This window comes from Neptuniibacter sp. 2_MG-2023 (genome assembly GCF_030547495.1).
Classification (GTDB): Bacteria; Pseudomonadota; Gammaproteobacteria; order Pseudomonadales; family Balneatricaceae; genus Neptuniibacter.
In genome coordinates this window covers 57,672-173,014 of record NZ_JAUOQC010000006.1, presented here as the reverse complement: position 1 = coordinate 173,014, position 115,343 = coordinate 57,672, and the positions used below count along the sequence as shown (strand labels likewise).

At 42.8% G+C, this 115,343-nt stretch carries 106 protein-coding genes (2 of these 106 cut by a window edge); 62 read left to right on the top strand and 44 right to left on the bottom strand.

From position 1 onward, the window contains the following. The 7 genes from nhaD to Q4486_RS08080 form a co-directional block, all read right to left on the bottom strand. A protein-coding gene (gene nhaD, locus Q4486_RS08110; RefSeq protein WP_303417282.1) for a sodium:proton antiporter NhaD crosses the window boundary here: on the bottom strand, nucleotides 1–303 show its 5' end (the start). The gene continues 927 nt to the left of window position 1, outside the view; only the first 303 of its 1,230 coding nucleotides appear in the window; it begins with the start codon at nucleotides 301–303; its stop codon lies beyond the left edge, outside the window. A gap of 322 nt (nucleotides 304–625) precedes the next feature. Further along, on the bottom strand, nucleotides 626–1,039 hold the full coding sequence (locus Q4486_RS08105) for a rhodanese-like domain-containing protein (RefSeq protein WP_303519025.1): 414 nt from the start codon (nucleotides 1,037–1,039) through the stop codon (nucleotides 626–628). A 41-nt stretch (nucleotides 1,040–1,080) separates the two neighbouring features. After that, nucleotides 1,081–2,175: an enoyl-CoA hydratase/isomerase family protein gene (locus Q4486_RS08100; protein WP_303519023.1), complete on the bottom strand. Its 1,095-nt coding sequence runs from the start codon at nucleotides 2,173–2,175 to the stop codon at nucleotides 1,081–1,083. A gap of 321 nt (nucleotides 2,176–2,496) precedes the next feature. Continuing rightward, a complete protein-coding gene (locus tag Q4486_RS08095) occupies nucleotides 2,497–4,698 on the bottom strand; it encodes a 4Fe-4S binding protein (protein WP_303519022.1) in 2,202 nt (733 codons plus the stop codon). Nucleotides 4,699–4,849: 151 nt separating this feature from the next. Next, nucleotides 4,850–5,677, bottom strand: coding sequence for a metallophosphoesterase (locus Q4486_RS08090; RefSeq protein WP_303519021.1), 828 nt, complete (start codon nucleotides 5,675–5,677; stop codon nucleotides 4,850–4,852). 19 nt (nucleotides 5,678–5,696) lie between these two features. After that, nucleotides 5,697–7,076 carry a sodium:proline symporter gene (locus Q4486_RS08085; protein ID WP_303519020.1) on the bottom strand — a complete coding sequence of 460 codons (1,380 nt, stop codon included), beginning with the start codon at nucleotides 7,074–7,076 and terminating at the stop codon, nucleotides 5,697–5,699. A gap of 91 nt (nucleotides 7,077–7,167) precedes the next feature. Next, nucleotides 7,168–7,962, bottom strand: a complete 795-nt coding sequence (locus Q4486_RS08080) for a glutathione S-transferase family protein (RefSeq protein WP_303519019.1) — start codon at nucleotides 7,960–7,962, stop codon at nucleotides 7,168–7,170. A gap of 150 nt (nucleotides 7,963–8,112) precedes the next feature. Here Q4486_RS08080 and Q4486_RS08075 point away from each other — a divergent pair, with 150 nt between their 5' ends. Next, nucleotides 8,113–9,024 (top strand): LysR family transcriptional regulator, encoded by a 912-nt coding sequence (locus Q4486_RS08075; protein WP_303519018.1) that lies wholly within the window; start codon nucleotides 8,113–8,115, stop codon nucleotides 9,022–9,024. A gap of 41 nt (nucleotides 9,025–9,065) precedes the next feature. Here the strand turns inward: Q4486_RS08075 and Q4486_RS08070 are convergent, their stop codons facing one another. Both Q4486_RS08070 and Q4486_RS08065 read right to left on the bottom strand, forming a co-directional pair. After that, entirely contained in the window at nucleotides 9,066–9,680 is a 615-nt protein-coding gene (locus Q4486_RS08070) for a DUF2799 domain-containing protein (protein WP_303519017.1), read from the bottom strand. 68 nt (nucleotides 9,681–9,748) lie between these two features. Beyond that, entirely contained in the window at nucleotides 9,749–10,312 is a 564-nt protein-coding gene (locus Q4486_RS08065; RefSeq protein ID WP_303519015.1) for a hypothetical protein, read from the bottom strand. 138 nt (nucleotides 10,313–10,450) lie between these two features. Here Q4486_RS08065 and Q4486_RS08060 point away from each other — a divergent pair, with 138 nt between their 5' ends. From Q4486_RS08060 to Q4486_RS08050, 3 genes are all read left to right on the top strand, one after another. Next, a complete protein-coding gene (locus Q4486_RS08060) occupies nucleotides 10,451–11,068 on the top strand; it encodes a cation transporter (RefSeq protein WP_303417301.1) in 618 nt (205 codons plus the stop codon). A gap of 204 nt (nucleotides 11,069–11,272) precedes the next feature. Beyond that, a complete protein-coding gene (locus Q4486_RS08055; protein WP_269454620.1) occupies nucleotides 11,273–11,395 on the top strand; it encodes a hypothetical protein in 123 nt (40 codons plus the stop codon). A 242-nt stretch (nucleotides 11,396–11,637) separates the two neighbouring features. Next, nucleotides 11,638–12,615 carry an ABC transporter substrate-binding protein gene (locus Q4486_RS08050; protein ID WP_303519014.1) on the top strand — a complete coding sequence of 326 codons (978 nt, stop codon included), beginning with the start codon at nucleotides 11,638–11,640 and terminating at the stop codon, nucleotides 12,613–12,615. Between the two features lie 110 nt (nucleotides 12,616–12,725). Here Q4486_RS08050 and znuA read toward each other — a convergent pair whose 3' ends face one another. After that, nucleotides 12,726–13,661, bottom strand: coding sequence for a zinc ABC transporter substrate-binding protein ZnuA (gene znuA, locus Q4486_RS08045; RefSeq protein ID WP_303519013.1), 936 nt, complete (start codon nucleotides 13,659–13,661; stop codon nucleotides 12,726–12,728). Nucleotides 13,662–13,726: 65 nt separating this feature from the next. Here znuA and Q4486_RS08040 point away from each other — a divergent pair, with 65 nt between their 5' ends. From Q4486_RS08040 to Q4486_RS08020, 5 genes are read left to right on the top strand one after another with little or no spacing between them, the layout of a single operon-like run. Next, nucleotides 13,727–14,215, top strand: coding sequence for a Fur family transcriptional regulator (locus Q4486_RS08040; protein ID WP_303417308.1), 489 nt, complete (start codon nucleotides 13,727–13,729; stop codon nucleotides 14,213–14,215). Next, nucleotides 14,215–15,009 carry a zinc ABC transporter ATP-binding protein ZnuC gene (znuC, locus tag Q4486_RS08035; protein WP_303519012.1) on the top strand — a complete coding sequence of 265 codons (795 nt, stop codon included), beginning with the start codon at nucleotides 14,215–14,217 and terminating at the stop codon, nucleotides 15,007–15,009. The genes Q4486_RS08040 and znuC overlap by 1 nt, the downstream gene beginning before the upstream one ends. Continuing rightward, a complete protein-coding gene (gene znuB, locus Q4486_RS08030) occupies nucleotides 15,009–15,797 on the top strand; it encodes a zinc ABC transporter permease subunit ZnuB (RefSeq protein WP_303417311.1) in 789 nt (262 codons plus the stop codon). Before znuC ends, znuB begins: the two co-directional genes overlap by 1 nt. Continuing rightward, nucleotides 15,794–17,137 (top strand): MATE family efflux transporter, encoded by a 1,344-nt coding sequence (locus tag Q4486_RS08025; protein WP_303417313.1) that lies wholly within the window; start codon nucleotides 15,794–15,796, stop codon nucleotides 17,135–17,137. Before znuB ends, Q4486_RS08025 begins: the two co-directional genes overlap by 4 nt. Next, the gene (locus Q4486_RS08020; protein WP_303519011.1) at nucleotides 17,137–18,231 is read left to right on the top strand and encodes a sorbosone dehydrogenase family protein; all 1,095 of its coding nucleotides are present in this window, start codon (nucleotides 17,137–17,139) and stop codon (nucleotides 18,229–18,231) included. Before Q4486_RS08025 ends, Q4486_RS08020 begins: the two co-directional genes overlap by 1 nt. A 27-nt stretch (nucleotides 18,232–18,258) precedes the next feature. Here Q4486_RS08020 and Q4486_RS08015 read toward each other — a convergent pair whose 3' ends face one another. After that, nucleotides 18,259–18,522 carry a YheV family putative zinc ribbon protein gene (locus Q4486_RS08015; protein WP_303519010.1) on the bottom strand — a complete coding sequence of 88 codons (264 nt, stop codon included), beginning with the start codon at nucleotides 18,520–18,522 and terminating at the stop codon, nucleotides 18,259–18,261. A 69-nt stretch (nucleotides 18,523–18,591) separates the two neighbouring features. Further along, on the bottom strand, nucleotides 18,592–20,634 hold the full coding sequence (gene prlC, locus Q4486_RS08010; protein WP_303519009.1) for an oligopeptidase A: 2,043 nt from the start codon (nucleotides 20,632–20,634) through the stop codon (nucleotides 18,592–18,594). Nucleotides 20,635–20,772: 138 nt separating this feature from the next. On the opposite strand from prlC, the gene Q4486_RS08005 reads away from it, so the two are divergent. The 7 genes from Q4486_RS08005 to Q4486_RS07975 all read left to right on the top strand — a co-directional run bounded on the left by Q4486_RS08005 (nucleotide 20,773) and on the right by Q4486_RS07975 (nucleotide 28,150). Next, the gene (locus Q4486_RS08005) at nucleotides 20,773–21,318 is read left to right on the top strand and encodes a gamma carbonic anhydrase family protein (protein ID WP_303417321.1); all 546 of its coding nucleotides are present in this window, start codon (nucleotides 20,773–20,775) and stop codon (nucleotides 21,316–21,318) included. Then, a complete protein-coding gene (locus Q4486_RS08000) occupies nucleotides 21,293–21,913 on the top strand; it encodes a hypothetical protein (RefSeq protein WP_303519008.1) in 621 nt (206 codons plus the stop codon). Before Q4486_RS08005 ends, Q4486_RS08000 begins: the two co-directional genes overlap by 26 nt. A 97-nt stretch (nucleotides 21,914–22,010) precedes the next feature. Then, nucleotides 22,011–23,285 (top strand): imelysin family protein, encoded by a 1,275-nt coding sequence (locus Q4486_RS07995; protein WP_303519007.1) that lies wholly within the window; start codon nucleotides 22,011–22,013, stop codon nucleotides 23,283–23,285. 76 nt (nucleotides 23,286–23,361) lie between these two features. After that, nucleotides 23,362–24,807, top strand: coding sequence for a di-heme oxidoredictase family protein (locus tag Q4486_RS07990; protein WP_303519006.1), 1,446 nt, complete (start codon nucleotides 23,362–23,364; stop codon nucleotides 24,805–24,807). Then, complete coding sequence (locus tag Q4486_RS07985; RefSeq protein WP_303519005.1) at nucleotides 24,808–25,896, top strand: imelysin family protein; 1,089 nt, start codon at nucleotides 24,808–24,810, stop codon at nucleotides 25,894–25,896. After that, nucleotides 25,883–26,992: a DUF1513 domain-containing protein gene (locus Q4486_RS07980; protein WP_303519004.1), complete on the top strand. Its 1,110-nt coding sequence runs from the start codon at nucleotides 25,883–25,885 to the stop codon at nucleotides 26,990–26,992. The genes Q4486_RS07985 and Q4486_RS07980 overlap by 14 nt, the downstream gene beginning before the upstream one ends. Before the next feature lie 120 nt (nucleotides 26,993–27,112). Then, entirely contained in the window at nucleotides 27,113–28,150 is a 1,038-nt protein-coding gene (locus tag Q4486_RS07975) for an LbtU family siderophore porin (RefSeq protein ID WP_303519003.1), read from the top strand. Between the two features lie 247 nt (nucleotides 28,151–28,397). Here the strand turns inward: Q4486_RS07975 and Q4486_RS07970 are convergent, their stop codons facing one another. The 7 genes from Q4486_RS07970 to Q4486_RS07940 all read right to left on the bottom strand — a co-directional run bounded on the left by Q4486_RS07970 (nucleotide 28,398) and on the right by Q4486_RS07940 (nucleotide 36,121). Continuing rightward, nucleotides 28,398–30,773: a Lon protease family protein gene (locus tag Q4486_RS07970; RefSeq protein ID WP_303417335.1), complete on the bottom strand. Its 2,376-nt coding sequence runs from the start codon at nucleotides 30,771–30,773 to the stop codon at nucleotides 28,398–28,400. A 134-nt stretch (nucleotides 30,774–30,907) separates the two neighbouring features. Beyond that, on the bottom strand, nucleotides 30,908–31,735 hold the full coding sequence (gene aroE, locus Q4486_RS07965) for a shikimate dehydrogenase (RefSeq protein WP_303417337.1): 828 nt from the start codon (nucleotides 31,733–31,735) through the stop codon (nucleotides 30,908–30,910). A gap of 32 nt (nucleotides 31,736–31,767) precedes the next feature. Continuing rightward, nucleotides 31,768–32,682 carry an oxygen-dependent coproporphyrinogen oxidase gene (gene hemF / locus Q4486_RS07960; protein WP_303417339.1) on the bottom strand — a complete coding sequence of 305 codons (915 nt, stop codon included), beginning with the start codon at nucleotides 32,680–32,682 and terminating at the stop codon, nucleotides 31,768–31,770. Nucleotides 32,683–32,703: 21 nt separating this feature from the next. Beyond that, nucleotides 32,704–33,279 carry an L-threonylcarbamoyladenylate synthase gene (locus tag Q4486_RS07955; protein ID WP_303417342.1) on the bottom strand — a complete coding sequence of 192 codons (576 nt, stop codon included), beginning with the start codon at nucleotides 33,277–33,279 and terminating at the stop codon, nucleotides 32,704–32,706. Beyond that, nucleotides 33,269–33,781, bottom strand: a complete 513-nt coding sequence (gene purE, locus Q4486_RS07950) for a 5-(carboxyamino)imidazole ribonucleotide mutase (protein ID WP_067868572.1) — start codon at nucleotides 33,779–33,781, stop codon at nucleotides 33,269–33,271. The genes Q4486_RS07955 and purE overlap by 11 nt, the downstream gene beginning before the upstream one ends. Before the next feature lie 150 nt (nucleotides 33,782–33,931). Next, nucleotides 33,932–35,077 (bottom strand): DNA-processing protein DprA, encoded by a 1,146-nt coding sequence (dprA, locus tag Q4486_RS07945; RefSeq protein ID WP_303519002.1) that lies wholly within the window; start codon nucleotides 35,075–35,077, stop codon nucleotides 33,932–33,934. A gap of 15 nt (nucleotides 35,078–35,092) precedes the next feature. Then, nucleotides 35,093–36,121 (bottom strand): LysM peptidoglycan-binding domain-containing protein, encoded by a 1,029-nt coding sequence (locus Q4486_RS07940; RefSeq protein ID WP_303417347.1) that lies wholly within the window; start codon nucleotides 36,119–36,121, stop codon nucleotides 35,093–35,095. A gap of 255 nt (nucleotides 36,122–36,376) precedes the next feature. Between Q4486_RS07940 and def the strand changes: the two genes are divergently transcribed. From def to gmhB, 9 genes are all read left to right on the top strand, one after another. Next, complete coding sequence (gene def, locus Q4486_RS07935) at nucleotides 36,377–36,889, top strand: peptide deformylase (RefSeq protein ID WP_303417349.1); 513 nt, start codon at nucleotides 36,377–36,379, stop codon at nucleotides 36,887–36,889. A 78-nt stretch (nucleotides 36,890–36,967) separates the two neighbouring features. Continuing rightward, the gene (fmt, locus tag Q4486_RS07930) at nucleotides 36,968–37,912 is read left to right on the top strand and encodes a methionyl-tRNA formyltransferase (protein WP_303519001.1); all 945 of its coding nucleotides are present in this window, start codon (nucleotides 36,968–36,970) and stop codon (nucleotides 37,910–37,912) included. A gap of 5 nt (nucleotides 37,913–37,917) precedes the next feature. Next, on the top strand, nucleotides 37,918–39,225 hold the full coding sequence (rsmB, locus tag Q4486_RS07925; protein ID WP_303518999.1) for a 16S rRNA (cytosine(967)-C(5))-methyltransferase RsmB: 1,308 nt from the start codon (nucleotides 37,918–37,920) through the stop codon (nucleotides 39,223–39,225). A gap of 42 nt (nucleotides 39,226–39,267) precedes the next feature. After that, complete coding sequence (gene trkA, locus Q4486_RS07920) at nucleotides 39,268–40,644, top strand: Trk system potassium transporter TrkA (protein ID WP_303417355.1); 1,377 nt, start codon at nucleotides 39,268–39,270, stop codon at nucleotides 40,642–40,644. 15 nt (nucleotides 40,645–40,659) lie between these two features. Beyond that, entirely contained in the window at nucleotides 40,660–42,108 is a 1,449-nt protein-coding gene (locus Q4486_RS07915) for a TrkH family potassium uptake protein (RefSeq protein WP_303417357.1), read from the top strand. A gap of 49 nt (nucleotides 42,109–42,157) precedes the next feature. Then, complete coding sequence (locus tag Q4486_RS07910; RefSeq protein WP_067868591.1) at nucleotides 42,158–42,604, top strand: YtoQ family protein; 447 nt, start codon at nucleotides 42,158–42,160, stop codon at nucleotides 42,602–42,604. A gap of 146 nt (nucleotides 42,605–42,750) precedes the next feature. Then, complete coding sequence (gene glyQ, locus Q4486_RS07905; RefSeq protein WP_303417360.1) at nucleotides 42,751–43,722, top strand: glycine--tRNA ligase subunit alpha; 972 nt, start codon at nucleotides 42,751–42,753, stop codon at nucleotides 43,720–43,722. Then, nucleotides 43,722–45,770 (top strand): glycine--tRNA ligase subunit beta, encoded by a 2,049-nt coding sequence (glyS, locus tag Q4486_RS07900; RefSeq protein ID WP_303518997.1) that lies wholly within the window; start codon nucleotides 43,722–43,724, stop codon nucleotides 45,768–45,770. The genes glyQ and glyS overlap by 1 nt, the downstream gene beginning before the upstream one ends. Nucleotides 45,771–45,867: 97 nt before the next feature. Then, on the top strand, nucleotides 45,868–46,440 hold the full coding sequence (gene gmhB, locus Q4486_RS07895) for a D-glycero-beta-D-manno-heptose 1,7-bisphosphate 7-phosphatase (RefSeq protein WP_303518996.1): 573 nt from the start codon (nucleotides 45,868–45,870) through the stop codon (nucleotides 46,438–46,440). A gap of 126 nt (nucleotides 46,441–46,566) precedes the next feature. Here the strand turns inward: gmhB and Q4486_RS07890 are convergent, their stop codons facing one another. Further along, nucleotides 46,567–47,235, bottom strand: a complete 669-nt coding sequence (locus tag Q4486_RS07890; RefSeq protein WP_303417365.1) for an outer membrane protein — start codon at nucleotides 47,233–47,235, stop codon at nucleotides 46,567–46,569. Nucleotides 47,236–47,499: 264 nt separating this feature from the next. On the opposite strand from Q4486_RS07890, the gene Q4486_RS07885 reads away from it, so the two are divergent. The 3 genes from Q4486_RS07885 (at nucleotide 47,500) to Q4486_RS07875 (ending at nucleotide 50,196) form a co-directional block, all read left to right on the top strand. Beyond that, nucleotides 47,500–48,213: a response regulator transcription factor gene (locus Q4486_RS07885; protein ID WP_303417366.1), complete on the top strand. Its 714-nt coding sequence runs from the start codon at nucleotides 47,500–47,502 to the stop codon at nucleotides 48,211–48,213. Then, complete coding sequence (locus Q4486_RS07880; RefSeq protein WP_303518994.1) at nucleotides 48,210–49,763, top strand: cell wall metabolism sensor histidine kinase WalK; 1,554 nt, start codon at nucleotides 48,210–48,212, stop codon at nucleotides 49,761–49,763. Before Q4486_RS07885 ends, Q4486_RS07880 begins: the two co-directional genes overlap by 4 nt. Before the next feature lie 166 nt (nucleotides 49,764–49,929). Further along, nucleotides 49,930–50,196 carry a hypothetical protein gene (locus Q4486_RS07875; RefSeq protein WP_303417370.1) on the top strand — a complete coding sequence of 89 codons (267 nt, stop codon included), beginning with the start codon at nucleotides 49,930–49,932 and terminating at the stop codon, nucleotides 50,194–50,196. Between the two features lie 360 nt (nucleotides 50,197–50,556). Here the strand turns inward: Q4486_RS07875 and Q4486_RS07870 are convergent, their stop codons facing one another. From Q4486_RS07870 to Q4486_RS07835, 8 genes are all read right to left on the bottom strand, one after another. Next, complete coding sequence (locus tag Q4486_RS07870) at nucleotides 50,557–51,552, bottom strand: cytochrome-c peroxidase (protein ID WP_082792445.1); 996 nt, start codon at nucleotides 51,550–51,552, stop codon at nucleotides 50,557–50,559. Nucleotides 51,553–51,976: 424 nt separating this feature from the next. Continuing rightward, nucleotides 51,977–52,369, bottom strand: coding sequence for a hypothetical protein (locus tag Q4486_RS07865; RefSeq protein WP_303518991.1), 393 nt, complete (start codon nucleotides 52,367–52,369; stop codon nucleotides 51,977–51,979). Between the two features lie 697 nt (nucleotides 52,370–53,066). Then, nucleotides 53,067–53,660: a hypothetical protein gene (locus Q4486_RS07860; protein ID WP_067870005.1), complete on the bottom strand. Its 594-nt coding sequence runs from the start codon at nucleotides 53,658–53,660 to the stop codon at nucleotides 53,067–53,069. A gap of 10 nt (nucleotides 53,661–53,670) precedes the next feature. After that, nucleotides 53,671–54,321 carry a HupE/UreJ family protein gene (locus Q4486_RS07855; protein WP_303519038.1) on the bottom strand — a complete coding sequence of 217 codons (651 nt, stop codon included), beginning with the start codon at nucleotides 54,319–54,321 and terminating at the stop codon, nucleotides 53,671–53,673. Nucleotides 54,322–54,494: 173 nt separating this feature from the next. Further along, on the bottom strand, nucleotides 54,495–54,875 hold the full coding sequence (locus Q4486_RS07850; RefSeq protein WP_303518990.1) for a hypothetical protein: 381 nt from the start codon (nucleotides 54,873–54,875) through the stop codon (nucleotides 54,495–54,497). A 95-nt stretch (nucleotides 54,876–54,970) separates the two neighbouring features. Further along, nucleotides 54,971–56,200 (bottom strand): hypothetical protein, encoded by a 1,230-nt coding sequence (locus Q4486_RS07845; protein ID WP_303518989.1) that lies wholly within the window; start codon nucleotides 56,198–56,200, stop codon nucleotides 54,971–54,973. A 116-nt stretch (nucleotides 56,201–56,316) separates the two neighbouring features. After that, entirely contained in the window at nucleotides 56,317–56,841 is a 525-nt protein-coding gene (locus Q4486_RS07840) for a hypothetical protein (RefSeq protein ID WP_303518987.1), read from the bottom strand. Between the two features lie 94 nt (nucleotides 56,842–56,935). Continuing rightward, nucleotides 56,936–57,643 carry a hypothetical protein gene (locus tag Q4486_RS07835; RefSeq protein ID WP_303518986.1) on the bottom strand — a complete coding sequence of 236 codons (708 nt, stop codon included), beginning with the start codon at nucleotides 57,641–57,643 and terminating at the stop codon, nucleotides 56,936–56,938. Nucleotides 57,644–58,228: 585 nt separating this feature from the next. Here Q4486_RS07835 and Q4486_RS07830 point away from each other — a divergent pair. The 4 genes from Q4486_RS07830 to Q4486_RS07815 all read left to right on the top strand — a co-directional run bounded on the left by Q4486_RS07830 (nucleotide 58,229) and on the right by Q4486_RS07815 (nucleotide 61,757). Then, nucleotides 58,229–58,534 carry a DUF1778 domain-containing protein gene (locus Q4486_RS07830; protein ID WP_067867856.1) on the top strand — a complete coding sequence of 102 codons (306 nt, stop codon included), beginning with the start codon at nucleotides 58,229–58,231 and terminating at the stop codon, nucleotides 58,532–58,534. Beyond that, a complete protein-coding gene (locus Q4486_RS07825; RefSeq protein ID WP_303518985.1) occupies nucleotides 58,512–59,039 on the top strand; it encodes a GNAT family N-acetyltransferase in 528 nt (175 codons plus the stop codon). Before Q4486_RS07830 ends, Q4486_RS07825 begins: the two co-directional genes overlap by 23 nt. 1,253 nt (nucleotides 59,040–60,292) lie before the next feature. Then, nucleotides 60,293–61,090, top strand: a complete 798-nt coding sequence (locus Q4486_RS07820) for a MarR family winged helix-turn-helix transcriptional regulator (protein ID WP_303518983.1) — start codon at nucleotides 60,293–60,295, stop codon at nucleotides 61,088–61,090. Further along, nucleotides 61,071–61,757 (top strand): nucleotidyl transferase AbiEii/AbiGii toxin family protein, encoded by a 687-nt coding sequence (locus Q4486_RS07815; protein WP_303518981.1) that lies wholly within the window; start codon nucleotides 61,071–61,073, stop codon nucleotides 61,755–61,757. The genes Q4486_RS07820 and Q4486_RS07815 overlap by 20 nt, the downstream gene beginning before the upstream one ends. Before the next feature lie 489 nt (nucleotides 61,758–62,246). Here the strand turns inward: Q4486_RS07815 and Q4486_RS07810 are convergent, their stop codons facing one another. The 8 genes from Q4486_RS07810 to Q4486_RS07780 form a co-directional block, all read right to left on the bottom strand. Then, nucleotides 62,247–64,130 carry a TniQ family protein gene (locus Q4486_RS07810; RefSeq protein ID WP_067984770.1) on the bottom strand — a complete coding sequence of 628 codons (1,884 nt, stop codon included), beginning with the start codon at nucleotides 64,128–64,130 and terminating at the stop codon, nucleotides 62,247–62,249. Continuing rightward, a complete protein-coding gene (locus Q4486_RS07805; RefSeq protein ID WP_303518979.1) occupies nucleotides 64,130–65,068 on the bottom strand; it encodes a TniB family NTP-binding protein in 939 nt (312 codons plus the stop codon). Before Q4486_RS07805 ends, Q4486_RS07810 begins: the two co-directional genes overlap by 1 nt. Next, the gene (locus Q4486_RS07800) at nucleotides 65,061–66,959 is read right to left on the bottom strand and encodes a Mu transposase C-terminal domain-containing protein (RefSeq protein WP_067984766.1); all 1,899 of its coding nucleotides are present in this window, start codon (nucleotides 66,957–66,959) and stop codon (nucleotides 65,061–65,063) included. The genes Q4486_RS07805 and Q4486_RS07800 overlap by 8 nt, the downstream gene beginning before the upstream one ends. After that, nucleotides 66,901–67,662 carry a TnsA endonuclease N-terminal domain-containing protein gene (locus tag Q4486_RS07795; protein WP_067984761.1) on the bottom strand — a complete coding sequence of 254 codons (762 nt, stop codon included), beginning with the start codon at nucleotides 67,660–67,662 and terminating at the stop codon, nucleotides 66,901–66,903. The genes Q4486_RS07800 and Q4486_RS07795 overlap by 59 nt, the downstream gene beginning before the upstream one ends. Before the next feature lie 149 nt (nucleotides 67,663–67,811). Then, entirely contained in the window at nucleotides 67,812–68,216 is a 405-nt protein-coding gene (locus Q4486_RS07790) for a helix-turn-helix domain-containing protein (RefSeq protein WP_067984759.1), read from the bottom strand. A 99-nt stretch (nucleotides 68,217–68,315) separates the two neighbouring features. Next, nucleotides 68,316–68,525, bottom strand: coding sequence for a hypothetical protein (locus tag Q4486_RS07785; RefSeq protein WP_067984757.1), 210 nt, complete (start codon nucleotides 68,523–68,525; stop codon nucleotides 68,316–68,318). A gap of 290 nt (nucleotides 68,526–68,815) precedes the next feature. Beyond that, nucleotides 68,816–68,971, bottom strand: coding sequence for a DUF2813 domain-containing protein (locus Q4486_RS15760; RefSeq protein WP_368500064.1), 156 nt, complete (start codon nucleotides 68,969–68,971; stop codon nucleotides 68,816–68,818). Nucleotides 68,972–69,524: 553 nt separating this feature from the next. Then, on the bottom strand, nucleotides 69,525–69,935 hold the full coding sequence (locus tag Q4486_RS07780; protein WP_303518977.1) for a helix-turn-helix domain-containing protein: 411 nt from the start codon (nucleotides 69,933–69,935) through the stop codon (nucleotides 69,525–69,527). A gap of 309 nt (nucleotides 69,936–70,244) precedes the next feature. Between Q4486_RS07780 and Q4486_RS07775 the strand changes: the two genes are divergently transcribed. Continuing rightward, nucleotides 70,245–74,735, top strand: a complete 4,491-nt coding sequence (locus tag Q4486_RS07775; RefSeq protein WP_303518976.1) for an NACHT domain-containing NTPase — start codon at nucleotides 70,245–70,247, stop codon at nucleotides 74,733–74,735. A 111-nt stretch (nucleotides 74,736–74,846) separates the two neighbouring features. Here the strand turns inward: Q4486_RS07775 and gyrB are convergent, their stop codons facing one another. The 4 genes from gyrB to dnaA form a co-directional block, all read right to left on the bottom strand. Then, nucleotides 74,847–77,276, bottom strand: a complete 2,430-nt coding sequence (gene gyrB / locus Q4486_RS07770; RefSeq protein WP_303417402.1) for a DNA topoisomerase (ATP-hydrolyzing) subunit B — start codon at nucleotides 77,274–77,276, stop codon at nucleotides 74,847–74,849. Between the two features lie 30 nt (nucleotides 77,277–77,306). After that, complete coding sequence (gene recF / locus Q4486_RS07765; RefSeq protein WP_303518975.1) at nucleotides 77,307–78,389, bottom strand: DNA replication/repair protein RecF; 1,083 nt, start codon at nucleotides 78,387–78,389, stop codon at nucleotides 77,307–77,309. A gap of 92 nt (nucleotides 78,390–78,481) precedes the next feature. Further along, complete coding sequence (gene dnaN / locus Q4486_RS07760; protein WP_303417406.1) at nucleotides 78,482–79,585, bottom strand: DNA polymerase III subunit beta; 1,104 nt, start codon at nucleotides 79,583–79,585, stop codon at nucleotides 78,482–78,484. Between the two features lie 47 nt (nucleotides 79,586–79,632). Next, the gene (gene dnaA / locus Q4486_RS07755) at nucleotides 79,633–81,180 is read right to left on the bottom strand and encodes a chromosomal replication initiator protein DnaA (RefSeq protein ID WP_303518973.1); all 1,548 of its coding nucleotides are present in this window, start codon (nucleotides 81,178–81,180) and stop codon (nucleotides 79,633–79,635) included. Nucleotides 81,181–81,864: 684 nt separating this feature from the next. Here dnaA and rpmH point away from each other — a divergent pair. The 17 genes from rpmH to Q4486_RS07670 all read left to right on the top strand — a co-directional run bounded on the left by rpmH (nucleotide 81,865) and on the right by Q4486_RS07670 (nucleotide 98,418). Further along, nucleotides 81,865–81,999, top strand: coding sequence for a 50S ribosomal protein L34 (gene rpmH, locus Q4486_RS07750; protein WP_067867899.1), 135 nt, complete (start codon nucleotides 81,865–81,867; stop codon nucleotides 81,997–81,999). 29 nt (nucleotides 82,000–82,028) lie between these two features. Then, the gene (gene rnpA, locus Q4486_RS07745; protein WP_303417411.1) at nucleotides 82,029–82,400 is read left to right on the top strand and encodes a ribonuclease P protein component; all 372 of its coding nucleotides are present in this window, start codon (nucleotides 82,029–82,031) and stop codon (nucleotides 82,398–82,400) included. Between the two features lie 15 nt (nucleotides 82,401–82,415). After that, nucleotides 82,416–84,065: a membrane protein insertase YidC gene (gene yidC, locus Q4486_RS07740; protein WP_303518971.1), complete on the top strand. Its 1,650-nt coding sequence runs from the start codon at nucleotides 82,416–82,418 to the stop codon at nucleotides 84,063–84,065. Between the two features lie 131 nt (nucleotides 84,066–84,196). Further along, complete coding sequence (gene mnmE / locus Q4486_RS07735; RefSeq protein ID WP_303518969.1) at nucleotides 84,197–85,564, top strand: tRNA uridine-5-carboxymethylaminomethyl(34) synthesis GTPase MnmE; 1,368 nt, start codon at nucleotides 84,197–84,199, stop codon at nucleotides 85,562–85,564. Nucleotides 85,565–86,947: 1,383 nt separating this feature from the next. Beyond that, the gene (gene mnmG, locus Q4486_RS07730; RefSeq protein ID WP_303518967.1) at nucleotides 86,948–88,858 is read left to right on the top strand and encodes a tRNA uridine-5-carboxymethylaminomethyl(34) synthesis enzyme MnmG; all 1,911 of its coding nucleotides are present in this window, start codon (nucleotides 86,948–86,950) and stop codon (nucleotides 88,856–88,858) included. Continuing rightward, nucleotides 88,858–89,496: a 16S rRNA (guanine(527)-N(7))-methyltransferase RsmG gene (rsmG, locus tag Q4486_RS07725; RefSeq protein WP_303518966.1), complete on the top strand. Its 639-nt coding sequence runs from the start codon at nucleotides 88,858–88,860 to the stop codon at nucleotides 89,494–89,496. The genes mnmG and rsmG overlap by 1 nt, the downstream gene beginning before the upstream one ends. Before the next feature lie 2 nt (nucleotides 89,497–89,498). Beyond that, nucleotides 89,499–90,293, top strand: a complete 795-nt coding sequence (locus Q4486_RS07720) for a ParA family protein (RefSeq protein WP_303417421.1) — start codon at nucleotides 89,499–89,501, stop codon at nucleotides 90,291–90,293. A 3-nt stretch (nucleotides 90,294–90,296) separates the two neighbouring features. Next, nucleotides 90,297–91,175: a ParB/RepB/Spo0J family partition protein gene (locus tag Q4486_RS07715; RefSeq protein ID WP_303417422.1), complete on the top strand. Its 879-nt coding sequence runs from the start codon at nucleotides 90,297–90,299 to the stop codon at nucleotides 91,173–91,175. Between the two features lie 195 nt (nucleotides 91,176–91,370). Beyond that, entirely contained in the window at nucleotides 91,371–91,790 is a 420-nt protein-coding gene (locus Q4486_RS07710) for an ATP synthase subunit I (RefSeq protein ID WP_303417423.1), read from the top strand. 16 nt (nucleotides 91,791–91,806) lie between these two features. After that, nucleotides 91,807–92,652, top strand: a complete 846-nt coding sequence (gene atpB, locus Q4486_RS07705; RefSeq protein ID WP_303417424.1) for a F0F1 ATP synthase subunit A — start codon at nucleotides 91,807–91,809, stop codon at nucleotides 92,650–92,652. Nucleotides 92,653–92,728: 76 nt separating this feature from the next. After that, nucleotides 92,729–92,968, top strand: coding sequence for a F0F1 ATP synthase subunit C (atpE, locus tag Q4486_RS07700; protein ID WP_197462808.1), 240 nt, complete (start codon nucleotides 92,729–92,731; stop codon nucleotides 92,966–92,968). Nucleotides 92,969–93,029: 61 nt separating this feature from the next. Beyond that, nucleotides 93,030–93,500: a F0F1 ATP synthase subunit B gene (locus Q4486_RS07695; protein WP_303417426.1), complete on the top strand. Its 471-nt coding sequence runs from the start codon at nucleotides 93,030–93,032 to the stop codon at nucleotides 93,498–93,500. Nucleotides 93,501–93,514: 14 nt separating this feature from the next. Continuing rightward, nucleotides 93,515–94,048, top strand: coding sequence for a F0F1 ATP synthase subunit delta (locus tag Q4486_RS07690; protein ID WP_303417427.1), 534 nt, complete (start codon nucleotides 93,515–93,517; stop codon nucleotides 94,046–94,048). Nucleotides 94,049–94,060: 12 nt separating this feature from the next. After that, nucleotides 94,061–95,605, top strand: coding sequence for a F0F1 ATP synthase subunit alpha (gene atpA, locus Q4486_RS07685; protein WP_303518963.1), 1,545 nt, complete (start codon nucleotides 94,061–94,063; stop codon nucleotides 95,603–95,605). 78 nt (nucleotides 95,606–95,683) lie between these two features. Then, complete coding sequence (gene atpG / locus Q4486_RS07680) at nucleotides 95,684–96,547, top strand: F0F1 ATP synthase subunit gamma (RefSeq protein WP_067988106.1); 864 nt, start codon at nucleotides 95,684–95,686, stop codon at nucleotides 96,545–96,547. 36 nt (nucleotides 96,548–96,583) lie between these two features. Next, complete coding sequence (gene atpD / locus Q4486_RS07675; protein ID WP_067988102.1) at nucleotides 96,584–97,960, top strand: F0F1 ATP synthase subunit beta; 1,377 nt, start codon at nucleotides 96,584–96,586, stop codon at nucleotides 97,958–97,960. Nucleotides 97,961–97,992: 32 nt separating this feature from the next. Then, nucleotides 97,993–98,418 (top strand): F0F1 ATP synthase subunit epsilon, encoded by a 426-nt coding sequence (locus tag Q4486_RS07670; protein ID WP_067988099.1) that lies wholly within the window; start codon nucleotides 97,993–97,995, stop codon nucleotides 98,416–98,418. A 118-nt stretch (nucleotides 98,419–98,536) separates the two neighbouring features. Here Q4486_RS07670 and Q4486_RS07665 read toward each other — a convergent pair whose 3' ends face one another. Then, entirely contained in the window at nucleotides 98,537–99,277 is a 741-nt protein-coding gene (locus tag Q4486_RS07665; protein ID WP_303417436.1) for a TrmB family transcriptional regulator, read from the bottom strand. Nucleotides 99,278–99,394: 117 nt separating this feature from the next. On the opposite strand from Q4486_RS07665, the gene glmU reads away from it, so the two are divergent. The 3 genes from glmU to Q4486_RS07650 all read left to right on the top strand — a co-directional run bounded on the left by glmU (nucleotide 99,395) and on the right by Q4486_RS07650 (nucleotide 104,046). Continuing rightward, nucleotides 99,395–100,768, top strand: a complete 1,374-nt coding sequence (gene glmU, locus Q4486_RS07660) for a bifunctional UDP-N-acetylglucosamine diphosphorylase/glucosamine-1-phosphate N-acetyltransferase GlmU (protein WP_303417438.1) — start codon at nucleotides 99,395–99,397, stop codon at nucleotides 100,766–100,768. Nucleotides 100,769–100,771: 3 nt separating this feature from the next. Continuing rightward, nucleotides 100,772–102,595 carry a glutamine--fructose-6-phosphate transaminase (isomerizing) gene (gene glmS, locus Q4486_RS07655; RefSeq protein WP_303518960.1) on the top strand — a complete coding sequence of 608 codons (1,824 nt, stop codon included), beginning with the start codon at nucleotides 100,772–100,774 and terminating at the stop codon, nucleotides 102,593–102,595. A 110-nt stretch (nucleotides 102,596–102,705) separates the two neighbouring features. Then, a complete protein-coding gene (locus Q4486_RS07650) occupies nucleotides 102,706–104,046 on the top strand; it encodes a D-serine ammonia-lyase (protein ID WP_303518958.1) in 1,341 nt (446 codons plus the stop codon). A gap of 50 nt (nucleotides 104,047–104,096) precedes the next feature. Here Q4486_RS07650 and folE2 read toward each other — a convergent pair whose 3' ends face one another. Continuing rightward, a complete protein-coding gene (gene folE2, locus Q4486_RS07645) occupies nucleotides 104,097–105,032 on the bottom strand; it encodes a GTP cyclohydrolase FolE2 (RefSeq protein WP_067867962.1) in 936 nt (311 codons plus the stop codon). Nucleotides 105,033–105,562: 530 nt separating this feature from the next. Between folE2 and Q4486_RS07640 the strand changes: the two genes are divergently transcribed. After that, nucleotides 105,563–107,053 (top strand): FMN-binding glutamate synthase family protein, encoded by a 1,491-nt coding sequence (locus tag Q4486_RS07640; protein WP_303417445.1) that lies wholly within the window; start codon nucleotides 105,563–105,565, stop codon nucleotides 107,051–107,053. Between the two features lie 66 nt (nucleotides 107,054–107,119). Here the strand turns inward: Q4486_RS07640 and Q4486_RS07635 are convergent, their stop codons facing one another. Both Q4486_RS07635 and Q4486_RS07630 read right to left on the bottom strand, forming a co-directional pair. After that, nucleotides 107,120–107,317 carry a PA3496 family putative envelope integrity protein gene (locus Q4486_RS07635; RefSeq protein ID WP_303417448.1) on the bottom strand — a complete coding sequence of 66 codons (198 nt, stop codon included), beginning with the start codon at nucleotides 107,315–107,317 and terminating at the stop codon, nucleotides 107,120–107,122. Between the two features lie 309 nt (nucleotides 107,318–107,626). Continuing rightward, nucleotides 107,627–108,526, bottom strand: coding sequence for an SIS domain-containing protein (locus Q4486_RS07630; protein WP_303417450.1), 900 nt, complete (start codon nucleotides 108,524–108,526; stop codon nucleotides 107,627–107,629). A gap of 296 nt (nucleotides 108,527–108,822) precedes the next feature. On the opposite strand from Q4486_RS07630, the gene Q4486_RS07625 reads away from it, so the two are divergent. From Q4486_RS07625 to Q4486_RS07590, 8 genes are all read left to right on the top strand, one after another. After that, nucleotides 108,823–109,419, top strand: a complete 597-nt coding sequence (locus Q4486_RS07625) for a YjaG family protein (RefSeq protein ID WP_303417452.1) — start codon at nucleotides 108,823–108,825, stop codon at nucleotides 109,417–109,419. A 3-nt stretch (nucleotides 109,420–109,422) separates the two neighbouring features. Next, nucleotides 109,423–109,701, top strand: coding sequence for a hypothetical protein (locus tag Q4486_RS07620; RefSeq protein WP_303417453.1), 279 nt, complete (start codon nucleotides 109,423–109,425; stop codon nucleotides 109,699–109,701). Next, complete coding sequence (locus tag Q4486_RS07615) at nucleotides 109,694–110,128, top strand: hypothetical protein (protein ID WP_303417455.1); 435 nt, start codon at nucleotides 109,694–109,696, stop codon at nucleotides 110,126–110,128. The genes Q4486_RS07620 and Q4486_RS07615 overlap by 8 nt, the downstream gene beginning before the upstream one ends. 439 nt (nucleotides 110,129–110,567) lie before the next feature. Next, nucleotides 110,568–111,368, top strand: a complete 801-nt coding sequence (locus Q4486_RS07610) for a PleD family two-component system response regulator (protein WP_303417457.1) — start codon at nucleotides 110,568–110,570, stop codon at nucleotides 111,366–111,368. Nucleotides 111,369–111,386: 18 nt separating this feature from the next. Beyond that, on the top strand, nucleotides 111,387–111,746 hold the full coding sequence (locus Q4486_RS07605; RefSeq protein ID WP_067867992.1) for a PleD family two-component system response regulator: 360 nt from the start codon (nucleotides 111,387–111,389) through the stop codon (nucleotides 111,744–111,746). 9 nt (nucleotides 111,747–111,755) lie between these two features. Continuing rightward, nucleotides 111,756–112,235 carry a chemotaxis protein CheW gene (locus Q4486_RS07600; RefSeq protein ID WP_303417460.1) on the top strand — a complete coding sequence of 160 codons (480 nt, stop codon included), beginning with the start codon at nucleotides 111,756–111,758 and terminating at the stop codon, nucleotides 112,233–112,235. Between the two features lie 21 nt (nucleotides 112,236–112,256). Further along, nucleotides 112,257–114,380, top strand: coding sequence for a methyl-accepting chemotaxis protein (locus tag Q4486_RS07595; RefSeq protein ID WP_303417462.1), 2,124 nt, complete (start codon nucleotides 112,257–112,259; stop codon nucleotides 114,378–114,380). 14 nt (nucleotides 114,381–114,394) lie between these two features. Further along, nucleotides 114,395–115,343 carry the start of a response regulator gene (locus tag Q4486_RS07590; RefSeq protein ID WP_303518957.1) on the top strand. The gene runs 2,954 nt beyond the window's last position, so only the first 949 of its 3,903 coding nucleotides appear in the window; the start codon lies at nucleotides 114,395–114,397; its stop codon lies beyond the right edge, outside the window.

Genomic DNA, 115,343 nt, shown 5'->3' with positions numbered 1-115,343 from the left:
TCGCAGCGTCAATTTATTGGGGAGTAACCGATAAACTAGCTGAGTAATCAATCCCTGCTGGTTCAAGTACGCAACAAATGTCATTGCCGCCATTAAAAACAGCCACAATGTCGCTATATCTAAAAGGTTTTCATTTAACCCCTCTTTGATATGTGCAACGCTATGCTCTGGGAAAACAAAAGCTAATATCCAAACCAACGTGCCAATAAACAGAGTCGATTTAGCTTTATTTAGGTGAATAAGGTCTTCAATAATAATTAAGACGAAAGCGAGACCAATAAGGCTCAGAAGTAAAACGTGCATCTTTAGTTCCCGATTTGAACTTAAGTGGAAAAAAGGTACACAATTATCCCTGCATTCTTATCATAAATAAATTGATAGTTGGAGCTGACCCAAAAGAAGCATAAAAAAAACCTACTTAATATGGAAATTAAATAGGTTTACTTAAAAATTAACTAATTATCTATAGTGCTTGAACAAAAGGCTTCAGTTTAAAAGAAGACCAAAGGTAAAACAGAAAAAACCATACGCCAACAAGCTTCCTCTATCTATCATAAATCAGGGGTACCAGGTCGACACGCTTTTGCCGCCTGGTTTATCGAAGATTTTCTATAAAAGCTCCCTGCTATCCATGACCTTTAGTTATAAATTCGGCAGTCTGACCTTTCTCCTTTTTCCACCCTGCATAGCCACCTTGAATATGTAGCACATTCGTCAATCCCATCTCTATAATCGCCTTTCCAGCTAGTGCAGAGCGTAAACCTCCGCCACAAAAGAGAACAAAGGTCAGCTCTTGCAGAAATATTTCTTTAGCATAAGGACTCTCCGGATCAACCCAAAACTCCAGCATACCCCTTGGGCAATGATAAGCCCCAGGAATAACCCCTTCGCGCTCTAATTCACGAATATCGCGCAGATCAACAAACTGCACACCCTCCTTCCCATATAGAGCGATGGCTTCAGACACCGAAATCTCTCGCACCACTTGGTTTGCCTCTTTAACCAACTGGTAAATCCCTTTTTTAATTACCGATCCCATTGATGATCCCCTTAATTATTATATTTTTTTGTTTGATGCTACTACATCTCAGCCAATGGATTTTTCTGCCAAGGCGAGAGGAAAAACTTATCCACATAAGCGTTATCCACATCCGCTAACGTTTTAAAGCGCCACTGAGGATCAGCATCTTTATCCACAAGCAAAGCACGAACCCCTTCAGGAAACTCCTTATGCTGGCAGCATTGCACCGATAAGATAAGCTCTGCACAAAACACCTCTTTCAAGGACATATGCTTAGTCACTTCGAGCTGCTTCTTTATTAAATTAATCGCCAACGGGCTGCCATGATGAATGGCCTTTTGGGCTCGCTTTATCCATTTATCATCACTTTCAACACTTAATAAACTATCGACAAAACCCGCCACAGAATCATGGTCAGTGATCTGTTGAATAAAATCATAATGATGCCTTACCGGTGAATCTGAACTAAAACAGGCTTGAGATTCATGCTCCAAACGACGCAACACTCGATTAACAGCAGCATTAGCATCGCCCCATGACTCTGCCTGAAGGCTCTCGAGCATAGACTGGCGCAGCTCTACTGAAATAAACCGATCAGCTAATCCCAAAAACAGGGCATCCGCCGCATTCATTGGATTACCGGTTAACCCCAAAAAGAGCCCCGTTCGACCGGGCATATGGTTTAGAAACCAGCTCCCCCCAACATCAGGATACAAACCTATAGTTACTTCAGGCATAGCTAAATGGGAAGTTTCAGTCACTATACGATGGCTACAGCCATTCATAAGTCCCATGCCGCCACCCATTACAATACCGCTTCCCCAGCAGATAATAGGCTTGCTATAGGTATGTATAGTGTAATCAAGGGTATATTCACGGGTAAAAAAAGCTTCGGCAAACTTAGCATTAGAATCTTCGCTGATCGCTTTATAAATACTGACAACATCACCACCAGCACAAAAAGCCTTAGAACCTGCGCTATCTAAAATAACAGCGACAACCCTGTCGTCGTCTTGCCACTGATCGAGCTGAGGCTGGATCAGATCGATCATATCCAGTGATAAAGCATTTAAAGAGCGTTCCGCATTTAAGCAGATCTCAACTATTCGCTTACCATCTTGGGTAGGATATTCGTTAAACAGCACACAACTCATTCAAGCATTCCTATCGTTAAAAATTATAGGCAGAAAAATCAATCAGAATCGCCTTAACTTATTTCGATCTTTATTACTGTAATAGTTTATATATTAATTAAACCATTAGACCGTAAACAGATTGCCTAGAATAAAAGCTAAATCCAATAGGAAATTAGCCTTATACCGGCCTTAAAAGGGAAACTTAAGGTTCAACAGCAAATATAGAACAGTCGATATTGTCCTATGCTCACCGAAATTGTAGGGAGAGTTTAAACATTAAAACGGATAGAGCGTAGAGAGGTCTATCTCTACACTCTACCGATGCATAGGTCGCAGTAATTAACTAGATGCAATTATATTATCGTTATCTTGGCGCGTTTTGAGTTTACGCCCTTTTCTCTTTTCAACAATCAGCGGTACACAAAGCTCATCACTCTCGTAGATCTCAACGCAATCTAAACATTGAAAGCACTCATCGTAATCAATCTTGCCTGTTTGCTCGATCGACTGATATTCACAGCGGTGTTTACACAGCTGACATGGCTGACCACATTCACTACGACGTGGAAGCCAGTTGAATATCCTCAGCTTACCAAAAATAGCTAAACCTGCACCTAAGGGGCAGATATAACGGCAGTAACCTTTGTAGACAAACAAACTTAGCACTAACAGCACTACGGCCCACAGAACAAATGGCCATGACCGGTCAAAGATTAATGTAATACTCGTTTTAAAGGGCTCTATCTCAACCACACTGCCCGTCAAAGGAATAGACACAACAGCCACTATAAGTATGCCCGCAAGCACAACATATTTAATCCACTTCAAGCGTGAATCTAACAGAGGTGATACTTTGATTTGTGGTAGTTTAAGAAAGGCCAATAGCTTACCGGTCAACTCTTGTAATGCACCAAAAGGACATAACCAACCACAGAAAGTACCACGCCCCCAGACAAAGAAAGTGATACCAATATAGGCCCAAAGTAATACCGTCATCGGGTCATATAGGAAGAACTCTAAACTTCGTCCTGCGACTAAAGCCTGTAATACACCCGTGATATTAACAATCGACAGCTGCCCTTGGGCATACCAACCAATAAAGACTAGAGTAAACAGTAAATATAAAGGACGGAACCAACGCAAGCGGTGCTTAGACCCTGTCAGTATACGGTGCTTCACTAACACAACGGTTAAGATTAACAAGCCGGTCAGTAGAATTATTATATCCGTCTTACGACCGGCCCATAAGCTGTGCCATGTTTTGTTATCACTCTCCGCAGCAAGAATATATTGCTCAGGAATAGGTAATTTAAAATCGAGTCCTTCGGTCACACTTTCAGGGTATAACCAACCTTTTTGCCGTACGACATTCAGCTTAAATTCGGCAGGATACGCCGGATCTAGGCCTGCCTGACCAATCACATGAAAGAGCTTCCATTCGAAACCCTCCAGCTCCTCAGGCAAGTTAAGTTTATACTCAAGATCAAAAAGATTTAAACGATCATCCAGATCAAAATCGCGCATCTCTATGGGCAGCTCAGCTTGGTGCAAACTGATACGCTCAGGAACTTTGCCACGAACAAAATCTTCTCCGGTAAATGAATATCGGCCCTGACTCAAAATCAGTAATAATTGATCATTAGCCGCAGTATTTCCTTTCACATAGTCCCAAGCGGTGGGCAGTAATAGATTACGGCCAACGCTAGGTATAGTTAAATTCGCGGCATAGATCTCAACAAACTGTTCATCGGGTGCCTCTAAAGCTTCAGGGTCTTGCCCTTCACCAATCGTCCCCTCAAACCGCGCTTCCACCTCTTTATTGCTAAAGGTGTATTTAACAATCAGCCCCTCATCTAGCAATTCCTGCCAAGACATCGACTCAAATAAATCAGGTTTAATACGTGCAATAAGGTCAGGATCACGTCCTTTGGCATAACCTAATTTCTCACGGGCCACCTTTAACGAGGAAGCAAGCAAAGATTGGTTAAAAATACGAACCGAAGCGGTAGCTTTAGTCACACCATCAATATAAACATTGGCGCTGTTATTGGCGCCGCCCAAACCCGGTTTCGCATCAATCTTGATGTTTTGCATCAACGAAACACCTTTGTACTGTTTAGAAAAATCGATCAATGGCTTTTCGCCAAGTCCTTCTAAAAAGACAGGTTCATGGTGAGATAAAACGCGAACATCTATAAAACGGCCATCAGGATCAATAGCAACGAGCAGATTAAAAGGTATGCCTGCAAACCCTGGGATCGCCGCAAGATCAATCGATTCAAATGCGTAACCAACCAGTGGGGTATCAGTCGATATTTGCTGATAAAGCGGCCAAATAGGTAGGGCCTCATCTTTATCACCAACGACATAAGGAGAGGGAAATGCTTTCTCCATCGCTGCCTTATCCATCACCCCTGCCTGAGCAAGGTTACAAACGAGAAGGAAAGTGAAACTAAGGAGAGCTATTAACGTTTTTAATAAGGATAAGGGTATCCGTAAACGTTCAAGTAGAGAAAACAGAACCGCAGTAATATAGTTCATCGCAACAACTTCTTATTATGTTATCCCTCCATATTAGCCACTACTAATCAACAATAAAAATATCTTTTATGATCGTTCAACAACGCCTTTAGTACAACGCCTAAAGAAGGAAACACATTTATTGAACTAATAACAATGAGTAGTCTAAGCGTTAAATTAGCTGCGCTTCCAGACTAAGCTGCACTCCGGTCTGTTCAGATTCCGGCGCAGGTAAAATGTCTACACTCGGCCAAAGGCCTGTCACTAAAGCTTTAGCATAAGCCTGAGACAGGGACGCTTGTTTCATGCTTTCTGCGGCACCGCGGGCATCATAGGCCAATCGATGCCAACTCACCTCTATTCGATCATCGACCGGTTGCAACAACATATACCAGCCATCCGTTGTACCATCATTAGCAGGCATCCCAATCACGCCCGCATTTAACCAATAACCATCAGTTAACTCTGATCCAAAAGGCAAACCACAATGGCCTCCAATAAGCAGATCGCTCCCAGCTAAATTTAACTGCTTATTCTTAACAACCTTATCCCCACTAGCGAAGACAAACTCATTTATCCGCTGATAGCTACCATGGATAACCGTAGCTGTCCGACCATTCAGGCTAAATCGAATCTCTCGCGGCAAATCCGCCATCCAGTGCTTATCATCTTGAGACAAGCGCTGATTGCTGAAGTTGTACCATTCAACTGACAATAGGGAGCAAGCACTCCCTTGATCAAAACCACATCCACAATCGGGGGCATTTTGAGCTAAAGACTCTTCACAATTTCCCATCACGACAGGAATACCCCAATCACGAATCAATTGAACAGTTGCTTCAGGCTCTGCGCAATAAGCCACCAAATCACCGGTACAGATAACCTGTTCCGCAGGGATACCAAGACGGGACGCTTCAGCTTGCATCGCGCGAGTTGCCGCTAAATTGCTATACGGTCCACCAAAAATCAGCACAGGGCCAAAAAACTTACCAAGATCCATAATCGCTCTTCTATTCCTATTAATTATTAGCAAGAGGTTGTAGTTGTTTTTGGCTTGCGCCACCGATCATAAAAAGAGCGCACCCGCCAACCATCACAGCGATACAGATCCACAACAGTTTAGTGTATTTATGCACTTCACCTAATAACATGGTGTAAGAGGAGGACTCAGTGAAATACAGGAGTGAACCACTGACAGCCAAAAAGAAACTGCCAATATAACTCCACACAGGGATATCACGCCGATTCCCCCAGAGACTAAAGAAGATAACAGGTACAAGGTACATTGAGGCCGTTCCGCTAACGGCAACAGCGCTGAAGATATCTTTATTCCCAACAAACACCAATAACAAACCCAGTAACATAAAGATGGCCATAACCATCCGCCCATTTCTAAGGCTTACAGACATAAGGCGCATATCAAGCACCATCATTTTTGCCGAGCTAGTCAAAGTACTGTCTAGCGTAGACATGGCAGAGATAACCAGAGATGCGCTAAATAGGAACATAGGGAATTCACCCAATAGTCGGCTCAAAACCTGATTCATATCTTCGCCTTCCAAGCCATTAGCGCCAGCGATTACACCTAAAGAACCAAACGCAAGAATACTGATACTACTGATCCAACCCGCATGCAGAAAACTACGTTTTGTCGTCTCTCTATCGGCAAGAAAGCCTCGATCCATCATAACGGGGTCATGCATTGGATAGCTCCAGACCTGTAGCAATGCCACCAGCAGCAAAATTGGCCCAGGCTGACTAATATCGAACGGTTTAAATGCCAGCAGTTCAGTTGTAAAGTGGCCTCCACTGACCACTATGCCTAGCAAAATACTAAGCACTACTAAAAACACCCACATCTGCATAACATCAGTACGTAGCGAAGCGTATAAACCGCCAAGCATTGAATAGAGGAGCGTTACGGCGGCTAATCCTATAACGGCTAAAGTGTATGACTGAGAACCTGCCGCACCAAATAAAATGCCAATGACTAATAAATTGGCAAAGACCTCACTGACCAACCGTATCCCCACCACAAAGTTATAACAGCGTCCGCCCCAAGCACCGAAACGATCACTTAAAAACCCTTGTACGCTGCCATAGCCTTGCTCAAAACGGAGATGGTCAATAATCCGGCCACCCGTAAGAAAAGAAAGATAGTAGGCTGCGTAGGCTAAAGTCCCCCAAATACCGTAATAGAACCCCAAAATAGCAGCATTGAGTAAAGAGCGAGCAAATATCCAAGTGGTCACTTGCGAGAAGGTTAAAGCAAGCAGTGTAGGCGCTCTACCATCTGCCGATTCACCTCTAAAAAAACCACCTTCTTGAGTAGCTTTTCTAGACAGGAAAATAGATACCAGCGCCAAGCCAGACACTAGAAAGATTAACCACATGCTCATTTAACGCCCCACCAATTATCAGTCACTATGGCTCTGACACTTAAGGTGAAGCACAGTTCCAACCGAGCAAAATAATTAATCTCGGTATCTATCAGCGATGGGCTGCAAGATGTGCACTAATAATCTGCCATGCGGGCTGACCTTTCGCTAATAGATCCGCCTCAATCTCAGGAGAGAAATCAGCAATAACTGACGTCAGGTAGGAATCTCGCCCTCGGCAACGCTCAAACCAGTCAGCTACGCGAGGACAATCTTTATACATATCGCTCCAACCGAATTGATAAATGGTCTGAAAGTAGGGCGCCAAACAGACATCGGCAAGGCTGAAGTTATCACTTACTATCCATTGATATTCAGATAAAGCGGCTTCCATATCAAGAATCGTCTTACGATAAAGATTAATCCCATCAATCACATCCGGCGCATCAAGACCATATTGAACTAAACGTTTTTGTCGTTCTCGGCGAGGCTTTTCAGGTATTTTCTCCAACAACTCATCACGCTCACTCTGACTTTTTTCCATTAAGGCAGGACGCATCACTATAGGCCATTGGAGCGCACCACATGAAGGATGAAGCTTAGTATCCACATGCTTCATCCAAAGACGCATTTGAGCAACCTGATAAGAGGAGGATGGCTTTAAGCTGTGGGCAGAAAAAGTATCATCTAAATATTCACAAATGATGCTGGATTCAATTATGGGCCGCCCCTTATCAACAAGCGTTGGTACAACACCGAGAGGGTTTAGTGCCAAATATTCTGGCCGCAAGTTCTCTTTTTGGGACAGCTCAACGGTATGTTTAGTCCAATCTAAACCCTTTTCTGCTAAGACAATACGAACTTTCTGAGCGCATGGGGACATTGGGTGGGTATATAGCTCAAGCATGACAGTACCTTTCTCATTAGATGGAATAAGTTGGGTTCACCTAAAACCCAGAATTATTGTTAGATCTCAGTTTATCCCTAGGGCTTATTTTTGATAAATATCAAAACTGTCATAGAATATGTGAATATAATTCAACAATAGGAGTCATACTTGGCTAAGTGGACTGAGATGCAGGTTTTTGTCGAATCAGTTAGGCAGGGCAGTTTTTCCGCTGCCGGTCGGCAATTAGATCTATCACCTTCAGCAGTCAGCAAGCTTTTAACAAGGCTAGAAACCCGCTTGGGCGTCCGACTTCTCAACCGTACTACCCGCATGTTAAGCCTGACAGAAGGGGGCCAGATATACTTCAACCACTGCGTTGATATTTTGGCCGAAATAGACGATGTAGAAGACGCGTTAACAGGCTTAGTACAGGAGCCAGCGGGAACGCTTCGCATCAACAGTACCCACGGGTTTGCAAAACATCAGCTTTTGCCAATAATGCCGATGTTTCAAGCACGCTACCCTAAGATAAAATTGGAGTTCCAGCTTAGCGGCCAAGCGGTCGACCTTATTGCAGAAGGGGTTGATCTAGCGATCCGATTAGGAGAACTAAAAGACACCAGCTTAGTTGCTCGGAAACTAGGAGAGAGTGAACGCTTAGTCTGTGCAAGCCCACACTATATTGACTCCAAAGGCATACCACAAAAACCCTCTGACCTTTTAGAGCACAACTGTTTACGCCTATCCACTAATGAGATATTTAATCACTGGCAGTTTACCAGCCACCAATCGGGCGAAACTAAGGTGGAAACCTTCAATGTAACAGGCCGTTTTGTAACCGATAATGTCGATGGTTTACATGAATATGCCCTGCTAGGCGGAGGCATTGCACGGCTATCCAGTTTTATGATTAATAAGGATATAGAGGCGGGTCGTCTTATTCCTTTATTAACGAATTATGGCATTCCCCAGCAAAAAATTAATGCCGTGTACCCCCATCGCAAACACCTATCGGCTAAAGTGCGAGTCTTTTTGGATTACTTAACTGAACAGTTCGCTGCCAAGCCTCCTTGGAGCTAAGATTTTCACTTAGAGAAAGACCGTATGAAATCTAAGTTGGGTTAGTCCATATATTCAAGCTTTGACCTTTCTTGCAAGAGCTGATGCTCTAAATGCTGCAACTGGTAATACGAAGTCCGCTGCTCACGCTCAAACTCTCTTAACTTAAATAAAAGATCTTCTCGCTCTGCACTTGAAAGTCCACGACTGATTAAACGTTTCTCTGTCCGTTGAGCTTGTAATTCCACTTCATGCAGCTCTTTTTCTTGTCGTTCAAGCTCTTTTTCTAATTCTCGAACCTGCTGCTCTTGTTGATAAACCTGGCGACCACTCTGGTAGGTTTCTAAAAAAGCAGGTTCTAAATCTTCAGGGCAAACATAATGATACTTAGCGCCACTTCGCCCCAATCTATAGCCGTTATCTTGATGGCAATAACGCTTCAAGCCCTCTTCACGCCCCATCAAATAAGGCTTAACATCAAAAGCAATTGTATATTCTGCACATGCCTCTTGGTGATTAGAAAGGAAGGTCTCTGAACGGCCCTGTAAGCCGTCACTATAACCTATGCCATACCAATCACCGGTTACACACTCCTCTTCACTTAAACTTGCGCAGCCTGATAACAGAGCAACTAAGGAAATTAAAACAACACTTATACTCGATCTCTTTGCTTCCACTAAGCGAGACTCCTATACACCTATAAAACTCAGCATAGCTCTGTAAAGCTGAATACAAAGAGAATAGATCAACGAATAATTAGATCAGGCAACCAACGCTTACTTCTATCAATTTCATCACGCAGCGTTTCGTTAACCGGCGGCACACTCAGATCATCAGGTGGAGAAGCTAAGACATTAAGATCGATGGCTTGTGCTTCACCTCGAATTGATTCGCCATCAATTTTCATCTCATAGTAAATGCCATTCCAAAAGTTGGCGCCAAAGTCTTCCTTCTTTTTAAACATAAACAACAGGTCATGGGAAAGCCAACTCAAATCCTCAGAGGATACGTTGTGAGGCTGTTCATATGGATAAGCAAGATGACACCACAACTCAGGGCCTTCAAGGCACTTCATCTCCTTCATAGAAAGAAAGAAGTCCTTAAATTTGTCATGATTCATATGTAACTCGTAACGGCTACGCTCTCCTTCCGGAGAGAAAGTAATATCACCAATCACAATCTCTTGGCCTTTTTTATCCACAAGCAAAACCTGCTTCTTGCCAATTAAAACATCCGCAAAACTATTAAATGAGAGACACGTAAGCAATAAGGTCATCAATACAGGTTGTAATTTATAGAGCCCAGCCATAATTCTTTCTCACAAAAATGAACGGTGTAATTAAGTGTAGGGGGATATAAAACATCCACCATGCTACTTGGGTACAATATCTGTCTATAATGAATCTAAAAAGCGTTCATTACACATTTTAAGAACTGCGGAGTATATATGGGCTCATGCTGTAACAACGATAACCACTTCGATGGGGCATCAATAGAATACAAACGCGCCTTATGGTGGGTTATCGCAATCAATGCCCTAATGTTTTTTATTGAAATGGGCGCCAGTGTCCAAGCCAATTCACAAGCATTGCAAGCGGATGCCTTAGACTTTTTAGGCGATACAGCAACTTATTCTCTATCTTTGCTCGTCATCGGAAAATCTTTACAGGTCCGTAATCGAGCCGCTTTATTTAAAGCCACCAGCTTGATGATTATGGGCATAGGGGTATTCGGCATAACACTTTATAAAGTGATATATATGCAAACCCCCAAAGCGGTAACTATGGGGTCTGTTGGCGCACTCGCTTTCACTGCCAACTTAATTAGTGTCATGATCCTACTGCGTTTTAGAAATGGAGACGCCAACGTTCGCTCCGTTTGGCTGTGCAGCCGTAACGATGCCATTGGTAATATTGCAGTTATGATCGCAGCACTTGGCGTTTGGCAGAGCGCTTCCGCATGGCCAGACCTTATTGTTGCTTCAATTATGGCAGGACTATTTAGCTGGTCTGCCATACAGATTTTTCAGCAAGTCAGTAAGAGTAATGCAACAGCCAAGCCTTAGTTAAACAACATACAACTCGTTTTTAACACTCTATAAAAACTGCCATTTTAGACACAAAAAGAATCCATGCGTCATGATTGACATGACAAAGATAAGATTCCTCAATATGGAAACAACAAAAAACCCCAAATAACAAATGGTTATATAACTGGCACTATCTCTGCTTAGTCCTAGTAACTTATTAACATATCTAGGAGCTTAGCCATGAGCCATGTTGAAGAAAATGTTGAAGTCATCGGAATCGCTCCATCAGTTTTGATGGTTCTCGGAGGCTTAGTTGTTGCGATTTTACCTGCCATAGTGCAAATAGTATTACTCGCCAACTAACCCCAAGTGGCTTGCCAACAGCACCCACATGTAAGAAAAAAAGATCAATCAGATACTGCCCCTCAACAGTATCTGATCTTTTCCTAAGCGCCCTCCCACTTAATACGCACAATTTACGCAAAAAATAGAAACCTCTCCTATAATTCACAAAGACAAAATGTTTATTTGCACCTTTATCTCTCCATAAAGCTTAGTTGGCGTAGCGCCTCACCATTCACTCATTTTTATATAATAGGGACAAAATGAATGAAACTTTGAAAATTAGCCTGCCTTTTTATATCGCTATCTTCGCTCTGTTTAGCTCAATGGTTCATGGGGCTCAAAACCTAAACCCAGCACCTAAAATAAAGATTGCGGTATCAACCACTCCCCTTTCCGCCCCAGTATATATCGCAAAAGTTAAAGGCTTTTTTATCAATGCAGGTCTGGATGTGTCTATTTTAGAAATCGATGGGGGTGATCAATGCTTTACAGCATTACAAACAGGGAAGGCCGATATGGCTACTGTATCTAACTCTGTGATCATGTTTAATAGCTTTGAACACTCAAATTTTGAAGTAATTAGCAGTTTCGCAAAATCAGATAACGACTTGAAAATCGTTTCTTTTAAGCAAAAAAATATTCGTACGCCCCATGATTTAAGAGGAAAAACTGTCGGCGTCGTAAAAGGCAGCGCAAGCGAATATTTCCTTCACCTTTGGCTAAGCAAGTCAGAGATAGATATTGCGGAGGTCGATATAAAATCTTATTTTGCCAACGAACTACCCATTGTACTCGAGCAAGGCAAAGTTGATGCGATTTCGGTATGGGAACCTTTTGCTTACCAAATCAACAATTCCAATAATGATATAGAGATCATGAACACTAAAGGACTCTACAACTTTTCCTTTAATCTTATAGGCTTGCGAGACAACCCTGTTCTCACATCCACGCAGACCTTAGGCAACCACAGGCAGATCAAACAAAAAGTTACAGAAGCACTGAATAAAGCAGTCCGCTTTATCGCGATTAATCCAGAAAGATCCCAATTGATTCTGCGCCGTCACTTAAAGCTTAGCCAGCACTTTATCGACTGGGTCTGGCAAGACTATACATTTGAGTTATTGTTAAATGAACCTTTGCTCAGTTCGGTAAAGAATCAAGCTCAATGGGCGATTGATAGAGAATTAGTTCCACAAGAAAATCCGCCCGATTTCAGTAAAATCATCCTCTTAGACTAGTCATAAGCGATACAACAAGAGAGCGATAGTCCCTGAAGAGCGGGAGAAAGCAAATACCGCTACCACAGCTCAAGAACGCTGTGATAACGGTATTTATTCAAAGATTGGCCTTATTTCAAACAGCTTTCGATACTATTCGCAAGGTCTTTAAGGTAGCCAACATACCCTTGAGAAAGCGATACATCAGTAGCCAATGGATCTAAACGCCCTAAGTTAACAGGCAGGTCGGCAACAATGCGCTCTACAATAGGTGCTTCGAACTGAGGCTCAACAAATACACAACGAACAGCGGGCTCGTTTAATATTTTTTCAATTCTTGCTAGTTTTTTAGCGCCCGGTGATCGAGCCGGATCGACGGTAAAGAACGCTCTCTGATTTAAACCATAGTGCTCAACAAAAAGAGAAAACGCATCGTGGAAAACAACAAAACCACTCTTCTGGTGAGGCGCCAACTGCTGCTGAATCTGCTTATCCGCCTGCAACAGATCACGTTTAAAGGCCTGGTAGTTCTGTTCTAACTTATCCGACAATTCCGGCGACTGCTGTTGCAACATATCTTTAATCTGCTCAGCGGCCTCCAACATATAAATAGGATCCATCCAGATATGCGGGTCAACGTCACCATGATGGTGATGTTCGCCGTGCTCTTCATGTTCGTCGTGTTCGTTGTGCTCTTCGTGTTCCTCTTCCTTATGGGACGCAGCTTGGTGTTCATGATGATCACCATCCTCCTCTTCAGTTTTTAAGAGCTGAAGAACAGGTCGCTCGGAGCGCTGCAACGCCTTTTCCAGAAACTGCTCCATTTCTGGCCCAACCCATATCACAAGATCGGCCTTTTGCAGTGTACGAATATCAGACGGCTTTAAGGAATAATGATGCGGCGAGGCACCTGGCGGAATTAATAGATCCACCTCCCCTAAATCTGCCACAATAGCATGTGCAACTAATTGAAGTGGTTTTACACTAGTCACCAACTGCAAACGCTCTTGGGCAATTAGCATTGGAGATAGCAAAAAAATGGCTGTAACAAAGGCTAACTTTTTCATTGATATAATACATCTCGGATAATTTTCCGTTATAATATAACACAAAACGGTGAATGATAACTTTTATGCCAGAATCCCAACTCGCTTTTCGATCTGAACATGATCATCGTGACTGTATAGAGCATGCACTACGTGACGCTCGTGAGTTATGTGCAGAAAGAAAACTACGTTTTACGCCGATCCGTGAACTTGTACTTAAAACGATCTGGCAAAGCCATAAACCGCTTGGTGCATATGAGCTCCTTCCTACCTTAGCAGAGGCGGGATTTAACTCAGCGCCACCTACTGTCTACCGCGCTCTTGATTTTTTACAGGAGCAGGGATTTGTTCATAGAATCGCACTGCTCAATGCTTTTATTGGTTGCCCTCATCCACACAAAGCTCACGAAAGCTCCTTTTTAATCTGTAGCCAATGTAAAAATGCCGTTGAAATTGAAACCTCAGGGATAAGTAAAGAGGTCAATAAACAAGCTGAGCTATTAGGGTTTATCCCAGAGCAGCAATCTATCGAAGTTTTAGGCACCTGCCCTGAATGCCAGCGAGTAAGCCCATAATGAATCAGCCACATCGCCATGAACCTCTAATTAAGCTGGATATGGTTAACCTTCATTTTGGCCAGAATCATGTTTTGCAAAATATCAGCACCGAACTCCACAAAGGCTGTATAACAACTATTATTGGTCCCAACGGTGCGGGAAAAACCACCTTAGTTAGGGTTATTCTTGGCTTATTAAAACCCGATAGTGGCACTATATGGAAAGAGAACAATCTTCGTATTGGCTATATGCCACAGAAATTACAAGTCGATAAAACCTTTCCCTTAACGGTCGAACGCTTTTTAAAAACTGCCCAAAACTGCAATCAGGAGCAGATGCAGACCGCGCTAAACGATGTAGGTGCCTCTCTGTTACTCAAGCAATCTATCCACCATTTATCAGGCGGAGAGATGCAGCGAATTTTACTCGCCCGTGCTCTATTGCGTGATCCCCACTTACTCGTTTTAGATGAACCGGTTCAAGGGGTGGATATTAACGGGCAGCTAGAACTTTATAACCTTATCTCTCGTATACGAGATGAGCGCGGCTGTGGCGTATTAATGATCAGTCATGACCTTCACTTAGTCATGGCATCAACAGATCATGTAGTTTGCATCAATCATCATGTTTGCTGCTCAGGACATCCTGAACATGTTACTAATGACCCATCTTTTACTGAGTTATTTGGCATTAAAGGAAGCGAACAGCTAGCCGTCTACAGCCACCACCATAATCACAAACATGATGAACAGGGAAATGTCATTCCAGAAAAGGAGCACGCAAGCAGCTCTAGTCACAAGGGTTGTTGCTAATGCCTGATTTTCTTATTTACGCTTTACTCGGCGGCTTAGGTGTAGCAATAGTCGCAGGGCCATTAGGCTCATTTGTGGTTTGGCGACGTATGGCATATTTTGGCGATACCTTAGCCCACTCAGCGTTACTAGGGGTCTCCATTGGCTTTTTGCTCGACATTAATCTCAACTTATCCGTTATTATCTGCTGCGTAGGCTTAGCACTTGTGCTTGTTGCCTTGCAACGTCAACGTATGGTCGCTACAGATACCTTATTGGGCATAATGGCCCACAGCGCTCTCTCCCTTGGCTTAGTTGCTGTCGCGTTGTTAGAAATTCGCGTTGATTTAATGTCATACCTCTTTGGTGATCTGTTGGCGGTGAGTCCGCAAGACCTCTTCTGGATCTACGGCGGCGGCATTGCAGTTTTACTGCTTTTAAAATTACTCTGGCAGCCTCTACTTGCGATCACGATCAATGAAGAGCTAGCTCATGTGGAGGGCGTCAACGTGCCGCTTATCCGTCTGATTTTGATGCTATTAATTGCAGTAGTCATTGCTATAGCAATGAAAATTGTTGGCTTACTGCTCATTACCTCTCTACTTATTATTCCGGCTGCAGCGGCTCGACGCTTAGCGCGCACACCAGAACAGATGGCGATTGGTGCTGGCGTTATAGGGTGCCTCTCAATCTTGGGAGGGATAAGCCTATCTTGGTACTTTGATACACCGGCAGGCCCTTCAGTAGTCGTTGTATCTTTAGCACTTTTCATCGCACTCTACAGCCTACCAACTAAACAACAAGCATGATCGCGTCGCTGCATAAATATTGGCCCGACAAACAGCGTCACAGACAAGTATGGGCATTAGCTTGGCCTCTAATGCTATCCAATATCACTGTACCTCTATTAGGTTTAGTGGATACCGCCGTTATTGGTCATCTGCCAGAAAGTCATCATTTAGGGGCGGTAGCTGTTGGCAGCATGATTTTTACTGTCCTCTACTGGGCTTTTGGTTTTCTACGCATGGGCACTACGGGCATGACAGCCCAAGCGTTAGGTGACGATAATGGCGCCTTAAATCGCCAACTGCTCGCACAATCGCTTATATTAGCAACGGCGATAGGCTTGCTTATTTTACTATTCCGCACGCCTATTATCAGTTTGGCCCTATCACTAATGGGGGCTGAGCCTATAGTAACGGCAGAAGCGGCAAAATATAGTGAGATCCGCATTTTAGGCGCCCCCGCGGTGCTATGTAACTATGCATTGCTGGGCTGGTTTGTCGGCAACCAAAATACACGTATCCCCCTCCTCATATTATTGGTCACCAACATCATCAATATGTTGTTAGATATACTCGCAGTCTATGGCTTAGGTATGCATGCAGATGGGGTTGCGGCGGCCACCGTTTTTTCTGAATATTTCGCGCTTTTTCTCGGCCTCTACCTCGCGAAGAAACATCTCAAAAATGTTTCATCTCAACTTGAGATCGCCTGCCTAAAACGGCTCAGTGATTATATAAATTTGATTGCGGTAAACCGTTTTCTCTTTATTCGTACACTGTGTATTTTAGGCTCCATTGCCTTTTTTACCGCCCAAGGCGCGAAACAAGGCACCGATATTCTCTCTGCCAATGCGGTTTTACTTAACTTTTTATTATTAATCTCTAACTGGCTCGATGGGTTTGCACATGCAACCGAAGCGCTATCAGGTAAGTATATCGGGGCGAAAAAGCTAACCACATTTTATCAATCACTGGTCAGTGCTTTATGCTGGTCTGTAGGTACAGCCGCTCTACTTTCGTTGGTATTTTGGTTAGCTGGCGACCTTATTATCAATCTACTCACCGGCATTGAAAGCGTACGTATCATCGCTAAAGCTTACCTCCCCTGGATTATTGTCTTACCCTTGATCGGTGTCTGGAGTTTTCTACTCGACGGTATTTTTGTGGGAGCAACCCAATTTAAAGCGATGCAAAACACTATGCTCTTCTCTGTTTTTATCGTTTTTCTACCTTTATGGTGGCTAACTCAAAGCTATGGAAATCAAGGTTTATGGTTTTCATTTCTTGCTCTTTTTGTGGCGAGAGCACTCTCTGGCGGCTATGTTTACTGGACGATCTGCAAACATAAACGTTGGATAAGTTGATGATTACACCACTCAGCATACTGATCTCTTTTTCTGGTATCAGCGAGTTACCGCTCGAAACATTAACCCTCCCGCCTTCATATAAGATCGAGGTTGTCGCAAAAGCCCCGAATGTCCGCCAACTTGCGCTAGCAAAGGATGGGACTCTCTTTGCCGGAAGCCGACGAGCGGGAAACCTGTATGGGTTTATCGATCAAGATAAAGATGGGATCTACGAACAAACGCTCATTTTAGCTACAGAGCTTAATATGCCCAGTGGTATCGCTGTAAAAGGCAATGACCTCTATGTGGCAGAGGTATCTCGCATTCTCAGATATAAAGAGGTTTTACCTCTGAAGCCTTCTTCCACACCAACACCTGAAATCTACTACGACAAACTCCCTGACAAAACCCATCATGGTTGGAAATATCTTAAGTTTGGCCCAGACGAAGCCTTGTACTTCAACATCGGCGCTCCCTGTAATATCTGCTTACCTGAACAGCCCTTTGCAACCATTATGAAGCTGGATAACCATAAGAACACCACACTTATCGCCCAAGGCGTACGTAACAGTGTCGGCTTTGCTTGGAATCCTCTAAACCAGCAGCTATGGTTTACAGAGAATGGGCGAGATCACTTAGGGGATGATCAGCCTTCCGATGAGCTCAACCATGTAACAGATAACGGCGAGCATTTTGGCTACCCTTTTTTTCACGCTCAAGGATTAGCTGATCCTAAATACGGTAAAAAGCAGTATACCGACCAACAGCCGCTCAGCTATACACCTGCCGCCTATAAACTCGGTGCGCATGTTGCGCCTCTAGGTATGACATTCTCCGTTAACGCCTCAACAGAAGCTCAACAAACGCTATATATTGCTGAGCACGGATCATGGAATAGAAGTCAAAAAGTAGGCTATCGCGTTGTAGAACTACAGATAAAAAATAATAAAGTGATTAGCCACAAACCCTTTATTAGCGGATGGCTTAAAAATGAGAAATATTGGGGAAGACCTAATGACATCATTGAGACACCCGAAGGTAGTCTCTTGATATCAGATGATCATGCAGGCGTCATTTATCGCCTTTCAAAGATAGAAAATAATACCCCATGATTACATAGGGTATTTTTTTATCTAAGGCTAATGATCTTTTCGTGCGCCACCTGGATTCTCTGTGAACAGTAAGGGTTGTGCACCCTCTTCAATTTGAGGCCCAGTATCGCGATTTACTCGCGTTTCTAACTCTTCAATATCCGGCGTTCCATCTAATCGCATGGAGTCTTCATAATCACAGCGGACGCACTCTTTATACTCCCGCTCATCATCTCGAAAGGTCCGGATACAGTCCATCTCACCACACCGGGGACAAACAGCACCGGCAATAAATCGTTTTACAATGCTCATAATTTTATCTCTAACTCACCTTGTCGGTGCAGGTAAGCGACCTGAAAGGTCCCTTACCTTTTTATGATTCTAAGCTGCGGTTTGGATACCGCAATGACGAAGCAGTGCATCCACTTCTGGCTCACGCCCACGGAAGGCAACAAACAGCTCCATTGGCTCACGAGACCCACCCATCTCTAAAATATGCTGACGGAAGTCATTACCCGCTTCTTTGCTAAATACGCCATCCTCTTCAAAGCGGGAAAAGGCATCAGCAGACAAGACTTCAGCCCATTTGTAACTGTAATACCCTGCGGCATAGCCACCAGCAAAAATATGACTAAAGCTATGCTGGAAACGATTGAAATCAGGTGGTGTAATCACCGCCACACGACTACGGATATCGTTTAAATAGCTCTGCACATCTGTGACACCAGGCTCATAGTCACGATGTAAACAGAAATCGAATAACGAAAATTCAAGCTGACGTACCATCATCATACCGGATTGAAAATTACGTGCTGCCAACATTTTGTCTAACAATGCTTGCGGCAGCGTTTCACCCGTTTGATAGTGACCAGAAATAAGTGCTAAAGCTTCCGGCTCATAACACCAGTTTTCTAAGAACTGACTTGGCAACTCAACCGCATCCCAAGCAACACCATTAATACCACTGACATCAGCCGATTCGATCTGAGTCAGCATATGGTGTAACCCGTGGCCAAACTCATGGAACATGGTGGTCACTTCATTATGGGTCAATAAAGCGGGATCATCCCCCACCGGTGAACTAAAATTACACACTAAATACGCAACGGGAAGCTGAAGCGTACCGTCCGCTAAGCGGCGACGTACACGACAATCATCCATCCAAGCGCCGCCCCGTTTCTTTTCACGGGCATAAAGGTCTAAGAAGAAGCGTGCAATCACCTCGCCTTTACGCCGAATTTCAAACAACCGTGCATCTTTATGCCAACGGTCGAACTCATCCACTTCACTGATCTCAATATCAAACAGCTTTCCTGCCACAGTAAACAAACCGTTCAACACTTTAGGTAGCGGGAAGTAAGGGCGAATCTGCTCTTCAGAAATTGCGTATTTAGCCTGTTTCAATTTTTCACTAAAGTAAGCAAGATCCCACGCTTGCAGATCCTCAACCCCATATTCCTCTTTAGCGAAATCACACAGCTGCTGATAATCTTGCTTAGCTACAGGCAAGCTTTTCTCGGCTAAATCATTTAGAAACTGTACAACCTGATCGGTTGTTTCAGCCATTTTAGTAGCAAGGGAGTATTCAGCGTAGTTATCGAAACCTAATAGCTTCGCCAACTCTAAACGGAGCTCAAGAATCTGTGTCATTACAGACGAATTATCCCATTTCCCCTCACCAGGTCCCTGATCTGATGCCCGTGTCGCAAAGGCGGTATAAACTTCTTTGCGTAATTCACGATTATCCGCATAAGTGATCGTTGGCAGGTAAGATGGAAAATCTAAAGTTACTAACCACCCGTCTAAACCTTTTGCTTCAGCCATCTGTTTTGCCGCAGCTAAAGCCATCGGCGGCAAACCCGCCAGCTCGCTTTCGTCGCTAAGTAGTTTATTCCATGCGTTACTGGCATCTAATACATTCTCGGAGAACTTCGTCGTTAGCTCTGAGAGCTTCTGCTGCAGCTCTGCATAACGTTTTTGATCATCACCATTCAATGCGATACCGGATAAACGAAAATCCCTTAGGGTATTAGTAACGACCTTCTGTTGAGCTTCATTTAACTGTTTGAAATTTTCACTTTCAGCAAAATCATTGAACGCTTGGTAAAGCGCTTGATTCTGTCCCATCTCAGTCCAGTATTGGGACAATTTAGGCAGGCAGGCGTTATAGGCGTCTCTCAACTCATCCGTATTAACCACCGCATTCATATGCGACACCGGTGACCAAGCTTTTGCCAAGCGATCGTTCATCTCCTCCAACGGAGCCACAAGATTATCCCATGTAGGCGATGTCATTGAGCCTAAGATTCTCTCAACCTCTGCTCGGCCATCCGCCAATAACTGATCTATCGCTGCTTCGATATGATTAGGTTTAATCGAACTAAAAGCAGGTAATAATTGCGGCTCAAGCATTGGGTTGCTCATCTAATATGCTCCTAAAGAAGAGGGGTAATACCTCTTTAATGGGATCAAAAATGAATTTTTCAATTATAATTCTATTTAAACTTCCTCTTATAAATTTGCCATAATAGTTTCCTTTAAATCATATTCGAGTAATAAAGTATGAAAATCCGTACCTATCAAGGCATGACTCCCACGTTAGGAGAGCGTGTATTTGTTGATCCAAGTGCGGTCGTGCTTGGTGATGTAACATTGGGCGATGATGTATCTGTTTGGCCTCTCACTGTCATTCGTGGCGATATGCACCGCATCAGCATAGGCGATCGCACAAGCGTACAAGATGGCTCCGTGTTACATATTACTCATGCAGGCCCCTACAACCCTGACGGTTTCCCTCTTATCATCGGCTCTGATGTCACCATTGGCCACCAAGCGATGTTACACGGCTGCAGTATTGGCAATAGGGTTCTTGTCGGTATGGGCGCTATGATTATGGATGGCGCTATTGTCGAAGATGAAGTGATTATCGGCGCTGGCTCTCTTGTCCCCCCAGGAAAAACCTTAAAAAGCGGTTATCTTTATGTGGGCCGCCCAGCAAAGCAACAACGAGCTTTAACCGAAAAGGAATGTTCTTTTTTCAGTTACAGCGCCTCTAATTACGTAAATCTAAAGGATAAACACCTTGAAGAAGACTACGCTAATTTATAGCGCCCTCGCTGTTCTTATCAGTTGCAGCGGCTGTAGTTACAACACCCAAAGTACGCCAGAGTCTTGGCTAAAAACACATGGTTTATCAACACCTACAGACTCAGGAGAGATGACCTTATGCCAAAACTTTGGTTGCACTAAATCCAAATCTATACAGTTATCAGCCGATGAGCTTAAACCGGTTCAATTACTATTCACCCCATTACCTGCTGACGCTGTAGAAGAACGAGAGAGGATAGCTCAAGCGATCGGACTATTAGAAAAGATAACAGGTCCCAAAATAGGCACGGAACACGATTTAGCTAAAAATGCTTTTGGCTTTAGCTTTGAAAGCAATCAACTCGACTGTGTTGCCGAATCAAACAACACAAGTACTTATTTACTCCTTCTACAAAACTTAGAACTGCTTAAATACCACCGAGTTGGCGGTAATATGCACCGTGGCTTGTTCACTCTCCATGCGCCCCACAACAGTGCCGCAGTGATTGAGAGCGATACGGACCATGCCTATGCAGTAGATTCTTGGTTTCGCCCTAATGGAGAAGCCGCATGGATTATCGAAGCAGAGCACTGGCTTTCAGGCGCAGCACCATAAATAGCTTATATAAGTCTTTTTGCTATTGATATTTATTCTCATTACGATTATCCTTCTGGGAAATTTATTATTACTGCAAATAAATAGGAATTGATTTATGAATTTTCGCCAGTCATTCGTAACAGCAGCTATATCGGCTATCGTATGCGGTCCCGTTCTTGCCTCTACGCCCGCCCAGTCCGATATACTCGACAATTACGCTAACATTGCACAAGCGACGTATGAAGATTCGCTACTAACGGCTCAAGAGCTAAATAAAGTTCTTAATCTTTTCCTTGCAAAACCTACCGAAGAGAATCTAAAAAAGGCTCGTGCAGCGTGGATTGCAGCACGCGTACCTTACCAGCAATCGGAAGCTTTCCGCTTTGGTAACCCAATAGTTGATGATTGGGAAGGCAAAGTTAATGCTTGGCCACTAGATGAAGGACTGATCGATTACGTAGCAGCAGGTTATGGTGCGGAATCAGATGAAAACCCATTCTATACAGCTAATATTGTTGCCAACAGCAAACTTAAAGTAGGTGGCGTTGAGATTGACGCATCTAAAATAGATAAGAAGCTGCTCGCAGAAACCCTACATGAGATAGACGAAGTAGAAGCCAATGTGGCAACTGGTTATCATGCCATTGAGTTCCTTTTATGGGGCCAAGATCTAAATGGTAATAACCCAGGTGCAGGTAATCGCCCAGCAACTGATTTTGATCTTGAGAATTGCACCCATGGTAACTGTGATCGTCGCCGCGACTACTTAATGGCTGCGACAGAGCTTCTGATTGATGATCTGCAAGAGATGACAAACAACTGGGCTCCCCAAGGCCCTGCGCGCACTGAACTATTATCCAAAGCACCCGCGGAAGGTATAGCAACAATTCTAACGGGCATGGGTAGCTTAGCGTACGGTGAACTGGCGGGAGAACGCACTAAGCTAGGCTTAATGCTACATGACCCTGAAGAGGAACATGATTGCTTCTCCGATAATACACATAACTCCCATTTCTACGATGCAAAAGGGATTAAAAATGTCTATTTAGGCGAATATACCCGCGTTGATGGCTCCACCGTTTCTGGTGCAAGCCTTGCGGAACTGATCAAGCACCAATCTCCTGCAGTTGATCAAGATCTTAGAAACAACCTAGACAAAACTGAAAACGCTGCTCAAGCAATGGTTGATGAAGCAGCGAAAGGCAATACCTTTGACGTACTTATCGGTGTCGACAACAAAACAGGCAACCAAGTAGTACAAACGTTCGTGGACGCCTTAGTTGCAGAAGCTGAATCTATTGAAAATGCTATTGCAGCGTTGAAGCTCGAAGGTATTGAGTTAGAAGGTTCAGATAGCTTAGATAACCCAGCTTCAATTAGCGCTGAGTAACTAAACTGAAGGCTAATCATAAAATCCGGGGCCTAGGTCTCGGATTTTTCTTTTCATAGATGATGAAAAAAATACTGTGCACAAATTATCTCTATTCCTATATCTGCTTTTCTCCTTCCAGCTCTTCGCAGCAGAGAGCTCAACGGTAGGTTTTATAGCAGAAGAGATCGAGCAGGGTGGTGCAACAACTCATCATAATGGAAATAATAGACACAGCTTCAGCCACCCAGCCGCTAATCTCGCATTTAAAAAAGAGTTAGATTTTAAGCTAGGGAATAGCATATTCAAAAAGTTGTGGGTACCTGCGCCATCATCAACCACCGCTAGCGATGGTTTAGGCCCCCTCTATAATGCTCGCTCCTGCATGCAATGCCATATAAGAGATGGCCGAGGCCATACGCCGGAAAGCAACTGGCCAGAAGATAACGCAGTTTCACTTTTCTTGCGCTTAAGTATCCCTCCTCAAAACAAAGAGCAAAAGCAAGCCTTAGCAACAGGAGAGGTCGGTGTCATTCCTGAACCGACTTACGGTACTCAGTTACAAGACTTTGCGGTAGCAGGATTAAATGCCGAAGGGCATATACAAATAAGCTATAACGAGACAGAGATCGCCTTAGCGGATGGAGAATCCGTTTCTTTACGTCGCCCAAAATACTCAATCAGCGATCTCGGATATGGCCCTCTACATCCAGAGACTTTATTATCACCTCGTATCGCCCCCGCGATGATTGGTTTAGGTCTCTTAGAAAGTATTCCTGAGGCCAGCATTTTAGCCCTAAGCGATCCTAATGATCTCAATAACGATGGTATTTCAGGCAGGGCTAACTGGGTTTGGAACCAACAAACCCAGTCAACAGCACTCGGGCGATTTGGCTGGAAGGCCGGCACACCAACGCTAAACCAACAGAACAATACCGCTTTTAATGGAGATATAGGCATATCCACTCCCTATGCAACAAGTCCTTATGGCGAGTGCACACAACAGCAAGAAAGCTGCTTAAACATGCCCAATGGAAATAGTGTTCATCTTGACGGGGTTGAGGCATCCGCAAGCATGATAGAGCTATTACTCTTCTATACACGTCATATTGCCGTTCCCGCTCGCAGAAATGCTGACGATCCAGAGGTTTTAGCGGGCAAAGAAATTTTCTATAATAGCGGTTGCGCTAACTGCCACCAGCCAAGATTTACAACAGCGAACATACCCGAGCTACCTGAATTAAGTAATCAATTAATCTGGCCTTATACAGATCTTCTATTACATGACATGGGGGAAGATTTAGCCGATAATCGCGCCGAGTATTTAGCTAATGGCCTTGAGTGGCGAACACCCCCGTTATGGGGCATTGGACTAACGGACGTTGTTAGCGGAAAAACCCACTACTTACATGATGGTCGTGCACGCACTTTACTTGAAGCGATCCTCTGGCACGGAGGCGAAGCTGAACAAGCCAAGCGATCCGTAACAAAGATGTCAAAATCTGATCGAAATAATCTTATCAAATTCCTGGAGTCTCTATAAATGAGCCTGCTATCTATTACCCGATACAGCGCACTCAGCTTAGTATTTTTACTGAATGCGCCAATTACAGCAGCAGAAATCAGCCAAGAGCGTTGGTTAAAACTCAATCAAGCCGCTGTAAATGAGCACATACTTCCGAGCTACAATACTCTAGCGGAAAAAAGCAAAACCTTAGCGATGGCTAGCGCCTCACTGTGTGCAGCGCCATCCGAAGAAAATTTGAGGAATGCTGAAGCCCACTTTATTGACACACTGAATGCATGGCAGAGTATACAGCATGTGCAGTTTGGCCCTATTGAACTATTAATGCGTAATTTTACGATTCAATTTTGGCCAGACAAGAAAAACCTCACTTCAAAACAACTGAATATTATTCTTAAAAATCAAGATCCAGCATCACTGGAGCCTGAATTTTTCAGAACAGCAAGTATTGCAGTGAAAGGCTTACCCGCCATGGAGCGAATTCTCTTTGCTGATGACGCGTTAAAACAGATAGAAGAGAATCCATATCGTTGCCAATTCCTACAATCGGTTAGTGATTATCTAGTCATTCAAACGGACAATACCAATAAGGAGTGGCAAGAGTACAAGCAGGAATTTAGTACACTCACTTCCGAAGAAGGTATCTACGAAAGTGCTCAAGAAGCGAGCATTGATATTATGAAAGCTCAAGTCGAACCACTGGAAGTGATTCGCGATCTAAAAATACTTAGACCACTAGGTAATGAAGGTAAAGCAAAGGCTCGTCGCTTAGAAAGCTGGCGTAGTAAAAATGCACTGCAAAATATACAGATGAATATCCAATCACTCCATCACCTCTACAGCGGCCTTAAAGATTACAGTCTTTTCCAGTTGCTAAAAGAGGAGGGTGCGACCGATTTAGCAGACAGTATTGAACAGCAATTCATCACTATAGAAACCACCTTAGAAAAGATACCTACGCCACTATCTCAACACCTTAAAGAGCCAAAGGTGAAAGAGCAGCTATTACTTATCGCCCAAGAGCTTAAGCAACTGCACGAAAGCCTTGATAAAACCATGCCTGCGCTAGGTCTTCAGCTAGGATTTAATAGTCGTGACGGGGATTAATCGTAGACAATTTAGCCTGCTGTTAGGTTGCACTTTACTAAGCCCTTCGCTGCTTGCAAATGGGAAACAGTCTTTATTTGCTTCCGCTGCAAAAGCATCCAATGGTGCATATGAATTACTGGTGATCGATCAGGCAGGGCGTCTGCACTTACGTCATGAGTTACCAGCACGAGCGCATCACATTGCGGCCCATCCCCATAGGCCGCTATTAGCCGCTGTAGGTCGTCGCCCAGAAACATTTATTGATGTGGTCAACTACGAAACAAAACAGCTAGAAACTCGCATTAGAAGCGCTCAAGGACAGCACTTTTACGGCCATGCAATTTATTCTGCAGATGGTCGCTGGCTGATCTCAACTGAAAACGAGATTGCAACAGGGCAGGGACTAATTGTTATTCGTGATGCTCTGCATAACTATGCTGTTGTACAACAATTTAGCTCTGCGGGCATTGGCCCCCATGAACTAAAAATGATGCCTGATGAGAAGACCTTAGTAATCGCCAATGGGGGAATTCTTACCCATCCCGACAAAGGTAGGGCAAAACTCAATATAGATGTTATGCGCCCATCACTAGCCTATGTAGACATCAATACAGGTCAATTGAAAGAACAGGTCTTTATGCCTGAAGAGTACCACCAGCTTAGCATTCGCCACTTTGATATTAATCAAACAGGCAGGGTTGTAATAGGCCTGCAATACCAAGGAGACAAAACAGACGATGTCCCTTTAGTTGCGTTCCATACCCAAGGACAACCTCTAGCATTAGTTCGCGCACCGATTAGCACCAATATGGCAATGAAACAGTATTGCGGTAGTGCTCGTTTTGATAAAAGCGGAAAAGTTGCAGCCATCTCATCACCCCGCGGTGACTTAGTAACATTTTGGCATGCAGACACCCAGCAATTTATTACATCAACCACAAGCAGAGATGGTTGCGGTTTAGCGCAAACAGAGAAACCTGAAGAGTTCTTAATCAGTACGGGCAGAGGGTATTGCTACCGTTATAACTGCCAAACCAAAAATAAAGAAAAAGTAAAATTGGATATTCCGGCTCATACCGCCTGGGATAACCACTTATCCCCATTTCTAGTTTAGGGAGTGTCTACCCCCTCTTGTTTGAAGAGGCTATTTTTAGGCATTGGGGTATACACACAAGCATATATAAAATGTTATAATATAACTTATTACTATTACATAAAGATGAAGGGAAAAACCATGAAAAAAACAGCCATCGCTACATGTGTTGCAGCGGCTCTAGCAATATCATCTCCTGCATTTGCGGACGTTGCAGAAGAATTAGCAGCAATGAAAGCGCGCATCGCACAGCTTGAATCTCAGCTAGCGACTCAGCAAGCTACTATAGCTAAACAAGGAACTACATCTAATACCTCTGGTGGTTTTGCTGATAACGTAAGCGTTTCAGGTGCGTTAGAAGTTCTTGCAACTCACTCTGAAGAAGACGGCGGCAACAGCACAAATGATGTCCTGCTTGACACTTTTGAGTTAGGCATTGAAGCTAAAGTTAACGAAAACGTAACGCTTTCTTCATTAATTGAATATGATTCAGACGCTGAAAAACTAGACGTAACTGAAGCTTACGCTGTAATTGGTGCACCAGATAGCAACCTATCCCTTACTGTTGGTAAAGCACCAGTTCCATTTGCTGTTATTAACAGCAACTCATGGACTGATCCACTAACTGACGATGCTTTCGATATCAAAGAAGGTATGGCGATGGTTAGCTGGGGTAACGATAGCCTAACACTAGACGCTTATACTTTTAATGGCGCAGAAGATGGCGATACCCTTGATACTATTGGTTTAGGCGCAGATTTCGCTGTAACTGAAGGCTTGTCTTTTGGTGCGGGTTACCTAAGCGATGTTGCTGACCTAAACGGCCTTCCAGCAGGCGATGCATGGCGTGTAAACGGCCTATATGAAGTCGGTGCTCTAGCACTGTCTGCAGAATATATTGATATTGATGCTGACAACACATCTATTGACCCAACCTTCCTACACCTAAATGCAGGTTATGCAACTAACGTGTTTGGTGCTGACGGTCAAATCTTTGCAGGCTATAGTGAAACAGATGATGGCCAGAATGTTGTAGACCTAGCGGAAGAACGTATTGTTCTAGGTGTAGAGCGCTCATTCGGTGAAAATGCGTCTGTTGTTGCAGAGTATGTTCGTGAAGAGTCATACAGCAATGAAGAAACAGATACGTTAAACCTTGTACTTGTAACAGAGTTTTAAACCACAAGGTTAACTGTTTCCAAGCAGTGAACTAAGTAGATCTGCAGTAAAAAACTGCTATTTACTTCGTAGTGTGACAGACCGGCATTGAATCCCCCTTCTATCATCAATGCCGGTCGTCACAATTCGGTATAACCTTAGTGACAATGAAACCATTGCACTAATAGCGTGCATAGTATCGGTAAAATGCTAAGCATGGAACTAGCTAGCAACAACTTTTACCTATTTTAAGCATAAGGTATGAAGCCTAATCGGCTTTAGCACTGGATATTTCACGTAAACGCTTAACCACTTGGGCATTAATACTGCGCTGAGTAAACGTACCATCCTCTTTAAGCTTACCGGCTTTACGCCCCATCAAGACTTCTAAACATTGATCCACGTGGGAAACTGCATAAACAGAAAACTCCCCTTGTCTCACCGCTTCAACCACTTCAGCTTTTAACATTAAATTACGAATATTTGCCTTAGGGATAACCACCCCCTGTTCGCCATTCAAGCCTCGAGCCTTACATAGATTAAAGAAACCTTCTATTTTCTCGTTTACACCGCCAATTGCCTGCACTTCACCATACTGATTGATTGAACCAGTGGTTGCATAATTTTGACTGATTGGAATATGGGTAAGTGCTGAGATTAAAGTACAAACCTCCGCTAATGAAGCGCTATCACCATCAACATAGCCGTACGATTGCTCTAGAGCTATGCTCGCGGACATCGCCATAGGGAAATCTTTAGCGTACTGATTACCCAGGAAACCACTGAGGATAAGCACCCCTTTCGAGTGAATAGGCTGACCTAAAGTCACCTCCCGCTCAATATCCACAATACCGCGATTACCGGGATATACCGTCGCAGTAATACGTGCAGGTGTACCAAATGCCACATCACCCACTTGAAGTACAGTTAAGCCATTGGCTTTACCTATAGCCTCACCTTCAGTATCGATCAATACGGTCTCTTCTACGATACCCTCTTCAATCTTCTCCGCCATACGTGCTGTGCGACGCTCTTTCGCATTCAATGCCATCTCCACATGATCAGCATTGATTAGCTCATCTTCCTCCTTGATCCGTTTAAAATCCGCTTCACAGAGCAGATCTACTAACTCACCAATATGAGCCGATAACAGCGCTTGATTTTGAGCCTGCCGAGAACTATGTTCCACCAACCGAGCTACCGCTCGACGAGTTAAAGGCGCTAAACCTTCTTCATCCGCTAAGGTTTTCATCAAACGGGCATAACTACGCACCATCTGTGGAGTTCGCTTTACATCCTCATCAAAATCGACCACAACACGAAACATCTTTTCAAAATCATGGTCGAGTTCTTGTAGTAAGTAATAAATATCTCGAGAGCCCACAAGCACAATCTTTACTGTCAAAGGCACCGCTTGCGGCAAAAGTGTAATAGTACTAATCCCTGTATATTCACTGGCAGGGCTTTCTATACTTATCTCGTGGGATTTCAGTGCACGCTTCAAAGCGCCATAGACAAAAGGCTGTTCTAATAGCTTTTCCGCCTCCATAACCAAATAACCGCCATTAGCCTGATGCAATGCACCAGAACGAATAAGCTTGTAGTTGGTCGACAGCGCACCCATCTCCGTATTGTATTCAACGCGGCCAAATAGATTCTCATAACTCGGATGAGCCTCATAAACAACGGGAGCGCCTTTGGTTTTAACATTATCAACTAGCAGATTAACCCCATAATTGCTTTCCATATAGTTACGTCGGGCAGCATCAGTTACGGGCTCTAGAACCTTGTCATCACCGACAATTTCACTACAGTTTTTAACCAACGAGTTTTCCATCTCAGCCAAATAGTCCATGGCTGCAGAGAGATTGGCATATTTCTCTTTAATCGGTTGGAATAGGGGGGAGATCGCTTCTCTAGTTGTGTCTCGATCAAGATTTTTTAACTTTTCAGCCGCTTCACGACGCCATTGAGGCAAGCCAGTTAGCGCTTCATTTAGCTGATCTTCTAACTCAGAAATAGCTCTAGTAAATCCAGCTCGCGCCTCTTCAGTTAGCTGAGAAAAAGCTGCCTCATCCATTGCCTGCCCATCAGCAACAGGAGTAAACCCTATAGTCCCGGCATCTCTATAGACAGCAATACTATGTTCACGCGCTTCGCGCTCAACGGCATCAATCGCATGATCATAATAACGATTAAAATCGCGCTCGATTTTACTTTTCTTACGCTGGTAAGTTGGGCTTTCAAACGCCGCGGGCATCTCCGTTAAAGCGCCCTCAATAATATGTTTAATATCACGCTTAAACTGCTGTGCCTTCCCGGCGGGAAAACTGATGGCCAAAGGATGGCGATTATCTTTTAAATTATTAAGGTAGATCCAATCGGTCGGTTTCTTCTCTTTTTTGGCAACCGCTTTTAGGTTTTCCATCGCAAAAGAGAAACGTCCAGTATGAGGCGTTCCCATAACAAACAGGTTATAACCTGGACGGCGCATACCAATACCAAATTCCATCGCCTCAAGCGCCCGATCCTGCCCAAAAAAGCCGGTAAAAGGTTCAAGTGTTGATGTGGTTTTAAAAGGTAGTAGTTCAGGATCACAGCTGCAATAGAGCTGCTCAGTGGATAGTCGGGTTTCCGTTACCATATGGCGCTCCCGCTGATGACTGGGGTCATTAAGAAATCACAATTTTTACCTGTGTTTCTTGAAGTTATACCCCCCAGAAGCGCCGCTTGCAAGCTCTGATGGAAAAACAAGGAAAGATAACAGTTGTATTAAAATCAATCAGTTAATAGATTACGAAGCTGTTTAATTACCGACTGAGAATCAGGTTCAATTCCGCGCCATATTTGAAAGGATTGTGCGGCTTGTTCAACGAGCATACCTAATCCATCAATTGATTTTTCTGCGCCTTTATCTAAAGCCCACTGACAAAAAGCAGTAGGGGAGGCGGAATACATCATGTCATAGCACCAAGCATGATCAGCTAAAACAGAAGCAGGAATGGGAGGCACTTCTCCCTGAAGGCTCGCAGCGGTCCCATTGATAATCAAATCAAAACATTGTCCATCCAATGTATCAAATCCAGATCCGGAAACATTACCTAAATGAGCAACCAGTTCGGCCAATTCAACCGCTTTTGAAGCGGTTCGGTTTGCAATCACTAATCGCTGTGGCTTCTGCTCTAAAACAGGCTGTAACACGCCCCTCACCGCACCACCAGCACCAAGAATAAGAACCCGCTTACCTTCAATCTTGCCGCCATGGTTACGAATAATATCTCGCACCATACCTATACCATCAGTGTTATCACCACAGAGCTGCCCCTGCTCATCGCGATAGAGAGTATTCACTGCTCCGGCAAGTTCTGCACGAGGGGATCGCACGGTAGCTAACGCCCAAGCTTCCTGCTTAAAAGGTATAGTTATATTCAACCCCCGCCCATCGCCGGATAAAAATGACTCAACAGTTTCAGCAAATTTATCTTCCGCTACAGCAACCGCCTCATAGGTCAAATCTTGACCTGTATTTTCAGCAAAAGCCGTATGAATCTGCGGTGATTTTGAATGCGTTATAGGGTTGCCAAAAACGGCATAACGATCTGTCATATATCTGGACTCTTTACATTGCTTGAGTAATGTTAAACATTCAACCAATCTGTAGGCTTTAAATAACGATCATATAACACAGATTCTTCAGTGCCTGCTTCTGGTTTCCAATCATAGCCCCAACGCACTTCAGGAGGCAGTGACATTAGAATTGACTCTGTACGCCCACCAGACTGAAGGCCAAAAAGTGTCCCACGATCATAAACAAGGTTAAACTCAACATAACGTCCACGACGATGCAGTTGGAAATCACGTTGACGCTCGCCGTACTCTTTATCTTTATTACGCTCAATAATTGGGATATAAGCTTTACTATAAGCGTTACCAATAGATTGCATCAGAGCAAAGCTTTTTTCGAAACCATACTCATTCAGGTCATCAAAAAACAATCCACCTATACCTCTTGGCTCATCACGATGCTTCAGATGGAAATACTCATCACACCATGTTTTAAAGTGTGGATAGATATCCTCGCCAAACGGGTCACATGCATCTTTAGCTGTTTGATGCCAAAATTTACAGTCTTCATCATTGCCATAGTAAGGCGTTAAATCAAAACCACCACCAAACCACCAAACAGGATCTTCCCCTTCTTTTTCTGCAATAAAGAAGCGTACGTTAGCATGCGAAGTAGGGATGTAAGGGTTTTTTGGGTGGATGACCAAGGAAACACCCATCGCCTGAAAGTTACGTCCGGCCAACTCAGGCCGATGCGCAGTAGCCGAGCCCGGTAACTTATCACCAAAAACATGGGAGAAGTTTACCCCGCCTTTTTCAATGATGGCTCCATCCGCTAATACTCGAGTCCGACCTCCGCCGCCGGTTTCACGCTGCCATTCGTCCTCAAAGAATTCACCACCGCCATCAACCTTTTCAAGGGCATCACAAATAGCGTCCTGAAGGCTTAATAGATATTCTTTTACAGCTTCGATATTTGGGGCGGACATAGTACTCACTCACTTATATATTCAGACCCTAACGATACGGTCCGATTTTAAATCTTTAATTTGGGTTGGCTGAGACAATCCGCCTAAACAACCAGGCAAAACATAATCAAGCTCACTGCCGAAGTAAGTATTTACTCTCAATATATCTTTTGCAGGACAATGAGCTGAAGGATTAGCAGAAGTTGAAACGATGAAAGAACCGTAAGTTTCAGTTAACTTTTTAACAAGTAAGTGATCGCTCACTCTCACAGCAACCGAACTATGTTTTCCTTTAATCCATCTGGGGATTATATCTTTTTTGTCCGGTAAAACCCACGTATAAGGCCCCGGCCAACTAGCCGTTACTTTATCGTATTCTTCCGCACTGAGGTCATCTAACAGAAATTGTATTTGAGACAGGTTGCCCGCAACCAAAACAAGCCCTTTATCGACAGGGCGTCGTTTAATTTTGAGCAGGTGGGAGACTGCGTCTTGGTTAAAAGGGTCACACCCTAATCCCCAAACCGCTTCGGTAGGATAGGCGATAACACCTCCGTGTTCTATCGCCCGAACAGACTGATGGATATGCCACCAGTTTAAATTCTGATTACAACTCACCGTTCTGTAGCTTTTCCTGCAGTGCTGCATCTTTTGCAACAATGGAATCAGTATTAGCTTGTCGCTCTTGCTTTAAACGTTCCGCAAGATCAGCATCCGCTACAGCCATAATCTGTGCACCAAGGTAGGCTGCATTTTTAGCGCCCGCTTTACCAATAGCAACTGTAGCAACAGGAATGCCACCCGGCATCTGAACAGTAGAAAGTAACGCATCTAAACCATCAAGTGATGAATTAATTGGCACACCAATCACTGGTTTAGTTGTATTCGCAGCTACGGCACCTGCTAAATGAGCAGCCATTCCGGCAGCACAAATAAAAGCTACAGCACCACGAGCATCAGCATCTTTAACATAATCATGTGTCTGAACCGGAGTACGGTGTGCAGAGCTAACTTTAATTTCGAACGCAACGTCCAATGAGCGCAATACGTCAACCGCAGCGGTCATTACAGGTAGGTCAGAATCCGACCCCATTAGAATAGCAAGGAATGGTTTGCTCATGTCTCTCTCGGATAGTTAGGTTAGGATGCTGAACACTAAATGTTCAAAGCCCGCTTTGCAACAACTGTTAGGTCATAGATATAGACGAAAAATATATAGAAAAATCGACTGATATTCCTTTTTATTTCATGTTAGGCAAACCAAACTCTTTTAGCACTTAATATAGCCACCCTCTCTTTGCTCTATCACTCCTTTTAATTCCATAGAGACAAGTAGCTGACTCAACTCAGCAATGCTTAAACCACTTTGAACACTTAGCGCATCTATACAACAAACCTCATAACCTATCTGTTCTAAAACGCGGCTTTCAGCGCCACTCAACTCAACCATTAAATTATTCTGGGCACTGCTGTCTAGGTTTACGCTATCTTGCTCAAACTCCTCATTTAGATAACAACCTAATAAGGGCGCAAGTTGGTCAACCATCTCTTGCGCTGTTTCTACCAATGCAGCCCCCTCTTTAATTAACAAGTGGCAACCTCGACTTAAAGGATTATTTAATGGACCCGGCAGCGCAAAAACCTCTCGACCATGCTCCATTGCCATTCTAGCCGTAATTAAAGATCCGCTTTTCGGAGCAGCTTCAACAACCAGCACACCTACGCTCATACCACTAATTAAGCGATTCCTTTTTGGAAAATGGGGCGCTATAGGAGGGGAGCCCAAGAAAAATTCACTTACCCAAGCACCTCCATTTCTTAAAATATCTACAGCTAATGATCGATTTCGGGCGGGATAGATCCGATCAATGCCGGTACCAAAAACAGCGACAGTAGGCTTCTCAATATCAATGCACGCCTTATGGGCCGCGGCATCAACCCCCAAAGCCAATCCCGAATTAACAACAACGCCATTTTTGGCGAATTCTAAGGCAAACCTATAGGCTTGCTTTAAACCACTTACAGACGCGCTCCTGCTACCGACAATCGCTATCTGGGGTAAATTAAGTGCTTGAATATTCCCACGAACAAACAAAATAGGAGGAGGATCATAAATTTCACGAAGTAATTGGGGATAATCAGAGTGGGTGATAGGTAGGATATGTGCGTCATCAAACGATGCTTGCCACTGCGAAGCAGTATCTATAGCTTGATGAACAAGACCTTGAGAGGAGCACTGATATTCACACAGCGCATCTACAGTTTTCTGTTTAAGACCTAGCCGCTGCCATTCGATTGAAGATGCGTTAAGAAGCTTTTCAGGCGTCCAGCCTTGCTCCCATAACGCTTTAATCGAAGCCGGCCCAAGACTGGGCAGAGCTGCAACGGCGATCCAGTCCCTTGGATCTGCCGTCATTTTTATTTCCTTAAATTATGGTTGGCGCAAAGTATCGCCAATAGAAACGACATCTGTACTTTGCATAACTAAACCATAGCTTACTTTTTCGAATACTTTAAACACCATCAATTCGCCCGAACGTTCACTAGGCAAAGTGACGAACTCTTTAGTCACAGGATCCTTAAGACGCTCACCTTTACGGTAAATAGCAAAAACATGCCCAGGCTCTAAACCTTCACGTACACCGCGGTTAATGGCGACAGCATTGAACTGTCCGCCATCTCTAACACCACCAAGCACTTTAAGAATTTTACCTTCAAGACCATCAGGAGAGGGTTGAGGATAAAAGATAGACTGTATACGAACCTCTTCGGTCGGTACTACTCGATCCAATACTCGAATCTCTTTTTTAGATTTCACAACATCAAGGGTAATAACATCGTCTGTGTGTGTTTTCACATCAGCATCAGCTACCTTAGTTAGCTCGAAACCTAATACCTCTTCCGTATCAGGGTCTACGTATTCACCATCTGCACGATAGATGCCTTGTCGACGCTGCTCTTCTAACAAACTACCTCGAGCATAAATACGATCGCCCGCACCGGCGATGATGCGTGCACTTTTACCACCTAATACATAAGGAGCATCCTTTAGAATATCTTCCTCTAACACACGGTTATCATTCAAAAAGCTGATGATGTCGCGTAGAGGTATCGCAGGGATAGCCTGATCTAGCGGAGAGGTTCGCGCACGAGGATAGATACCACTATCTCGACGAACACCAAGACGAGGCTTACCATCTACCCATGTTAAGTAGATAACATCACCAGGATAAATAAGGTGTGGATTATCAACTTGTGGGTTTACGCCCCAAACCTCTGGCCATTTCCAAGGGCTTTGCAGAAAGCGCCCTGATATGTGCCATAAAGTATCACCTTTAACTACCACGTATTCTTGTGGATAATCATCACGAAGAAGCAAACTATCCTCTCGTGTTTCAGCACTAACATGCGTAATAGAAAGCACCACAAAGGCAAGTAATCCACATAACAATTTTTTCATGTCCAGTTCCCTTATTACCCCAAGCTATAAAACTATCAAGCTAACGAGGTAACGACAATGCATTGAGCGTTCTAATCAGTATAATAGGCAGAATAATATTTTTCGCTATCGATCTCGACATATTATTTCGGCCAATCTGCTGAAAAATCGAGAAATTTGATTAGAAACAAAGTTACTTTCTTTCTAACGTTAGCATGTATCAATGATAGATACCTGCTGGATAGCCTCACACAACTGTAGAATAGACATTAAATCATGGCAATATTAACCATTCTAGAATACCCAGATCCTCGCCTGCGCACTATCGCAGAACCTGTAGAAACGGTTGATGATGCCGTACGTGCTCAAATTGATGACATGCTCGAAACTATGTATGCCGCCCCCGGCATAGGTTTAGCAGCAACGCAGGTAAATATTCATAAGCGTATTGTTACTATCGATATCTCAGAAGAACAAAACGAGCCTTTAATTCTGATTAACCCTGAATTTGAAATACTTGAAGATGAGTTACACAAATATCAGGAAGGCTGTTTATCTGTTCCCGGCTTCTATGAAGATGTGCAGCGCCCACAAAAAGTTAAGTTAAAAGCTCTAGATTACAATGGTGAGCCATACGAACTTATTGCAGACGACCTTTTAGCGGTTTGTATTCAACATGAATTAGATCATCTAAATGGCAAGTTGTTTGTAGATTACCTTTCCATGCTTAAACGAAACCGCATTAAAGGTAAGCTTGAAAAACAGCACAAAATGGAAAAGCACGCGTAAGCGCGATCGACTACACTCTATTCTCAGGCTTGCGCTTAACAGCGCAGGCCTGTTTTATTTAATTTGGATAACTTTTTTATGGCTAACACCCCACTTCGTATCGTCTTTGCAGGAACGCCAGACTTCGCCGCGTACAATTTACAAGCGCTGCTGGATAGCGACCACCAAGTGATAGCGGTGTATACCCAGCCTGATAAAAAAGGAAAACGCAAAAACCAGATGGCACCAAGGCCGGTTAAAGACCTTGCTCAAGCCCATAACATCCCTGTTTTTCAGCCCACCAGCTTAAAAACCAAGGAGGAACAGCAAGTACTCGCTAACCTTGAAGCCGACATTATGGTTGTTGTTGCTTATGGAATGCTCTTGCCACCCTCCATATTAGAAACTCCCCGTTTAGGCTGTATTAATGTGCATGGCTCACTTCTGCCACGCTGGAGAGGTGCCGCCCCTGTAGAACGCTCTATGTTAGCCGGTGATGCAGAAACCGGTGTCACCATCATGCAAATGGATGAAGGTTTAGATACCGGTAACATGCTTTTGAAAGCCGCAACACCTATAAATGAAACAGATACAGCAGCGTCCCTTTTTGATCGTTTAAGTGGCATAGGTGCAACCGCCTTAATCGAAACATTAAACGGCCTATGTGAAGGAAACATTGCTGCTGAAATGCAAGATAATGAGTTAGCAACTTATGCCCACAAGCTCAGCAAAGAAGAGGGCGTGATCGACTGGAACCAATCAGCAGAAGCTATTGATCTAAAGATTCGCGCATTGAGCCCACGTATAGCGGTTACTTTCCAGCTAAAAGGTGAAACAATTAAGTTGCTTGAATGCGAACGACTAGATCAACAAGGTGTAGCAGGACAAATTCTTCCCTCTGATAAAAAAAGCATCGTTGTTGGCTGCGGGGAAGGGGCTATCAAAATCAAGATGCTGCAACTCCCCGGTAAAAAGCCTATGGATGCAGCTTCAGTACTCAACTCTAAACGTGAACAGTTTAGTGCTGGCGTACAACTAGGATAACTATAATGACATCCAATGTCCGTGCCTTAGCCGCTCAAGTGTTGACTCCTTTATTGCAGAACAAAGGTTCGCTCAACACCCAGCTCCCCGCTATTGAGCGACGCTGCCCAGAGAAAGATCGCGCCTTACTTCGCGAACTCTGCTATGGCACTATGCGTCACCACCCACAGTTAAATTGCATAATAAAACTGCTTCAAAATCGCGCTTTCAAATTTCGCGATATAGATATTAAAGCGATTGTGCTTCTAGGTTTATACCAACTTCAACATACACGTATTCCCGCCCATGCAGCCATCAGTGAAAGTGTTGAGGCTTGTAGGGATTTAGATAAGGAGTGGGCGGGTAAAGTTGTGAACGCCATTTTACGCCGTTTCCAACGGGAACAAGAGGAGTTGATCGACTCATTATCAGACAACGAATCTTACCAATTTAACCACCCCGAGTGGATGATCGCTAAATTAAAAAACAACTGGCCGGATCATTGGCAACAGATCCTACAAGCCAACAATGAACAAGCACCTCTGACGTTAAGAATCAACGCACTCAAAACAGATAGAGAAAGCTATTTAACTCAGCTTGAACCCATCGTTGATGCAGAGAAAACCGAATTTAGTCCCACAGGAATTCGCCTCTCCACCTCATTAAATATTGAATCACTGCCCGGTTATGAGGAAGGCGCCTTTAGTGTGCAAGATGAGGCGGCCCAACTATCCGCCCAACTACTAGATTTGCAGGCAGGTCAAACCGTTCTCGATGCTTGCGCGGCCCCAGGTGGAAAACTATGCCACCTGTTGGAAAGCGAACCCGCTCTAGCCTCCGTTGATGCCGTAGAACTAGAAGAGAGAAGAGCAGGGCGAATCGAAGAAAACCTAGAGCGCTTAGATTTAGATGCCAATGTAATTATTGCTGATGCTTCACATCAAGAGTGGTGGGACGGAACGCTCTACGATCGAATTCTATTAGATGCACCCTGTTCAGCCACCGGCGTTATTAGACGCAATCCAGATATTAAATATTTACGCCAAGGTGAAGATATTCATGAAACATCTAAACTACAATTATCTATCTTAGAAAACTGCTGGTCGATGCTCAAACCAGGCGGAAAATTACTCTATGCAACTTGCTCCATTTTCCCGCAAGAAAATGAGCGACAGATAAAGCGCTTTATTGCACAAACAGACAATGCAACAGAGATAAAAATTGATGCACCTTGGGGAATTGCCCGCGAGCATGGACGTCAATTATTTCCACAAATCAATCGCCATGATGGTTTCTATTATGCACTGCTGGAAAAACAGAGTAAGCTCGACTAAAACGGCGACTCTACCGCCTCTAGCAGCAGTAAAAGGCTGATAATGAAGATTATTATTCTAGGTGCCGGGCAAGTTGGCGGCACACTGGCTGAGAATTTAGCCCGAGAAGATAACGACATCACCGTCGTCGACACAGACACGAATCGACTGCGAGAGCTTCAAGACAGACTCGATATTCGTACCATCGAAGGCAAAGCCTCATACCCAACGGTGCTGGAACAGGCCGGTGCGGTAGATGCTGATATGTTGATTGCAGTTACCAACTCTGACGAAGTTAATATGCTCGCCTGTCAGATTGCACAAACACTGTTCAACACGCCAACAAAGATCGCTCGTGTTCGCGAGCATGATTACCTCAACAAAAACCAGAAGATTTTTGGCGAAAAAGGCATCCCTATTGATGTAAAAATCAGCCCTGAATTTCTAGTTACCAAACATATCAAACGCCTCATTCAGCACCCAGGCGCACTGCAAGTACTCGATTTTGCCGATGGAAAAGCACAACTTGTAGCAGTAAAGGCTTACTATGGCGGCCCACTGGTAGGACGCGAAATATCTTACCTTCGTGCACATATGCCCGCCGTTGATACCCGCGTTGCAGCCATTTTCCGTAGTGGTAGTCCTATTATCCCTAAAGGGGATACAGTGATTGAAGCAGACGATGAAGTCTTCTTTATCGCTGCACGAAAAGATATTTTGGCAGTAATGAGCGAGCTACGCCGTCTCGATAACCCCTATAAGCGCATTATCATCGCCGGAGGCGGTAATATAGGTGCCCGCTTAGCGGAATCTATAGAAGATCGCTACCAAGTAAAGATTATTGAACGGAACCTCGAACGCTGTAACAAACTGGCCCGCACCTTAGATAAAACCATTGTACTTCAAGGAAGCGCCTCCGATAGAGAGCTTCTAATCGAAGAGAATATCGAAGATACCGATGTATTTTGCGCTCTGACTAACGATGATGAGGCCAATATCATGGCCTCAATGCTCGCAAAGCGCCAAGGTGTTCGCACAGTAATGACCCTTATCAATAACCCCGCTTATGTAGATTTAGTACAAGGCGGCGCCATAGATATTGCCATATCCCCCCAACAAACAACTATTGGCGCACTGCTAACCCATGTGCGACGAGGTGATGTTGTTGCAGTACATGCTTTACGACGAGGCGCGGCAGAAGCCTTAGAGGCGGTTGCCCATGGGGACAGCTCATCCTCAAAGGTGGTAGGCAAAGCTATCGAAGAGATCAAGCTACCTGAAGGTACGACCATTGGAGCTATTGTTCGTAACGATCAAGTACTTATTGCTCACGATGATGTTGTCGTTGAAAGTGGCGACCACGTGATCTTATTCCTTGTCGACAAACGACGAATTAAAGAGGTTGAGCGACTTTTCCAAGTTGGCTTAACTTTCTTCTAAGCGGTAATTGATCAAATGCATTACAAAGTAATTCTGCGCATTCTTGGTATTTTGCTGATGATATTCAGCTTTTCCATGTTGCCGCCTTTAGCTATCTCATATATTTACGCGGACGGCGCTGAGTTCGCATTTATCGCTGGTTTTTTTATCACACTAATAACCGGGTTTATTATCTGGATTCCGGTTTACCGCGTTAGACAAGACCTCCGCACACGAGATGGATTTTTAATTACGGTACTCTTCTGGGCAGTATTGGGTTTTTTCGGGGCCTTTCCTTTTATGATCACCGAGGATCCCCACCTCTCTTTCGTTGATGCAGTGTTTGAATCTATGTCCGGTTTAACAACCACCGGAGCCACCGTTATAACCGGTATTGATTATCTTCCTAAATCAATCCTCTTCTATCGCCAACAACTCCAATGGTTAGGCGGTATGGGTATCATCGTATTAGCGGTGGCGATTCTGCCAATGCTGGGTATCGGGGGCATGCAGCTATACAGGGCAGAGATACCCGGGCCGGTAAAAGACTCTAAACTTACGCCGCGTATTACTGAAACAGCCAAAGCCCTTTGGTATATCTATCTATCCCTAACAATCGTTTGTGGCGTAGGTTATTGGCTAGCAGGCATGGACGTATTTGACGCGGTGAGTCATAGCTTCTCCACCGTCGCGATTGGTGGATTCTCAACCCACGATGCCAGTATTGGTCACTTTGATTCAGTCACTATAGAACTGATCTGCGTATTCTTTATGATTGTCTCCACCGCTAACTTTGGCCTGCATTTCTTTGCTTGGCGCCAACGCTCTATCAGCCACTATTTAAAAGATCCTGAATTCAAGTTTTACCTTTCAACATTGGTCGGTATAACAATAATTGCCCTTATAGCCTTAATCGTCACCAACACTTATGAGCCTGCAGAATCTCTCCGTAAAGCGTTGTTCATGGTTGTCTCTATAGCCACAACAACCGGCTTCGCGACTGCTGACTTTGCCCACTGGCCCGTCATGCTGCCATTCCTTCTCTTCGTCGCCACCTTTGCCGGCGGCTGTGCAGGCTCAACCGGCGGCGGTATGAAAGTAATACGTGTTTTACTTATCCTCAAACAGGGTTATCGTGAGATTCAACGTCTCGTTCACCCGAACGCGATCATTCCCGTTAAACTAGGCAAAAAGCCCGTATCCGATCGCGTATTAGAAGCGGTCTGGGGATTTTTCTCGGTTTATATGATCGTATTCGTTGTCATGCTACTTGCATTACTCGCTACTGGTTTAGATCAAGTAACAGCCTGGTCTGCCGTAGGTGCAACCTTGAACAATTTAGGTCCGGGTCTAGGTGGCGTTTCAACCCATTACGGTGACTTAAATCAGCCAGCAAAATGGGTGCTTTGTTTTGCAATGCTGCTAGGGCGATTAGAAGTATTCACACTGCTTGTATTATTTACACCTATATTCTGGAAACGATAAGTAACCTGTAAAATAGATTTTAAGTTATTAAAAAGTTGAGACCTAAACCATGCGTTATACCGTATACCTTTCTGGCGAAATTCATTCCGACTGGCGTGACCAGATCAAAAAAGCTATTAATCAAAACGGCCTACCGATCGACGTCTTAACACCAAACACAGACCATGAATCAAGTGATGGCTGCGCTACCGAAATTTTAGGCCCAGAAGAGTCCAATTTCTGGACCGATCACAAATCAGCAAAAATGAATACTATGCGCCACATGACCGCTATCAAACGCGCAGATATAGTGATTGTTCGTTTTGGCAATAAATACCGCCAATGGAATGCAGCCTTTGATGCGGGCTTTGCGATTGCTAATGGAAAATCACTTATTGTGGAACACGCTCCAGAACTAACCCATCCACTCAAAGAGATCGATGCCTGTGCTCATGCCGTTGCAGAAAACACTGAACAGGTTATTGAGACCCTTAAATACCTCTGTTTAGATTACTAATTTTCTACCTTGAGATTGGGCAGACTTTAGTTCTGCTCAATCTTTTCACTAAAAAACCCTTTTTATCCCATCTTCTCTGCATTCCTAAGACCGATTGATCATTTTTTGTTGTATAATTGCCGGCTAATTTTTCGGCCAATTTTACAATGGTGAACTCTGTGACTGATAAGGCAACCCCAGACGTAAGCACATTTCAGGGGCTGATCCTTGCTCTCCAGGAATACTGGGCAGAGCAGGGCTGTGTGATCGTACAACCGCTTGATATGGAGGTTGGTGCTGGCACCTTCCACCCATCTACTTTTCTTCGTGCTATCGGACCAGAAACTTGGCGCGCGGCTTATGTTCAGCCAAGCCGCCGACCAACCGATGGCCGTTATGGTGAAAACCCTAACCGTCTTCAGCATTACTACCAATTCCAAGTTGTACTGAAACCATCCCCAGATAACATTCAGGAGCTTTACCTTGGCTCTCTCCGACATATGGGTGTAGATCTAGGTATTCATGATGTTCGTTTCGTAGAGGACAACTGGGAATCACCAACACTGGGCGCTTGGGGCCTTGGTTGGGAAGTATGGCTTAACGGCATGGAAGTGACTCAGTTCACCTACTTCCAACAAGCCGGTGGGCTTGAATGCTATCCCGTTACTGGTGAGATCACCTACGGTTTAGAACGTATTGCCATGTATCTGCAGAATGTTGATAGCGTATACGATCTTATTTGGGCTAAAAACTCAGATGGTACAGTGGTTACTTATGGCGATGTATTCCACCAAAACGAAGTTGAGCAATCTACTTATAACTTCGAACATGCCGATGTACCTAAACTATTTGAACTGTTCGACCATTGCGAAGCTGAGTGTAACAAGCTACTTCAACTTGAAAAGCCGTTACCTCTACCCGCTTACGAACAGGTTCTTAAGGCATCTCATACCTTCAATTTATTAGATGCTCGCCATGCGATCTCAGTAACTGAACGCCAACGTTTTATTCTACGTGTACGTACTTTGGCACGTGAAGTTGCAAACGCATATTTCAATACGCGTAAAGAACTTGGATTCCCGCTAGCACCTGAAGCAATTCGTCAGGAAGTACTGGCTAACTGCGAGGAGAGCAAATAATGTCACATCAGGATTTTCTCGTAGAACTAGGTACTGAAGAGCTACCACCTAAAGCACTTAAAACGCTGTCTAACGCGTTTACCCAAGGCATTACCTCGGGTCTAAAAGAAGCGGGTGTAGGTTTTGGCGACGTTAAAAGCTACGCTTCACCACGCAGACTTGCTGTACTGATTAGCGCACTAGATGAGAAACAGGCCGACCGAGATATTGAGCGTCGCGGCCCATCAGTGAAAGCACCAGAAAAGGCTGTCGAAGGCTTTGCCCGTTCTTGCGGTGTTAGCGCCGATCAGTTAGAAACCATCTCAACGGATAAAGGTGATTACTTCAACTTCCGCAATACAGAAGAGGGGAAAGCAACAGCACTTCTTCTTCCAACCTTAGTTGAAAACTCACTAAACAAACTACCTATCCCTAAACGTATGCGTTGGGGTTCTTCACGGGTTGAGTTTGTCCGTCCGGTTCACTGGCTAGTGATGCTATTAGGCGATGACGTTATTGATTGTGAAATTCTAGGGCTTAAATCAGGGCGCAAAACCCGTGGTCACCGATTCCATTACAACAACGATATTGAGTTAATCACGCCATCTGAATATGCGGCAACGCTAAAAACACCCGGCATGGTCATTGCGGATTACGAAGAACGTCTTGAACTAATTCGCCAGCAAGTCATTGCTGAGGGTGAAAAAATCAGCGCCACTGCTCAAATAGATGAAGATCTACTGGATGAAGTAACCGCACTGAATGAGTGGCCCGTTGCTCTAACCGGTCGTTTTGAAGAGCGCTTTTTGGATGTACCTGCGGAAGCACTGATCTCTTCAATGAAAGAGCATCAGAAATATTTCCATCATTTAGACAGCGAAGGCAAGTTGCTACCGAACTTCACAACCATCTGCAATATCGTTTCAAACGATCCGCAGCAGGTTATAGAAGGGAATGAAAAAGTTATTCGTCCACGTCTATCCGACGCGGCATTCTTTTTTGAGACCGACAAGAAGAGCACGCTTGAGTCCCGCGTTGAAAAATTAAAAAGCATTGTCTTCCAGAAAGACCTTGGCACTCTGCATGATAAAGCGTCACGTATCAGCACCCTTGCTGGTAAAGTGGCTTCCGTACTAGGTGAAGATCAAGCCAAAGCAGAACGGGCAGGGCTTTTAGCAAAAACCGATCTAATGACAGATATGGTTTATGAGTTCACCGACCTGCAAGGGCTAATGGGTTACCACTACGCGCTAAACGATGGCGAAGATAAAGATGTTGCGCTGGCTCAAAACGAACAATACATGCCACGCTTTTCGGGTGATGAGTTACCAGAAACAGCACCCGGCATCGCTGTAGCCATTGCGGATCGCCTGGACACCCTAACAGGGCTTTTTGGTATCAATCAGCCACCGACAGGATCTAAAGATCCTTTTGCTTTACGTCGTGCAGCTTTAGGTGTTCTACGTATTATTGTGGATCGCAACCTTGATTTAGATCTTCGCGAACTATTAACTATCGCTGCCAACAACCACACAAGCTTACCGGCTCGTGATGGCTTGGAAGATAAAGTTCTCGACTTTATGCTTGAGCGATTCCGCGCATGGTATGAAGATGTAAACATCAATGCCGAAGTGTTCTTGGCTGTACTGGCAATCAAACCTACACGTCCGTTAGATTTTGATCGTCGCGTCAAAGCCGTGAATCATTTCCGCAGCCTAACAGAAGCCAACGCATTGGCAGCAGCTAATAAGCGTGTATCCAACATCCTTTCCAAACAGGGTGTAACTGGCATATCTGATGTTAATCCAGCTCTTCTATCTGAAGCAGCAGAGAAGTTGTTAGCAAGCGCAATTGATGCACAGAAAGCAGTTCTAGCGCCACTATTTGCCGAAGGTAAATATCAAGAAGCCCTAGAATCACTAGCAGGACTTCGCGCGCCTGTTGATGCATTCTTCGAAGACGTAATGGTTATGGCTGATGACGAGGCGGTTAAAAATAATCGTCTAGCACTGCTTAGTCAGCTTCGCGCTCTATTCTTGGGTGTAGCAGACATCTCCGTTCTCGGATAAGACTCCGCACTCAGTTATAATAAAAGCCGGCCATTACGCCGGCTTTTTTATTGACGTTTCACGTGAAACACAGATCAACTCAACAATGGCAAAAACTATGGCACTTATCGATCCAAACAAACTTATTATTCTTGACCGTGATGGTGTCATCAACGAAGACTCAGACCAGTATGTAAAATCACTAGAGGAATGGATTCCAATCAAAGGAAGTATCGAAGCGATCGCTGACCTATCAAAAGCCGGTTACACCCTTTGCGTGGCAACCAACCAATCAGGACTAGCCAGAAATTATTTTGATGAAAGTACGCTACATGCAATGCATAAGAAGCTAACAAATCTAGTCAGTGAAAAGGGCGGAATCATACACACAATAGAATACTGCCCTCACGGCCCTGACGATAATTGCGAATGCCGAAAACCACTTCCTGGCATGTTTAAAAAAATTGCAGAGACCTTTGAGCTTTCAGATCTGTCAGGCTCATACACCATTGGTGACAGTGCCCGCGATCTTGTCGCAGGATGCGAACTCAATAGCCAGCCGGTTTTGGTAAAAACAGGCAAAGGGCTGAAAACAATCTCGGCAAAAACCCATCCAGAAAACACATTAATCTTTGATGATCTTAACGCCTTCGCAAAGCATTTACTCTCCAGTCACTCACTCAAAAGCTAAGACAAAGAATGCCGAAATAATTTTCCTGCTAGTCGGTCTTATAAAAAACTCAGCGTTTCACGTGAAACACTGAGCAAAAAAACCGTACAGCAAGGAAGGGGGCTTACACGGCATTGTTAGCAAAGCTTAAAAAGCGTAGCTCACTGACAACTTAAGGCTGTCGAAATCAACTTCGTTAGGATTCAATTTACCCGGCACAGCAACCTCAGGTAGAGGATCAAAACTTAGATCATTGATCTGAATATATTCACCCTTAACTGACCACTGCTTATCCACTTGATACTCAAAGCCCGCGCCCAAAGACAGACCAACCTCTGACGCATCACCACTTCGCATAGGCGGGGCAAATGGATAACTATTGTGGATGTCAAAATCTAAGACTGTCGCGCCCGCAATTCCGTAAACAGAAAACTTACTTGTTACATCAACCCCAGCTTTAAAGTTAATACCATAAGAGCTATTAAGCTCCAACTGAGTTTGCAGCATATTATTGATGTTGGTTGTCTCAGCATTTTCATCATTATAAAACGCTTCCGCTACAACGAATGCATCATCCGTTAAATGCAATTTATACCCAAGATGCACACCAACAGCCACATCCGTTTCTTCTGCAAAACTGGTAATGCTTGGGCTAGTAGCGCTACCCGTATTACGCTCAATACTGTGACCAAACGTAGAACTCTGCAACTGACCACCCACGTAAAAACCATCAGCAGCCATAGCGCCCGCACTCATCACCGACGACAAAACAACAGCAGAAACAACCGCACTTAATTTAGCTTTAGAACTGTTCATTAAATCTCTCCGTCTAAACGACCAAACAGAGGCCGCCATATAATTTCAGATCGGAACTAGTTTAAAAAAGAGGGCGGGAGAAGGTATCAAGGGCACTTAACAATTAGGTGTTAATTCTATCCAGAGTTATCACAGAAAAACTAAATAACCCATGTTTCGTGATACTCCTGTGAGAACTGATCGATAGAATTAAATCACCAATTAACTGTCACACTGACTGAGCACGATAAGAATAAATAGATTCTCACCTACAGGCGGGTACCAATGGAAAATAAAAAAATACTGATTGTGGAGGACCAGAAAGATATAGCCGACCTGTTGAATCTTCATCTCGGTGATTTAGGCGCGATGGTGACACTTTCTAGCGAAGGTAATGATGGCCTACAAAAAGCACTAACCGAAAGCTGGGATTTAATCATTCTCGACATCCAACTTCCCGGACCTTCAGGGTTAGAAATTTGCCGCCGCGTTCGGCGAGAGCAAACCTATATACCTGTGCTATTACTCACATCAAGATCAAGCGAATTGGATAGGGTGCTTGGCCTAGATCTAGGCGCCGATGATTACATCACAAAACCCTTCAGTGTAATGGAGTTTATTGCCCGTATCCGAGCAGTGTTTCGCCGTGAAGCAGCTATGCAGAAAGTAACCCACAGCAACAAGCGAATAATAAAAGCAGGAGAGCTAACAATAGATGAAGATCAGCGCAGCGTATTTTTAGGCAAGGAAGAGATCGACTTAACGGCACGCGAGTTCGATCTACTCAAACATTTCGCCTCACACCCAGGACGAGTTTTTAGGCGTTCAGAACTCTTAGATCAAGTTTGGGGCTATGGTCATGACGGCTACGAACACACAGTCAATTCTCATATAAATCGACTTAGAGCGAAAATAGAGCAGGACGCTAACAACCCAAAACAGATCGTTACCATTTGGGGTGTAGGTTATAAATTGGAAACCTTAGGCACTAACCCATGAGCCAACCTATGCTTATTCGATCCCCTTTAAGTGCAGGTATAACTCGCACACTCAGCAGCAAGCTATCCATTGCACTTATACTCATCCTCATATCATCCAGTGTCGCTATGTTCTTTGCTGGCCAATTTTGGATGAAACGCTACAACGAAGAGATAACCCAAAAGATAAATGCCAGTATCGCAATGTACATTACGGACGCCTACGAACTGATCGACAAAGATGACGAAAAGCCTAATCTCGATGTGATAAAAAAACTTTCTCGCCAAGCGATGATCATCAATCCCATAGCCGAAGTTTATCTACTGGACAGTACGGGCAGGATCATCGCCCACGCATTACCAGAAACCAGTATCCAACAAAGAAGAATCCCTTTAGGGCCAATTAAAACCTTTATTAATGGCGATGCAGAATTTCCACTCCATGGCATTGACCCTCGCGATCCCACACGGACTAAAATATTTTCCGCCGCCCAAGTGCTTAACAATGGAACGCCTCAGGGCTACCTGTACGTGGTGTTAGGCAGCAAGATACACCAAGAAATGGGTAAAGATATAAAGTCCAGCCACAGCCGCACTATGGCGGTTATGACCCTTTCTATGATCAGTCTAGCTGCCGTCACAGCAGGTCTCTTAATCTTTAGCTTACTGATAAATCCCCTCAGCAAGCTAAGCAAAAGGATAGGTCAATTTTCCGAACAGCAACTAGGGAAGACACTAGAGAACAAACACAGATCTCTAAGCAACCCCTCAAAGCCGCAACCTGCTAAAGATGAGATCGACCAACTACAACAAACCTTTGCTCAGATGGCAGCACAGATTGAGCAGCAGTTTGATCAACTAAAGGACGCCGACAATTCACGCCGTGAACTGATTGCCAATGTATCCCATGACCTAAGAACCCCTTTAGCATCGACCCAAGGCTACTTAGAAACCTTACTCATCAAAGACAAACAGCTTACCGAAAAGGAGCGCTTACACTATCTAAAAACAGCGATCAGCAGCACAAGTCGTTTAGGCCAGTTAATCGGGGATCTATTTGAACTATCAAAACTAGAGGCCTTTAACGTAGCCCCAAAATTTGAAACCTTCTCCTTAGCAGAGCTCGTTTACGATACCTTACAAGAGTTGGAGCTGGAGCTAAAAGATAAGGGAATTCACTACCAAGTTATCATGCCCAATCACAGCCTTAATGTGCATGCAGATATCAGCCTTATCCAGCGGGTCTTTGAAAACCTAATTCGTAATGCTATCGCTTACACCCCACAAAACGGGAATATTGTTTTCCAACTAGAACCCCAAGCGACCTTCACAACAAAGGCAATTAAAATCAGCATTAGGGATAATGGCGCAGGCATAAGTCAGGATGATCTGCCCCATATATTCGAGCGCTTTTACACCAACCCAGATAAAAGCAGAGAAGCGCATAATTCAACAGGGCTAGGTTTAGCTATAGTGAAGCGAATTTTAGAACTACATAACAGTCCCATCAAAGTACATAGCACCCTCAACCAAGGCACCTGTTTTGAGTTTTCATTACCGTTCGCAACCTGAGCATCAATACAAAAAAGCAGCCCAATATAGGCCCCTATAAACAATCCAAACATAACCTAAAAAGGCCGCCACTCACTTACAAAGTTAATGGCATATCACTCACCTTTGTCATAAGGCTAGAAACCAATACTGCAATTTTGGTAAATTAAGGACCAAGGAGGGAGCTATGAAACCTGATACCACAGAAGCCATGCAAACACTCATCAAACAGATCAGAGAGACAATTCCATTCGACATGCCCGTCGCATTAATGTGTAACGGCCCTTGTACCGGCTGCGCTAAAAAGCTCTTAGATTATTTAGATATGGAACTGCTCGATAAAGAGAAAAACCTAAAGGAGGGAGAAATACCCAACCTTGGGGATATAGACAAACTAGCCAAAACAGCCAAGAAAATCTATCGATCACTGCAAAAGAACGGACTTGTGGATTAGCTAAAGGGAAGGCAAAAATAACAATTTGCAGGAAGTAACAACAAGGTTTCACGTGAAACACATAAAGCATTTTACTGATGCTGACTAATGAGCGTGCCTTAAATCTCCGGCCCTTATAAACAGAACCACAGATGAAAAACCTATTTCCGTTTAAACACCTCAGTAAAAACCGACCGTCCTAATCCAGCACTAATCCCTTTTCAGTTGACTAATTTCAACGTTTAAAACCTAGGCTGCCCGCTGTTGATCCAAAGCATTTCAGGTGCTCATAATCTCATTTATTCAAACTTAAGATATATGCTCTAAACCCGAAAATATGCTTCGAGTTTAGAGCTCAACTAAATAACTCAGGAAAGGTATTTAATCAAAGGGCTGAGGCTTAGGAGTTGTCTCTGTAGATGGTGGCAAGATCGGCAACTGAAAAGTAGGCTGATCGCCTGTTAGTGTTCTTAAAAAAGCGACAATCTGCGCATTTTCGTCATCACTAAACTTTCGCCCTAACTGTAGCCGACCCATAATATCTACCGCCTCAGTCATTGTTTCCGCTTCGCCATCATGGAAGTAGGGGTAGGTCATTTCCACATTGCGTAATGTGGGCACCTTGAACTTAAAACGATCCGCATCCTTTCCTGTAACAGCAGCTAACCCTTCAGCAGCACTCGTTGCCTCATAGGGCTCAACCAACCCCATTTTCTGAAAGGAGTTACCACCAACAGCCTCGCCATTATGACAAGCGATACAACCGCTGCTTTTAAATAGGTTATAACCCGCTAATTCATTATCGGTGATCGCATCCTTATCTCCCAACAACCATTGGTCGAATCGAGAATTAGGTGTAACTAGTGTTTTTTCAAATTCGGCAATAGCTTGAGTCACCTGATCAATATCAATTTTGTCTTTACCAAAGACCTCTTTAAACTCATTAACGTAAGCAGGAATTGATTCCAAAACATCAATTGCTAAGGTGTGGGTCGATGCCATTTCACCAGGATTAGCGATAGGGCCACTCGCCTGAGCTTTTAGATCTTTCGCGCGGCCATCCCAAAATTGCGCAATATTTAAGCTGGAATTTAATACAGTCGGTGAGTTAATTGGACCTTGCTGCCAATTATGCCCAATAGACGTCTTTAAGTTATCTGTACCTCCCATACTCAGGTTGTGACATGAGTTACAAGAAATGAAGCCTGATTTTGACAACCGAGGATCAAAATAGAGTTTTTTCCCAAGTTCAACTTCAGCTAAGTTAATCTCCTTAACTGTAGAAATAGGCTGAATAGGCTCCTGTGCCTGTGCAATATTTCCGCTCACTAAAAATCCTAGCGAGGCAGCTAAAATAGAGAGAGTTTGAATATTCATAGGTTTACTCTTATTGGAATTTACAGCAAAAATAAAAGCGTTGCTGCTTCGCCTAATACTGACTAAACGGACCCAGCCATCCCGCGTCCATTTCCTCTACCCATTAACTAACAACCACAAACAGCTAGTTCATTAGAACAAGTAGCACACAGATTTTGAGTCAACATTTGACTTGAAAAAAGGATTTCTCAAGGAGCAAACAACACCATTACCAAGCCAACATATCAGCAATATACATCACGCTAATTCCTCTTCTATTGACGCCCGACAACTAAATCGTGTCTATTAATTAACTGATACGTTTCACGTGAAACAAGCGTTATTCGAAAGAGAGAAGGGCAGATACAAGGCGGTATGGGAACAACTTTACAAGGACAGAAAGATTAGAAAACGAAGAGTTAATTCTTTAAAAAGTAAGCTTAGTTTAAGCCCGCCGGATAGCTTTATAGACTAACGGCACAACAACTAACGAACTCAACACCAGCAAGGCACAAGATTGAAAATAGATATAACGATAGGGGTGCGACCAACCACCACTAAACTGATTTCCCATAAACAATGTGCTTAACAACAGAAACACAAGGAAACTTAAGCTTAGTGCAACAACACGGGAAGACGTCCACTTGCTTGAAAGCAGCATATATATAAGCGCAGACGGCAACATAAAAAATGAAGCCACGAACACAGCAATACCCCAGCTAACACCCCCTCGTTGAGGGTAGCCAAGATCTGATGCGATCCCACTGCCTAACCAATATAAAAGATATAAGGCAACGGTAGCGAGCAGACTGATTCCTATAGCTAAGATTATTCTCATAATAGCGTTAGCACTTTTACCGAGCCCCGCACATTTAGCCGGTTGAATTTATTAAAAGCAGATCTGTGTTTTGCGTAAAACAATCATAAAGTAAAAATTACATTTTCACTGCCTACCTAGACTTTCTGCAAGCAGGCATAGATATACAATCTTATCGCTGAAGGATTCTATACCCACTCATAAAATACTTATCCATTTAGTTTATTCACTTTTTGTAAACCGGTAGCCAAAGACGAGTAGGGCAATGCCGCTATGCTTTTTAATTGCCGCGAGTGCAACAGTACAACGACAGCACTACAGCAACACGACAGCAACAGTACAAATACCCTGACCCTGTTGCGCCTAATCGACGTTATTGTAAAAAATAGTGGAAATTTCGGCTTTATATAATCACTTCTGAGGGGTTTTAAAGAAGGCCTTGACGGATTGCATAACCCAAAAAAGGAGGGCAACAGAGGGTCCTATAGCGCCTGCAATGAGCTAACTGTTACGCCTACAATGAAAAAAACAGCCCGAAGGCTGCTTTTTAAGGTCCATCGGATATTATTCACCCTATAGGGGAGCGAGAGAAATAATCAAACGCTCATATAGTATTAAATCGACCTAGCAGGTCGGTAGTCAGCCAAAGCAGTCCAGCGGATAGAGATACCCTGACTCATTTATACTGACCCCCATTATGACAATCTGCATAGTGTTATTAAGGCATGTAAAACGCATCATAAAACCCACTTACGGTTAGGTGTATTGTGACGGGTTCGGTACCCTTGTTTTTCCAATACCAGCCATGGGTCCCATCAAAAGGGGCGCTGAAGGACCCCTTAGAACTAGATGCATTACGACCCAACCAATAACTGGTAAACCGATCCCCATCATTGATTTTTTCACCGTGCATATCGAAGTTCACAACCCCACCTTCAACCTCCCAATTGAAAGAAAAGTTCTCACCCGCTTTCATTTTAGACTTAAGTTCTGAGCCCTGATTTGGCTGTAAGGTTACCGTTAAGCTATCCGCACGGTATTGCATATCACTTTTCCAGACAGGGTTTAGGCCTGTACTTAAACTCCCAGTATCAGGAGTAACAGCAACCTCATCTTCTTCAATTGCACTCGCAGTATTTAGTACTGTCAAGCCAATACGCTCGCCTATACCTGTAGGATCAATACCGTATTCAGCAGGTAATATGGCCGTAAAAAGCAGTGTGATCGCTGCCACAACTGCAAACGCGGTAGCTTTAATAAGGCTTTTACTCGAAGGAAGCCCTTCATTATTTACATTGGATATTTTTTGCATGCTGATGTCCTCAAGAAATAGTCAGGTAACCCGTCAGCTGGTAGCCCATTAAGGTAAAACCAGCCAACATCAAAATGACGTTGGCAGCAAAAACCTGTCGAGAGAATGATTGGGTTCGACGCCAAAAGCTCATCACGATCAGAATCGCGCCAAGCGCGAGTAATTGGCCAAGCTCTACACCAACATTAAACGCTAAGATATTCTCAACTAAGCCGTCTTCAGAGAGCGTAAAATCTTGAAGCTTGGTAGCAAGACCGAACCCATGAAAGAAACCAAAGATCAAAACAGCAGCTTTAGTATTCGGCTGAAAACCAAACCACGTCCGGAATGCATCAAGGTTATCCAGCGCCTTATAAGCAACGGACAGCCCTATGATGGCGTCAATGATATAGGGGTTAACATGGGTTCCACTCAGCACACCATAGAGCAAGGTCATGCTGTGTCCCATCGCAAATAAAGTCACATAAATACTTACGTCTTTCATACGGTAGAGGAAGAAAATCACTCCCACTAGAAACAGTAAGTGGTCATACCCCGTCACCATATGCTTTGCGCCAAGGTAGATATAGGGTATTAACTGTGTGCCACTTGCCTGCTCGATAAAAAGAGCATCGCCTTCTGCAACACCATGAGGGAACGCCATGGGCACGACGCCCACCATTAACAGTATGAGTACAAACACGCACAGGCATATACGCTGTGCAGACAGGGCGAAGCCCCATCGAAAATATGATGATTTCAGATACACTCTGTAATCTCCGTTATAAGATCACGAACACCGCGAATTCTGCGCCATACAACGCACAAACTCACCATTAAGAAGAATGGAGTGGACTAAGTTATTGGAGGGCGAAACAGATTTGAGAGCGGGGGCTCTAATGGCATGTTTGGAGAGTACGAAATTTTTGATGATCTAACAGACATTGGAGCGGGTATAAAAAACTGCACAGCTATTTGGTTTTCGATCACACCCATTGCATGAAGTAAAAGATGGCTGGCGTCAGATATTTTAGCGTCTTCAGAATGGAAGTGATCTAACACGGGTTCATGGTAGTGCCCGTGTTCAATCAGCTGCATAGCAGGAGGAATACTTTGAACGACTGAATGCGCTCTCTGTTCTACAACCAAAAGCCCACGACAAAAAAGCACCACTATCAATGATAGAGCGATAGCAGCCAACCTGTGATTAGGCGAAAGGAAGGAACGATTAAACATAAGAAGGATTCTAACATAAGTGCTTTGATTGCAGAATAACTGCGATAAATGAGGCTATAAATGCGAACCTGCGAGCGGCCTAATTGAGGTGCTTGTTATATGTTTACTTTAAGGCACCGTAGAGATTTTTTGTCGTCTAACGGCCCGCTAAAACACAAACTTCCTTCAGCCTCCCTAGGCGTTTCGTTTCCATAGTAAGGGTTTTCCATACGATCAAGCGTAAGCTTAAAGTGATGTACTTGGTTAAACAGCGCTAACTTCGCCTCGAAGTCTTGGAACCTAGCAACATACTCAGCATATTGAGGCGAAGACACCGCAATCAAAATACTGCCTACATAATTTCTTAGTTTTGACGTAGAAGGGGAGTTGCTATGACTTAGGTCGATTTGTTTTGCAAAATCAGCCGGCGATAATAGAGCTAATCGCTCTAGATTTAAGTATGTGGGCGCTACCGAATTAATGGTCATATTCGGCTTGTAGAACATTCGGGTTATCCATCCTGGAAAGTTACTTCCACTTTCAAAGAACTCGGGATGTTTATCTAAACTTTTGAACGTGTAGTAAGACATGCCGAACTCTCTCGATGCGATCATGGAGAAGCTCTTTTCCGATGGACTTAAAGCAGGAATCCGTTTAATAACAGCTTCATCATTAGTCAGAATGATGCTCATAACATCGATAATTTCTGAGAGTTTCATGAGAAACACCAGTTTCCCAATCAAGTTATCCTGCAACGCCATTGCTCGTCTTAGTTGGGAAAATTGAAGCGATAACGCATCAATCGCCTCCGTCGCGTTCCCACCGTTATAAACCGATATGGCTTCAAGTACCTTTATACGTTCGGCTGCAGCAATGTATTGGTAAGGCGGGAATAGCTCATGAATCGTCGGCTTCGAAAGGGTTGTGTACTCATCAAACTCAATGAACCTATTTGATCGAGCAACCAGTAAACGGTGCTCGCTTAATAGATTTTCAATATTAAATGGTAATGAAAAAAGGGACGCCAGACAGCCACGCTCCGAAGCGTTACAAAACGCATCTCCCGTTGGTAAGGGTATTTTTTCGGAATCGGGATAGTCTGCAACAGCATAAGACGCGTCGACATCTAATTTTCGATACTCCTCTAAAAGCTGACTACCGACCTTGACTGGGTCGTCCGCTTCACTCGCAAAGATCCCATGTAGATAAAGAAATGACTCACTCGCCCCCTCACTATCAAGGCGATCAATCAGCCTAATCGATTCCTCACTTAAGTCATCATCAACTTGTGCCAGCAATGCAACAACAGCGAAGAGGGGAATTAGGATCGCGAGTAGTTTTTTCATAATAGAATATAAAGCCCAGCTCACCTGCACATACTGCGGAGAGTGTTTTTTGTAAAATGGAGCGCAGCGACAGACACAAAACGAACGTAGCATTATCTGTTAGGTGCAGCAATTTATTAAGCATTACTAAAAAATGAGCTTATATGCCACTTCGCAGGAACACTGAGTCGGTTGCTCAGCACTTTTTTCCCACTGGATAGCTCTAACACTATTTTAAACTCATGCTCGCAAAAACCAGCTATCGGGAGCGAAAAGTCCAATTTATGCTCTAGCTCGACAGTTTCACCAGCTTCAAGTTTGTATTGTTGCTTACCCAACAAACTATATACTTTTGTCCCCCACCAAACACATGGGTAAAGGGATGGCTTAATAAAAGGGTTTTTCAAATGAGTAACAATTGCTCTCTGGAGTGACTTGCACTCCTTAGCATTGCACTGAGTAATATATACAGTTTCCTCAGAGCGATTTACTATTCGCGCCTTAATTGAATCAGAATTTTGTTCAGTGAAACTCATATACACTGATGGGGTTATTTTAATCGGGCGAAGGGCCCTAAGAAATTTTCTAAGCGCATAGACTGTAGAAATAAAAGCAAGCAAACCACCACAAATAACTGCAATATTCTTCGTAATATCTATCATAGATCTCCGTATTACTTAACGCCGCAAACACCGGTGGCAAAACCAAAGCGAAGCGGCGGTTTTGACATCCGAGTGATTTGCCTTGTTATGTGCTTTATATGTTTGGTGGTGAAATAAAGGCAACAAATTTGTCACCGATTGCGGTTGTTCTTTTCGATAGCATTCCATTCGCTGTCATAGTTGTTCCTAAGCCATCTGTATTGAATAGCCCATTACGATAAAGCTCTTGCCAAACTAAACGATATAAATCTTGTTCCCCTCGTAGTTCTGGGTACGCACTTTCAATTACTGTGGTAATGCCACCCATTGACCAACTGGGGAACTTATGGTTATTTTCTTGTGCCCACTGCTCTGGGCCTTGAAAAAGCTTTAGTAAAGCAATGTGCCATGATGTGCATGAGTCAATTAGGTTAAGAAATAATTGTTGCAGAGTATCATCTGGGGCGCCAGGTAAAGCTGAGTTCAGAACCGCATTACGTAGTGCATCTAATTTTTCTTGTTCGTGATTTTTGATTGCTACATTGCTTGCGTGAACCAAAGTAGTAAAGAATTTTTCATTTTCTTGTAAATCTTGCTCTGTAACAAATCCCTTTTCGTACAACTCATTTATTGCTTCTGTGACTTGCCCCATCCATTCTGTTTTACGCCTAGCCATAGGAGGTTCAATTAATGAGTTGAATGCTTCTGCTAATGCTCCACCTAAGGCTGGCACACCAGATAGAGCAGCCCTTGTAACACGATGAGCTTTTTCAGAAGTTGGCTCCAATACTGGGTCTATGAGTTCTTTATCAATTTTGCTCATACGTGATTTTCCTTTTACACATAACATTTATATATACGGGGGTCCGTATATCTACCCACAGCGTTATCCGTTACAAACAGATGGTGTGATTTGAAAAGGATGGAGAAACTAAAGAATTGAATCGTACTCTTCCATGACAAAACGAGCATGCGTATTAACTATTGATAGACATTGAACCGACTAAAAGCAGCTCAGCATATCGACCCATGCCAGACATCCACCTGTCTGATTGATCACTATTTTTAACCTAAGCGGGCAGGCAATACAATTATCATTTTGGACAGGCAAGACTGTAAATCCGCTGGGAAAGCGCTTATGTGAAAACAGAATGCCTGCCTAAACAACAATAGCAAAGGAAAAATCTTGAGCGAGGCTTGCTCAGCATTCGCTCAGGGGCTGAGCTCCTACGGGGTTTTGACCACGTTGTTTCTTTCTATCTTTGTATGCCTGTTTAGCACACATTATTGACAATTTAGGCTTGTATGCCATAATAGCACACAGTATTGATCTGTATGATTAACCTTAGTGAGTGACCGCATTCGCTACTTATGGCGAAAAACTAAGACTAAAAATTTGGAGAGAACAATGACCGTTGTAGCACCAAAGGACGCAAGGCTCGTTGCACGTGTTCCGCAGGATGTTCAGGAATTTGTAAAAAATGCTGCGGATCTATCGGGTTCAACGCTGTCTCAATTTATCGTAGAGGCCGTAACAACCAAGGCCCGATCGGTTTATGAAAGCGAGCAAAGCATTCGCCTCTCAATGCAAGGGGCAGAAGCTGTTTTTGCCGCTCTAGACAATCCGCCGCCAATCAATAACAAACTTTTGACTGCTGCCAAAACGTTTAACGAAGAAGGTGGATTTAAATATGCTGGAGACAGTTCAACTTGATAAGAAGCAACACGACCGTAAAGGTTTTGATTGCGGTGTTGATGTTTTAAACGACTATCTAGCAAAGTATGCAAGCAGTTCAGATCAACGTTCATTGACTAAAACGTTTGTGCTCGTTGATTCTGAACAGCCCAAGAAAATCATCGGTTTTTATACACTGGCCTATGCTACTGTATCTGTGCCAGATGGTTTTCCTCGGCTCGCAAACTATCCTTACCCCGCACCAGCCCTGACGTTAGCTCGTATGGCTATAGATAAAAGCTTCAAGAAGCATCGCTTCGGTGAACAGCTACTACTTGAATGTATTAGAAAAACAGCATTGGCTGCGCAACCTGAGAACCCTGCCGCAGTAATAGGGCTCTTTGTTGATGCAAAAGAAGATGCGGTTGGTTTTTATAAACAATATGGCTTTACCGAAGTTAGCTGCGAAAATACACGTAAACTCTATCTCCCCATAACGACTTGCAAGAAGGTCGCTTTAGCCATGGAAAACGGTGAAACGTGAAAATGGATCAGAGTTATGATCCCTCTAATCAATTTTTACATTCGACCGAACTATGGGATTAGGTCTTTTTTTGTAGAACAACCCATGTTTCTTTCTTCGCGAACATCTTCTTTCTATAAACGCGCACCGGCGCTTAGCATTAACTTAGCAGAGGAAAAATCTCTGCCCGAGGCTTTGTTCAGGAATTCGCTCAGATATTTGCTCAGGCATTCGCTCAGGGGCTGAGCTCCTACATGCATATTTTTGGAGCGGAGCTAGTTTATATCCTTGCTTTAGAGAGCCATAAAAAAAGCCCCGACATTGCTGTTAGGGCTTTTTAGAGTAAGTAAATGCTTGTCGGTTCTCATATGTAATGAAATGAAAAACCTACATAATACAAGCTATTTCACTATATATGAGAATAGGGCACGAGCCCAAATTCTCATATATAGTGAAATGGATAGGAACCATTCTCATATGTAATGAAACCAATCAGAATATACCTAGCAGCTTAAACGACAGCACTAGCTACTTTCTGAGTAGCTTGATGGTAACCCATCTACTGCAACTTTCTCTGCGTACTCTTCAATTTTATTAAGCCCATCAAGATAACCCTTAAGCATCAAATTAATGCGAGAGAGTTCAGAGCGCAAACAGTGTTTCAGCCAGCTCCTGCCAAATAGAGCCAATCTTATTTAAACGCTATTTCTCATCAACATTCCCTCCTCGAACAGCTTTAACCCTACCATTTGTAGTCGTGCGTCTTTCTTTAGCTAAACGCTAATCAAGAGCAGCAATTGCACCAGCAAGAAAGACTTAATCACTTCTATTTTATGCTCCATTTAATGCCACATGTCCTCCAGAAACTTTTTCATAGGTTTACTTGAGCAATTTTTAAGAGCTATATCGTAGTCTTTAGCAACTCGTAGATATTCGTTTATTGCTTGGTCAGACTTAGATGGATAGTTATCAAATACATCTTGGGCTTTGATAAACTCTTCGAGAGCATCTGAATCTTTAAGCGAAGCAGCTGCTGCCGCTACCGTCTCATAATACTCAGCTAGGGTGGCTGCGCACGCTCGGTAGCCATAGCAAGAACCTTCACTTTCTCCCTCTCAATATACTGACTAACTAACCAATAGACGTAGTGATAGGGGGAACAGATCAAGAAAGCTGAGCCTCAGAGTTATTGCTATGCCCCAAACTAGAACACAGATGGGCTTTTAGTGATATAATTCCGATATCGGAACTAAATGAAATGCGAGCCTAAAGTTATGAGTAATTCACAGGCAATCAATATAGACAACATTATTTCAGCCGAAGAATTTGATGACCTAAAAGTATCTGAGCTTCGGGTTCTACTTGTTCTTTCCATGTTCAAGCCTGGGAAGTGGATGCCTTTGCATGAATTACGTGGTGATACTGAGAAGACTAGTAGCTTTAGCCGGTCTGTAACGAAGCTTGTATCTAAAAACTGGATCGCAACAAGTAAAGATCCTCATGATGCCAGAAACAAGCTAGTTAGGTTAACGGTGACAGGCCGGAATAAACTGAAGAAACAGCTGAAACCTGAAACAAGGGTTTATCAGGGTAGCTACCAGCCTACCGATATTCCGTATACAACAAAGCGCCGCTATCTCACGGGACTTGCCGCATTAAATCTGCCGTCCAACGAAGGAACGGGAGATTGGCACTTCATTGAAACGTTTAAAGGTTCGCATGGAAGAAACCCTGGACCGTTTTTTGTGGCGGGTGACAACTATGCAGATACATACTCAGTCTTTGGGTCTGAAGGAATTGAGGATCAAACAAAAAGCCTTGAAGAAGCAGGTGTCATTTCAAATACAAAACTCTTTGCGGCCAACCATTATCGAGCAATGGCTGACATGATTTTTCAGCGGCTTCATGATGGGAACGGTATCGATTCATATGTTGTTGATGACTGGTTTCCAGAGAAAAAAAATAAAAGAAAACTTGCCTCTATGTTGGATAAGCTAGAGCCGGTTCTAAGGACAGACCAAATGAGAGATTTAAGGGCATGGAGAAGTAAAAATGACCTTACCGCAGCTTGAGATGAACGATGACTTTTCACCTCTGCAGAAACAGCATGTGGAAGTCATGGCTCGTATTGCACAAAAGTTTTCTGATTCCCCTATGATATTGAAAGGGGGAACGGCACTGATGCTATGTCATGGATTGGATCGATACAGTGAAGACTTGGACTTTGATTCAACAGTTCAAATCAAACCAGAAAGTCGTATGAGGGATGCATTTAAAGGTGTTCCCATTAACCTCGATGCGATCAAACAAACAAAAGATACTCAAACGACAAAACGATGGATGCTTGAATATACCGGACCTGAAGGTAAGGGACGAGTAAAGTTCGAAGTGTCATACCGAGCATTACAGATAGATGAACAAGCTTATACGACCATCAATGATATTAAGGTTTATCACGCTCAAGAGCTCATTTCTCAGAAGCTGAATGCTGCGCAAAATCGATCAAAGATAAGGGATTTATTTGATCTTGGGTATTTAGCACGTGAGTTCACTGAGCTTTTTACACCAGATCAAGTTAGCACGTTGAATGATATGGTAATTAATCCTGATAGTTTGCAGTCTAGGTACGCAGCCGACCACATTGAAGACTCAATTCTCAAAGATATAGATCTGGAAGACTTGGTACTTGAGCTTGGTCAGAGTGCAGAGGAATTGAATAGCATAACTACAACTAATTGATCTTAATTTAAAGCTTACTTTTTCTTGGCCCTAAGAGCATTTTGGTAGCTTATGGATGGGGTCAATGGTGAAATGCTCACATGCTGTTTATCTCCTTAACCGGTTGTTTAATCACGATAGCCTGGCTGCCATTCCAGTATGCAAACCAATCTGACTTCTGACCAATTATTATTAAAATAGCCTTTTGACCTTTTAGGTTTCTCCTCCATTCACTTATATCAGAGGTAGAAAGAGTTGGGTGGGGGTCAGGGTGTATTGTATGCCACTCACCTAGATATGTTTGAAGCTGATTGGAATATTTACCTTTGCCAGGTGTTCAATTGACCAACAGACCGTTTAGTTGTTACTTGTTTGAGTACTCATTTGTGGCCAGCTCTATGAGCAGATAGGCACTTTGAGGTAGTTTTAGCAAAACTAGTTAGAACAAAATTTTAACTTAAAAAGGTCTGAACTGTTTATAACAAACCTCAACCAATCAGCAATTCCTACCTAGAAAACAAAATTCCAGTCATCCATGGAGGCGACTATCGAGCGTACCTCCGGAACGTCGATAAGTTCATACCTGTAATAGATTTTCTGAACAAACTGTTCTGGTTTTTCCCAATCATCATCTACAGGATAGATTCCCTTTTCACTGAACAACTCCATCAAAACAGCGGATGAGACTTCACATACTCTAGACAACTTTGATAGTAGTACGTAGCGGTTCTTGAAAGTATCCACTTCCTTATGAGTAATAGATAACTCCTCATCCCTTTTACTAAACCTAATGCGTTGGATTAATCCCTTTTCAACAAGCTGGGGGACAAGCATTGAAGATACTTGAAAGTATCTTCGCAAAGAGTTAATGCTGAAATAGTTAAGATTTTTCTTCTTCTGCTTTAGTAAATACCAATCCTTCAAATCTTCTATATCAATGCAGACTCCCCTAAACCCGACATACTTAGGATCAACAAAGGCTTTAAGCTCACGTGTTTTGATTGCTGTAACAATAGTAATAAAGGGATTCTTTATAGTATTTCCTACTTTCCGAATAGCCTCAGGAAGATAAATATATTGGACCTCTATAGGTGGCAAGGTAGTAAAAACAGAATTCTTCAGTGCATATATATCCTCTAGGTGTATAACCCATTCCTTTTTAACTGTCTCATCAGGAGAAATCCCTTCAATGAAACCACTTTCGATAAGAGCATAAAATTGACTTTTAGTTATACCGAGAAGCGATATAGCTACTTTTGCATTTACAAACGTTTTCTCTTGATTGATAAATTCAACAACATCATCTCGGTGTATAACTGTATTTTCCCTTGATTTTACACGTCTAATTCGAGATCTAATCGAGCCGCTAGTAATTCCTTCTCGAAGCATAGCTTTTGAAATATTGTATTCTGAAGAAGCAGGCTGTAGCGCTATCCACTTATGATTTTCGATCGCCTCTTTACTGAATAGTGTGTTCTTCTTATTTATCGCATAGGTCCAGTGATCCTTGAGATAATTCTGAATGGAAGTAATGATCAATTCTTGACTTGGATGTGTGCATATAGAAAAAATTCGTTGGTAAAACCTTTTGAAATAAATATCTCCGCGGCTTTGATCACTAAAAACCTCTGAATGAAGACAGCTTAGATACCGTTGAAAATCCTCCTCTGTAGCAAACCAAGCATCAGCACAAGCTGTCGAGTAATATTTAGCTTCAGGGAAGGTATTTAACCCTGTAAAGTAGCCAGTTTTTAAATTCTTCATATTTTCAGAAGGCTGCCAACGAATAAAATTTATTATCAGTTTAAGCCTATACTCTCGATCAAAAAGAGGCCCGTTGAAGGCATGACTAAACCCAAAATCGGGCTCTGCAATACACGATTTACCATCCAGGAAGTTCTGCATTCTCAACACTGTTGTTGGGACATAATTTGTATCCTCAACATCTATCAAAGACTCGCCACAGCAACATGAGGTTATAGAGGACATAGATTTGAAGTTAAGCTTTGAACCACATGATCGACACTCATCAATGAGCCACATCCTATGCTTAACACAAACAACTGTAGTACTTAGCTGCCAGCTAGCACGATGATAAGGCCTCTCTTTCAAACACTCTTTGCAGTAACGAAACGATTCAAAACGAAATAGTTTCTGATCTACGTTGTATATCGCAGATATCAGTTCTTTGAATGTATAAAAGCCAGTCCATTTCGCATCAATCAAAGCTTCAAGTAACTTTTGAGGGGAAAAACTAAAAGGCTCGCCATCAGCACTAAATAGCCATTGAACTCGTTTATAACCATTAGCCTCAACAACCCGAATTAAATACCCAATAGGAGACTCATCTTCAAAAGCTTTCGGATAGACTAATGGAATAATTAAGGTTGCCATTATACTTCCTCCGGACTCATCAAACGATGGAAGGGCATACCTGGCTTGATAAGCCTCTTAAAAACAAAATCTTCATTAAATGGATTATTAGTTCCAATCCCAGCAGACCATATTGATTCCGTAAACGCAGCCTCGAAATCCTCCTCACTTATGTGACTTCTGCCGAAACTAGATGCACTTCGAAATGCAGCCATAAGCAGTGTCTGCATGTAACCAATAACCCCATTCGTTGCATAATGTATTCTCCTTACCAAATTATCAGACAGGTTTGTTTCCTCTTGCATGTCCACAACCTTCAACATGGCACGTAGTACACGAACAAAATCCCAATAGCTATTCATCTTAGCTAGAGAAAAGGGCTCTAAATTAATTCTACGACTAAAACGCCTTCTGAGCTGCTCATTCAAACGAAGAATGTGCTCACTTCTTTGTAATCCCATAAGCACGACTGATGCGTTTGATCGGTCAATAATGGTTTTCAACCAGTCCGCAGCCTGACTAGGTGTAGACTTGCTTCCCTGATCAACAAAATGTTGTAGTTCATCAAAAATAATAAGTTGTACTTTACAGGTCTTTACTAATGTCAAAATCCTGTTTGTTTTTTCTATAGCAGTACCTCTGTTAAAAAGAGGATCTCCTAATTCAAGCAATACGGCTTCTGATACATTCTTCACGGTAGGTAAAGAGGGTATATCGACCACAAGAACTGGTACAATTTTTCGGTCCCTAGTCTGATAAGGAAGATGCTGATTGAGAAATTTCTCTTTCAATGTTGTTTTTCCTGTACCGGACATACCTAGACACAAAAAATTTACCGGCAAACCTGCATTTTTTAGTTCATAACATTCATTTATTTGTTTGTACGCGCACTCAAATTGAGGGTGATGAACTATCAGCCCATTTAGCTTAGATAATGATGCAATCTGGTTCTTATTCATATTTTATCTCCACATCAAAATCCTCTAAACCAGGAGGAACCAACAATTCAGAGCGATCCAAATCCTTAGGGTTATCTAAAATTACTTCTATAGGGTTTTGCTTAAGTTGTGCTGCTTGAGTTTTAGCTCGAATACTCTTGCTGTTAGAAAGCTCATTTACATGATCAGTAAATTCTTTTTTTGCCTGAAGAAGACTAGGAGTAATGGCAGCCACTTTTTTTTCATTGCGAACAGATAGTACAGATCTATGCTGTCTCAATGAGATGCCTTCAGCATATTCAGGTTTAGTACAAGGTACGCTGAAATAACGTTGATTTGCTTTATCTAAAACCCATATTTTACCTACGTTTTCAGGGTCAATTCGCACATGTACAGTTGCGTTAGCTTTAAGTTGTTGTCGAAACAACCTTAGTTCATCAGAGCTATAATTAAGTTTAAATAGACGAATGCCTTCATGAGATAACTTCCTGACATATTCTTTTGTCAGAATAAGATCAAGCCGCTCTCGGCTCTGTGGCAGAATCAATTCGATATCTTTTAGTCCGTTCTTCCAAACATTAGCCGGTGTATCATCCAGCCCTGCATGCGGACTATGAATGTAAATGTCTATTACCCACTTATGAATCAGTTCACGAAGCTTATCTAAAGTGACAGACGCAAGCTTTGTTGATTCGTACTCCCCGCGTTCAGATATACTTCCATAAGAAGTCCCTTTTAATTTATGGCATACAGCTCTATTCAAAGTACCCAGAAAACGTTCAACTGACCCTTTATAATGTGGTTGTTTTGACGGGCAAAAGAAAAGCTCTGTATTAAGCTCATTACACATCCGTCTTAACTGATGATCATGAAATTCTGAACCATTATCACAGGCAAGAGTTGTAAAGCACCCATAAGCAGGCCAGCTATTCCTTATTGAAGGGAACTCTTTACTAACATAATCCTTAGATAAAATTGCATGTCGAATAGCACGCATTACTGATACTGAAGAGGGGGGTTCAAAGCCTATATAAAATCCTAAAGGCATCTTAGAAAAGTGATCTAAAATTAAAGTGAAATTTGGGCGACCAATTACTTTCTTGGTATTTTCATCAACTACGAAAATATTTAACGGTGTATGATCAATTTCCACTCGCTCAAGTATGCGAGAAGTCACATATCCCGCTCCATGCATCCTATAGAACTTATTAGCCACTGTTTTCCCTTTTTGAGCAGCCATTAACTCAAATGGATCTAACAACTTATCTAATAAACGATAAAAAGTCGCTTTAGACGGCTTTTGATATCTAACCCCCTTAATAGCGGATTCATTAATATTCGCCAAAATGTAATCGTATACATCACTTTTTGTATGCGGCGTAGCCTTTAAAAGCAGAGACTCAGAAGCATCAAGAATCATTGGCCCAAGCTCCAGAACATAAAAAGAACGACGACCTAGTTTTTGCTTAGGAGCTAGCGAAGAAATATCTTTACCTGATTCAAACCAGGCCCTCCACCAACGATAAATAGTGATAGGACTAGGAGGTGAACAGTCACCCAAGGTTGCAGAAATGTCGTCTATCCATACCTCTACTGCCTTTAGGCTTGGTCTTTCACCTCCTCTAGCAATAATTTGTTGTATATATTCAAACTTTGAAAAGGCTATCTCTTGGTCCTTTTCAGAAAGGCAAGAAACATCCTTTGGCAGACCCTCATCAATCCCTAGGTTACCGATAAAAGACAAAGTGCCATTGGAAAGAGCTTCAGATAGTTCAGCCTCCGTATACAGGACAATTGCTAAGTCTGGCTTCCTCTCCAAAACAGCATCTTTATTTTCAAGTGTTCTAATAATTTCATAAGTCGACGAGTTCAAAGTCAGGTGCTGACCTGTACGAAAAGATGCAAGTTTCATGGTTAGTATCTCCTACAAAGATAATTAACGAATCAGGCTCTATAGGCCTATTCATATCTGTTCCACATACATTATTTGCAAGCAGGGCGTATACTGTGCCAAGACGACCAAGTATTTGCGCTAGTCCAGAAATGGAAGGTAATAAGGTTTTTTCACAGAACTTCTTTGCTTTTTCAATTTCCGCCTCACCAAATGGAAGCTTTTGGTACTGGCGAAGGAAGTGAATATTGCGATCTAATTCCTTATTTGGTAGCTCTTGGTCCGTTATAACTCCAAATTTTCGTCCGACTTTCTCAAACTCTAAAGATGCTAAAATTAACTTGTCTCTAATATCCCTTTTCTGCAAATGATCGAAAGGTTTTATTTCTATGATTAAAACGCTCCCGTCAGTAAAGTGAAGCTTGAAATCGGGTGTATACCTCCTATATTTACCCTCAATGAACAGCCAAATAGACTCTGGTTGTTCATAGTACTGTTTTATAGAAGGCGAAAATTCAAAACGATGACAAGCTCGCCTTTCTAATTGAGACTCCCAATCAATCATCCTTTCCATTTTTACTGAAGGAAAATGCCCTCGGATCGTTCTTCTAGAACGAGTAACAGGTTCTCTTGAACGACTGTGTTTGAGCTCTGGACCCAAATTAAAGGCAAAATCATCCCCGCACCGTACCTTCTGAGGCACAGCAAAATTTTTCTTAGACATATAAAACCCTTACCTAATCAGGTAATAAAAATCACGATATAAAGTAGGGCGCTTGACTGAATTCGAAAGGAAATAGATACTGTATTTGCGAGTTACAGGTATTTATACCGAATCGAACGGGCCAAGCGCATGCTTAGGCTCGTTTTTGTTTACATAATATCCTCCATTACTAATTCTGAAGTTTGGCTCTTCTTTTCTGTAACATCATTTATTTTCAAAATAGATTGAATTGCTGCTGCTTGGCCAGCTGAAAGTTCACTAATACATTTATGAAACTGGTTAGCTAAAAGGTAGACTTCCAAGGAAATGTCATCAGGTAAATGGAATACCCTTGCAGATTGCTCAGCATAAAACTTCAGTTGGCGTTTCTCATCTCGATTAAAGTTTAATACTAAAGAAATTTTTTCGCGGATATGAATAGCAGGAGGCGGCTTCTTGCCCGTTTCCATCAAACTTATATAGCTAGGATTAATGCCCAGCAAGTTTGCTAATTGCTTCTGTTTCAGATGCCTACTTTTACGCTTCAGCTCTAGGTAACGACCAAAAGGAGTCATACCCTATCTCTCATGCTAATTAAGTCAACCCATTATAGTAAACAGCAGCAAAAAACTCAATTAACCCTTTATAAACAATATGTTACATATACTGTATTATTATAGTATTTCAATATACTGCATATATATTTTTCCTGAAGTAAATAAATCAAATGATTCTACTTTGTTATTTGTAGACTCAAGATCACTTGCAACACCATCAAGGTCGACACGATCAACTGATGCAAGGGCATCTTCAAGTAATGGTCGAAGGGGAGAGTTCCGCCAAGATACCAATTGAGCTTCAGCCTCTCGCAGAGCATGTAGCATATCCAAAGATATTCTACGGCGCACTCTATTAGGGACTGATCGAGTCTCATCACCTCCGCCAAAGACTAATAATTCATAATCTTCACTAGAAGTCGCGGTTCCTAGACTTCAGCCTTTTTCCTAAACACATAGCTTAGTCTCGCCACAGTGGGTTCATCGGCTCTACGAAAGTCTGTCAACAACGCTGTAAGTGCCGCATCACTATCGAACTCGGAGAAATCCAAATGTACTTCTATTTGAAATGTACTTCTATTTGAGGGTCGTTAGACAAGTCAACGCCATCCCAGAGATCAGAGAACTTTAGATGCCTTTGAAGAATCGGGTAGTGACGAGTCGAGTACTAATCTAACTGCGTAAAGAAGGTTGCTTTTTCCTACACGGTTTTCCCCTAGCACTACCATGTTTTGTGCCAATGGAATATTAATAAATTGAAAATTACGGAATATTAATAAATTGAAAATTACGGAAATTCTGAATTATTAAATTTGATAAATACACATCTAATTCCCTGATAAAAAATTACATTCCCAATCCGATAGCACATCACCGGCTGTGATGAAGTCCTTATTAACTTTCAATGCATTCGCAGAGAAACACTCTTGTAAATTACGTCAAATTAAAGACACTATCCGCGAATTGATCACTTAAAGGTTGCCATCAAACTTGTTCTTGAGCTGTTGCTTCTTTTCAATTAGCTTATTTTGAACATTTTCTTTATCAGTGATCTGAAATGCATGAAAAAGATTGCCGCAGCAGAACCAAAGAGAGTCATAGCAAGAATAACCGTATAAGGCCTTAGAGGGGATAGAAGCTCAAGGGTACTATCCCCGATAATCAACACGGCTCCTATACAGCACAAACAAAGGCCAAAGCAGATTATCCTAATTGAAACGCGGATCAATTCCTTATAACCCTTATCAATCCGATCAAGAAACTCAATCTCGAAATCCAGATCAGCAATTTTCTTTTTTAGGCGATATTCACTAATCTTCTGAAACTTTAAGAAGATCCAGCTTGCCAATAGGCTACAGGCTGTACCCGTTTTCTTTTTCTATACGCTTCGTTTACATTTTTCATCGACTCCAACACGTTAAACTGCTCCGCCGATAAGTTCTTTATCGACAGCCTCAACTTGTGCATACATGAATAGCCTTCCATCGGCAGGTCATCTGGCACATGGAATACTTTGATAGATTGCTCTGCATAAGCGTTTAGCTGAACAGTCTCATTCTTAGATAGGGACATTGCATCAGCAATAGAATTGATGACTTTGGACGAGGGAGGGTTTCTTTTACCGCTTTCGATCTCACTGATATAGCTGCTATACACATTAAGCGATTTAGCTAGGTCTTTCTGCTTGAACCTACGCTTCAGTCGTAGTGTTGTGAGATACATGCCGAAAGGGTTCATTATTGAGTCCAAGTTCTTCACAAATGAGTTACATAAATATTAGTGAAAAACCAGTGAAAACACAACTTATACTTATTTTTCAATAAGTTAAGATATATCTTAATTTTTAATTGTCTTTGTTTTTTTATAGCTCATGCTTGTACCCTAGGATAAGTAAATAAGAAATCAAATACTTATGTAGACAGACAACTAACTTATAGTTGATTAAACTGCTAATTCAGTTTCAGATATATATGAACTTCTTAAGAGCTTGCTTCCAAAAAATGTAGCAGTTGTTAAATAAACTACAGATTAGAGATAACATTCAGGATGATCGATTTCTCCCATATCCATGCTTTCAACCAAGGCCAACGTGAGTCTTTTGAAGAACTAATATGTCAGCTTGGCAGACTTGAAGACGTTCCTACAGATTCTATCTACAAAAGAGTTGAAGGCGCTGGCGGAGATGGCGGTGTAGAAGCCTACTGGACAAAGGTAGATGGTAAGAAAATTGGATACCAGGCTAAATATTTCACTCGATCAGGAGATATCGACTGGAGTCAAATAGATAAGTCCGTTGAACAGGCGCTCAAAACACACCCAGAATTAGATAATTATGTTATAGCCATCGCCTGTGACCTAACTGAAAAATCCGGCGTTAAACGTAAAGGAATGAGCGGCTGGGGGCATTGGGACAATAATGTGAAGAAATGGTCCAAATGGGCGTTGGATCAAGGAATTTCAGATATAAAGTTCACTCCTTGGACAAAGAGTGAAATCACGGCACTGCTTGCTAAAAAAAAGTCACAAGGACTACTTGAATACTTTTTTGGAAATATACAGTTATCGATGGGCTGGTATCATGTAAAGCTAAACGAATCCATTTATGGTTTAGGCGACAGGTTTCATCCCGAAGATCACGTAGACGTTGAGATACAAAAGCTATTCTCAGTAATCTCAAGATCCCCTGAATACATCGCAGAGCTTTCTAATCATCTTAGTCATGTAGAGAGATATAAATTTCCATATCATCTCTCATCAAAACTTCAGACATCACCTGATTCAGAGTCAATCAAAGCTTTAGTAGATGCTATTGCTGAAATATCAATAATTCATGATTCATTAGAGCTAGATCCTCAGCATAGCTGGGAAATTGATAAGTGGAAAAACCTGCTCAACATTCTATTCAATACCAAAAATGATATAGAGCAATGGCTTTGGGACTACAAGCAAGGTTTAGAACGAAACAGCTCTGAAAGGTATTATTTAGATAGGCTACTAAAAGAGATTCGTGACTTTAGTGATCACATTAGAAAAGTTAAAGAGCTACTCAACTCTAGGTATATGGTCGCTGAAAGCCAAAAGTCAGCATTCATACAAGGCCATGCAGGTTCTGGTAAAAGCCACTTACTCGCAAAATGTGCCGAAACAGCTATAAATGACAAACATCCAGCAATACTCCTTCTTGGTCAAAGGATAACTAACACTGAAATTTGGACTCAGATCTCACAAATGCTGGGCCTAACGGAGTACTCAACCGAAGAGTTATTAGGGGCAATTGATGCCTCGGGAAAAGCGTCTGGCACACGAGTTCTCCTATTAATTGATGCTATTAATGAAGGCGTTGGTAGTAAGTATTGGGATAGTAATATTGCTAGCATTCTGAACAAGCTAAGAGACTACTCTCATATATGCTGCATTATTTCGTGTCGTTCTGAATACTTCGAGTTAGCTATTCCAACAGAAGTATCTACCCAGATCCCATGCTTCTCTATCCGTGGGTTTGAAACTATCGAAGAGCAAGCAAATGCAGCTCGCATTTATCTAGATCGTAAGGGTATTGTTCGCCCAAGCACACCTTGGTTATCACCTGAATTTATTAACCCACTTTTTTTACGGTCTATATGCATTTCCCTGGAAAGGGACAATAAATCGGAACTGCCTCCAGGCCTCAACGGATCTAGAAAGATCCTCCGCTTCTACCTTGATAGTTTAGAAAGAAATATAAAACACCAAGAAGGTGGATTAGCATCATCTAGTAAGTTAGCACGAGCATGCCAAGATATTGCCGGTAGTATGCTCGAACAACAAGCCGACCACCTTGGACTAGACGCTTGCTTAGAAATAATCAATCGTCATTTTAAGAATGTAAATCCTAAAACTGAATCTGACTGGCTAACTGTATTCATTAATCATGGAATACTAAGAAGAGATCCAAACCCATCTGATGACATCTTCGATGACGACGATATTATCAGGTTTAGCTTTCAGCGCTTCCAAGACTTTCTGATGGCAGAGAAGTCACTTAGTGAAACAAATAACCCCTTAGATCTATTCGGTAATAATGGTGTTTTAGATTTTTGTATATCTGAAGACAGGCTAGCTTGGAAATGGCGCGGATTATTAGATGCACTTAGTGTAGCGCTACCAGAAAGACTCCAAACTGAGCTAGTAGATGCCCTACCTGGGGGCTTTGATGTATGGTGGGCCAAATGGGAACTTCACGAAATCTTTGCTGAGAGTATCAAGTGGAGAGATCATGAAGCGTTCACTAAGCGGACTTTACAGTTACTAAATAACTATAGCTCGCATAGATCTGATTCTTTGGATTTATTGCTACAAGTAGCAACCTCGGCAACACATCCATGGAATGCCGGATTTATGCATAATCATCTCATAAAATATAATACGCCTGATCGCGATGCATATTGGACCTTATGGGTGAACTCGCAAGATGATGACAGTATTTCTCACCTCGGTGCTTTGATCGATTGGTGCCATGCAGGACAAACAGATACCACTAAACCAGAAAATCAGTACTTGGCAGCTCTTATGCTTTGCTGGTTTTTAACATCCTCTAACAGAACTATTCGTGACAAATCTACGAAAGCAGTAGCCAATCTATTTCTCTTCAATGAAAGTTTGTTTCCTAAGATTGTTGAACAATTTAGGACTGTAGATGATCTATATCTCCATGAACGAATTTACGCAGCAGCTTTCTCTTCATGTTGTATAAACTCAGATAGAAACAGGTTAATCAGCTACGCAACTATTGTATATGAATCAGTTTTTAAGCAAGGTCAGCCCCCTTTATCTCTACTGTTAAGAGATTTTTCACTAGGTATTATTGAGTTAGCAGAACAAAACGACGCACTTCCAGATTTCGTAGAGCGGGATAAGTGTTATCCACCATATAAGTCACCCAAGTTAAGGCTGCATGTCTCTGAAGAATTAATTAGGAAAGTCTCTGATAAAGCCGGCGATGATCAAATTCTTCTCTCAGCAACATCATTTGGTGATTTTTCAAGATATGAAATAGAGCCAAGAGTTAGGGGATTCCTTCGTACAACATTGGATAAAAAAGTTAGCTTAAGTTCTAGACAAAAGGCCCAAGCCTTTGAGATGGAAGTTATCGGTGATAATAAAAAGAAAAGGGAAGCATATGATGAGCTAAAGAAGGTATGTAATCCCTACAGCTATGGAATCTATAAACTGTCTATAGAGGCTGACAGCAAAAAGCCGACCAAGGAACAGTTAGAACAGTGGATGAATGATATCACCGTGGCTAAAGCCACCCTATTAGAACTCCTCTCGGATAGTGAGGCCAAAAGGTTTTGCCTTGATATCAATCCATACCTATTAAAAGACAACACAGAGAAAAGAAAAACTTTTGATCTAAACTCTCTGAAAAGATGGGTTGCAAAGAAAGCCTATGATTATGGCTGGAATAGCAAAAGATTCACATATGATAGATCAACTGATCTGAGCTACAGTCGAGATCGACCAAGTGTTGAAAGAATAGGAAAGAAGTATCAGTGGATGGCACTTAATGAACTACTGTGTAGATTAGCTGACAATTATTGGATGAGTGAAGAGTATGATTCAGAATTACCTCAACCGTACTGTAGCCCTCTAGATATAGGGTTCGTACGTGATATAGACCCTACTATTCTTCAGGAAAGAGCTAATCACAGTAACATTCAACCTCATTCAAATTCTTGGGCGTTCAATCCAGTTATATCTATTGATCAAGTCGAAGAAATGGATCTACCCTCCTGGCCTTTTAAATCAGATCCTGCAGATCAAATAAAAGCTTTACCTGTAAGAAGAGATCCTGATGGAACCGAGTGGTTGGTGATATATGAGCATCAATCTATTACTCATAAATACGAGGATGAATTTAAAGGGGAACACAGCTTAAAGTTACAAGAATTTCGGTTTGTCTCAACCTTGATGGTGAGCTCTAAGGATATAGTAAAAATAGTTAAAAGCTTTAAAGAAAAAGAAAGCATCCACTTTAGTGACTGGAGTCCCCAAGATATCACTGATGCAGCATTCCTCAACGAAGCTCCGTGGAGACATACTTGGCCAAAAGAAAAGTGGCTGAAGGATCTACACTATGCACCAGAAGGTTGCAGATTAGCGCACTTAGCTACAAATTATGTGTGGGAATCCCACTTAGACGCAGCGCTACCTGAAGGCTATTCAAGCCACCTTCCTACTGCTTGGCTGGCAAATGAGTTAGGCCTGACCTCAAACAAAAATCAATCTGGTGTTTGGATTAACGAAAGTAATGAAATTGTATTCAAAGAGTTCAAAGGAGAGGACGGAGGAAGTATTTGCTTACTTAGAATAGATGACGCTGAATTACTGTCAAAAGATGAATATACATTCATTTCGATAATGATCGCTGAAAGGAATGCATGGCCAGGGGGAAGTAACTCTAACGCTTCATGGCGAAGATCTGAGGGTATATGCTGGAAGTCAGGCAGAGGGGTAGAGTCATCAACCTGGTTTAGCGATAGAACTAATAAACCATAGGAACAAAAAAGCAGCCATTCAGCTGCTTTTCAATTTCATTCTAAATAATGATCTCATTTCACTACATATGAGATTTCATTTCATTACTTATGAGAACCGACAGCTTACAAACTACACATCTAAGTTAGCAACTTGTAGTGCATTGGCTTCGATAAAGTTACGACGCGGTTCAACTTCGTCACCCATTAGGGTGGTGAATAGCTGATCTGCGGTAATCGCATCTTCAATCGTTACTTGAAGCATACGACGTGACTCTGGGTCCATGGTGGTTTCCCAAAGCTGTTCTGGGTTCATCTCACCTAGTCCTTTGTAGCGCTGGATGTAGTGGCCGCGGCGGGACAGATCGAGCAACCAGTTTAGGCCCTCTTCAAAGTCGGTGATCTCACGGGTGCGTTCGCCCCGTTGTAGGTAAGCACCTTCTTCAAGTAAGCCTGCCAGTGTACCGGCCATTTTAATAATGGAGCTGTATTCGCGGGAGGCGAAGAACTCTTCATTTAGAACGTAGTCGTGGGACACGCCGTGCTGAAGCATCATTACTTTAGGGACAAAGTTGCTGTGCTCTTTATCTTCTACCACGACACATTGGTAGCTAACCGCTTTATCAGAGAAGCCGGCAAGGGCATCATCAAAGACGTCACACCATTCAGCGACAGCCGCTTGGTCTGTCATTGTTTCACGTGGGAAAGGCACGGATACGTTGATAAGCGATTTAAGTAGGGCAAACGGATATACACGAGACATACGGTTAATGGTGCGAATAACCGCACGGTAGTCGTATATAAGCGTCTGTAGCTCTTGACCGCCAATACCTGGTGCATTTGGATTAACGTGCAAGGTTGTACCGTCTAGGGCGCCTTGCAGTAAGTATGAATCCAAAGCTTCATCATCTTTAAGGTACTGCTCTTGCTTACCTTTCTTGATTTTGTACAGCGGTGGCTGAGCGATGTAGATGTAACCCCGTTCAATCAGTTCCGGCATCTGACGGAAGAAGAAGGTCAGAAGTAGGGTACGGATATGGGATCCATCCACGTCGGCATCGGTCATGATGATGATGTGGTGGTAACGTAGTTTGTCTGGGTTGTACTCTTCTCGACCTATACCACAGCCTAGGGCTGTGATCAGTGTGCCAACCTCGACCGAGCTTAGCATCTTGTCGAAACGTGCTTTTTCTACGTTAAGGATTTTACCTTTAAGCGGTAGAATCGCCTGCGTTTTACGTGAACGGCCCTGTTTAGCCGATCCACCCGCAGAATCACCCTCCACTAGGTAGATTTCGGACAGTGCAGGATCTTTTTCCTGACAGTCAGCAAGCTTGCCGGGTAGGCCAGCGATATCTAGTGCGCCTTTACGACGTGTCATCTCACGGGCTTTACGCGCCGCTTCACGGGCACGGGCAGCGTCGATCATTTTAGATACGACCGCTTTAGCTTCCTGTGGGTTTTCACGTAGGTAGTCGGCGAGTAGTTCACCCATCGTCTGCTCAACCGCAGATTTAACTTCAGATGACACTAACTTATCTTTGGTCTGTGATGAGAACTTAGGATCAGGCACTTTAACCGAAATAATCGCGGTTAGACCTTCACGGCTATCATCACCTGTTGTGCTAACTTTACCGCCTTTGTTAAGGCCTTCGCTTTCAATATAGGTATTTAAAGAGCGAGTCAGCGCGGCACGGAAGCCTGAAAGGTGGGTACCACCATCGCGCTGTGGAATGTTGTTAGTAAAACAGTGAATACTTTCTTGGTAAGAGTCATTCCACTGCATCGCTACTTCAACTGCAACGCCGCTTTCGTGATCAGCGGTAAAGTGGAAGACTTTATTGACGGTGGTTTTGTTGGTGTTTAGGTAATCAACAAATGAGCTTAAACCACCTTCATATTCAAACACTTCTTCAATGGCTGAACGCTCATCTTTAAGGACAATACGAACACCAGAGTTCAAGAATGATAGCTCACGAAGACGTTTTGCGAGTATCTCAAACTTAAAGGTTAAGTGATTAGTAAAGGTATCTTCTGAAGGCCAGAAACGTACCATAGTACCGCTGGTATCCGTTTCTCCAACAACGGTTAAAGGCGACTGTGGTTCACCGTGTGAGTAAACCTGCTCATGCACTTTGCCGTTACGACGGATGGTCATTTTTAATTTGGAGGAGAGGGCGTTTACAACAGAGACACCTACGCCATGCAAACCACCGGATACTTTATAGGAGTTATCATCAAACTTACCGCCGGCATGGAGTACCGTCATAATAACTTCGGCAGCTGAGATCCCTTCCTCTTCGTGGATATCGGTTGGGATACCACGACCGTTATCGGAAACCGTAACACTCTCGTCAGGGTGGATGACGACTTTAATCTCGTCACAATGACCCGCTAAGGCTTCATCGATCGAGTTATCAACAACCTCAAATACCATGTGGTGCAGACCTGTACCGTCGTCTGTGTCACCAATATACATGCCTGGGCGTTTCCTGACTGCATCTAGGCCTTTTAATACCTTGATACTGGAGGAATCATAATCTTGATTATTTTCGCCGCTCATTCAAGTCTCCTAACGCTTCCGTACAGTGAGTTAGCAAAGGCTACCTTCTGCTATACGAAAAGTGGCTATTTCCGTTTGTGGACTCCAGTATGTCTTTAAAGCACTGTCGTCGACACAAGTTATAAAACACTGGTTAGAGCTTTGCTCCAACACTTTACAGAACAGTTCTCCATGTACCTGATCTAACTCTGAAGGTAGATCATCGATCAGATAGATACAGGGGCGGCTGTTCATCCGCTGAAACAGTGCGCCTTGAGCTAGCTTAAGGGCACTGACCACTAATTTTTTCTGGCCTCGGGATAGACGTTCAGCCGCATTATGACCATCAACCTTTAAACGCAGATCAGCCCGTTGAGGTCCGTTGCCGGTAAAGCCTTGACGAAGGTCGCGTTCAAAGTTGCTCGCTAACACTTCATCTAACTGTCGTTTTTTATCCCAGCCGTAGCTAAAACCCAACTCGATTTTGGTACCCTCAAGTAGCTGTGAAACCACCGAATCAAACTCCGGTTTTAGCAAGCAGAGGTACTCTTTTCTCAAGCGAGTTAGCTGGTCTGAAAAGGCGATAAATTCACTATCCCAAACCTGACGTAACTGATTGTCAATCTTACCACATTTAAGCAATGTGTTCCGCTGTTTTAATACTCTTCTGAAGCCTCTCCAGAGCTGAATAAAGGCTTTATCTGCATGAAAAACGCCCCAGTCTAAAAACTGTCGCCGAATAGCAGGCGATCCTTCCAATAATAGGAATGTATCGGAGTTAATAACTTGCAGTGGAATGAGCTCTGCAAGGGTAGAAAGACCTATATCTGAGCCTTCAAAACGGATCCTTGCTTCACCCTCACTTGGACGCTCAACACCCAGGGATTGCTTTAAACCTTGCATCATCGGATCGATAGAACCAAACACAACGGAAGCGCGCTGATCATTCTGCACTACATGATGGGCTTTATTGGTTCGGAAGGAGCGAGTAAGACCCAAAATATTGATCGATTCGAGAATACTGGTTTTACCGCTACCGTTTTCACCACAAATGATGTTGATAGCAGGAGATGGCTCAAGATTAATTGAGCTGATATTACGCACAGATTTAATCTGGAGCTTAGAAATGGACATCAGGAGGGAATAAAGTATGGGAGCTGGTCACAGCTCCCAAGGATAAAAATATCACTATGTAATTCAGTACTTATCACAAGATATACTGTTAATTACATACGCATTGGCATAACAACGTATAGGTTTCCTTCCTCATCAAACCCTTCAACCAGCGCACTGGAGTTGGAATCCGATAAAGTTAAACGCACAACGTCAGAGTTAAGAATAGATAAGCAATCCAGTAGATAGTTAACGTTAAAGCCAACCTCTAAACTATCGCCATCATAATCAACCGCCAATGTTTCTTCCGCTTCTTCCTGCTCAGGGTTATTCGCCATAACCTGTAGATAACCGGGAGAAAGGGCAAGACGCACACCACGATACTTCTCATTGGAAAGAATCGCGATACGGCTTAGAACTTGGCGTAGTTCCATACGATCACTTAACAGGATCTTGTCGCCATTTTTCGGGATAACGCGTTCATAATCTGGGAACTTGCCATCAACAAGTTTAGATGTGAAGGTAAAGTCACCTACATGGGCACGAATATGACTGGCACCAATGACTAAACGTAACTCCTCCTCACCACTTTGCAGTAGACGGGCAAGCTCAAGAATACCTTTACGCGGCACAATGATCTGATGCTGAAGACCTTCTTGCGCTTCAACATTGGTCACACTGGTTGCTAAACGGTGTCCATCTGTAGATACGGCGCGAAGCTGACCATCGGCGATCTCTAACAACATACCGTTAAGGTAGTAGCGCACATCCTGTTGAGCCATTGAGAAACCCGTCTTATCGATCAGGTTACGCAACTGCTGCTGCACCATAGATAGCTCTAGAGTTTCTGGACTGTCTTCAACATTTGGAAATTCTGCAGCAGGCAGAGTTGATAAACTAAAGCGACTACGACCCGCTTTAATCACCATTTTCTGACCGGTAAGCGTCAGCTCGATTCTTGCGGAATCAGGCAGCGATTTACAGATATCCATCAGCTTACGTGCTGGCACTGTCACTGAACCTGCTTCAGCAGGCTCGTCCAGTGTCACACGTCCAACCAGTTCGACCTCAAGGTCTGTACCGGTCATGGACAGCTGATCTCCTTCAGCCACCAATAAAATATTGGATAGCACTGGCAATGTCTGTCGGCGCTCAACCACACCTGCAACTAGTTGCAGAGGCTTAATCAGCGCTTCACGTGAGATGACAAATTTCATCGTTTACCCACCTACCTTTATATATGGCCGGATTAAGACCGGTATATTTACGCCGTTAGATGGCGCAGTAAATTCTTATAATCTTCTCTGATATCCGCATCACTCTCGCGCAACTCCTTTATCTTACGACAAGCATGGAGCACAGTAGTGTGATCACGACCACCAAACGCATCACCAATTTCTGGCAAACTATGGTTAGTCAGTTCTTTCGATAAACTCATCGCCACTTGGCGTGGTCTAGCAACAGAACGGCTGCGTCTTTTCGACAACAGATCAGAAACCTTAATTTTATAATAATCAGCTACAACTCGTTGAATATTATCAATACTAACCTGTTTATCCTGCAATGCCAGTAGGTCTTTTAGAGATTCTTTAATAAAAGGTGTTGTTATTGCACTACCGGTGAAATGAGCATTGGCAATTACACGCTTTAAAGCACCCTCTAATTCACGGACATTGGATCTGATTTTTTGCGCAAGGAAGAAAGCAGCATCATCCGGTAAGCGGACACGGGCTTCGTCGGCTTTCTTCATCAATATGGCAACACGGGTTTCTAATTCCGGTGGTTCAATGGCAACGGTTAATCCCCAACCAAATCGGGATTTAAGACGCTCTTCAACACCGTTAATCTCTTTTGGATAACGGTCACTGGTCAGAATCATCTGCTGACCACCCTCTAGCAGGGCATTGAATGTGTGGAAAAACTCTTCCTGTGAACGCTCTTTACCGGCAAAAAACTGAATATCATCGATCAATAGTGCATCAACAGATCGATAGTAACGCTTAAAATCATTGATCGCATTGAGCTGTAGGGCTTTAACCATGTCTGCAACAAAACGCTCAGAGTGAAGATAAACGATCTTCGCATTTGGGTTGCGCTTCAACATCTCGTTACCCACCGCATGCATCAAGTGGGTTTTACCTAAACCAACACCACCGTATATAAAGAGTGGGTTATAAGAAACACCAGGATTATCACCGACCTGTCGTGCAGCGGCTAAAGCTAGCTGGTTAGATTTACCTTGTACAAAACTTTCAAAGGTAAAAGACTGGTTTAACTTAGATTGCGGATGTTTAAGACCACCTTCAACATTAACTGTACGCTCAACCATAGGCTGCTGTTGTGGTGGAGTAGGCATATCCATCGGCATTTGAATCTGAGATGGCTCAGGCTCCAGACCCGGCTGAAAGATGTTTTCTCTAGGAGGTTCAGCAGGAGGAGAGGTGGCAGCAGGTTCAAAACTATTATGTTGTTCTGGATTAAAAATTGTTTCAGCAACGCGTGCAGGCGGAGCAGGGCGACGTGCAGCTATAGCAGCAGTCCGTGGCCGAGGAGCAGCAACGCCGCGATTATTAGCAACGTCTAGCGCAACTTCTGTGGATATATCACCGCTAACATCACAAACCACTTGGCGGATGCGCGAAAGGAACTTGTCATTCACCCAATCACGTACAAAACGGTTGGGGGCTACCAGAACTAACCGATCAGCACTTTCAGGCGCGACTTTTAAAGGTCGAATCCATGTATTGTATTGCTGAGTCGGAAACTCATCCTGAAGGCTATGTAAACAACGCGCCCATAGTTCCGTCGACATAAGGGAGAGGCCCTTCTCTATCCTGTAATTATGGTTATTAGTATTTTACTCTGGCAAGCAGATGAACTGCATATAATAGAGATACACCAAAGTATAGAAGGATTCTAACCACTTCTGCTTCACTTATCCACAAAGCAGGGGCCTTTTTTGTAAATCTTTTTATAATTTTTCCATTTCTCAAAAGCCCTATAAATAGGGCTGTTGGCGATTGTTTATTAAAAGAATTTTATTCTTTAAATCACAACTAACCCACTTTTAATCCCCAAAGTTATACAGCAAACAATGGGTATAGTTTTCAAGCGCTCACAGGAGTTATCCACACAATTAACAGAGTTAGTAACAAAAACAATCAAAACACTAAATTTACCGCCTTTAAAAGGGTCGAATATAGTGTTTATCGCTTACATATAAATTTAAAAACCAACAGCAAAACTAAAGACAGATAGCTAAAGTTAGCGAGTATTAAGAATTTCAAAAACCTCTATTTAAAGATTTTGCTTCTATCTCTAGCTCAGATTAGGCCTTAAAATAGCGATAAATGGGTCTGTTTGTTAAAAAACAGTGATTATTAGTAAAAATAGATTGAACCCTCCCGACAAATTCACTAGAATTCCGCCTCTATTTTTTCGCGTAGTCAATTTGGCTGCGTATTTCATTCATCAAATGCGTTGGCAGGATTGACCGATGAAAAGAACATTTCAACCAAGCGTACTAAAACGTAAACGCACTCACGGATTTCGTTCACGTATGGCTACTAAAGCTGGACGTGCGGTTATTAACCGCCGCCGTGCTAAAGGCCGTAAACGCCTGTCAGCTTAATGGCTGACAAAAAGGTCTGGTTTATTTGAATGACCGAATTCAGTTACCCACGCCGGTTACGTTTGTTGACCGGCCGGGACTTTCAACGTGTGTTTGACGACGTACAGTTGAAGGTACCAGACCAGCCTCTCCTCATACTTTCTCGCCCCAATGATCTTGACCAAGCTCGAATTGGTTTCGTTATTTCTAAAAAAAATGTTCGTCAAGCGGTGAAACGTAACCGTGTTCGGCGTATCATTCGCGAATCATTTCGTCTGAATCAACATGATTTACCTGCTGTGGACATCATTATCCTTGCTCGAAAGGGTCTAGGAGAGATGGAAAATCAAGACGTCCACAAGCTGATGAAGAAATGCTGGTCCCGATTAAATAATAAATCGAGAAAGTTAAAGAAAACCTGATTTGGTCCCTAACCCATGGATGTACAGCGCATTATTCTTATTGGAGCACTTTGCCTGATCAGCTACATGCTGGTGCTACAATGGAACCAAGATTACGGTCAGCAACCTCAAGCTGAGCAAGTAACAACCTCTGTTTCTGCTTATGAAACACAACCCGCAGTGTCTGATCTGCCGGCGGCAGTAGAGGCAACAGCTCAAGCTGGTGATCTACCAGCAACAGCAGCTCAAGCTCAGAAAGCATCTCTAGTTGAGGTGAAAACTGACGTATTGAATGTAACTATAGATACTAAAGGCGGCGACATTATTCAGGTATCTTTACCTGAATATAAAGCAGTACTAGGTTCTGAGCTTCCATTCGTATTACTTGAGCAAACAGCAGAACGTACTTACGTTTCTCAGAGTGGTCTAGTTGGTAAAAATGGTCCAGATGCAAGTGCAAATGGCCGCCCAACTTATTCTATCTCTCAGAGTGAATTTATCTTAGACGATCAAGATTCTCTCTCTGTTGATTTAACTTACGTTACTGAAAACGCTGTTCAGATCACTAAGCGTTATACCTTTAATAAAGGTTCCTACGAAATCGGCCTTGAATTCATCGTTAACAACCAGTCTGAAGAAAGCTGGTCTGCTAACCTGTTTGGTCAGATTAAACGTGATAAAAGTGCAGATCCTACATCAACAACTGATATGGGCATGCAATCTTATTTAGGTCCGGTTTTCTCTACACAAGAGAGTAACTACACTAAATACGACTTTGATGACATCGATGAAAAGCAGTTTAAAGAGAAAAGCTTAGATGGCTGGGTAGCTATGTCCCAGCACTATTTCTTAAGTGCTTGGATTCCAGAGAAGGGTGCCGAATATAACTACCAAACTCGTAAGTTGAACGGTAATTATATTGCAGGTTTCCTATCTCCTGATTTCACTGTAGCTGCAGGCGATAGCAAAACAGTAAGTGCTAACTTCTACGCAGGTCCTAAAGATCAGGACATTATGGAAATGGCTGATGAAAACCTTAAGCTAACTGTAGATTACGGTGTGCTTTGGTGGATCGCTTCTCCTCTATATATGTTGCTTAAATGGATCCACGGCATAGTTGGTAACTGGGGTCTTGCGATCATAGGTATCACTATTCTTGTGAAAGCTGCTTTGTTCCAACTAAACGCAAAAGCTTTCAAGTCTATGGCTAAAATGCGTAAGTTTGGCCCTGAGATGACTCGTCTTAAAGAGCTTTATGGTGATGACCGCCAGAAGATGTCTTCAGAGATGATGAAGCTTTACCAAAAGGAAAAAATCAATCCTTTGGGTGGTTGTTTACCTATTGTTGCTCAGATGCCGATCTTTATTGCTCTTTACTGGGTACTAATGGAGTCTGTCGACCTTAGACAAGCTGAGTTCCTATACCTAGCGGATCTATCGGTTAAAGATCCATACTTCATCCTACCGATTATTATGGGTGCAAGTATGTTTATTCAGCAGATGTTGAACCCAACACCTCCAGATCCAATGCAGGCGAAGATCATGAAGATGCTACCCATCATGTTCACTTTCTTCTTCCTTTGGTTCCCAGCAGGTCTAACCCTTTACTGGGTGGTGAACAACGTGCTGTCTATAGCTCAGCAATATGTGATCAATAAGCAGATTGAAGCGGGAACCGATAAGTAGATATTACTTAGATAACCCGCTAACAAAAAGCCGCTAACAATTAGCGGCTTTTTTGTGCCTGATCGTTCTATCTTAAAGTGATAGACTGCGCACACTTAGGATTGATTAGAAAGAATCTGTAGAGAGACACTATGACACTTACCGCCAAAGATACGATTACCGCTCAAGCTACCCCTCCTGGTCGTGGTGGTGTTGGTATCGTCCGAATTTCAGGCCCTTTGGCCAAAGAGATTGCGACACAGGTTCTTAAAACAGAACTTAAGCCCCGTTATGCCTATTATGGCCCTTTTTTTGATGACAACGGGTTAGAGATAGACCAGGGGATTGCCCTCTATTTTCCCGGACCTAATTCATTTACCGGTGAAGATATATTAGAGCTACAAGGTCACGGCGGCCCAGTGATAGTCGATTTAATCTTAAGACGAGCGATAGAATTAGGCGCTCGTTTAGCTAAACCGGGTGAATTTTCAGAACGGGCTTTCCTGAATGATAAGTTAGATCTTGCTCAGGCAGAGGCTATAGCTGACCTGATAGATAGCTCATCTGAACAAGCCGCTCGCTGCGCTATCCGCTCCCTACAAGGTGAATTTTCAAACCGTATACATGAATTGGTAGAAGCTTTAATCCTGTTACGCATCTATGTAGAAGCCGCTATTGATTTCCCCGAAGAGGAGATCGATTTCCTCGCCGATGGCAAAGTCCTTAACGATCTTAATAAGATTCTTGAAAAAATTGCGAATGTTCAAACCGAAACTAAACAAGGCAGTTTACTACGTGAAGGTATGAACGTAGTGATCGCGGGTAGACCGAATGCGGGTAAATCAAGTTTACTTAATGCCTTAGCCGGACGAGAAACCGCTATAGTCACAGATATCGCAGGAACAACTCGAGATGTACTGAGGGAGCATATTCATATTGATGGTATGCCACTGCATATTATTGATACAGCTGGTCTACGGGATGCACCTGATGAAGTTGAGCGTATAGGTATCGACCGCGCATGGCAGGAGATAAAAAAGGCCGATCTTGTTTTATTGATGGTTGATAGCCAATCAACAGAAACAGATAATCCAGAAAAAATATGGCCTGAATTTGTTCACCAATTACCCGATTCAAGCAAAATTACCGTCATCAGAAATAAAGCTGATCTTAGCGGTGAAACAATCGGTATTATCGAAGCACAAGATCATACAACCATCACCTTATCCGCTAAATCTCAAATCGGTGTAGATCTACTGCGTGAGCACTTAAAACAGTGCATGGGCTTTAGTGCAACGACGGAAGGCGGTTTTATGGCAAGACGACGCCATCTTGATGCACTAGAACGGGCCCACGCATTACTACGTATTGGACAAACACAGTTAGAAGTCAATGGAGCAGGGGAGCTGCTTGCTGAAGATCTCCGTCAAGCTCAACACACTTTAAACGAAATTACCGGGGCCTTTTCATCAGATGACCTACTAGGTCGAATTTTTAGCTCTTTCTGCATAGGGAAGTGATTAATCACTTACAATACACCTCTTATAGGTAGGTGCAAAAAATAGCTTAATAAATCACCTAATCCAATATAAAAGGCCGCTAATAACGCGGTCTTTTTTAGGTGTAAAATAAAGTTATGTCATAAAAGCTAAGCAACTTTTTTCTGTATTTAAAAGCTAGCAATAACTGATTCCAATTGTTCCATATCTGTATACATCTTACCGACCTAAGTTTCTAACTCAGTACTCATAGATTAAGTATTGCTTGCTTCAGAGTGAATACTCATCAAACGATCCTTTAACTGCCAGAAAATTGTATCTGCTGCTCTGCTACCGTATCTGCAGATTCATATCATTACCTGAATATAGAACGCAACGGATTGGCAGTAACCTGTAAACGATTCACGCTCTCTTCAGCAGTTTATTTACCACTATTCATAGCACTTGAAAGGTGGCCAATTTCACTCTGTAAACTAGATATTTTACCTTGAATATCTTTTGTGGCTTGTTCAGTTCGAGATAATTTTTTACTGCTGGAGCCTATTAATTAAACTCTATATCACTTTAATTTTGAGAGTTAAATCCACTATTTGTGATTGATCCATAAATCATAAAAAGTAGTTTTATAACAATAATTAAATGAATAAGTTTAATGTTAAATTGATATTCACTGAATAATATTAATATAAAATACTTATAACTCTATCTACCTACGATACAAAAGCCATAAAACAGGAAAATTGCTAAGTTTTTCCTATATAAAGTTATACATATAAATCCCCCTCTATTGCACAAGTAGATAAAATGTTACTCCCATCTTATCCACAGAACGAATTGTATAGAAAACACCTTAAAATAAACTTTTAACTATAAAAACAATAATTTAATCTTTATTTATCAAATAGATAAGAAGAAATTAAGAATACTTATCCCTAAATAAAAATAAAATAATAAATTACCTAAAAATCTTATCTACAGAAGCTGTGAACAAACTGTATGAGGATAGTTAAGTAACATAGGGATAAGGATGTGGATAATTCCCCCTGTGGGTAAGTAGGCTATATATCCACAACTTACACGGAGGCTTTGCAGACAATGTATCCACCTTTAGATACCGGTTATCATTCTTGTAATCTATTGAAATACAAAGAAAATATTCAGTTACCACCAGAAAAGTGGCTCCCTAATAACAATCATTAAAATAAGAAAACATATATATAATCTTTAAATAATATAATTCTTTATATAAAAAAGAAGAATCTAAGAGCTGTATAAAAAATGAACATTCCTAATAGACGGAAGTGCAGGTATAATCAGCCTCCATTTCAAAAACCGTATTCAACACAAGTGCTCGAAACGTCTTAACCAGATCTAACAGCATTCTTTTTTAGAGGTAATACAACAGTGGATTTTCCAACCCACTTTGATGTCATTGTTATCGGTGGTGGCCATGCAGGTACTGAAGCTGCATTAGCATCAGCCCGCACAGGTGCAAAAACATTATTGTTAACCCATAACATTGAAACCTTAGGCCAAATGTCCTGTAACCCTGCCATTGGTGGTATCGGTAAAAGTCATTTGGTTAAGGAAATTGATGCGTTAGATGGCGCAATGGCACGTGCTACGGACAAAGGTGGTATTCAGTTTCGTACATTGAATTCACGTAAAGGCCCAGCCGTTCGTGCGACACGAGCACAAGCTGACCGAATTCTTTACAAAGCAGCGGTAAGAGAGATTCTTGAAAGCCAACCCAATTTAGATATTTTTCAACAATCTGCTGATGACCTGATTATTGAAGGTGAATCGGTAAGAGGGGTTGTGACCCAAACAGGGATTCGCTTTAAAGCAAAATCGGTTGTGCTAACCGCCGGTACCTTCCTTGGGGGTGTTATTCATATCGGTTTGGAACATCACTCAGGTGGGCGAGCAGGTGATCCACCTTCCATCGCCTTAGCTAATCGCTTACGTGAACTTCCTTTTCGTGTAGATCGACTAAAAACAGGGACGCCGCCAAGAATCGATGCGCGAAGCGTTGATTTCTCTGTTATGCAAGAACAGCCGGGAGATACGCCAACACCGGTTATGTCATACATGGGTAAGTTAAGTGATCATCCTGAACAGATCAGTTGTTATATCACTTACACCAATGAGCGCACCCACGATATTTTACGTAGTGGTTTAGATCGATCGCCCATGTATACGGGTGTTATTGAAGGGGTTGGTCCACGTTATTGCCCTTCAATTGAAGACAAAATTATGCGCTTTGCTGATAAAAATCAGCATCAAGTTTTTGTTGAACCTGAAGGTTTAACAACCCATGAGCTTTATCCGAATGGCATTTCAACAAGCTTGCCATTTGATATTCAGTTAGCAGCGGTTCAATCGATTCGTGGCTTTGAAAACGCCCATATTGTTCGTCCTGGTTATGCCATTGAATATGATTTTTTCAATCCTCAGGATTTAAAGCATACCCTTGAAACTAAATATATGGATGGTTTGTACTTCGCAGGCCAAATCAATGGCACAACAGGTTATGAAGAAGCCGGAGCACAAGGGCTATTAGCTGGAGCAAACGCAGCGCTAAGAGCTCTAGATAAAGATCAATGGTATCCCCGTAGGGATGAAGCTTATATTGGTGTATTGGTAGATGATCTGATCACTTTAGGTACTTCTGAACCTTATCGAATGTTTACCAGCCGTGCTGAGTACCGTCTTATTTTAAGAGAAGATAATGCAGATCTTCGTTTAACTGAAAAAGGTAGAGAGCTTGGTTTAGTTGGCGATGAACGTTGGCAGGCATTTTGTGAAAAACGTGAATCTATTGAGCGCGAGCAACAACGCTTAAAAGAGACTTGGATTCAACCAGGATCAGCTGAAGCTGATCAATTAGCACCTAAGCTTAAGTCGCCACTATCGCGAGAATATAATCTTTCTGATCTGCTAAAGCGTCCAGAACTTAGCTATGCAGATATTGCTAATTTGAAAGGTGAAGGTGTAAACAATAGCCAAGTATCTGAACAGGTTGAAATTCACAATAAATACGCAGGATATATTGATCGTCAGAAAGATGAGATCGAGCAGATGCGTCGTCAGGAGAATACATTATTACCTGAAGGTTTTGATTATGATCAGGTCGGTGGATTATCCAATGAACTTAAAGCTAAATTAAAAGATGTTCGCCCTGAAACTATTTCGCAAGCCTCTAGAATTCAAGGTATGACTCCAGCTGCTATATCATTACTGCTGGTTTATTTGAAAAAGCATCAATTGAGCAAAAAGCAAACAACCGATAAATCAGAGCAGGTTGCTAGTTAATGAATCAGTTTGCACAAGGTGATTTAGAATCTGCACTTAAAAAGGGCATTAAAACCTTAGGTTTAGATATTAGTGAGCAGCAAATAGACCTATTGATTAACTATTTACACCTACTTATCAAATGGAATAAAGCGTATAACTTAACCGCGGTCAGAAAGCCGCTGGATATGGTTAATCGTCATTTGTTAGATAGTTTGAGTATAGTGCCATATATCCAAGGTAAACGAATTATAGATGTAGGCAGTGGCCCCGGACTTCCCGGCATACCTCTTGCTATATGTTATCCGGAGTTATCGGTTACTACATTGGATAGTAATGGCAAAAAAACACGCTTTCAGCAGCAAGTTAAAACTGAGTTATCGCTTGAAAATTTGACGATTGTTAATGATCGTGTTGAAAATTGTCAGTTTGAGCCTTTCGATCAGGTTATATCTAGAGCTTTTGCATCAATCGAAGATATGATCAACTGGACTCATCAGCTTTGTGAGAAAGAGGGTGTTTTTCTTGCAATGAAAGGACTGTATCCTGAAGACGAACTATCAGTATTACCTGATGGTTTCGAATTAAAAACCTGTCACCGCTTACAAGTACCAGAAACAGAAGGTGAAAGGCATTTGCTAGTTTTAGGGAGACGCTAGGCGTGGCAAAGATCTTAACGATCACAAACCAGAAAGGAGGCGTAGGTAAAACAACGACCTGCGTAAATCTGGCTGCTTCATTGGCTGCTACAAAAAAACGAGTACTCTTGGTAGACCTTGATCCTCAAGGTAACGCGAGTATGGGTAGTGGTGTTGATAAACATACATTAGAAAATACAGTGTATGAGGTTTTAACCGATAAAGTTCATATAAGTGAAGCAATTGTTAAGGATACTGTCGGCGGATACGATCTAATTGGCTCTAATGGCGATCTAACCGCAGCAGAAGTTGAACTGCTTCAAATTCCACGTCGTGAATTTCGCCTCAAAATGGCACTAATCGACGTTGATGATGATTATGATTATGTATTGATAGACAATCCGCCCTCACTCAATCTACTTACGGTGAATGCGTTGGCATCCTCAGCTGGTGTGATAATACCTATGCAATGTGAATATTATGCATTGGAAGGTATATCAGCACTGATTGGTACTATTGATAAAATTAATAAACGTTTAAATCCTGTTCTAAAAATAGAGGGGATTTTACGTACAATGTTTGACCCGCGGATGAGTCTGACAAAAGATGTGTCATCTCACCTCGTTGAATATTTTGGTGATAAAGTTTATCGCACTGTTATACCAAGAAATATTAGGTTAGCTGAGGCGCCAAGTCATGGTTTACCGGCTCTTTTGTACGATAAAAACTCCCGCGGTGCCGTTGCATATTTAGCATTGGCTGGTGAACTTATTCGCCGTACCAAGTTGGAAGAAAAAGAACAATCACAGGAAGCATAGTTAATGGCTAAAAAGCGTGGTCTAGGAAAAGGTCTGGATGCTCTTTTATCGAGTGTTAGTGATGTTGAAGATAATGTTTCAACTCAAGGTGCAGAATCATTAGATGGTTATCGTTTACTAGCTGTTGATGTGATTCAGCGTGGACGCTATCAGCCTAGACGCGATATTGAACCTCAAGCGCTTGAGGAGCTTTCTAACTCAATTAAAGCGCAAGGGGTTATGCAACCTATTGTTGTTCGCCCGATCGACTCTGATCGTTATGAAATTATTGCAGGTGAACGTCGCTGGCGTGCAACACAGATGGCAGGATTAGTTGAAATTCCTGCTATTGTGAAAGATGTTCCCGATGAAGCTGCGATCGCAATGGCGCTGATAGAGAATATTCAGCGTGAGAATCTAAATCCAATTGAAGAAGCGATCTCTCTTCAACGTTTAAAAGATGAATTTGAGTTAACTCAACAAGAAGTTGCTGATGCGGTTGGCAAATCCCGTTCAGCAGTTACAAACCTTCTTCGCTTAATGAAATTAGGCGATGAAGTTAAGAAAATGCTTGAATATGGTGACCTTGAAATGGGTCATGCACGTGCCTTACTCGCTCTTGATGGCGATCTACAATTACAGGCTGCTCAGGAAATTTCTGGTCAAGGTATGTCTGTACGTCAAACTGAAGCTTTGGTTAAGAAAATTCAACAAGGTGGCGAACCTAGCCCTGAGAAAATTAAACCGGAGCCAAACCCTCGTCTAAGTGAATTAGCCGGTGAGTTATCTATACGTTTTGCCACTAATGTTGCGGTTAGTGAAAATGCTAAAGGTAAAGGCAAAATCACTATCAATTATGATGATGCTGAAACCTTAGAAACTATACTGTCTTTATTGAAATAAGAGCATAAGTACTACTTTCGCACTTAATAAAACTGACTTATAGCATTATCTGCTAAGACATTAGTGCAAATGCTCAAACTGACTGTTGTCTCTTAAGCCTTAAGCCCATATAATCGGCACGCATTTTGGGCTATATGTGCGCCAAGATAGAGCGTGTTAAGAAACGCGATAAAAATAGTTTAAAGGTTTTACTCAATGACAACGGACAAAGCTAATCGAAAGCAAGGTGTCCATAGTCGTAAAACTCGAGAGAAAATTTTTAGAGTTTTCTTAATACAGGCAGTTTTATGTGTGATTTTATCAGCAATATTTTTGCTAGATAGTTTAGTAAGCGCATGGTCTGCTTTGTTAGGTGGAGGCTTATACCTTATACCTAATATTTATTTTGCCCATCGTGCTCTGAGTTTTCGCGATAAACAAAGCGCGGGAAGAGCATTAGCCGAAATGTACGTGAGCCAAATATGGAAAATGGGAATAAGCATTCTGGGGTTTTCAGCGGTGTTTATTTTGATTCAACCTCTGAATCCATTTTCCTTATTTGGCACATTCATCTTGATGCAGGTATCAGCGTGGTTTGCTCAGATGAAATTAAATAACAGATTCCTAAAACTTTGAACGAGAGAGACTGAGAATGGCTAGTGGAACGCAAACATCCTCAGAGTATATTTCCCACCACCTAACGAACCTTACGTTTGGTAGTCACCCTGTAAACGGTATGAGCTTTGCTCATAACGCTCAGGAAGCTGCTGAAATGGGTTTTTGGGCAATCAATGTAGATACTTTGGGCTGGTCTATTGCCCTAGGTGTTCTATTCACTTGGTTGTTCCGTAAAGTAGCAAAAACAGCTACTTCAGGTGTACCGGGTAGTACTCAAAACTTTGTCGAAACGATCATCGAATTTGTTGATGAAAACGTTAAAGGCATTTTCCACCATAAAAATGATCTGATTGCACCTTTATCATTGACCATTTTTGTGTGGATTTTCCTCATGAATACAATGGATTTGATCCCTGTTGATTGGATTCCATTTGTTGCTGGTCAAATTGGCGCTAGTTTTGGTGCTGACCCTCATCACGTCTATATGAAAGTAGTACCTACAACAGACGTGAATGCAACAGCGGGTATGGCATTAAGTGTATTTGCCCTGATTATTTTTTACAGCATTAAACAGAAAGGTTTGGGTGGTTTCTTAGCTGAACTATCATTCCAGCCTTTAGGTAAATGGATGCTTCCATTTAACCTGTTCTTAGAACTTGTCGGATTGTTAGCTAAGCCTATATCACTGGCGCTGCGACTGTTCGGTAACATGTACGCTGGTGAAATGATCTTCATCCTGATCGCTTTACTACCGTTCTGGGCGCAGTGGGTACTCTCTGTACCTTGGGCAATTTTCCATATCCTGGTAATTACCCTGCAGGCGTTCATCTTCATGGTCCTAACAATTGTTTATATGGCTATGGCGTATGATCACCACTAGGTGGTTATAGATAAAGAAAAGTAGTAAAAAACCGAATTTTTAGAAATTTTTTTTAAATTTAAAACTTAAAGTGGAGATAAAACTGATGGAAATGGCATTGCTGTACATCGCTGGTGCGCTGATGTTGGGTCTAGGCAGCGTGGGTGCTGCGGTTGGTATCGGTATCCTAGGTGGTAAATTCCTAGAAGGTGCTGCTCGTCAACCTGAGCTGATCCCTCTTCTACGTACGCAGTTCTTCATCGTAATGGGTCTAGTAGATGCTGTACCTATGATCGGTGTGGGTCTTGGTCTGTACGTACTGTTCGCTGTTGCGTAAGTAACTACAAGTCGTAAGACTGACTTGTCGATTAACTTAATCAACCGCGAGAGGTAATGGCGTGAATATCAATCTAACCATCATTGGTCAGGCCATCGCTTTCTTTATTTTTGTTGTTTTCTGCATGAAATTTGTATGGCCTCCAATTACGGCCGCACTAGCAGAGCGCAAAAAGAAGATTGCAGAAGGTCTGGACGCTGCTGATCGTGCTGAGCGTGATTTACAGTTGGCTCAAGAAAAAGCAACTGAAAATATGCGTAAAGGCAAAGAAGAAGCAGCCGCCATCATTGAACAGGCCAACAAGCGGGCTAACCAGATCATCGAAGAAGCTAAAGAGAAAGCTGTTGAAGAAGCAGGTCGTGTTAAAGCGGCAGCAACAGCTGAACTAGAACAAGAAGTTAACCAAGCACGTGAAGCATTACGTGGCCAGGTTGCTACTCTAGCCCTAGCAGGCGCAGAGAAAATTCTAGAAGCATCTATTGATGAAAAGGCACATGCACAGCTTGTTGAAAAACTGGCCGCTGAGCTTTAAAGCGAGGTTTAACGATGGCTGAAGTCAACACTGTCGCTCGGCCTTATACCAAAGCTGCTTTTGAGTATGCAATGGATAAGGGTAACCTTGATCAGTGGTCCGCTACACTTTCATTAGCTGCAGCTGCAGCTAATGATGAAAAGGTAGCGAGTGTACTGAGTAACCCTGCTCTTACAAACACACAAAAAGCTGACGTTATGGTTAGCATTTGTGAAGATGCAGATGAGGCGGGTAAGAATTTCCTTAAGCTTCTAGCTGGGAACAAACGTTTGGCATTATTGCCTGAGATTTCTGCGCAGTTTAATAAACTGAAAGCGAATCAAGAAAAGTCACTAGATATTGAAGTGACAACGGCGTTTGAACTGCTAGATGAACAGCAGGAAAAACTTGCACAGGCACTGAAAACCAAACTAGGTCGTGATGTAACACTGACCTCTCAAATAGATAAATCTATTTTGGGTGGTGTAGTAGTTCGTACAGACGATTTAGTGATCGACGGCTCCGTTCGTGCTCGACTTGCGAAATTGGCCGAAGCGATGAATTCCTGAGGGGAATAAAGCATGCAGCAACTGAATCCTTCTGAGATCAGTGAGATTCTCAAGAAGCGCATTGAAAACATCGATGTGACTTCAGAAGCCCGTAATGAGGGCACTGTAGTTAGCGTTTCCGATGGTATCATTACGATCCACGGACTTGCTGACGTAATGTACGGGGAAATGATCGAATTTCCTGGCGGTATCTATGGTATGGCTCTTAACCTTGAGCGTGATTCCGTAGGTGCTGTTGTATTGGGCGACTACCAGAACCTAGTAGAGGGTGCGACTGCACGTTGTACTGGTCGTATTTTGGAAGTGCCAATTGGTCCGGAACTGCAGGGTCGCGTAGTCGACGCTCTGGGTAACCCGATCGATGGTAAAGGTCCAATCGAAACTAAATTAACTGACGCTGTAGAAAAGGTTGCACCTGGTGTAATCGAACGTCAGGGTGTTGATCAGCCAGTACAGACTGGTCTGAAAGCAATCGATTCCATGGTGCCAGTTGGCCGTGGTCAGCGTGAGCTGATCATTGGTGACCGCCAGATTGGTAAATCTGCGATTGCTATCGACGCTATCATCAACCAGAAAAATACAGGCGTTAAATGTATTTACGTAGCCGTAGGCCAGAAACAGTCTACTATCGCTAACGTTGTACGTAAGCTTGAAGAGCACGGCGCAATGGATCACACCATTGTTGTTGCTGCCGGTGCCGCTGATCCTGCAGCAATGCAGTTCTTGGCTCCTTATGCTGGTTGTACAATGGGTGAATACTTCCGTGACCGTGGTGAAGACGCTCTGATCGTATACGATGACCTGACTAAACAGGCATGGGCTTACCGTCAGATCTCTCTATTGTTACGTCGTCCGCCAGGACGTGAAGCATACCCAGGTGACGTATTCTACTTGCATTCTCGTCTACTAGAGCGTGCTTCGCGTGTTAACGCTGACTACGTTGAGAAATTCACCAATGGTGAAGTTAAAGGCCAGACTGGTTCTTTAACATCTCTACCTGTAATCGAAACACAGGGCGGTGACGTTTCTGCGTTCGTACCAACAAACGTAATCTCCATCACTGATGGTCAGATCTTCCTAGAATCTGATCTATTCAACTCAGGTGTACGTCCTGCGATCAACGCGGGTCTATCGGTATCTCGAGTAGGTGGTGCAGCTCAGACTAAAATCATCAAGAAGCTAGGTGGCGGTGTTCGTCTAGCATTGGCTCAGTACCGTGAGCTAGCAGCGTTCGCACAGTTCGCTTCTGACCTTGATGATGCGACTCGTGCTCAACTTGAGCATGGTCAGGCTGTAACTGAGCTTATGAAGCAGAAACAGTACTCACCAATGTCAATTGCTGACATGGGTTTGAGCTTGTTCGCTGCTAACGAAGGTTACCTATCTGGTGTGGAATTGAACAAGATTCTAGACTTTGAAGCTGCATTGATCTCTTTCTTCAACAGCGAATATGCTGATCTGATGACTGATATCAATAAGTCTGGCGCATACTCTGATGAGATCGCTGCACAGTTCAAAGCTGGTATTGAAAAGTTCAAGTCTACCCAAACTTGGTAAGAGCTCGTTACGAGTGAGTGATCTGCATGATGTTATTCATGCAGATCTAACACTAAGTCAAGGTTAATAGGCGGAACTATGGCAGTCGGAAAAGAGATTAAGACAAAGATTGCGAGTGTGCAGAGCACGAGGAAGATTACCAGTGCCATGGAAATGGTTGCTGCTTCTAAGATGCGTAAAGCACAGGATCGCATGGAGTCATCTCGGCCGTACGCCCGGAGTATCCGTGGTGTAATTCAGCACCTAGCCGGGTCTAATCCTGAGTACAAACATCTGTACATGCAGGAGAGAGAGACTAAACGCGTTGGTTTCATTGTTGTTGCAACCGACCGTGGCTTGTGTGGTGGTTTGAACGTGAATGCGTTCAAAGCAGCTGTTAAAAGCATGAAAGAGTTTCATGACCAAAATATCGAAATTGATATTTGTTCACTAGGCAGCAAATCCGCAACGTTCTTTAAGAACTATGGCGGAAACGTAGTTGCTGCTAAAACCCATTTAGGTGATGCGCCAGAAGTCGCTGACCTAATTGGTGCTGTGAAGGTCGTGCTTGATGCTTACGATGAAGGAAAACTGGATAAAGTGTTCATTGTATCTAACGAATTCGTTAATACGATGACCCAGTCACCTAACATCGAACAGGTGCTTCCACTTAAGGCAGAAGATGACGATGAACGTCTCAATCATCATTGGGATTACTTGTACGAACCAGATGCTAGAGAGCTTTTGAATGGCTTACTGGTACGTTACGTTGAGTCCTTGGTCTATCAGGCCGTGGTTGAGAACAATGCCTGTGAGCAGGCAGCACGAATGCTAGCAATGAAGAATGCAACTGATAATGCTGGCGATATGATTAACGAGCTTGAAATGATTTATAACAAAGCTCGTCAAGCGGCGATTACTCAGGAAATATCTGAGATCGTTAGTGGTGCTGCGGCTGTTTAATGCAGTAAACAGGTTCAATTTTAAGAGGATCCGAACATGAGTAGCGGAACTATTGTTCAGATTATCGGCGCTGTAGTAGACGTGGAATTCCCACGTGACTCAGTACCGAAGATTTATGACGCGTTGACAGTCGGAAAAACCGGCTTGACACTAGAAGTTCAGCAGCAGCTGGGTGATGGTGTAGTACGTGCGATTGCAATGGGACAAACCGAAGGCGTAAGCCGCGGCTGGGAAGTATCGAACACTAATGCACCAATTTCTGTACCTGTAGGTACAGCGACGCTTGGTCGTATTATGGACGTACTGGGTAACCCAATTGATGAATGTGGCGCTATTGGTGAAGAGACGCGTATGCCGATCCACCGTAAAGCCCCTTCATACGAAGAGCAGTCAGCTTCTAACGATCTTTTGGAAACAGGTATCAAGGTTATTGACTTGGTTTGCCCGTTTGCGAAAGGTGGTAAAGTTGGTTTGTTTGGTGGTGCCGGTGTAGGTAAAACAGTAAACATGATGGAGCTGATCCGTAACATCGCGATCGAGCACTCAGGTTTCTCTGTATTTGCGGGCGTAGGTGAGCGTACTCGTGAGGGTAACGACTTCTACTATGAGATGAAAGAATCCAACGTATTGGATAAAGTATCTCTAGTATACGGCCAGATGAATGAGCCTCCAGGTAACCGTCTACGCGTAGCGTTGACTGGTCTTACTATGGCGGAAGCGTTCCGTGACGAAGGTCGTGACGTACTGTTGTTCGTAGACAACATCTACCGTTACACCCTTGCGGGAACTGAGGTATCTGCACTGCTAGGCCGTATGCCTTCAGCGGTAGGTTACCAGCCAACACTAGCGGAAGAGATGGGTGTTCTTCAGGAACGTATCACTTCTACTAAGACTGGTTCTATCACATCTATCCAGGCTGTATATGTACCTGCGGATGACTTGACTGACCCATCTCCAGCGACAACCTTCTCACATCTTGATGCGACTGTTGTATTGTCTCGTCAGATTGCAGAATTGGGTATCTACCCAGCGGTTGACCCACTGGATTCAACGTCACGTCAGCTTGATCCATTGGTTATCGGCCAGGAGCATTACGATATTGCTCGTCAGGTACAGGGTGTTCTTCAGCGTTATAAAGAGCTGAAAGATATCATTGCTATCTTGGGTATGGATGAGTTGTCTGAAGAAGACAAACAGGTTGTAACGCGTGCTCGTAAGATCCAGCGTTTCCTATCTCAGCCATTCTTCGTTGCTGAAGTATTCACTGGTTCTCCAGGTAAGTACGTATCTCTTAAAGATACAATCAGTGGCTTTAAAGGCATCCTTGAAGGACAGTACGACGACCTACCAGAACAAGCGTTCTACATGGTTGGCGGTATGGACGAAGCGATCGAAAAAGCTAAAAGCATGTAAATGCGTTTAGCTAACCTTTACGAGGTATAAATATGGCTATGACTGTTCATTGCGACATCGTTAGTGCTGAGAATGAAATTTTCTCAGGCCTGATCGAATTCGTATCCGTAACAGGTAGCCTGGGTGACTTGGGTGTTTACCCAGGTCACGCTCCGCTTCTGACGGAACTGAAACCAGGACCTGTCGAATTACGTAAACAGGGTGGCGAACAGGATATTTTTTATATATCCGGTGGCTTTTTTGAGGTTCAACCTCATAAGGTAATCATTCTTGCAGATACAGCTCTGCATGCTGGTGACCTGAACGAAGCCGCAGCGCAAGAAGCTCAGAAACATGCTGAACAGGCAATGGCTAATAGAACTTCCGAGTTCGAATACTCGAAAGCCGCTACACAGCTTGCCGAAGCAGCAGCTCAGCTTCGTACTCTACAAGAGATTCGTAAAAAGCTGGGTCGTTAAGATCTCTTTTTACAATCTACAAGTCAAAAGGCAACCCTCGGGTTGCCTTTTTCGTTTGTGAGAGATCTGTCCCCAAGAGCGATTATACCTAAGGTTGCATCAGCACAGAGTTGGCCTTCTAGAGTAATCGCCACAAGGTATCAAAGATGATTTTCTGTGCAGTCGCTACTTCCGCTGAATTAATCACTACAGCGGTTGGATAGTTGTCAGAAGCAAGTGAGATAATTGCACATTTAGGTGGGTAGATAGCTATATAGGCAGCATCAACTTTCCCTTCAGTTTTTATCCATTTACGTTCTGATAACTCCGCATCCTCCCCACCATCTCCTATAGCTATCACTTGTACGCTAATACCACGTTGTATGCGTTGATTTGTGAAGTTTGGGAAGGGTCGATAGAGGTGCTTCCTAATCGGCTTAGAGGAGAAGACTGAGTAGCTATCTCGCTCTGAGTTGGTCACTGAGCTGAGGATATCTTTTAACACATGTTCAATACCATTATCCCCCTCATAAAATTGAACATTGGCGGTGTTAAAATCGGGTTTAAGGTGTTGTAGTTCAGGAATGATGCTTTGTTTTAGCGTATCTATAGCGCGTTCAATACCTGAACGACGCTCTTCTGCTAACTGCAATAAATAATCAGGATCTACTGGAGAAAATAATCGTCTTCTTCCTTTAGGTAAATAGGTAACGATCCCTTTTCCCTGCATCTCTTTAAGGCTTTCATATGTACTACCACGATTAATGCCAGATTTATCAGCAATTGATCTGATAGAACTTGCTCCAAGTGATAGAAGAGCTTTATAAATCGCTATTTCACGTGGGGTTAGGCCAAGTAATTCAAATATTTCATTATTCATAATTGTCATAAAATTTGTGACAAAAGGGATTGTGTGAAACTATTATTACTTTAAAGTTAAGCGATAATAAAGTAGTAATTATCAATAAGGCGCTAGCCACAAGGAAAGTTGGACATTATGTCAGTTGACGTTGTCATTTTAGCTGCAGGTCAGGGCAGCCGTATGAAATCAAACCTGCCGAAAGTGCTTCATAAAGTAGGCGGTAAAGCGATGGTGCAGCATGTGATTGATGCAGCATCAAAAATGAAAGATGTGATCACCCATGTGGTCATCGGCCATGGGGCAGAACTGCTACGAGAATCCTTGGCAGGACAAACCCTTAATTTTGCATTACAAGCTGAGCAGAAAGGTACGGGCCATGCGGTTGCTCAAGCAATGCCTTCTGTTGCTGAAGATAGCGTTGTTCTTGTTCTTTATGGTGATGTTCCCTTAACTCAACCGGCAACAATGAATCAGATGGTTGAGTTAGCTAAACAAGATAATTTTGCATTACTTACGGTTAACCTTAATGATCCTACAGGCTACGGACGTATTGTTCGCAATGGAGAAGGTTCTGTTACTGCGATTGTTGAGCATAAAGATGCGACAGCGGAACAACATCTAATAAAAGAAGTGAATACTGGTATTTTAGCGGTTAAAAGTCGCTATCTTCGAGAATGGTTGCCGAAATTATCATCAGAAAATGCCCAAGGCGAATATTATCTAACGGATATTATTGCGATGGCTGCAGAGCAAGGTCTAGTTATTAAAACTATTCAGCCGGACGCCGAAGAGGAAGTTCAGGGGGTTAATAACCGTATCCAGTTGGCTGAGTTAGAACGCTGGTATCAGTTACAACAAGCTGAACAGTTGATGTTATCGGGCGCCACTTTAGCCGACCCTAAACGTATAGATGTGAGGGGCAATGTAAATTGTGGCCAAGATATCATTTTGGATATCAATATCGTTTTTGAAGGCGAAGTGACGCTAGGCGATCAGGTTGTTATTGAACCAAACTGTTTTTTGAAAAACTGTACTATTGGTAAAGGTTCTTACATAAAAGCAAATACAGTGATTGAAGGTGCTATTGTTGGTGAATCCTGTGATATAGGTCCTTTTGCGCGTTTACGTCCAGGAACTTTATTAGCGAATAATGCCAAAGTGGGTAACTTTGTCGAAACTAAAAAAGCAATTGTTGGCGAAGGTTCTAAGATCAACCATCTCTCTTACATTGGTGACGCAATCTTAGGTGATAACGTCAATATTGGTGCTGGTACGATTACTTGTAATTATGATGGCGTCAACAAATCGACGACAGAGATCGCTGATAATGCTTTTATCGGATCTAACACCGCACTAGTGGCACCGGTTAAGATCGGTAAGATGTCGACTATAGGCGCTGGATCAACGATTAGCCGAGATGTTGAAGAGGATGAGCTAGCGCTTACGCGGGCTAAACAAATATCCTTCAATAACTGGAAGCGTCCTACAAAATTGAATAAAGAGAACTAAATTATGTGTGGAATAGTAGGCGCCGTCGCTGCACGTCCTGTCCAGAATATATTGATTGAAGGCTTACGTCGGCTTGAATACCGTGGTTATGATTCTGCAGGTATTGCCCTTCATACAGAGGGTGAAATTAAACGTTGTCGTCGCAATGGTAAAGTGCAGTCTTTGGCAGATGCCCTATCTGAGAACCCGTTGATTGGAACAACCGGTATTGCGCATACCCGTTGGGCGACTCACGGAGTACCCCATGAGCGTAATGCGCATCCGCATATGTCAGCCGATATTTTGGCGGTTGTACATAATGGTATTATCGAGAACTTTGAAGTACTAAAAGAAGGGTTGCAGGAAAAAGGTTATACCTTTACCTCGGATACCGATACAGAAGTAATTGCTCACTTACTCGCAGAGTATTTAAAAACAGAACCTTGTTTACAACGTGCTGTCGCTCATATTATTACGAAATTAGAGGGTGCATATGCATTAGGTGTGATTCATAAAGATGCGCCTGATCAGCTTGTTACCGCCCGTAAAGGTAGCCCTTTAGTCATTGGTGTAGGTATAGGTGAAAACTTTATCGCATCAGATCAACTGGCATTATTGCCGGTAACTGACCGTTTTATGTTTTTGGAAGATGGTGATGTAGCTGTTTTAACCGCGTCTGATATCGAGGTATACGACTCTAGTAATAAGGTTGTTACGCGTGAAGTAAGTCAGTTTGAGCATGGGATTAGTGCGGCAGATAAAGGTGAATTTAAGCATTACATGCTTAAAGAGATCTATGAGCAACCGTCTGTTATCAAAGCCTGTATGGAAGGTCGTATTAGTGGTGATAGATTATTAGAGCAATGTTTCGGTGCTAAAGCGGCGACTATATTTGATCAAGTAAAACAGGTTCAAATCATTGCCTGTGGTACTAGTTTCCATGCTGGCATTATTGCTAAGTACTGGATCGAAGAGTTTGTTGGTATTCCCTGCATGATCGAAGTGGCCAGTGAATATCGTTATCGCCCGGTTGTTATTCCGCCCGGAACCTTATTTTTAACGATCTCCCAATCAGGAGAAACCGCAGATACACTAGCTGCATTGAGAGAAGTTCAATCGCGTGTGTTAGCCTCTTTAGTTATCTGTAATGTTCCCGGAAGTTCTTTAGTACGCGAATCAGATCTATGCTTAATGACCAATGCGGGCCCTGAAATTGGGGTAGCATCAACTAAAGCGTTTACGACTCAGTTAGTGGCGTTAATGCTGACCACTATAGCCTTAGGCCGTCGTAATGATCTTACAGCTGAAGTGGAAGCTAAAATTATTCGTGCTTTAAAAGCGTTACCTGAACAGGTTGAACAAGCGCTTGCGATGGATAAAGATATTGAAGAGATGGCGCAATCTTTTGCTGAGAAGCATCATGCTCTGTTTTTAGGTCGAGGCACTTTATATCCAATTGCAAAGGAAGGGGCGCTTAAACTTAAAGAGATCTCCTATATCCATGCAGAATCATACCCAGCAGGTGAGCTTAAACATGGGCCTCTCGCGTTGGTAGATAAAGATATGCCTGTCGTTGCAGTGGCGCCTCAAAACGACATGCTTGATAAGCTAAAAGCAAATCTACAGGAAGTGAAGGCGCGCGGTGGTCAGCTATTTGTTTTTGCTGGTTCTGATCGAGTGCAGGCAGAAGATGCTACTCATGTGCTTACAATGCCTGATTGTGATGAGATTATGCAGCCAGTGCTGTATACCATTCCTCTTCAGCTGCTTTCCTACCATGTGGCAGTATTAAAAGGCACTGATGTAGATCAGCCACGAAATTTAGCTAAGTCAGTTACAGTCGAATAGCTGTCCATGAGCCACTACAATTCGCATCAATTGTAGTGGCTATCTATTCCTTTTTCTTTTTAATTTAAGTGTCACTGTATAGCGCATACTAATAGTGTGGGTACTTAACTATGTCTTTTGTCGATAGAGCATTAATTGGGCAGTGGATAGACAGTGATCCATTGTTTAAGCGTTTAATCGCGACTCAGCCTAGCTTCTGGCTTAATGATCAATTGATCCCTTTCTTTCAAGCTAAATCCAATCTGCCTTTAAGGGTAGAAGATATTGATGATGCGGCTAGCAGGCTTACTCGTTTTGCTCCGTTTATAGCCCTGTGTTTTCCTGAAACTCGAGAACATGGGGGACTGATTGAGTCGCCGCTGCGTAAAATTTCTCAATTCCAAGGTCGACTAGAGCAAGAGTATGGCTTACCTATTTTAGGTCAGCTTTATTTGAAATGTGATAGCGAGTTGCCCATATCAGGATCGATAAAAGCGCGCGGTGGTATCTATGAAGTACTTAAATATGCTGAAACAACGGCCCTAGCATCAGGCCTGTTAAAGGAAGAGGAGTGTTACAGTAAATTAGCCTCCCCGGAGTTAATCGCCTTATTCAATCAGTATCAAATCGTGGTTGGCTCTACCGGCAATTTAGGGTTAAGCATAGGGATTATGGGCGCGGCTTTAGGTTTTAAGGTGAGCGTTCATATGTCGGCTGATGCACGAGAATGGAAGAAAAGCCTATTGCGAAGTAAAGGTGTTGAGGTTATTGAATATGAAGAGGATTACAGTAAAGCGGTAGAAGAGGGACGTAAGCAAGCACTGCAAACGGAGAACTGCCATTTCGTCGATGATGAAAACTCGAAGGACCTTTTTCTTGGTTATAGTGCTGCTGCTGAACGGCTTAAAAAGCAGCTGGATGATAGCAATATACTTGTTGATGTTGAGCACCCTCTGTTTGTTTATCTACCTTGTGGTGTGGGTGGTGGGCCAGGAGGTGTAGCTTTCGGTTTAAAGCAGCAGTTCGGTGATAATGTACACTGTTTCTTTGCTGAACCTACCCATTCACCTTGTATGCTCTTAGGGATGTATACAGGTTTACAGGATCAAATTAGTGTTCAAGATATAGGTATTGATAACAAAACTTGCGCTGATGGTTTGGCGGTTGGCAGAGCATCAGGGTTTGTCGGCAAACTTATGTCACCTTTATTGAGCGGTATTTATACGGTTGAGGATAGCGAGCTTTATCGATTATTAGCGTTGCTAAAGGATGAAGAAGCTATAGGGCTTGAGCCCTCTGCGTTAGCGGGAGCGCCTGGCGTTATGCGTTTATTCAAGCAGTACAGTTACCTTGAGCAGCATCAGTTAGTGGGTAAGATGAAGCAAGCAACTCATATAATATGGGCTACGGGCGGGAGTATGGTTCCGGAAGAGGAGCTGCAGGAATATTATCGTCTAGGTAAAGATGTATAGCTCTAATAAAAAAGGCTGCCATTGGCAGCCTTTTTTAATTCAATAAACTGTTAAGTGTAATTAGCAGGGCTATAACCCCCCTCGACACCTTTAGAGGCTAAAGCAACTGCATCGTGGGCGTGTAAGCTTTCGAAATGCTCCACTTTTAGCCAGAAATCGGAGTACTGAGTCTGACTATTAAGCGCTTGCTTAAGACGGCGGGCAGAATCTTCACAGAACATCAGGTTATGTCCATTTAAACGGGCAAACTCTTGTTCATCGGCACGTTTAACAGCTGTCTGCACAGGTGTTTTTAATGCTCCTTCAACTAGATCAATAAGATCTGTTAATGGGAAAGCACCCATCTCTTTATTTAGCTTAACCCAAGCGGTTGCTTGGCTACGCTGACTATGAGGTGTTGCAAAGGAGCCTTTCTCAGATAGTAGCCACTTCTCTACATCTTCAATATTCAGTGCGCCTTTATCTGAAAAATCAGCGGTAAAGGCTTGTTGTAGCAACTGTCGAGATAGGGCAGCAGAACATGGGCAGGTTGAGGAGTATGGTACTCGAGTTGCAAGTTCTAATACTACATCATTGCCTGTAAGTGTTGCTCTTAGCGTTGTTGAGTAGTTTTTCCAACCGCTGTTATCGCTTTTTAGTGCATCTCTTTTAATTAAGAAATCAAACTCAAAGTTTAGAAACACTTGAGTGCTGATATCGTGGTGGCTATCGAGCAGGTGCGATAAAAACTCAGTTAAGGCAGGTACATTCAGCGTTTGGTTCTCAAAAAAGTTGCTTAACGCTAAGTAGAGACGTGACATATGAATACCTTTAACTTTGGGATTAACCAAGTTAACGTAAGTATTTACACGTGCTTCAATGTTATTGACGCCAAGTTTATTGTCTTCGAACTGCAATGGGACGGTAATCCCATTCATGCCCACCCAGTCTAGAGAACCATGGATCTCTGGATTTTGATTACTGGTTACATCAGGCAAATTGGTCATGAATCGGATCTTCCACTTTTTGGTTGCAACAATCAGAGCTTATATATTGAATTTATTAATTCGGCTAAATAAAACCAATTAGGTAGGTCTAAGTTGGTTTGTTCTGCGTTTTATCTGTTATAGATAATTACATGAGGGCACTTTCCTGAGAAAACAAGTATCTCTAGGGAAAATACAGAAAGCAGAACTTTATTTATTAAGGATCTTGAATTTAATATTTTCGTACAACTCTAGTCTTAAAGTATTAATAAATACGAAGAGCGACGTACCATACATCTACCCTAAGGGGTTTTGCAAATATCAGAAGAGAAAATCAATGAATTAAGCGCTTTATCGCTGAAAAAGACAGAAGTTGAAGGTTTTTGACAATAAATTACTACATTTTGCAGGGGTATTACTTGATTCAGAAAGCCGACTTCTACATTGTATAGAGAAAATTATTGATTGAACTATTGATTTAGTTATAACGTCATATGCATAAATATAAAGCCCTTGGGGGCTTACTGCTATGTCCATAGGAGGCCGATAGCATGAATGATCCTGTTACTAACTTTGCAATCAACTTTATTGCATTTGTTGGTATTGTCTTTTTGGTTTTGTTTGCAATTGTTGTAGTTGTTGCTTTGGTTCTTTATCAGATTGATAAACACCAGACGACGCAAACTATCCGTAGAAATTATCCATTGATTGGCCGCTTTCGCTATATTTTTGAACATATTGGCGAGTTTTTCCGTCAATATTTCTTTGCGATGGATCGTGAGGAGATGCCGTTTAATAGAGCGCAGCGATCGTGGGTGTATAGAGCAGCGAAAAATGTCGATAGTACTATCGCGTTTGGTTCGACTCGTGATTTAAGGATCCCTGGTACTTATTACTTTCTGAACTGTGCTTTCCCTATGCTTCAGGAAGATGCTGTTCAGACCGAAAGTCTGCGCATAGGGCCTTATTGTGATAAACCTTATGATGCTCCCTCCTTCTTTAATATTTCTGGTATGAGCTACGGGGCTATGTCTAAACCTGCTGTACAAGCACTCGCCAAAGGAGCAAAAAAAGCGGGTTGCTGGATGAATACAGGTGAAGGTGGGTTGTCCTCATTCCATCTTGATTCGGGCTGCGACATTGTTTATCAGATAGGCACTGCTAAATATGGTTTACGTGACAGCCATGGGAAGCTTTCGGAAGAGAAGTTAAAGGAAAAAGCCGAGCTTCAGCAGGTTAAGATGTTTGAAATTAAACTTAGTCAGGGAGCTAAACCCGGTAAAGGGGGAATTCTTCCAGGCGGGAAGGTCACCGCAGAAATTGCTGCGGTGCGTGGTATTCCTGTTGGTGAAGATTCAATAAGCCCTAACCGTCATCCCGATGTTGCTTCAATTTCTGATCTGTTAGATATGGTTGAGCGTATTCGTCGTGTGACCGGTAAGCCTTGTGGCTTTAAAATGGTCTTAGGTGATACTGAGTGGTTGGATGAGTTTTGTGAAGCCATATTAGAACGAGGCTTAGAATCTGCACCGGATTTTATTACTTTAGACAGTGCTGATGGGGGGACTGGGGCTGCACCTATGCCTTTAATGGATAGCGTAGGTTTACCCTTACGGGAAAGTTTGCCTATATTGGTGAATAAGCTGATGGCCCATGATTTGCGGGATCGTATCCGTGTTATTGCTTCAGGTAAATTAATCAACCCAACCGATGTCGCTGCTGCTTTATGTATGGGTGCTGATTTTGTGGTGACAGGGCGTGGTTTTATGTTTGCCTTAGGTTGTATACAAGCGTTGCAGTGTAACAAGAATACTTGTCCTACAGGTATTACAACTCATGATCCAGATTTGCAACGAGGCTTAGTGCCTGAAGTGAAAGCGGACCGTGTAGCTAATTATCACAATCATCTTGTACACGAAGTAGAGATCATCGCGCACTCATGTGGTGTAACTGAACCACGCAAGCTTAAACGCAAGCATTGTGCGATTGTTGTTGAAGGCAGCCGATCTATACCCCTGAATATTCTCTATCCAGAGTATTAAGTAGCTAGAGGTAAGCGAAGCGTTAACGAAATACGCCAGTTCAAAGAACTGGCGTATTAAATTCTATTAACTTCCAAACCAACACTCATCAATATGTGCAGCAAGCTCTTTCTCTTCAAAACGTTGTTCAATCGCACGGCGTGCTTTTAATGCTCGCCTTGAGGCTAGTTTTTTACGAGATAGCTTTTCCTCTTCTTCAAAACCTACCAATAGGTCGAAGACTTCGGTTTGTACTTCATTCAGGTTTTCGGTATTTCTCAACATAATAGCTCCTGATCTTATCCTAACGGTCAGAAGGCCCATCGGTCGGTATTATTTACGTACCGCAATGAGGGGCACTAGTGATTGAGCATGAGATATTGATGGATCTCAAACCCTGTTTAAAAACAACCTTGAACTAGTTTTATTATAGCTGACGCTAAATTTCAAATAGTTTTAGGCTGAACCGCACATCTAAAGAGACGGCTCATAATAAAAATAGGTTGTTTCAGGGAGATGAAGGAAAGATGTAAGAAAGGTGAAAAAATGGGATATAAGCAACGTTATATCCCACGGAGTCGTGCTATTTAGTCATTATCTTTCGCTTTCAGGAAAGTTCGATGGTTTCCGTAGAAGAGGCCGTTTGTCATTTTGGCGTAACGAGCGCAGGCTGCGTTTAATCGTTTTTAGGTGGTCAACTAAGCCAGGGCCCAGTTTCATGGCCACACCTACAGCCAGGACGTCAATGACAACCAAATGTAATACCCGTGATGACATCAAGGTACTTAGGTCTTTATCTTCTTCTAAATCAATATGGATCGAAATAGTTGATGCCTCTGCAAGCGGCGTGTTACTTGGGCAAAGGGATATAACCGTCGTTCCTGTATCTTTGACTAAGTTGACGGTATGTAGCAGATCTTTTGTTCGGCCCGTTTGTGAAATTGCGACCACTACATCTCGTTCATCAAGGGAGACGGCAGAGATTGCTTGCATATGAGGATCTGAATAAGAGGTGCTAGATACCTTTAAGCGGTGAAACTTGTGAGCAGCATCTGTACATACAGGTGCTGATGCGCCAAAGCCGTAAAACTCAACTCGGCGTGCTTTTGTTAGGCTATTTATTGCAGATTCTACCGTTTCTGTATCGAGCTGCTCTTTAATATTAAGGAGATTGCCGATCATGGAATCAAAGATTTTTTCTTTGAACTCCATCACTGTATCTTTGGTATTCAGTGAAAACTGCTCGTAATTGGTATTACTCGCTAAGCCTTGAGCTAAGGTTAGCTTAAAATCCTGAAAGCCATCGTAGTTGAGTGCACGGCAAAAACGGACAACAGTAGGTTCACTGACATTCGCTTCTGAAGCCAAATCAACAATACGCATATGGATAACCTCATTCGGGTTGCCCAGTACAAAGTCTGCGACTTTCTGCTCAGATTTTCTTAAGCTTCCATGCGCTTCGGCAATCGACTTAAGCAGATTAAACGAACTCAACTAAACACCTCACTGTCTATCAAGATAAAACCCCTTTCTAAAGTATAACAAGCTTATACATAACAGATCATCTTTTACTGATAATTGTCTCATTTATAAGGTTAAGTCATTTTTTTGTTTATAAATAATAATTTGAATATGAGCACGGTTTTCGGTGGATTTTATAGCTACAGAATTTGTCTCTTTTTACTTAGTCTAACTAAGTGGAGAATAGAATTATTGGTAGGGTCATATTACGCTGCAAATAATCATAAAATCGGTACAATACACACTTTCCCATAGATCTGGTGATTTACATGTCCGAACCGCGTGTTGATAAAGAGTTTTACGATCTTAAAGATTGGCAACTAGCTGCTTATTGTGCCGCGATGTCTGAGCGTATGTTTCCTAACTTTGCATTGTTTGCTCGTTTGATGGAGTTTGGCGAGTTAGCCAAAATGCGTCAGATTCTTGATGGGGTGTGGGATCACCTCAACAATAGCGGTGCGAAAATGAACTTTGACGTTCAGTTGGATAATGTTGAAGCCAACATGCCCGATCTTGATAAGTTCGATATGTATGGGGCATCACCAGCACTTGACGCTATTGTTGCGTTATTTTCCACATTGAATACAGTGCTTTCTGCTGATGCTGGAGAAGTATTAAATGTCTCCAATATGTCTCGTGAGTCCGTAGCAACATTTATAGAGATGAATGCGGATGATCAAATCTCAGATGAAGAGCTGGTACGTTATATCAATACCCATGATCTTATGGTCCAAGAAGATGACTTTCATGCGGATATTATCGAGATCCTACAGGATGACCTTCCTCGTAGAGAAGCACTTGCAGAGCTAAGAGAGCTGGCACATAACGGCGGCTATAGTAATTTGGGTATATGCGATAGCGAGTAATTGATGTTAAAAATAGGTCTAGTACTTCTTGTGCTCCCCGCACTTATTCTGATGACAGTATTTTTTATAGATCAGTCCACCGTTGATGCCTGTATTAAACAAGGGGGATCATATAATTATCAAATTAGTGAATGTGATCTTCAGGAAAAGCATCCATTTATTCCTTTAATGGTTCGCTACCCTATGCTCGTCAATGGCATGATGTTGTTATCAGTTATTGGATTGCTTTTATGTATGAAAGGCCTTTTATGGCGCCCTCAAAAAGGATTTAAAAATGATTAAAAAGTTAGTTTGGGGCCTTATACTGTTGATTGTTCTAGGTATATTTGGTGCATGGTTAACACAGGATTATTGGTTGCCTGAGTGGAATCAAGAACTAGCGGAAGAAACGCAGTTGTTTCAAGAGCAAGGGATCGCTTTTGGTAAAGAGAATGATCAACAAGCGTGTTTAGAACAAACATTGAGCAGTTTTGATCGCTGTTCTGGCTTTGCTTGTACCGTTAAGCACGGGAAATTTTTAAATGCCTGTTTAAAGCATGCGGCACCGAGTCCTGATTTTTGTAAAGATGTACCCGCATACAATGAAAAACGTTCAGACGATGATAAAACTTGGGCCAGAGAAAGTTGTTGGGGGCGAGATATTCGAGGGGAAGGTTGTCGATTATTAATGAGGCAGCAGCAATTCTTTTGCTCAACGCAACCACAATAAATATATAAAGCGAACCATAGGGTTCGCTTTTTTTTGCTTATTAATTTACAAAGTTTCTTTTCTCTATTAAGTTAAATAGCTGTTTAGAAATGCTTTATTTGCTTGTCTGTCTAAAAGCTGTACAGTGTAGTAAGGGCGCATAAGACGTCATTAAAATAATAAAGAGATAATGGATGGGGCTGGTAGAAGCATAGCAGCTCGGGCGAAACAACGTTGTACTATTGGTATTGCGTACTTATGGTAGTAGAAAATTTCAATATCAGTGCAGCGGATGCACTAAGTTATAATTCTGCAGTCTTAATTAAGCCATCTCAGCATAAATTTAATGTTGGGCTTACCTATAATAGTGCCTGCGGTTTTACCTATACCATTTCAGCCTATCGAGCTATTCACTATGATGTGAACCGACCCTCTTTTACTACTAGGATAGGGGGCTAGAATGCAGATTGGTTCCATAGGTTTTCCTGAAGACCAGCGAATAAAGCTGGAAAAAATATTCAAACTTTCCAAACAAACACGCTATATCCTTGTTGATCCTGATTTTAATAACCTACCTGATTTAATGCTGGTATTCGGTTTTAATCTAAATGACCATCCTGAGCTTTTAAATCTTCCTTCTAACTATCACTCACGATTGATTTTAGTCGGTCGCGGTCGACCCGCCGATAAAAGTTATGCATACCTTGGTTATCCACTTGTCTCTTCACGTGTTTTACGAACACTAGATAAGATGACAAGTGAAAATGAGGATATGGAATGTCCCGTTGTCGAAACGGTTGAAGAGAACAAATTCAGCAAGTATGAAAATGTGGAGACTGAAGCTGAAGAGCTTTCTTCCACTCGGAATGGTTTTCAAGTGTTGGTTGTTGATGACAATGAAATTATGCAGCAAGCGTTAGACTCAGAACTGCAACAGCTATCCTTGCCAGTCAATGTCCACTTTGCAGCAACAGGCGAAGAGGCTTTAGAAAAAGTCGCAAATAATTCTTATGATTTTATCTTTCTGGATGTAGTAATGCCGGGTATTGATGGTTTTGAAACCTGTGCAGAAATGAGAAAACATTCAGAATTAAAGAAAACCCCAATCATTATGTTGACATCTAAAACCTCACCTATGGATGAGGTTAAAGGAATCATGTCCGGTTGTTCCACCTATTTAACCAAGCCGATAGAGCATGAAGAGTTCCAAAAGGTGATCAGCAGGGTATCGAATTGGGTTGATGAGTTTCAAAAAGCTTAATGATATTGGAGACAGTCAGTGAAAAAAGTTCTTGTAGTTGAAGATGATCCTGTTCAACAGAAGCACATATGTACAGTGTTGGCAGGTTGTGGTGTTGAGGTCATTGTTGCCAGTGATGGTAAGCAGGGCTTAGATAAGGCAAAAAACGAAAAACCAGATTTGATCTTTATGGATATAGTAATGCCTGAGATGGATGGTTTCTCTGCTTGTCGGCAGATCACTACAGATGAGGCCACTAAGAATATTCCTGTTGTGCTTGTTTCGAGTAAAAAAGAGGAAGCCGATAAGGTTTGGGCTCAACTTCAAGGTGCTTCAGCAATGGTTTCTAAACCCTTTTCGGATGAAGACCTGCTTGCGCAGATTAATGCACTGACTTAACAGAGTGGAATGATGGATACTCAGCAAACCAGTATTGATCAAGAAAGTAGTTCCGAGTTTCATCAAATCAGGCATGGATTTGAAGTGGGTAGTTGCCCACTTTTAATATCTGAACAGACACGAGCTGAGGTTGTAAAGTCCCCAGCGATTTGTGCTGTTCCGTCAACGCCGGATTGGTTTTCAGGTTTTATCAATCACCGCGGAGAAACGGTGCCAGTGTATGACCTGAATAAATATTTACGGGTATTAGATGAAGAGGAAGATGCTCAAGATTGGGTTTTGCTGATAGATGACCATCCCAATACGGTAGGAGTATTTTTAAAGTCTCCGCCGCAAAGCGTGGCAGACCCTGAATTGCTAGATGAGGTTGCCGTAGGGCTACCGGAAATCATTGAAAAAGCGATACGTCATGTTTACCGCGATAAAAATAATAAATGGTTTGAAATTGATCATCGTCTTTTGTTTCTAGCCTTAAAAAAACAGTTCTAAAAAGTACGGAGAGTTAGATCTATGCAATCGTTTTGGGAGTTTAAGAACGTACGGATACCGATTAAGTTTGCCATTGCGTTGGCATTACTGTGCGCGGGCTTGATCTTTATGAGTGCTTCTTACTATCAGACAATCGTTCTGCAAGAAAAAGCACAGGCACGTTCACAGCAGTTGAATGACTTCCTACTTTTAGTTAGTCGTATTCAAGCCAATGTTTCTGAAGCGCGTTATCAGGAGAAAAGTTTCCAAGCTGAAAAAGAGATGAACCAGCTAACCATGTATAACGACATCATGGGAACGGTTGATGCAGATATTCTCAGCTTAAAATCTTACTTACGTACAGATGAAGATAAAGCCCTTGTTGAGCAATTCCAGACCATTATAGATCAGTACCAAGATACTTTTTACGACGCTTCAGAAGCGAGTATGGAGATTGGTTTAAGTAAAGAGGCTGGGCTCTCCCAAGATATAAGGACACTTATCTGGCAGACTGAGCCTCTAATTTTATGGCTTGAGCGTAGTTGGATTAGGGAAGAGCTGAGTACTTTAAGTGCCAATCTAGATGAGTTTGTTGCGAATGATGGGCAGACGGTTAGCGCGTCTGAAATCAGTAAGAACTTAGTCCGTCTGAAAAACCAAATCGAAGCAACGACCCTTCGTTCTGCTACTCAGCGTGCCTCGTCTGAAAACCGAAAAATTGCAGTCGATAACATGGTCCAGATTGAAGAGCTGTTTGCTCAACTGGCCGATTCTGTAGAACGTAAACATACTCAATATACACAGCTTCAAACGATTATCGCTAAACTTGCTCCCAAAATTGATGAAGTAACCGAGTTAGCTGCTGAATATAAAGTTCAGAATGACAACTTGCAGCTAGATGATATGAAAGAGATGGCAACATACTTCTTCATCTCAATGGGTTTGATGATCACAGCATTAGCGGTATCAATGTCGATCGTAAAATATGGTGTAATTGATCCACTGCGTAAAATACAGAATGCGATTGACCGTGTACGTAAAGGCGAAGTGGATGCTCGAAGTGAACTAGATAGTAAAGATGAGCTTGGTCAGCTATCTGTTGTATTGGATAGCATGCTCGAAGAGAAAGAGAATGCGCTGCAAGTTAAAGAGGCAGAAAACAAACGCCTAAACGCCTCAATTATCTCTTTGATCCAAAACGTATTCCAAATCTCTCAACGAGACCTAACGGTTCGAGTACCTGTAGCTGAAGATGTGACGGGTGCGATATCTGACTCCGTTAACCAGTTGGTTGAGTCGATTGAATCGGTACTGCTCGAAGTTAATGTAGTTTCCGGCCGTGTAAACACCGCCTCCGCACAGGTTAAATCGCAGTCCGAAACGGTCCTTAGCTATGCGGAGCGAGAGAAAGAGGAGATCGGTGAAACGTTGGATGGTCTTGATTCAGCCATTAAAGCGATGGAGTTAATCTCTAAGCTAGCGGTGATTTCAAACAACGCCTCTCAGAAAGCGATTAAAACATCAGAAACCGCTATGGATTCTGTATCTCAAACAATCGATAGTATCAATAAAATACGTCAGACCATCCATGAGGCGGAAAAACGTATCAAACGACTAGGTGAACGTTCGCAAGAGATCGGCGGTATCGTAAACCTGATCAACAACATCTCAGAACGTACCCATGTGCTGTCCCTGAATGCGAGTATGCACGCGGCATCGGCTGGTGAAGCAGGTCGAGGCTTGATGGTGGTGGTAGATGAGGTACAGCGTTTATCTGAGAACTCCCGTGAAGCAACCTCTGAAATTGAATCCCTAGTAAACAACATTCAGTTAGAGACTGCGGACACTATCAATGTAATCAACAATGTAATCAGTGACGTTGTTGAAGGTACACGTCTTGCCGAGGAAGCGGGTGAGCGTATGGGTGAAACACGATCCACTACACAAACCTTGGTTGACTCTGTTGTGCGTATTGCACACAGCTCAGTTAAGCAGGCGAAAGTGGCAGAGGAGCTTCGTGAACGTGCGACAAGCATTAATGAAACTACCCAAGCGACGAATGCTGAGATGCGCCAGCAGGCTGAACTGTCTGATGAATTGGTAGATGCGGCCCAAGAACTGCAGAAATCAATCAGTGTATTTAAATTGGCCACGACTGAACACTAATAGGATAGAGATCAATGTTTGATCCTAAACTAGCCATCGAGTGGCTGAATGCAAAACAAAAACTCTGTCTAAAGATGGAGTTGCCGCTGACTGAGTTGATCGTCGAGTTGTATGAATATGTCGACCAGTTCAGTGAGCACGATCTGCCAGGATTAGCTGATTTCTTAGCACTTTATGCTGAGTTGTTAGAATCCCTGCCGGAGGAGCATATTAAACAGGTAGGCCCTGTAATTCACCGTTTAGCGGAACAGTTGGATGGGGTCTTTGATGGTAACCCATCGACAGTGGCACAAGGTTTAGTGAGCTGTTTACGGGATGTTGCTTGGGCTGAACCTCTACCAGAAGAGGACAGTGGATTTTTGCTAGAGCTGCTGGAACTCGATTGTCGGCAGTTAAATAGTGTCGATGAGCTGGATCACTCGGAGCGTACCGATGCTGAGTTATCGGACGCATCTATCCCGCCATCGGTTGATCTAGACCTAGATATGACGCCGGATCAATTGGTTGAACAGCCGTCATCCGAGTCTTCCCTTGCACCTTCACCTGCGGTTGAAAGCGCTTTCCCTGGTCTTTTTGCTCTATTAACGGATATGGCTGCAGCGCTTCCTAACTTTAGTGAGGAACATACTGAGCAGTTTTATGAGCAGATCGATACCCATTCTGAGCATGATTGGTCAGGATTCTCCGATCTTCTGGCGCTTTATGGGGAGTTATTAGCCCAGTTAAGCGATACGGATTCAGCACCTTGTGCAACCGCGCTGAATCAAGCGATTTTAGGATTATTGTCACAGCCTACAGCTGACATGATTGCACCTATACTCGCCCTTATGACCGATCAGGATTGGCCTGAGCCCGTTGCTAGTGAAGATACTGAGTTTTTAAGTGAACTCTTAGAACAAGATTTAGAACGTTTGAACTCAGGCACCTTCGTTGCGAATGAGGTGGATGAGGACGAAAGTATTG

Excerpts from the sequence above, each read along its gene's own strand:
- Q4486_RS08105 (WP_303519025.1), bottom strand. The coding sequence starts at position 1,039 with ATGGGATCGGTAATTAAAAAAGGGATTTACCAGTTGGTTAAAGAGGCA.
- Q4486_RS08100 (WP_303519023.1), bottom strand. The coding sequence starts at position 2,175 with ATGAGTTGTGTGCTGTTTAACGAATATCCTACCCAAGATGGTAAGCGA.
- Q4486_RS08095 (WP_303519022.1), bottom strand. The coding sequence starts at position 4,698 with ATGAACTATATTACTGCGGTTCTGTTTTCTCTACTTGAACGTTTACGG.
- Q4486_RS08090 (WP_303519021.1), bottom strand. The coding sequence starts at position 5,677 with ATGGATCTTGGTAAGTTTTTTGGCCCTGTGCTGATTTTTGGTGGACCG.
- Q4486_RS08085 (WP_303519020.1), bottom strand. The coding sequence starts at position 7,076 with ATGAGCATGTGGTTAATCTTTCTAGTGTCTGGCTTGGCGCTGGTATCT.
- Q4486_RS08080 (WP_303519019.1), bottom strand. The coding sequence starts at position 7,962 with ATGCTTGAGCTATATACCCACCCAATGTCCCCATGCGCTCAGAAAGTT.
- Q4486_RS08065 (WP_303519015.1), bottom strand. The coding sequence starts at position 10,312 with ATGGCTGGGCTCTATAAATTACAACCTGTATTGATGACCTTATTGCTT.
- Q4486_RS08060 (WP_303417301.1), top strand. The coding sequence starts at position 10,451 with ATGGGCTCATGCTGTAACAACGATAACCACTTCGATGGGGCATCAATA.
- Q4486_RS08055 (WP_269454620.1), top strand. The coding sequence starts at position 11,273 with ATGAGCCATGTTGAAGAAAATGTTGAAGTCATCGGAATCGCTCCATCA.
- Q4486_RS08050 (WP_303519014.1), top strand. The coding sequence starts at position 11,638 with ATGAATGAAACTTTGAAAATTAGCCTGCCTTTTTATATCGCTATCTTC.
- znuA (WP_303519013.1), bottom strand. The coding sequence starts at position 13,661 with ATGAAAAAGTTAGCCTTTGTTACAGCCATTTTTTTGCTATCTCCAATG.
- Q4486_RS08040 (WP_303417308.1), top strand. The coding sequence starts at position 13,727 with ATGCCAGAATCCCAACTCGCTTTTCGATCTGAACATGATCATCGTGAC.
- znuC (WP_303519012.1), top strand. The coding sequence starts at position 14,215 with ATGAATCAGCCACATCGCCATGAACCTCTAATTAAGCTGGATATGGTT.
- znuB (WP_303417311.1), top strand. The coding sequence starts at position 15,009 with ATGCCTGATTTTCTTATTTACGCTTTACTCGGCGGCTTAGGTGTAGCA.
- Q4486_RS08025 (WP_303417313.1), top strand. The coding sequence starts at position 15,794 with ATGATCGCGTCGCTGCATAAATATTGGCCCGACAAACAGCGTCACAGA.
- Q4486_RS08020 (WP_303519011.1), top strand. The coding sequence starts at position 17,137 with ATGATTACACCACTCAGCATACTGATCTCTTTTTCTGGTATCAGCGAG.
- Q4486_RS08015 (WP_303519010.1), bottom strand. The coding sequence starts at position 18,522 with ATGAGCATTGTAAAACGATTTATTGCCGGTGCTGTTTGTCCCCGGTGT.
- prlC (WP_303519009.1), bottom strand. The coding sequence starts at position 20,634 with ATGAGCAACCCAATGCTTGAGCCGCAATTATTACCTGCTTTTAGTTCG.
- Q4486_RS08005 (WP_303417321.1), top strand. The coding sequence starts at position 20,773 with ATGAAAATCCGTACCTATCAAGGCATGACTCCCACGTTAGGAGAGCGT.
- Q4486_RS07995 (WP_303519007.1), top strand. The coding sequence starts at position 22,011 with ATGAATTTTCGCCAGTCATTCGTAACAGCAGCTATATCGGCTATCGTA.
- Q4486_RS07985 (WP_303519005.1), top strand. The coding sequence starts at position 24,808 with ATGAGCCTGCTATCTATTACCCGATACAGCGCACTCAGCTTAGTATTT.
- Q4486_RS07975 (WP_303519003.1), top strand. The coding sequence starts at position 27,113 with ATGAAAAAAACAGCCATCGCTACATGTGTTGCAGCGGCTCTAGCAATA.
- Q4486_RS07970 (WP_303417335.1), bottom strand. The coding sequence starts at position 30,773 with ATGGTAACGGAAACCCGACTATCCACTGAGCAGCTCTATTGCAGCTGT.
- aroE (WP_303417337.1), bottom strand. The coding sequence starts at position 31,735 with ATGACAGATCGTTATGCCGTTTTTGGCAACCCTATAACGCATTCAAAA.
- hemF (WP_303417339.1), bottom strand. The coding sequence starts at position 32,682 with ATGTCCGCCCCAAATATCGAAGCTGTAAAAGAATATCTATTAAGCCTT.
- purE (WP_067868572.1), bottom strand. The coding sequence starts at position 33,781 with ATGAGCAAACCATTCCTTGCTATTCTAATGGGGTCGGATTCTGACCTA.
- dprA (WP_303519002.1), bottom strand. The coding sequence starts at position 35,077 with ATGACGGCAGATCCAAGGGACTGGATCGCCGTTGCAGCTCTGCCCAGT.
- Q4486_RS07940 (WP_303417347.1), bottom strand. The coding sequence starts at position 36,121 with ATGAAAAAATTGTTATGTGGATTACTTGCCTTTGTGGTGCTTTCTATT.
- def (WP_303417349.1), top strand. The coding sequence starts at position 36,377 with ATGGCAATATTAACCATTCTAGAATACCCAGATCCTCGCCTGCGCACT.
- fmt (WP_303519001.1), top strand. The coding sequence starts at position 36,968 with ATGGCTAACACCCCACTTCGTATCGTCTTTGCAGGAACGCCAGACTTC.
- rsmB (WP_303518999.1), top strand. The coding sequence starts at position 37,918 with ATGACATCCAATGTCCGTGCCTTAGCCGCTCAAGTGTTGACTCCTTTA.
- trkA (WP_303417355.1), top strand. The coding sequence starts at position 39,268 with ATGAAGATTATTATTCTAGGTGCCGGGCAAGTTGGCGGCACACTGGCT.
- Q4486_RS07915 (WP_303417357.1), top strand. The coding sequence starts at position 40,660 with ATGCATTACAAAGTAATTCTGCGCATTCTTGGTATTTTGCTGATGATA.
- Q4486_RS07910 (WP_067868591.1), top strand. The coding sequence starts at position 42,158 with ATGCGTTATACCGTATACCTTTCTGGCGAAATTCATTCCGACTGGCGT.
- glyQ (WP_303417360.1), top strand. The coding sequence starts at position 42,751 with ATGGTGAACTCTGTGACTGATAAGGCAACCCCAGACGTAAGCACATTT.
- glyS (WP_303518997.1), top strand. The coding sequence starts at position 43,722 with ATGTCACATCAGGATTTTCTCGTAGAACTAGGTACTGAAGAGCTACCA.
- gmhB (WP_303518996.1), top strand. The coding sequence starts at position 45,868 with ATGGCACTTATCGATCCAAACAAACTTATTATTCTTGACCGTGATGGT.
- Q4486_RS07890 (WP_303417365.1), bottom strand. The coding sequence starts at position 47,235 with ATGAACAGTTCTAAAGCTAAATTAAGTGCGGTTGTTTCTGCTGTTGTT.
- Q4486_RS07885 (WP_303417366.1), top strand. The coding sequence starts at position 47,500 with ATGGAAAATAAAAAAATACTGATTGTGGAGGACCAGAAAGATATAGCC.
- Q4486_RS07880 (WP_303518994.1), top strand. The coding sequence starts at position 48,210 with ATGAGCCAACCTATGCTTATTCGATCCCCTTTAAGTGCAGGTATAACT.
- Q4486_RS07875 (WP_303417370.1), top strand. The coding sequence starts at position 49,930 with ATGAAACCTGATACCACAGAAGCCATGCAAACACTCATCAAACAGATC.
- Q4486_RS07870 (WP_082792445.1), bottom strand. The coding sequence starts at position 51,552 with ATGAATATTCAAACTCTCTCTATTTTAGCTGCCTCGCTAGGATTTTTA.
- Q4486_RS07865 (WP_303518991.1), bottom strand. The coding sequence starts at position 52,369 with ATGAGAATAATCTTAGCTATAGGAATCAGTCTGCTCGCTACCGTTGCC.
- Q4486_RS07860 (WP_067870005.1), bottom strand. The coding sequence starts at position 53,660 with ATGCAAAAAATATCCAATGTAAATAATGAAGGGCTTCCTTCGAGTAAA.
- Q4486_RS07855 (WP_303519038.1), bottom strand. The coding sequence starts at position 54,321 with ATGGTGGGCGTCGTGCCCATGGCGTTCCCTCATGGTGTTGCAGAAGGC.
- Q4486_RS07850 (WP_303518990.1), bottom strand. The coding sequence starts at position 54,875 with ATGTTTAATCGTTCCTTCCTTTCGCCTAATCACAGGTTGGCTGCTATC.
- Q4486_RS07845 (WP_303518989.1), bottom strand. The coding sequence starts at position 56,200 with ATGAAAAAACTACTCGCGATCCTAATTCCCCTCTTCGCTGTTGTTGCA.
- Q4486_RS07840 (WP_303518987.1), bottom strand. The coding sequence starts at position 56,841 with ATGATAGATATTACGAAGAATATTGCAGTTATTTGTGGTGGTTTGCTT.
- Q4486_RS07835 (WP_303518986.1), bottom strand. The coding sequence starts at position 57,643 with ATGAGCAAAATTGATAAAGAACTCATAGACCCAGTATTGGAGCCAACT.
- Q4486_RS07830 (WP_067867856.1), top strand. The coding sequence starts at position 58,229 with ATGACCGTTGTAGCACCAAAGGACGCAAGGCTCGTTGCACGTGTTCCG.
- Q4486_RS07825 (WP_303518985.1), top strand. The coding sequence starts at position 58,512 with ATGCTGGAGACAGTTCAACTTGATAAGAAGCAACACGACCGTAAAGGT.
- Q4486_RS07820 (WP_303518983.1), top strand. The coding sequence starts at position 60,293 with ATGAGTAATTCACAGGCAATCAATATAGACAACATTATTTCAGCCGAA.
- Q4486_RS07815 (WP_303518981.1), top strand. The coding sequence starts at position 61,071 with ATGACCTTACCGCAGCTTGAGATGAACGATGACTTTTCACCTCTGCAG.
- Q4486_RS07810 (WP_067984770.1), bottom strand. The coding sequence starts at position 64,130 with ATGGCAACCTTAATTATTCCATTAGTCTATCCGAAAGCTTTTGAAGAT.
- Q4486_RS07805 (WP_303518979.1), bottom strand. The coding sequence starts at position 65,068 with ATGAATAAGAACCAGATTGCATCATTATCTAAGCTAAATGGGCTGATA.
- Q4486_RS07800 (WP_067984766.1), bottom strand. The coding sequence starts at position 66,959 with ATGAAACTTGCATCTTTTCGTACAGGTCAGCACCTGACTTTGAACTCG.
- Q4486_RS07795 (WP_067984761.1), bottom strand. The coding sequence starts at position 67,662 with ATGTCTAAGAAAAATTTTGCTGTGCCTCAGAAGGTACGGTGCGGGGAT.
- Q4486_RS07790 (WP_067984759.1), bottom strand. The coding sequence starts at position 68,216 with ATGACTCCTTTTGGTCGTTACCTAGAGCTGAAGCGTAAAAGTAGGCAT.
- Q4486_RS07785 (WP_067984757.1), bottom strand. The coding sequence starts at position 68,525 with ATGCTACATGCTCTGCGAGAGGCTGAAGCTCAATTGGTATCTTGGCGG.
- Q4486_RS07780 (WP_303518977.1), bottom strand. The coding sequence starts at position 69,935 with ATGAACCCTTTCGGCATGTATCTCACAACACTACGACTGAAGCGTAGG.
- Q4486_RS07775 (WP_303518976.1), top strand. The coding sequence starts at position 70,245 with ATGATCGATTTCTCCCATATCCATGCTTTCAACCAAGGCCAACGTGAG.
- gyrB (WP_303417402.1), bottom strand. The coding sequence starts at position 77,276 with ATGAGCGGCGAAAATAATCAAGATTATGATTCCTCCAGTATCAAGGTA.
- recF (WP_303518975.1), bottom strand. The coding sequence starts at position 78,389 with ATGTCCATTTCTAAGCTCCAGATTAAATCTGTGCGTAATATCAGCTCA.
- dnaN (WP_303417406.1), bottom strand. The coding sequence starts at position 79,585 with ATGAAATTTGTCATCTCACGTGAAGCGCTGATTAAGCCTCTGCAACTA.
- dnaA (WP_303518973.1), bottom strand. The coding sequence starts at position 81,180 with ATGTCGACGGAACTATGGGCGCGTTGTTTACATAGCCTTCAGGATGAG.
- rpmH (WP_067867899.1), top strand. The coding sequence starts at position 81,865 with ATGAAAAGAACATTTCAACCAAGCGTACTAAAACGTAAACGCACTCAC.
- rnpA (WP_303417411.1), top strand. The coding sequence starts at position 82,029 with ATGACCGAATTCAGTTACCCACGCCGGTTACGTTTGTTGACCGGCCGG.
- yidC (WP_303518971.1), top strand. The coding sequence starts at position 82,416 with ATGGATGTACAGCGCATTATTCTTATTGGAGCACTTTGCCTGATCAGC.
- mnmE (WP_303518969.1), top strand. The coding sequence starts at position 84,197 with ATGACACTTACCGCCAAAGATACGATTACCGCTCAAGCTACCCCTCCT.
- rsmG (WP_303518966.1), top strand. The coding sequence starts at position 88,858 with ATGAATCAGTTTGCACAAGGTGATTTAGAATCTGCACTTAAAAAGGGC.
- Q4486_RS07715 (WP_303417422.1), top strand. The coding sequence starts at position 90,297 with ATGGCTAAAAAGCGTGGTCTAGGAAAAGGTCTGGATGCTCTTTTATCG.
- Q4486_RS07710 (WP_303417423.1), top strand. The coding sequence starts at position 91,371 with ATGACAACGGACAAAGCTAATCGAAAGCAAGGTGTCCATAGTCGTAAA.
- atpB (WP_303417424.1), top strand. The coding sequence starts at position 91,807 with ATGGCTAGTGGAACGCAAACATCCTCAGAGTATATTTCCCACCACCTA.
- Q4486_RS07690 (WP_303417427.1), top strand. The coding sequence starts at position 93,515 with ATGGCTGAAGTCAACACTGTCGCTCGGCCTTATACCAAAGCTGCTTTT.
- atpA (WP_303518963.1), top strand. The coding sequence starts at position 94,061 with ATGCAGCAACTGAATCCTTCTGAGATCAGTGAGATTCTCAAGAAGCGC.
- atpG (WP_067988106.1), top strand. The coding sequence starts at position 95,684 with ATGGCAGTCGGAAAAGAGATTAAGACAAAGATTGCGAGTGTGCAGAGC.
- atpD (WP_067988102.1), top strand. The coding sequence starts at position 96,584 with ATGAGTAGCGGAACTATTGTTCAGATTATCGGCGCTGTAGTAGACGTG.
- Q4486_RS07670 (WP_067988099.1), top strand. The coding sequence starts at position 97,993 with ATGGCTATGACTGTTCATTGCGACATCGTTAGTGCTGAGAATGAAATT.
- Q4486_RS07665 (WP_303417436.1), bottom strand. The coding sequence starts at position 99,277 with ATGAATAATGAAATATTTGAATTACTTGGCCTAACCCCACGTGAAATA.
- glmU (WP_303417438.1), top strand. The coding sequence starts at position 99,395 with ATGTCAGTTGACGTTGTCATTTTAGCTGCAGGTCAGGGCAGCCGTATG.
- glmS (WP_303518960.1), top strand. The coding sequence starts at position 100,772 with ATGTGTGGAATAGTAGGCGCCGTCGCTGCACGTCCTGTCCAGAATATA.
- Q4486_RS07650 (WP_303518958.1), top strand. The coding sequence starts at position 102,706 with ATGTCTTTTGTCGATAGAGCATTAATTGGGCAGTGGATAGACAGTGAT.
- folE2 (WP_067867962.1), bottom strand. The coding sequence starts at position 105,032 with ATGACCAATTTGCCTGATGTAACCAGTAATCAAAATCCAGAGATCCAT.
- Q4486_RS07640 (WP_303417445.1), top strand. The coding sequence starts at position 105,563 with ATGAATGATCCTGTTACTAACTTTGCAATCAACTTTATTGCATTTGTT.
- Q4486_RS07635 (WP_303417448.1), bottom strand. The coding sequence starts at position 107,317 with ATGTTGAGAAATACCGAAAACCTGAATGAAGTACAAACCGAAGTCTTC.
- Q4486_RS07625 (WP_303417452.1), top strand. The coding sequence starts at position 108,823 with ATGTCCGAACCGCGTGTTGATAAAGAGTTTTACGATCTTAAAGATTGG.
- Q4486_RS07620 (WP_303417453.1), top strand. The coding sequence starts at position 109,423 with ATGTTAAAAATAGGTCTAGTACTTCTTGTGCTCCCCGCACTTATTCTG.
- Q4486_RS07615 (WP_303417455.1), top strand. The coding sequence starts at position 109,694 with ATGATTAAAAAGTTAGTTTGGGGCCTTATACTGTTGATTGTTCTAGGT.
- Q4486_RS07610 (WP_303417457.1), top strand. The coding sequence starts at position 110,568 with ATGCAGATTGGTTCCATAGGTTTTCCTGAAGACCAGCGAATAAAGCTG.
- Q4486_RS07600 (WP_303417460.1), top strand. The coding sequence starts at position 111,756 with ATGATGGATACTCAGCAAACCAGTATTGATCAAGAAAGTAGTTCCGAG.
- Q4486_RS07595 (WP_303417462.1), top strand. The coding sequence starts at position 112,257 with ATGCAATCGTTTTGGGAGTTTAAGAACGTACGGATACCGATTAAGTTT.